Origin of the sequence: Variovorax paradoxus (genome assembly GCF_024734665.1) — a bacterium.
Classification (GTDB): Bacteria; Pseudomonadota; Gammaproteobacteria; order Burkholderiales; family Burkholderiaceae_C; genus Variovorax.
In genome coordinates, this window is record NZ_CP102931.1 from 5985453 (window position 1) to 6100795 (window position 115343).

Here is a 115343-nt window from a genome sequence, read left to right on the forward strand (position 1 = left end):
TCCGAGCTCGGCGAAGGCGAGCCGGTGCGCATCGTCGATGCCGACAGCGAAGTGCATGAGGCCGAGCGCGCCGTGGCGCGCATCGTGAGCATCCGCGCGGGCGACGCCATCACGCAGGGCAAGCAGCACAAGGAGTTCCGCGACTTCGCCATTCTTTACCGCGCCAACCACCAGGCGCGCGTGTTCGAGCAGGCGCTGCGCAAGGCGCAGATTCCGTACAAGGTCTCGGGCGGCCAGAGCTTCTTCGACCGCGCCGAAATCAAGGACCTTTGCGGCTGGTTCCGCCTGTGGGTCAACAACGACGACGACCCGGCATTCCTGCGTGCCATCACCACGCCCAAGCGCGGCATCGGCCACACCACGCTCGCGAGCCTGGGCACCTTCGCGAGCCAGTACAAGCTGAGCCTGTTCGAGGCGTTGTTCAGCCCCTCTCTGCCGAGCGTGATGCCCAAGCGCACGCTCGAGGGCATCCACGAGTTCGGCCGCTACATCAACGACCTGGAATACCGGGCGCGCCGCACCATGGGCGCGGAAGACTCGCGCACCTTCATGCTCGACTGGCTGAAGGAGATCGACTACGAGAAGCACCTCTACGACGGCGAAGACAGCGAAGCCGCCGCGGCCTCGCGCTGGACCAACGTGCTCGAGTTTGTCGACTGGATGTCGCAGCGCGCCGGCGGCACGCTCGACGACGCCTCGGGCGCCAACGACAACATCGAGACCGAACGCAAGAGCCTGCTCGAAGTGGCGCAGACCATCTCGCTGCTGTCGACCATCAGCGAGCGCGAACAAGACCAGGACGTGGTCACGCTCTCGACGCTGCACGCCTCCAAGGGCCTCGAATGGCCGCACGTGATGCTGATCGGCGTGAGCGAGGGCCTGCTGCCCTTCAAGCTCGACGACGACAACGGCCGCCAGCAGAAGGTGAGCGAAGACACGCTGCAGCGGCTGCAGGAAGAGCGCCGCCTGATGTACGTGGGCATCACGCGCGCGCAACGCAGCCTGGCCGTGAGCTGGACCAAGAAGCGCAAGCAGGGCCGCGAAATGGTGCCCTGCATACCCAGCCGCTTCATCGCCGAGATGGGCCTCGACAAAGAGACCATCAAGGAAGACCCGCGCGAAAAGCTCAAGGCTCTGCGCGCCGAGTTCGCGCGCAAGGCGCAGGACAGCGCAGCAAAGGCGGCAGCAGCCGCGGCGGCGCCATGAAGACGACCGCCACTGCCGCGTTGCTGGCCGCCGCTCTCCTCGCGCTGTCGGGTTGCGCCTCCGTGCGGGGCAGCGCCGACTGCCCCGCCGACGCGCGCGACCTGCCGGTGCAATCGCTCTACGGCCGCTGGGAAGCGCGCTTCGACAACCTGCCGGCCGTGGCCGCCGTACAGCTCGGCAAGCACCCCGACTACGACGGCGTGCGCGGCACCATCACGCGCAACGGCGCCAACCCGGCGAAGGCCACGGTCGCGCAGCTCGCGGGCGACGTGGACGACGAAGGCGCGCTCTCCATCGACGAATCGCAGGACGGCCGCGCCATCAGCGGCGTTTGGTCGGGCAAGCTGCAGGCCGGCTCCTGCGGGCGCGAATTCAGGGGCACGTGGCGCAACGCCGCGGACGAAAGCACGCATCCCTTCGTGCTCAGCAAGACGGTTGCCCAGGAAGGAAAGCAATGACGACGACACGACGACAACCCCGTTTCAACCTTCGCGCGCTCGCGGCCGTGGCCGCCTGCCTCGGCGGCGGCGCCGCGGTGCACGCGCAGGCCGTGGACAAGCCAGCGAGCCCGCTGGCCGACTCCCAGCTCACCTGGCAGCAGTGCGCCGCGCTCGGCGCCAACAACGAAGCGCGCCTGGCCTGCTTCGACCGCTGGGCGCAGCAGCAGACGCTGCCTTCGGTGTCGGTGCCCGTGGCGCCGCCCGTGCTGGCGACCACGCAACCGCCGGTGGACTCATCGATCCCGGCCACGCGCATCGTCTCGGTCGCCACCACCGAAGGCTGCCGCGACCGCCAGTACTCGGCGCTCTCGCGCTTCTGGGAACTGGAGAACGCCACCGACTGCGGCACCTTCGGCTTCCGCGGCTACCGTCCGCTCAACGTGTCGGTCTCGGCCGCCACCAAGAAGCCCGAGACGCCGACCTCGCCCTCGGCCGGCCACACCGCCGACCCGGTCGCCTACCAGGCCAACGAGATGCGCATCGGCCTGTCGGTGCGCACCAAGCTCGCGCAGGGCATGCTCACGCAGGACGACCCGACCAAGAAAGACTCGCTGTGGTTCGCCTACAGCCAGCAGTCGACCTGGCAGCTGTTCAACGGCGCCATCTCGCGGCCCTTCCGCACCACCGACCACGAACCCGAGCTGATGTACGTCTACCCGACTGACTTCAAGCTGCCAGGCGGCTGGCGCTGGCGCTATTCGGGCCTGGGCATCGTGCACCAGTCGAACGGCCAGACCCTGCCGCTGTCGCGCAGCTGGAACCGCGTGTACCTGATGGGCGGCGCCGAGCTCGACGACCGCTTCACCATCACCGGCCGCATCTGGAAGCGCATTTCCGAGAGCGCCGCCAAGGACGACAACCCCGACATCGCCGACTACTACGGCCGCGCCGAAATCACCGGCCGCTGGAACCTCAACCGCGACAACCAGCTCGCCGTGACCGTGCGCAACAACCTGCGCGACAGCGGCCGCGGCTCGGTGCGCCTCGAATGGCTCAAGGCCATCGGCGACCCGACCAAGAGCAACCTGCGCTTCCACACGCAGCTGTTCTCGGGCTATGGCGATACGCTGGTGGACTACAACCGCAAGCGCACGGTGCTGAGCATTGGCCTCAGCCTCGTCGATTTCTGATTCACTTCACACGTCGTTCCACACCATGAGTGCAGACCTGTCCCCCGTCGACGATATGCAGCGCGAGATCATCGCGGCGCTGCATGTCGCGCCCGTCTTCGATGCCGCCCACGAGCTGGAACGCCGCACCGACTTTCTCGCCAGCTACCTGAAGCGCACCGGCCTGAAGACGCTGGTGCTGGGCATCAGCGGCGGTGTCGATTCGCTGACCGCCGGCTGCCTCGCGCAGCGCGCCGTCGAGCGGCTGCGCGCCACGGGCTACGACGCCACCTTCATCGCGATGCGCCTGCCCTACGGCGTGCAGAAAGACGAAGCCGAAGCGCAGGCCTCGCTCGCGGTGATGAAGCCCGACCGCACCATCACCGTCGACATCCGGCCCGCCGTCGACGGCATGCTCGCCGCACTGAAGGCCGGCGACCTCACCTTCCGCGACGCGGCGCACGAAGATTTCGTGCTCGGCAACATCAAGGCACGCCAGCGCATGATTGCGCAGTTCGCGGTGGCCGGCGCGCACGACGGCATCGTCATCGGCACCGACCACGCGGCCGAGGCGCTGATGGGCTTCTTCACCAAGTTCGGCGACGGCGCGGCCGACATCACGCCGCTCACGGGCCTCAACAAGCGCCGCGTGCGCGCAGTGGCACAGCTGCTGGGCGCGCCCGATGCACTGGTCTACAAGGTGCCCACCGCCGACCTCGAATCGCTGGTGCCGGGCAAGCCCGACGAAGACGCCTTCGGCGTCACCTACGAGCAGATCGACGACTTCCTCGAAGGCAAGCCTGTGTCGGCCGCGGCCCGCCAGATCATTCTTGCGACGCATCGCAAGAGCGCCCACAAGCGCGCGCTGCCCGTCGAGCCCTTCTGACGGCGGCGGTTGCGGGGTGCGTGGCGGCAAAGTGCAGGATCGCTGGCCGGTGTATCAACAAGCGGGCTGAGGCCTTCGCAACAAACCATGACACACGACGACATGCGACAGACCTTCGACACGATGCGCGCCGCGAGCCTGCGCGCACAGACGCCGCCATGGAGCGAGCGCGCCGACCGTCTGAAGCGCCTGCGTGCGCTGGTGAAAGACAACCGCCAGGAAATCGCCGCCGCCATCAGCGCCGACTTCCATCACCGGGCCGCACAAGAAACCGAGCTTGCCGAAGTGTTCCCCAGCATCGAGGGCCTCCAGCACGCACTCGCGCACGGCAAGGCATGGATGCGCGTGCGCCGCCGCTCCACCGGCCTGTGGTTCAAGCCCGCATCGTCGCGGATCATGCCGCAGCCGCTGGGCGTGGTGGGCATCGTGGTGCCGTGGAACTACCCGCTGTACCTGGCGGTGGGACCAATGACCGCGGCGCTGGCGGCTGGCAACCGCGTGATGGTGAAGCAGTCGGAGTTCACGCCGCGCTTCGCCGAGCTGTTCGCCGCGCTGGTGCGAAAGCAGTTTGCCGAAGACGAGATCGCCATCGTCAACGGCGACGCCGAGACCGCGCGCGCCTTCTCCAGCCTGCCCTTCGATCATTTGCTGTTCACCGGCTCGACCGCCGTCGGCCACCACGTGATGCGCGCCGCGAGCGAGCACCTCACGCCGGTGACGCTTGAACTGGGCGGCAAGTCGCCGGCGATCATCGGGCCCGATGCCAACTTCGATAAAGCCATTGAACGCATCATCGTCGGCAAGACGCTGAATGCGGGCCAGACCTGCATCGCGCCCGACTACGTGCTGCTGCCCGAAGGCCAGCAGCAGCGCTTTGCAGAAAGCGCCCGGCGCGTGTTCGCCTCGATGTACCCGGCGCTGGCCACCAACACCGACTACACGAGCATCGTGAGCCCGCGCCACTTCGCGCGGCTGCAGGAGCTGTCGGCCCTGGCGCAGGAGCAAGGCGCCTCGGCCCTGCCCCTGTCCGACACCGCGCCTGACCCTGCGACGCGCCGCTTCCCGCCCGTGCTGCTGACCGGCGTGAACGACGGCATGCGCGTGATGCAGGAGGAAATCTTCGGCCCGCTGCTGCCGGTGCTGCCCTACAAGGGCATCGACGAGGCCATCGCGTATGTCAACGCGCACCCGCGCCCGCTCGCGCTGTACCTGTTCGAGAAGAACCGCGCGACCATCGACCGCGTGATGGAAAACACGGTGACCGGTGGCGTGTCGATCAACGAGACCCTGCTGCACGTCGCGCAAGACAACCTGCCCTTCGGCGGTGTAGGCGCCAGCGGCATGGGCGCGTACCACGGCGAACACGGCTTCGAGACTTTCTCGAAGATGAAGCCGATCTTTCACCAGTCGGCGCTGAACGGCCTGGGCCTGTTCAAGCCGCCTTACGGCAAGACCTTCGAACGGATGATGAAGTTGCTGGTGCGCTGAAGGATCAGCGCTCAGGGTCAGCGGGTCACAACCTTCCAGCGACCAGCCGCGATCTCGGCGGCGTAGGGCGCGGGAATGCTGGCGCCGTAGCTGTTGTCGCAAACGACGGCGTCGTAGCTGCAGACAGCCTGGCCCCTCGCGTCGTACAGGGTCCAGCGCACCTGCGTGCCGTCGGGCGCTTCATGCACCACCTGCATCGAGGGCGCGCCGATGTTGGCGCCCACGTGGGCATAGCGCGCGTCAACAGTCATGGGCACATGGGGCGGAAAGGGCTGGTTGCCGGGCAGGTCGAACCATTCGTCATGAGCGAGCATGCTGCGCTCGGCGACCTTCCAGACGCGATGCCGCAGGAAGTGCTGGTCGGCATAGCGCGCAGAGAACGGCCGGCTCTTCAGGTACGCGCGCATGTCGCCCGCGATGTCTGAGAAGACGCCCTGGCACGCACCCCACATGCCGGCGAGTATCAGCTCGGTGTGCGAGTGGTAGTCGCGCATGACGTGGAACCAGCGGTCCGACGCGCACCACGCGCGCACGGCAGCTTGGTCGCGCGTGGACAGCAGCGAGTCGGCATCGCGGAACTGCACGCGGTCGATATCGCGATCGTCGAGCGCGAGAAAACGCCACATGGTGCCCGGCAGGTCTTCGCCGCCGACTGAACGCACGTCGACCACCGACGCGCCCGCATGCACCAGCCGCTCGCACACCGCCTCCGGCACCGAGGCATCGACGTAGAAGCGGCAGACCCACGCCGGAAAGAACTCGTGCGCGGCCCGCACGTTGAGCAGCGCCATCTCGCAGTAGCGCGGATCGCTGCCGAACAGACTGAACGCGATGACGTTGCGATGGCGGCTTCTTTCGTCGAAGCACCGCGGCACGGGCGAATCGACCGTGGCAGCGACTACTTCCGTCGCAGCCTCCTGCAGCTTGAGCCACAGCGACACCGAGCCGAACTCGCCCGCCTCGTCCCGCTTGCCCAACTGCCCCGCCGCTTCCGCCAGTCCGTCGTAGGTGTTCGCGGTCTTCAACTCGCTGGCGACGCGGCAGTAGAGGCGGTAGGCCTGCTGCGGCTGGTCGAGCCGCATCAGGCACAGCGCAACGTCGGCCAGCGGCTGCGGGCTGTGCGTGGCCTGCCAGGCCTGCATTGCGAACTTGTGCGCCTGCGCGTAGTCGCCCCGCGCGAAGGCGGCGCGGAACTGCTCGCCCAGCGCATTCAGCGCCTGCTGCGTGAGCGCGGGCCTGCGGCCCGGAATCACCGGTTGTCTTCTCTTCACACGCTGCTCCTCAGCGCTCGCGCAAGGCTTCGCGCGCCTTGTTCAGCGGCTTGACCAGGTAGTCGAGCACTGACTTGCTGCCGGTGTGGATGTCTACCGTGGCGATCATCCCGGGCACGATCGGGAAGCTCTGCCCGCTGCTGTTGTTCAGGTGGTCCGCGTCGGTGCGGATGTACACGCGGTAGTAATACACGTCGCGCTTCACGTCGTCCTGGATGGTGTCGGGCGAAATGGTCGTCACCTTGCCCGGCAGGCCGCCGAAGATGGCGTAGTCGTAGGCCGTCACCTTCACCGTTGCGTCCTGCCCCGGGTGGATGAAGGCCACGTCGCGCGGCGAGATGCGCGCCTCGACCAGCAGCTTTTCGTCCAGCGGCACGATCTCCATGAGCTTGCCGCCCGGGGGCAGCACGCCGCCCACGGTGGTCACGGCGATGTCCTTCACAATGCCGCGCACCGGCGAAGCGAAGGTCAGCCGGGTGAGCGAGTCGGAGCGCCCGCGCGTCACCGAGCGCTGCGCCTCGATTTCGGCATTCGCCTTCGCGAGCTCTTCGCGTGCCTTCACGGAGTACTGGCTCTTGATGTCCGCGGCTTTGGTCTCCGCCTCGTTGATCTGGCGCTTGAGGCGCAGCACTTCCACGTCGCTCGCAGCGCCGCGCGACACCAGCGGCTCTGTCAGCGCGAGTTCGCGGCGCATCAGCACCAGCGCCTGCGTCACGCCAGCGAGGCTGCTCGCAAGCTGCTCGCGGCGCGAGCGGTAGAGCGCGGTTTCGGTGCGCACGAGGTCGGCGTCCGACTGCACCTCGGGCGGAAACGCCAGCGACGTGCCACCCACCTCGGCCGCGAGGCGCGCCGACATGGCAAGCGCAGCACGCACGCGCGAGGCGCTTTCCTGCACGGTCGACTCGGTCTTGGTCCTGTCGAGCTGCGCGAGCACCTGCCCCGCATCGACGATGTCGCCCTCGCGCACCTTCAGGTCCACCAGGATGCCGCCTTCGAGCGACTGGATCATCTGCTCCTTCGACGAGGGCACCACCTTGCCCGTGCCGGTGGACACCTCGTCGAGCTTGAAAGACCACGCCCAGGCCAGCAGCGCGACCAGCGCCGTCCCGACGATCCACACGACCAGCGAGGCGCGCGGCAGCGGCGGCTCGGCCGGCGAATAGCTCACTACGGGAGGCGTCTTCGGGCGCGGAAGCTGTGCTCCCTGCTTGCCCTGCCCGACCTGTGTTCCCTTTGCGCCCTGCGGGTCAGCCACCCCGGACGCGGCACCGGCCACCACGGCCACGCCGCCGGCGCCTCGTGGGTGGGTTGTCTCAGGCGTTGTTGCCATGCGAAAGCTCTCCAATAATCCGGTCCCTCGACCCGTCCATCACGATGCGGCCGTTGTCGATCACGACGATGCGGTCCACCCAATGCAGCACCGGCATGCGGTGCGTTGCCACCACCAGCGTGCGCGACCCCAGCCAGGCGCCCACCGACTCGATCACCTGGCGTTCGGTGACCTCGTCGAAGTGCGCAGTGGGTTCGTCCAGCAGCACGATGGAAGGCTGGCGGATCAGCGTGCGCGCGAGCAGCAGCGCCTGCCGCTGCCCGCCCGAGAGTCCGAGTCCGCCTTCGTGGATCAGGTCGTCCAGCCCCTGGGAGCGCGAATCCACGAAGGGCAAGGCGCCCGCCATCGTGATGGCCTCCAGTACCTGCGCATCGGTCGCCAGCGGCATGCCCATGGTGACGTTCTCGCGGACGGTGCCGTAGAAAAGCCGCGCGTTCTGCGTGAGCAGCGCCATGTCGCGGCGCAGGTCGGCCGGGTCGATCAGCGCGAGGTCGAGCGAATCGAGCGCCACGTTGCCGCGCTGCGGTGCATGCAGGCCGGCCAGCAGCTGCAGCAGCGTGGACTTGCCCGCGCCCATGCGGCCCAGCAGCGCGACCTTTTCGCCGGCCTGGATCTGCAGCTGTGCGCACGAGAACGCCGGGCTCTTGTCGTCCTTGCCGTAGCGAAACTCGACGCCCATGACGTTGTAGCGGCCCTGCAGCGCCGGCACGTGCACCAGCCGCGCGCTCTCGGGCTGGTCGACCGGGCGCTGCATGAGCTGGTCGAGCCCGGCGCGCGCCACCTTGGCCTGCTGCCAGCGCGCGAACACGCCCGACAGTTGCGCCAGCGGCGCGATCATGCGCGACGCGAGGATCGACGAGCCGACCAGCGCACCGGTCGTCATGTCCCCCCTCATCACAAGGAAGCAGCCCGCGAGCAGCATCACCGCGTAGACGATGGTCTGCACCTCCTGCGTCCAGGTCATGAGCAGGCCCGTGAGAAAGCGCTGGCGCATGCTGACGCCGGCCGAGACCTCGTTGGCATGGTTCCACTGGTTCTGGAAGCGCGGCTCGGCGCGCATGAGCTTGATGTCCTCGATGCCCTCGACGGCCTCGACCAGCAGCGCATTGCGCAGCGCCGATTCGCGCATGCCCTCGTTGGCCAGCCGCGCGAGCGGCTTCTGGATCAGCAGGCCAGGAATCACCAGCAGCGGCACCGCTGCCAGTGCCACCAGCGCGAGTGGGCCAGCCACCATCCACAGCACGACCAGGAAGAGAAAGAAAAACGGCAGGTCGGCCACCGCGCCGATGGTGGTGGAGGTGAGCAGTTCGCGCACTTGCTCCACTTCGCGCACCTGCGCGATGAAGGAGCCAGTGGACTTCGAGCGTGCGTCGGTGCGCACCCTCAAGGCATGGCCGAAGACCAGGTCCGACACCTTGAGGTCGGCACGCTTGCCGATCACGTCGGAAATGTGCGTGCGCGATATACGCAGCAAGAATTCGAAGACCACGGCGAGCATGACGCCGCCGAACAGCACCCACAGCGTCGACTCCGACTGCGCGGGCACCACGCGGTCGTAGATCTGCATCGAGAAGATCGTCGAGGCCAGTGCCAGCACGTTGGCAAAGACCGAGGCCAGGATGATGTCGCCGTAGCGGCGCCAGTCGCGCAGGGCGATGGTCCAGAACCAGTTGGGCTTGTAGGGCTTGACGTAGTCGTCCACGCGCGCGTCGGGCACGGCGGTGTTGGGCCGCAGGATGGCGACGCGCTTCGCACGCTGGCGCAGCTCGTCGATGGGCAGCGCCGTCTCCAATCCGTGGTCGCCGCCTAGCAGCACGCCCAGGCTGCCCTTGCCGTCGGAAGCGCGCACGACACCGATCTCGCCGTTGTCGAACTCCACCACCAGCGGCAGCCGCCACGGGTCGATCTGCGCGTTGGAGAACGCGTCCAGCCGCAGCGCCAGGCCGAGCTGCCGCGCCATGTGATCGAGCAGCGTGTCCATCGGCGCGCCGCGCTCCCAGGCGAGCGAGACGCGCACGCTCTCTTCCGAAGCGCCAATGCCGTAGTGGCGGGCGACGAAGAGCATGGCGTCGAGCCAGCTCGTGTACTGCGGGGGCAGACTCATGGAAGCAGTTCCATTCCTTGAACGGTGGTGTTGTTGAGGCCGTAGTACGTGCGGCCCTGGCCGGTGGCGCCGATGTAGCCGATGCGGCTGGCCCAGAGGTCGTGCAGCACGCCCTCTTGCTCAGCTGCGGCCTGGTGGATCTCCTGCTCGGCGTTGAGCAGGTCGAGGATGGAACGGGAGCCGAGCTTGTATTGCTCGCGGTAGAGGTCGCGCGCCTCGCCGATGCTTCGGCGCCTATCTGCGAGCACGCCCAGGCGCTCCTGCGCGCCGATGACCTGCTCCCGGAAATTGCGCGCCAGGTCGCCCGCGTTCAGGCGAGCGGTTTCGACGCGCATGCGCGCGGCCTCTTCGGCGGCGACTGCTGCGCGCACCTGGGCGTCGAGCGCGCCGCCCTGGTAGAGCACGCTCGAAAGATTGAGCATGACCGAGTGGTACATGCCGTTGCGCTCCAGCGTGCTGGGGTTCACGCCGCCCATGGCCTTGTTGGCGGAAACGTCGAGGCTGATGGTGGGGTAGCGCTGAGCCCTTGCAACTTCGACCTGGGCCGAGGCCACGCGCCGCTCTGCCTCTGCAGTCAACACATCGGGCATGAGGCTGGCGTCGGGTAGCTGGTCGATGCGCAACTCGCTGGCCAGCCGTTCCGGCAGCGGAGCCACGGCCGGCGGTACCGACTTGCCCAGCAGCGTGCCCAGACGCTCCCTCCACTGCGCGAGCTGTGACTTGACCTGCAGCAGATTGGCACGCGCGCTGTCGACGCGCGACTCGGCCTGGATCGGGTCGGCCTTGGTGCTGATGCCCGCGCCGGCGCGCAGCCGTGCCGTCTCCAGAACCTTCTCGACGGCATTGACCTGCTCCTGCGCGATCGCGACCAGCGACTGGTAGCGGTGCGTCATGACGACGGCCTCGGCCGCCTGCTGCGCGACGGTATCGATCTGCTTGAGGATCGCGGCCTGCTGGCGCCGCACCTGTGCCTCCGACTGGTTGACTGCGCCGTCGACCTTGCCGAAGTCGTAAAGCATCTGCGATACGGAGGCCGTGGCCAGTGTGCCGGCGCCGCGCCCCCGGCCAGCGCCGGACGCACCGTTGTTGGCGCCCCCGCCCATGCCCACGCGCACCGTCGGGTAGTAGCCGGCCCGCGCCACGTCGACGCCGCCCGACTGCTGCGCCAGCGCGGCGATGGAGTCGGAGATGGACGGATGGCGCGCCACCGCCTGGCGCACCGCATCGGTCAGCTCCAGCGGCGTCGTGGTCTCGGGCGCCGAGGGCAGCTCGGGGCCGGGGCGCACGCCCATGTCCCGGGCCAGCGCACTCGGTGCGAGCCGCCGCGCTACCGTCAATCCGCCGGAGATGATCTGCGCGGCGGCCGGCATGCTGGCGAGGGCCAGCCATGCAGCCGTGGAGGCCGCGCAGAAGGTGGTAATGCCTGGTTTCACTCGGGTCGGTCCTCTTTGGAAACGCTGTCGGCCGCGCCAGGCTCGCGCAGCCGGTTCATGTAGATGGCCACGCGCTGGCGGCTGGCGGCCGGAAGGCTCGCCAGTTCGGCAGCGGCGGCCTCGGGTGGCACCACGCCCAACGGCGCTGCCACGAACAGCCAGTTGACGACGTGGAAGATGCCCTGCCATCCGTGGATGGCGTAGTTCTGTACGTCGATGAGCCGCGGCGTGCGCTGCTGGAAGCACTGCTTGAGTTCGGCATAGCCGGGCGGCAACGGCAGGGCCGCCACGTCGCGCCAGAAGGCTGTGTCGCGCCGCGGGCAGTCGTAGTGCATGCGCAGGAAGTCGCGAATGCCCGACCAGCACCGCGCATTGGCTTCGTTGAAGCCGTCGATCAGGTGGCCCGACACCACGCCATCGCCGGCGGTGACGATGCGCTCGAAGTTGCGCAGTTGCTCCAGCATCTGACCGATGGAGGTTGCCTCCAGCGGCTCCACGAAACCCGAGGCCAGCCCGATCGCCATGACGTTGCCGACCCACACCTGCTCGAAGTGGCCGGGCTCGAAGCGCAGAGTGCGCATCGGCTCGACATCCGGGCCGATGCGGCGATGGATCTCGTCGATGACCTGCGTCTCGTCGATGTGGGCGCTGCTGAAGACATAGCCCGCGCCGACGCGCTCGACCAACGGGATCTGCCACATCCAGCCGGCCGGCATTGCGATGGCGCGCGTGACCAGCGACGGATTCTGCTGCGGATGCGGCATGTGAAACGGCACGGCGCGGTCGAGCAGCAGGTGCTCGGAGAACGAGCGCCAGCGAATGCCGAGCTTCTGGCCGATGCCCAGACGTGCCAGCCCCGAGGCGTCGATGAGCAGGTCAAGGTCGATGATTTCGCCGTCATCGATGCGCACGCCGCGCGCCATGTCCTGCGCGTCGCACAGCAGCTCCTCGACACGGGCTTGCTGGTGCACCACGCCGCGCGAGACGGCCACGCGGCGCAGGTAGTCCGCCAGCTTGTGGCTGTCGAAATGGAAGGACGCCGACAGGCCCGACCTTGCTCCGAGCTGCAGCATCGCCGCCGCCTCCTGCTGCGATGCATTCGACGCGATCGCGGCAAAGCCGGGGATGTAGCGGTGAAGCTCGACGCCCTCGCGCACCATGCCGGAGAACAGCGGACGGAAGCCGCCCTCCATCCAGTCGGTTTCCTGCAGGCCGGGCCGGCCGAAGAGGTGGTAGTAGCGGTCGTCCTCGGCTCCGGTGCGCCAGCCTTCGTAGGAGAAGCCCAGCTTGAAGGCCGCGCCGGTCTCGCGCACGAATTCGTTGACGTCGATACCGTTGCGGCGCAGCGCGTCGATGAGGTTGAGCAGCCCGCCTTCTCCCACGCCGACGATGCCTATGTCGGGCGACTCGATCACCCGGATCTCGACCTGCGGCGCGAACATGCGGCGCAAGGTCAGGGCCGCGAACCAGCCTGCGGTTCCACCGCCGATGACGACGGCGCGGTTGATGTTGCGAAGATTGAGCATGTGTATGTTTCCCTGGGCCGGACCGAGAAAAGGGGCGCACCGGGGTGCGCCCCTTTTCTTTCATCCGGCGATGAGCGTCAGGCCAGCACGAGCTGGTGGTTGGCCAGCAGCGTGGCGAGGTCGGTAGTCACGCCGTTGAGCGTGATCAGCGCCGTTGCCGAATAGGCACCGCCCGATCCGTCGCGGTCGATGTTCAACGTCGTGTTGCCGCCGCTGACCGTCACGCTCAGGTAGTTGCCGATGGCATCCCCCGAATCGATGGTGGCCACGCCGTTGATGTAGCGCGCCGCGCCATCCGCGTCGGCGGTGTAGCCCACCAGCAGATCCTTCAGCTCGATGCGGTCCGCATTGGCCGTGGCTTCGAAAGTCCCGACCTCGAACGAACTGACCGCATCCGCGCCGTTGCCGCCCGTGGCGTCGGCGGTTGCGAGCAGCTTGTACAGCAGCGTGTCCTTGCCACCACCCGTCAGCTTGAAGGTGTCGTTGCCGGCACGCCCTTCGAACACGTTGTCTCCCGCGTTGTCGGTGAAAGTGTCGGCACCGCTGCCGCCTGCCAGGCCTTCGATGTTCTTGAAGGTCGCCGTACCGAAGCCGGTGTTCTGTGCGCCGGTGTTGCCCAGGTCGATGGTGAGCGGGGTGCTGCCCGCGAGCTTGTAGTCGACGACGTCGATACCGCCGGTGTTGCTCCAGGCCCTGATGCCGGACACCGTTACCGCACCGCCACCGCCCTCGTACTTGTCGCTGCCCTGGGTGGCGAAGAAGGTGTCGTTGTAGCCGGTTCCGACGATGCCGTTGCCGATGTCGGCGTTGGCGACGTTGGTCCCGGATTCGGCGGTCAGCACGAAGGCATGGTTTGCCTCGCCGGCTTTCAGCCCGGTCCAGGCGGCATTCACGTTCTCGATCGTGTTGCCGCCCAGGTTGCCCAGGCCGCCGACGTCTGCCGCAGCACCGTTGACGATGCGCAGAAGCGCCAGCGTGTAGGTCTCTTTCGGATTCAGCCCGTAGAAATCGACGATGGCCGAGCTGTCGTTGGTCTGGTTGCCGGACTGCGGATTGATCATCTGCGTGCCCACCAGCTTGCCCGACGAGTCGAACAACTGGACGGTGTTGCCATACAGCGCGTTGATGCCCTGCGCATCGAAGATGCGGAAGTGCAGCGACGTGCCGTCGGCCACCGTGCTGGTGTTGGCGACGAACTTCGTGTTGCCCCTCTGGGTGAACGCCAGGAGATCCCGGTCGCCGTCCCAGTCGATGTCGGCTGCGATGGCGCCGGTGACGGCGTTGTTGGTCAGGGGGTTGCCGGTCCACTCCCCGATCTCTTCGAAGAAGCCACCGAGCAGATTGGTCGTGCTGAAGCTGACCGAGGCTCCCGAACTTGTGTTCGTATAGAGATTGATGGGTCCGGTAACGCCCTCCGTCCTCATGCCGCCGGTGTTGCCGAAGCCGGGCAGTTCGATGGCGTCCATCTTGCCGTCGCCGTTCCAGTCCACCGAAAGCGAAGGGCCGCCCTCCAGCCGAAGGCCGTTCCAGGTCCCCCCCATGTCGTCGAAGAAGTACATGCCTGCCGGCTCGGAGCCGATCTTGTTGCCATCGAAGTCGAGCATCTTCAGCTTGCCAGCGCCGTCATTGAACAGGATGCGACTTTGGTACTGCGCTTCGGGCGTCGTGCCATAGCCGCGGCCCATGAAAAGGTCCATGTAGCCGTCGCCGTTGAAGTCGGCCCAGGTCATGGAAATGCCGTTGCCAAAGGCTGGGTCATCGTCACCGCGCTGGAACGTCTTCTCGATGACCTGCGTGTTCTCCCAGGTGCCGTCGCCCTTGTTGGTCGCAACGACCAGGCGATGCGGCTCGGAAGTTGTGACCGTGGACGCACTGGCCGATGGCCCTCCGATCTTCGTCACACCCGCCGTCGCGTGATAGACGATATCGACCTTGCCGTCGTTATTCAGATCGACGCCCGACAACTCCATGTCGAAAGTGGCGTTCTGGTAGTTGCTCGAATTCGCAGGGCCGGGAGTGGCTGCCTGGTCATCGGTGTAACCGCTGTCCTTGGTCATGCCGAGGATGCTGCCGTCCTGGTTCAACACGACCTGGGAGTCGTACCCTCCTCCGCTCGTGGAGTCGTTGGGCGTCTGGTCGCCATAGGCCAGGTCGGTAAAACCATCGCCCGTCTTGTCGAAGGCCATCACGCCGCCGTACCAGCTGAACGTGTTTGCGCTGCCCAGGGTGAGCTTGTCGCCGCCTACGGCGGACGGCCCGCCGACCTGCACCGCGGTGTAGCGGCTGCCGTCGAAGATGAAAGCCTGCTGACCATCGTCATAGGTGCTGTCTTCGGCAAACAGGTCCATGTGCCCGTCGCGGTTGAAGTCCATGAACGTTGCGTTCTGAACGTAGTTGCGTCCGGCATATCCCGAGTTGTACCCAAAGCTCCCCGTTTCGTTGGTGTTGCTCCACAGATGGGTTTGATTGAAGCTGCCAAGCGAGGCGCTGTCGGTTCCGCTGGCATCCAGCATCGTCTGGTTGGTATGGATGCGCCACATGCCGTTCTCTCCGAGCGTGTAGGCAGTCGCCTTCTGGTTCGGATCGCTGGCCGCGGATCCGACAGTCACCGTCGGCGCTGCGGAGACGGACAGTTCGCCCTTGGTGTCGTCGGCCGCAATCCGCGTGCCGGATGCGCTCTTGACGACGGCCTGGACGTCGTAGGACCCGAGTGCGATAGCCGATGGCAGCTGCACATACCAGGTGTTGTGCTTCGGATCGACGACCACTGCGCCATTGGCCGAGCTGTAAGTCTTGCCGTCAACGGTGACCTCGATGTACTCGCCGTTGGACAGCTTGAAGGGCATCGCTCCGGTGACGATCGGCGTGCTATCGACCGTCACCTGGTTGTTGACCGTCACGGCGTAGTCCACGGTCAGCGTGAAGTTGCTCGACGGGGAGCCTTCGTTTCCTGCCGCATCGGCCACGACTGCCCGATAGGTATGAGTCGCTCCATCCGCGAGATTGCCGAGTTCGTAGGTCCAGGTGGTGCCGCTGGCCGTCGCCGTTCCCACCAGCGTCGAGCCCTCGTAGATCCGCAGCACCTCTCCCGGCTCGAGCGCAGCCGTCAGCGTGCCGGTAAGCACCGGATTGGCGTCGTCGGTCGTGGTGCCACTGCCGAAGTTCCCCTTGACCGGGCCCACGTCGTCTGCATAGTTGGCAATGGTCGCGACCTTGGGCGGCACGACCGTGTCCACCGTGAAGGCGAGCGGGGCCGATTGCGAGCCTTCGTTGCCGGCCACATCGGCGCTGCTCACCGTCAGGCTGTGGGCGCCGTTGGCAAGCTCCTTGCCGGCTTCGGGCGTGAAGCTCCACTTGCCCGCAGCGTCCACCGTTGCGGAGCCGATCAGCGTGCCGTTGTCGTAGATCCGGACCGTGCCGTTCGGCTCCGCGCCCGAACCCTTCAGCTCGGGCCGGGCGTCGTTGGTCGCGCTACCCGACGTGACGGGCCCGGTGACGGGGGCCACATCGTCCATGACGCTGTCGATCGAAGGCGCTGCCGAAGGCGGCGTCTGGTCGACGGTGAGCGTGAAGGCAGCCGAAGCGCCGCCCCGATTGCCCGCCGCGTCCTCGACGCGGGCGGTGTAGCTGTAGGTGGTGTCGTCAGCGAGGCCCGAGTCCTGGAAGGTCCAGGTCGCGGCGCCGGTCACGGTGGCGGTGCCGAGACGGGTGCCGTCGCGATAGACAGCCACCACTTCACCCGCGCCGAGCGTGCCGGTGAAAGTGCCGTTGAGCTGCGGCGTCGCGTCGTTGGTCGTGCTTCCCGACCTGAAGATGCCTTGTTGCGGGTCGTTGTTGTCGGTGTAGGTTGCGATCGCCACCGTCTGTGGTGGTGGGGTTGTGTCCACCCCGAGCGTGAAGGCGCTCGAAGCCGTGCCCTGATTGCCTGCCGCATCGGCCACCACCGCCGTGTAGGTGTGCGTGGTGCCATCGGCCAGCGCCGGGAGGGCGAAGGTCCAGCTCGTGCCAGTCACCGTGGCGGTGCCCAGCAGCGTCGTACCCTCGTAGATCCGCACCGCTTCGGTCGCACCGATGGCGGCGCTCAGCGTGCCATTGAGTACCGGCGTGGTGTCGTCGGTGCTCGTGCCGCTGGCATAGTCGCCCCGGTTCGCTCCGGCGTCGTCGGTGTACGTAACGATGCTTGCCGTCTGCGGCGGCGGGGTCGTGCTCACGGTCAGCGAGAAGTTGTTGGAGGCAGCGCCGGCATTGCCGGCCGCATCCATGACCCTGGCCGCGTAGGTATACGTCGAGCCGGTCGAGAGGCCTGCATCCTCGAAGGTCCAGGCCGTGCCGGTCACCTTCGCGATGCCGACGTGCACGCCGTTGCGGAACACGTGCAGCTGTTCGGTGCCGCTGAGCGCCGCCGAGAGCGTGCCCTCAAGCATCGGCGTGTCGTCGTTCGTGCTGCCGTTGGCCGGGATGTCGCCCGAGACTGGGTCGACGTTGTCGATGGCGCGGACCAGTGTCACCGTCTGCGTCGGCGCGGTGGTGTCGATGCGGATGGCGTAGGCGTTGGAGTCGCCCCCCGCATTGGAAGCCGCATCCTGGATGCGGGCGGTGTAGACGTAGGTGGCGCCGGCAGCCAGGCCGCTGTCTGCATAGGTCCAGTGCGTCGCGTCCGTCATGGTCGCGGTGCCGACCACCACGCCGTCGCGCAGCACGACGACCTTCTCGCCTGCCTGCAGCGCTGCCGTGATCGAGCCCGTGACCTGCGGCGTCGTGTCGTTGGTTTCGCCGTTGTTGGCCACGGTGCCTTGCTGCGGATCGACATCGTCGGTCACCGCCGTGATCGTGGCGGTGGTGGACGAGCCGTTGGTCTTCAGCGTGATGGCATAGGGCGATGAGGCCGCACCGGCATTGCCGGCGGCATCTTCGACCTGGGCGGTGTAGCTGTAGCTCGACGCGTCGGCGAGGCCAGTGGTGTCGGTGAAGGACCAGCTGGTTCCCGTGACCGACGCATTGCCGACCTTCGCGCCATTGCGATAGACAACGACCACTTCGTTGCCGCCCAGGCCGGCCGACAGCGCGCCTCGCAGCTCGGGCTGCGAGTCGTTGGTGGTGCCGCCGTTGGCGACGTTGCCCTGGACCGGATCGGCGTTGTCGAAGACGGTCGAGATCGTCACCGTTTGCGGCGGCGCCGAGGCGTCGATGGTGATGGCGTAGCCGCCCGAGATCGCGCCGCGGTTGCCCGCCACATCCTCGACGCGCGCGGTGTAGCTGTAGGTCTGGCCGTTGGCCAGGCCCGTGTCGTTGAAGATCCAGTGGATTGCGTCGGTCATCGTCGCGGTGCCGACCACCGTGCCATCGCGCAGCACCACCACCGTCTCGCCGGCGTTCAGCGCGGCCGAGATGGTGCCCGCCACTTGCGGCGTGAGGTCGTTGGTGTAGCCGTTGTTCGCCACCGCGCCCTGCAGCGGATCGAGGTTGTCGTTGACCGCGGTCACGACTGTCGATTGAGACGGCGCAATGGTGTCGACCGTGAAGGCCAGCGGCGTCGATTGCGGACCTTCGTTGCCGGCCGCGTCGACGTTGCTCACCGTCAGGCTGTGTGCGCCGTCGGCCAGCGTGGGCGTGAACGTCCACTTGCCGGCGGCATCTGCCGTGGCAGTGCCGATCAGAGCGCCGTTGTCGTAGACCTTGACGGTGCCGTTCGGCTCCGCGCCCGAACCCTTCAGCTCGGGCTGGGTGTCGTTGGTCTTTCCGCCCGACGTGATCGGCCCAGTGACGGGCGCCACGTCGTCCACAACGCCGTCGATCGAAGGCGGCGCCGTGGGCGCGGTCTGGTCGACGGTGAGCGTGAAGACAGCCGAAGCACCACCCTGGTTGCCCGCCGCGTCTTCGACGCGAGCGGTGTAGCTGTAGCTGCTGCCGTTGACGAGGCCGCCGTCCTGGAAGGTCCAGGTCGCGGCACCGGTCACGGTGGCTGCACCGAGGCGGATGCCGTCGCGATAGATAGCCACCACCTCACCCACGCCGAGCGTGCCCGCGAAGGTGCCATTGAGCAGCGGCATGGTGTCGTTGGTCGTGCTGCCCGACGCGAAGATGCCTTGCTGCGGGTCCTGGTTGTCGGTGTAGCTTGTGATTGCCGCGGACTGCGTCGGTGGGGTCGTGTCCACCGTGAGCGTAAAGCGGTCGGAGGCCGTGCCTTCGTTGCCGGCGGCATCGGTCACCACGGCCGTGTAGGTGTGGGTGCTTCCGCCCACCAGTGCCGGCGTGGCGAAGGTCCAGCGCGTGCCGGTCACCGTAGCGGTGCCCAGCAGCGTCGTGCCCTCATAGATGCGCACCGCGTCGGTTGCTCCGATGGCTGCGCTCAGCGTGCCGTTGAGTACCGGGGTGGTGTCGTCAGTGCTTGTGCCGCTGGCATAGTCGCCACGGTTCGCTCCGGCATCGTCGGTGTACGTGACGATGCTGGGCGTCTGCGCTGGCGCGCTCGTGCTCACGGTCAGCGAGAAGCTGTTCGAAGCCGTGCCCTGGTTGCCCGCTGCGTCAGCCACGACCGCCGTGTAGGTGTGGGTGCTGCCGCTGGCCAGCGCCGGGGTGGCGAAGGTCCAGTTGGTGCCCGTCACGGTGGCGGTGCCCAGCAGTGTCGTGCCTTCGTAGATTCGCACCACGTCGGTCACGCCGATGGCTGCATTCAGCGTGCCGTTGAGTACAGGCGTGGTGTCGTCGGTGCTCGTGCCGCTGGCAAAGTCGCCCTTGTTCGTGCCGGCGTTGTCGGTGTATGTGGCAATGGTCGCGATCTGCACCGGCGCCGTGGTGTCCACGGTCAGCGAGAAGGCCGGCGAGGCCGCGCCTTCGTTACCTGCCGCGTCGGCAATTGCCGCCGTGTAGGTGTGGGCGCTGCCGCTGGTCAGTGCCGGCAGGTCGAAGCTCCAGTTCGTGCCGGTCACCGTGGCGGTGCCCAGCAGCGTCGTGCCCTCGTAGATTCGCACCACGTCGGTTGCGCCGATGGCTGCATTCAGCGTGCCGTTGAGTACCGGCGTGGTGTCGTCGGTGCTCGTGCCGCTGGCAAAGTCACCCTTGTTCGTGCCGAAGTTGTCGGTGTACGAGACGATGGTCGCGGCCTGCGGCGGCGGCGTGGTGTCCACCGTCAGCGAGAAGACCGCCGAGGTGGTGCCCTTATTGCCTGCTGCGTCGGCAATCGCCGCCGTGTAGGTGTGGGCACTGCCGTTGGCCAGCGCCGGCGTGGCGAAGGTCCACGCGGCATTTGTCACGGTAGCCGTGCCCAGCAGCACAGTGCCTTCGTAGATCTGCACGACGTCGCCGGTCTTCAGGCCATCGACCGTGCCCTTGAGCACTGGAGTCGTGTCGTTCGTGCTGGTCCCGCTGCCGTATTCGCCGGTGTTGGGCGCAACGTCGTCGGTGTAGGCGGTGATGGCCACGGCGTTGTCGGTAGTCGGTCCGCTGTTGTCGATGACCACGACTTGCGAGATCGCCGGGGTCGCGTTGCCTGCCGCGTCCACCACGCGTGTCAGGAACGTATGGCTGCCATCGGGCAGCGAGGTGGCCGTGTTGTCGTACTGGTAGGTGTTGCCGCCGGTCGGCGTGGCGTTGTTCCAGGTCTTGCCGTTGTCCAGCGAGATCTGCACCGTGGCGCCTGCTTCCATTGCCGAATCGATCGTGACCGTTGCCACAAGGGTGCGGTCGCTGGTGACGAAGTCGCTATTGCTCGTGCCGGTGTCGGTGCTGATCGCGCCGAGCGTGGCCTTGATTGCGGGCGCCGTGGTGTCCACGTTGATCACGAAGTCGCCCGACGGCTTGCTCTCGTTGCCTACCGGGTCGATGGCTGTGGCGGTGAGCCGGTGTGCTCCCTCGGTCAGCGGCGTGGTCGGCGTGAAGCTCCAGCTGCCGTCGGCCTTCACCGTCGTGCTGCCGATGGCGCTGCCGATGGCGCTGCCGTTGTCGTAGACCTGGATGACGTCGCCCGGCGTCGCACTGCTGCCGGTGAGCGTGGGCGTGGTGTCGTCGCTGGCGCCGCCGTTGGCGAGCGGGCCCTGCACCGAGCCGACGTCGTCCGTGGCTGCGCCGATGGCCGGCACGTTCGGCGCGCTCGTGTCGATGGTCAGCGCGAGGCTGGCTTCGCCATTCTTGCCCGCGGCGTTCACTGCGGTGGCGGTGTAGTTGTGAGCACCCTCGCCCTGCACCGGCAGCGTGAGGCTCCAGTTGCCGTTGGCATCCGCCGTGGTGGAGCCGAGAAGGGCCGAACCTTCCTTGACGGTCACGGCGGCACCGGGCGTGGCCGTGCCCACGAGCGTCGGCGTGGTGTCGTCGGTGGACGCGCCGGAGGCGAGGTTGCCTTGCTTGCTGCCCTTGTCGTCCAGCGCCTGGACGATGCTGACGACGACATCCGTGGTGTCGACCTTGAAGTCCAGCGGCGCGCTGGCAACGCTGGTGTTGCCAGCGGCGTCGGTGAGCGTGTGCGTGATGCTGCGCGCGCCCTGGCCCAGCGGCGTGCTGGGCGTGAAGCTCCAGCTGCCATCGGCCTTGACGGTGGCACTGCCGAGGAGAGTGGCGCCGTCGTACACCCTGACGGTGTCGCCGGCCGTGGCTCCGCTGCCGCCGAAGGTTGGCGAGGCGTCGTCGGTACTGCCGCCAGCCACGATCGGACCGGTGACTGCGCCCTGGTCGTCCGTGGCCACGACCACGCCCGGAGTAGCTGGTGCCGTGGTGTCGAGCACGATCGGGTAGGCGCCCGTGGCCGGGCTGGTCTGGCCCGCGCCGTCGACCGCAACGGCGCTCAGGTTCTTCAAGCCATCGCCACCCAGGGGGCTGGTGGTCACGCTCCACGTGCCGTTGGCGGCCACGCTGGCCGATCCGACGGGCACGCCGTCGGCGCGCACGATCACGACCGTACCGGCCGTGCCGGTGCCGTTCAGCGTGAGGGTGGTGTCGTCGGTGCTGGCGTCCCGGGCAACGCTGCCGCTCACGCTACCCTTGTCATCGCTCACACCGGTGATCGCCGGTGCAGCGGGCGCATCGCCCAGCACGGTGAAGGTCGATGCAGGCGTGATGGCGCTGACGTTGCCTGCAGCATCCACAGCCTGCGCGGTGAGGCTGTGCGGGCCCGTGTCCAAGGGCAGCGCGGGCTCGAAGCGCCAGCTGCCATCGGCATTCATTGCCGTGTTGCCGATCAGCTTGCCGTTGTCGTAGACGTTGATGCTCGACACCTGCGTGGCGTCTGCCTTGCCGGTGTACACCGGCTTGCTGTCGTCGGTCTGCGCACCAGTGGCGATGGGGCCTGTTAAGGCACCCACGTCGTCCAGCACCTGGATCAGAGACGGGTCCAGCGCTGCGGGCGCCGTGATGTCCACGTTGAGCGTGAAGGCGCCCGAACGCGGGCTCTCGTTGCCGGCCGGATCGGTCAGCGTGTAGCTGAGCTGATGCGTGCCCTCGCCGAGCGGGTTGGTCGGCGTCAGCGTGCCGGTGGCCGGGTCATAGGCTGCCGCGACCTTGGTGCCGTCGACATACAGTGACGGTGTCGAGCCAGCCGGAGCCGTGCCGATATTGATGCCGGGCGTGGTGTCGTCGGAGATCCCTGCGACGCTCGCCGGATTCCTGATCGCGCCAGCATCGTCGGCATAGCTCGTCGCGGCTGCCGGAGCAGCCGGAGCGGTCGTGTCGACGGTGATGGCGAGTGCCGGTGACGGCTTGCTCTCGTTGCCGGCCGCATCGGTCAGCGTGTAGCTGATCTGATGTGCGCCCTCGCCCAGGGGGGTGGTTGGCGTCAGCGTGCCGGCGGCCAGGTCATAGGTCGCGTCGACCTTCGTGCCATCGACATAGAGCGATGGTGTCGAGCCAGCCGGAACCGCGCCGATGTTGATACCGGGCGTGGTGTCGTCGGTGGTCGCGGCCGTGCTTGCCGGGTTCCTGATCGCACCGGCATCGTCGGCATAGCCCGTCGCGGCAGCCGGAGTGGCGGGCGCGGTCGTGTCGACGGTGATGGCGAGCGACGGTGATTGTTTGCTCTCGTTGCCGGCCGGGTCGGTCAGCGTGTAGCTGAGCTGGTGCGTGCCCTCGCCGAGCGGGTTTGCCGGCGTCAGCGTGCCAGTGGCCGGGTCATAGGTCGCGGCAACCTTGGCGCCGTCGACATACAGCGATGGCGTCAAGCCGGCCGTAAGCGTGCCGATGTTGATACCGGGCGTGGTGTCGTCCGTGGTCCTGGCGACGCTCGCCGGGTTCTTGACCGCACCAGCATCGTCGGCATAGCTCGTCGCAGCTGCCGGAGCGGCCGGAGCAGTCGTGTCCACGTTGATCGCAAAGTCGCCCGAGGGCCTGCTCTCGTTGCCTACCGGATCGATGGCCGTGGCGGTGAGCCGATGCGCACCCTCGGCCAGTGGCGTGGTCGGCGTGAAGCTCCAGCTGCCGTCGGCCTTGACTGTCGTGCTGCCGATGGCGCTTCCGTTGTCGTAGACCCTGATGACGTCGCCCGGCGTCGCGCCGATGCCGGTAAGCGTGGGCGTGGTGTCGTCGGTGGCGCCGCCGCTCGCAAGCGGACTTTGCACCGCGCCGACATCGTCCGTGGCTGCGCCGATGGCCGGCACGCTTGGCGCGCTCGTGTCGAAGGTCAGCTCAACGGTGGCCTCGCCGTTCTTGCCGGCCGCGTTTACCGCAGTGGCCGTGTACTTGTGCGCTCCCTCGCTCTGCTCCGGCAGTGTGAGGCGCCAGTTGCCGTTGGCATCCGCCGCGGTGGAGCCGAGAAGGACAGTGCCTTCCTTGACAGTCACGACGGCGCCGGCCGTGGCCGTACCCACGAGCGTCGGCGTGGTGTCGTCGGTAAGCGAACCAGAGGCGAGATTGCCTTGCCTGCTGCCCTTGTCGTCCAGCGCCTGGGCGATGCTGACGACGACATCCGTGGTGTCGACCTTGAAGTCCAGCGGCGCGCTGGCGACGCTGGTGTTGCCCGCGGCGTCGGTGACCGTCTGCGTGATGCTGTGCGCACCCTGGCTCAGCGGTGTGCTGGGCGTGAAGCTCCAGCTGCCGTCCGCCTTCACCGTCGTGCTGCCGATGGCGCTGCCGTTGTCGTAGACCTGGATGACGTCGCCCGGCGTCGCACCGCTGCCGGTGAAGGTGGGCGTAGTGTCGTCGCTGGTGCCGCCGCTTGCGAGCGGGCCTTGCACCGAGCCGATGTCGTCCGTGGCCACGACCACGCCCGGGGCGGGCGGCGGCGTGGTGTCGAGCACGATCGGGTAGATGCCCGTGGCCGGGCTGGCCTGACCTGCGCCGTCGACCGCGACAGCGCTCAGGTTCTTCACGCCATCGCCGCCCAGGGGGCTGGTGGTCACGCTCCACGTGCCGTTGGCCGCCACGCTGGCCGATCCGACGGGCACGCCGTCGGCGCGCACGATCACGACCGTACCGGCCGTGCCGGTGCCGTTCAGCGTGAGGGTGGTGTCGTCGGTGCTGGCGTTCTGGGCAACGCTGCCGCTCACGCTACCCTTGTCATCGCTCACACCGGTGATTGCCGGTGCAGCGGGCGCGTCGCCCAGCACGGTGAAGGTCGATGCGGGCGTGATGGCGCTGACGTTGCCTGCCGCATCCACTGCTTGCGCGGTAAGGCTGTGTGGGCCCGTGGCCAAGGGCAGCGCGGGCTCGAAGCGCCAGCTGCCGTCGGCATTCACTGCCGTGCTGCCGATCAGCTTGCCGTTGTCGTAGACATTGACACTCGACACCTGCGCGGGGTCGGCCTTGCCGACGTACGCCGGCTTGCTGTCGTCGGTCTGCGCACCGGCGGCGATAGGGCCCGTTACGGCGCCCACGTCGTCCAGCACCTGTATCTTGGAAGCATCGAGCGCCGAGGGCGCCGTGGTGTCCACGGTGACCGCGAGCGAGCCCGAAGGCGGGCTCTCGTTGCCGGCCGGATCGGTCAGCGTGTAGCTGATCCGGTGCGCGCCCTCTCCGAGCGGGTTGGTCGGCGTCAGCGTGCCGGTGGCCGGGTCGTAGGTCGCGGCGACCTTGGTGCCGTCGACATACAGCGACGGTGTCGAGCCGGCCGGAACCGTGCCGATGTTGAGTCCGGGCGTGGTGTCGTCGGTGGTCGCGGCAACGCTCTTCGGGTCCTTGACCGCACCGACGTCGTCGGCATAGCCCGTCGCGGCGGCTGGTGCGGCCGGAGCGGTCGTGTCGACGGTGATGGCAAGTGCGGGTGACGGCTTGCTCTCGTTGCCAGCAGCATCGGTCAGCGTGTAGCCGAGCTGATGCGCGCCCTCGGCCAAAGGCGTGGCCGGAGTGAAGCTCCAGCTGCCGTCGGCCTTGACTGCCGTGCTGCCGATGGCGCTGCCGTTGTCGTAGACCTTGACGACATCGCCCGGCGTCGCGCCGCTGCCGGCGAGCGTGGGCAAGGTGTCATCCGTGGTGCTGCCGCTTGCGAGCGGGCCTTTCACCGAGCCGACGTCATCCGTGGCCGCGGCGATGGGCGGCACGTTCGGCGCGCTCGTGTCGACGGCAACGGCGAGTGCCGGCGACTGCCTGCTCTCGTTGCCGGCCGGATCGGTCAGCGTGTAGCTGAACTGGTGCGTGCCCTCGCCGAGCGGATTGGTCGGCGTCAGCGTGCCGGTGAGCGGGTCATAGGTTGCCGCGACCTTGACTCCGTCGATATACAGCGATGGCGTCGAGCCAGCAGCAAGCGTGCCGATGTTGATGCCGGGCGTGGCGTCGTCCGTGGTCTTTGCGACGCTCGCCGGGTTCTTGACTGCACCGGCGTCGTCGGCATAGCTGGTTACGGCTGCTGGAGCGGCCGGCGCGGTCGTGTCGACGTTGACCACGAAATCGCCCGAGGGCCTGCTCTCGTTGCCCACCGGGTCGATGGCCGTGGCGGTGAGCCGGTGTGCCCCTTCGGTCAGCGGCGTGGTCGGCGTGAAGCTCCAACTGCCGTTGGCCCCGACCGCCGTGCTGCCGATAGTGCTGCCGTTGTCGTAGATCTTGATGACGTCGCCCGGCGTCGCACCGCTGCCGGTGAGCGTGGGCGTTGTGTCGTCGCTGGCTGCGCCGTTGACGAGCGCGCCCTGCACCGAGCCGACGTCGTCCGCTACCGCAGCGACACGCGGCGCGTCCGGTGCACTGGTGTCGATGGTCAGTGCAAGGCTGGCTTCGCCGTTCTTGCCCGCGGCGTTCACCGCGGTGGCCTTGTACTCGTGCGCCCCCTCGCCCTGCACCGGCAGCGTGAGGCTCCAGTTGCCGTTGGCATCCGCCGTGGTGGAGCCGAGAACGGTCGCGCCTTCCTTGACGGTCACGATGGCGCCGGCCGTGGCCTTGCCCTCGAGCGTTGGCGTGGTGTCATCGGTACGCGCACCGGGAGCAAGATTGCCTCGCACGCTGCCCTGGTCGTCCGCCGCATGGGTGATGCTGACGACGACATCCGTCGTGTCGATCTTGAAGTCCAGCGGCGCGCTGGCGGCGCTGGTGTTGCCAGCGGCATCGGTGACCGTGTGCGTGATGCTGTGCGCGCCCTCGCCCAGCGGCTTGCTGGGCGTGACGCTCCATGCGCCATCGGTTGCCGCCGTGGTGCTGCCGATGAGGGTGGCGCCGTCGTACACCCTGACGGTGTCACCAGCCTTCACGCCGTTGCCGCCGAAGGTTGGCGAGGCGTCGTCGGTGGTGCCGCCGGCTGTGATCGGGCCGGTGACTGCGCCCTGGTCATCCACGGCCGCGACCACGCCCGGAGTAGCCGGCGCCGTGGTGTCGAGCACGATCGGGTAGAGCCCCGTGGCCAGGCTGGCCTGGCCCGCGCCGTCGACCGCGACGGCGCTCAGGTTCTTGACGCCGTCCCCGCTCAAGGGACTGGTGGTCACGCTCCAGGTGCCGTTGGCAGCCACGCTGGCAGAGCCCACGGCCACGCCGTCGGCGTACACGGTCACGACGGTGCCGACAGTGCCGGTGCCGCTCAGAGTGGGCGTGGTGTCGTCGGTGCTGGCGTCCTTGGCGATGTTGCCGCTCACGCTGCCCCTGTCGTCGCTCACGCCGGTGATAGCCGGTGGCGTGGGCCGATCGCCCACCAAGGTGAAGGTCGATGCGGGCGTGATGACGCTGACGTTGCCCGCCGCATCCACGGCCTGCGCGGTGAGGCTGTGCGCTCCCTCGGCCAGGGGCAGGTCGGGCGTAAAGCGCCAGCTGCCGTCGGCATTCACCGCTGTGCTGCCGATCAGCTTGCCGTTGTCGTAAATGTTGATGCTCGACACCTGCGCCGGGTCGGCCTTGCCGGTGTACTCCGGCTTGCTGTCGTCGGTCTGCGCACCGGCGGCCAGCGGGCCCTTCACGGCGCCCACGTTGTCCAGCACCTCGATCCTGGAGGCGTCCAGCGCCAGAGGCGGCGTGGTGTCAACGCCGACCCTGAAGGCGCCCGAACGCGGGCTCTCGTTGCCGGCCTGATCTGTCAGCGTGTAGCTGAGCTGGTGTTCGCCCTCGGCGAGCGGGTTGCTCGGCGTCAGCGTGCCGGTGGCCGGGTCATAGGTTGCCGCGACCTTGATGCCCTCGACATACAGCGACGGGGTCAGGCCGACTGCAACGGTGCCGATGTTGATGCCGGGCGTGGTGTCGTCCGTGGTCGCGGCAACGCTTGCCGGGTTCTTGACCGCACCGGCGTCGTCGGCATAGCTCGTCGCGGCGGCCGGCGGTGGTGGAGCGGTCGTGTCGACGGTGACGATAAGTGCCGGCGACTGCGCGCTCTCGTTGCCCACCGGGTCGAGGGCCGTGGCGGTGAACCGGTGCACCCCCTGCTTCAGCGGTGTGTTCGCTCCGGTGAAGGCGAATTTCCAGCTGCCATCGGCTTCGACCGTTGTGCTGCCGATGGCAATGCCGTTGTCGTAGATCCTGATCTTGTCGCCCGGCGTCGCACCGCTTCCGGCGAACGTGGGGGTGGTGTCGTCGGTGAAGCCGGCGTTGGCGAGCGGGCCCCGCACCGAGCCGGCGTCGTCCATGGCCTCGGCGATGGACGGCACGGCCGGCGGGGTCGCGTCGATGGTCAACGCAAGGGCGGCCTTGCTGTTGGTGCCGGCGGCGTTCACTGCGGTGGCCGTGTACTGATGCGCTCCTTCGCTCTGCACCGGCAGCGCGAGGCGCCAGTTGCCGCTGGCATCCGCCGTGGTGGAGCCGAGAACGTTCGCACCCTCCGTGACAGTCACGACGGCGCCTGCCGTGGTCTTGCCCTCGAGCGTCGGGCTGGTTTCGTCGGTGAATCCGTCGGGGAATGTCTTTGGCTGGCGCCCGGACGCCAGCTTGAGGCTGACGGGCACGCCCGTGGTGTCGACCTTGAAGTCCAGCGGCGCACCGGCAGCGCTGGCATTGCCTGCGGCATCGGTGGCCGTCTGCGTGATGCTGTGCGCGCCCTCGCCCAGCGACGTGCCGGGCTTGACGCTCCAGCTACCGCTGGCATCGACCGTCGCGCTGCCGATGACGCTGCCGTTGTCGAAGACCTTGATGACGTCGCCCGGCGTTGCGCCGCTCCCGCCGAACGTGGGCATGGTGTCGTCGGTGGTGCTGCCGTTGGCGAGCGGGCCTCGCACCGGGCCGGCGTTGTCCGTGACCGCAGCGATGACCGCGGCCGGAGGGGTCGTGTCGAGGACCGCACTGTCGGCCACCGCAGACGTGGAGACATTGCCGGCAAGGTCGCGGCTGGTCGCGCTGACGCGAAGCGTCCTGCCTTCGGCCGGGTTGGCGAACGAGACATTGACAAAGCCGTTGGCGACATCCGCCGCGGTCAGCGTGACGCTGGGCGTGGCCGTGCCGTCGGTGAGGCTGATGACGTCGCCCACGGCTGCGCCGGACACGAGCGTGACCTTCACGGTCACGTCGGCGCCCTTCTCGCTGGCGTTGATGAAGCCGTCGTTGTTGGCGTCGTTGACGATCGCGACGCTGATGACCGGTGCAGCCCTGTCGACCGTGGCCGTGGCTTCGGGGCTGGTGTTGCCAGCCGCATCGGCGGCGGCAGCGCGCAGCACGGTGCCCTCGGGCAGGGTGGCCGCCGGCGCGATGCTGTACTTGCCATTGAGCGCGACCGTCGTGCCAATGACGTTGCCCGCGCCGTCCTTGATCGTGACCACGGAGTCGGCCTCGGCGGTGCCCGTGATTGCACTGCCGTTGGTCGGGTTGATGGTGGGTGCGGCCGGAGGCTTGCTGTCCACCGTCGCCGTGGCCTCGGGGCTGGGGTTGCCAGCCGCGTCGGTGGCAACGACGTGCAGCACGGTGCCGTCCGGCAGAGTGGCTGCCGGCGTGACGCTGTACGTGCCGTTGGGCCCGGCGGTGGCGCTGCCGATGAGGTTGCCTGCGTCGTCCTTGATCGTGACCAGGGAGCCGGCTTCGGCCGCGCCAGTGATCAGGCGGCCACTGGTCGGGTTGACCGTAGGCATGTCGACCGCCGTGCTGTCGACCTCGGTCGTGGCTTCGGGGCTGGTGTTGCCCGCCGCATCGGTGGCGACAACGTGAAGCACCGTACCGTCCGCCGGAACGGTTGCCGGGGTGACGCGGTACGTGCCGTTGGCCGCGGCGGTGGCGCTGCCGACGATGTTGCCCAGGCCGTCCTTGATCGTGACGACCGAGCCGGGTTCGGCCGTGCCCGTGATCGGGTCGCCGTCGGTTGGGTGGACCTTGGGCGCGGCCGGGGGCGTTCTGTCTACTGTTGCCTTGGTTTCGGGACTGGTGTTGCCAGCCGCATCGGTGGCGGCAACGTGTAGCACAGCGCCATCCACCGGGGGGGTCGCGGGCGTGATGGTGTACGTGCCGTTGGCAGCGACGGTGGCGCTGCCGATGACCTTGCCCGAGTCGTCCTTGATCGTGACGACAGCGCCGGCTTCGGCAGTGCCCGCGATCTGGTTCCCGTTCGTCGGGTTGACCTTCGGTGCAGCGGGCGGCGTGCTGTCGACCGTGGCCGTGGCGGGCTGGCTGGCGTTGCCGGCCGCGTCCGTCGCCACGACGTTGATCACCGTGCCGTCGGCCGGAGGCTGCGCCGGGGTGATGGCGTAGGTGCCGTTGGGCCCCGCAGTCGTGCTGCCGATGACGTTGTCCAGGCCATCCTTGATCGTGACGACCGAGCCGGCCTCGGCCGTGCCGGTGATCGGGTTGCCGTTTGTCGGGCTGACGGTCGGCGCAGCGGGCGGCGTGCTGTCGACCTTGGTCGTGGCGGGCAGGCTGGCATTGCCGGCCGCGTCCGTCGCCACGACGTTGATCACCGTGCCATCGGCCGGAGGCTTCGCCGGGGTGAAGCTGTAGGCGCCATTGACTGCGGCGGTCGTGCTGCCGATGACGTTGCCCAGGCCGTCCTTGATCGTGACGACCGAGCCGGCCTCGGCCGTACCGGTGATGGGGCTGCCATCCGTCGGGTTGACGGTCGGTGCATCGGGTCGCGCGCTGTCGACCGTGGCCCTGGCTTCCGGACTGGCGTTGCCGGCGGCATCGGTGGCGACAACGCGCAATTGCGTTCCGTTTGCCGGAGGCGTCGCGGGCGCGATTCTGTACGTACCGTTGGCAGCGACGGTGGCGCTGCCAACGAGCTTGCCCGAGTCATCCCTGATCGTGACGAGAGTGCCGGCTTCGGCCGTGCCGGTGATCGGGCTGCCGGCGGTCGGGTTGACGGTCGGCGCATCGGGCGCCTTGCTGTCGACCGTGGCCGTGGCGGGCAGGCTGGCGTTGCCGGCCGGGTCGGTTGCAACGACGCTGATCACCGTGCCGTGGGGCGGCGGCGTGGTGGGGGTGACGGCATACGTGCCGTTGGGTGCAGCGGTCGCACTGCCGATGACCTTGCCCGCGCTGTCCTTGATCGTGACCAGGGAGCCGGGTTCGGCCGTGCCCGTGACGGGGCTGCCGTCGGTGGGGTTGACGGTGGGCCTTGCCGGAGCCGCGCTGTCGACGGTGGTCGTGGCCGGCTGGCTGACATTGCCGACCGCGTCTGCGGCCACAACGTTGATCACCGTGCCGTGGCTCAGCGGCGTGGCCGGCGTGATGCTGTAGGCGCCGTTCTGCGCTGCAGTCGTTTGGCCGATGACGGTGCCGTTTGCGTCGATGACCGTGACCACCGAGCCGGGCTCCGCGGTGCCGGTGATGGGACTGCCATCGGTGGGATCGATCGTAGGCACCTGGGGCGGCGTGCTGTCGACGGTCGTCCGGGCGTCGGGGCTGGCATTGCCGGCCCGATCCACGGCGACGACGCGAAGCTCCATGCCGTGCGGCGGCGGCGTGGTGGGATGGACGACATAGCTGCCGTCGGGCGCGACGGTCGCGCTGCCGATTTCCTTGCCCGTGCTGTCGGTGACCTTGACGATCGTGCCCGGCTCAGCGGTGCCGGTGATCGAACTGGCATTGGCGGGGTTGACGGTGGGCTTGCCCGGCGGCGTGGTGTCGCCCGGCGCTGCGAGCGGCAGAACCGGCAGTTGCTGACCACCACCTCCGCCTCCGCCGCCGCCGCCAGCGGCACCCGCGAGAGCCAGCCCGCCGCCGACCAGCCAGGGCAGCACGCCGAAGTTGAAGTCCTGATGCAGCAACAGAGGCTCGATGGAATCGATGCTCGAATAGTCGGCCGCCAGGGCGCCCTGCCCTTCGCCGAGCTTGGCCAGCCAAAGGCCGCCCTTGTCGTCGCTCAGCACCAGGTCGCTCTTGTTGCCATCGAACGACGTGAAGAACTCACGAACGGTGATGACCTCGCCCGAAACGGCGGTGATGACCAGATCGTTGCCGACGCGGCGCATTCCCTTGATCTGCCCTTGCGGCAGGCCGATGCGGACAACCGACGCCTGGTCAAGGGTGGTTTCGTTCACCAAAGCCTTGCGGACACCGCCGCCACGCTTGCCAATTACTTCAAATTCGATCATTTATAAACTCCCTGATATTAGATTTAATTAATTAGCCGCCCGACGGCGTCACCGTCTGCAATTTGTATCCTTGCCCGAATACAGATCGCAGCATCAATCCGTTTACCGGCTCCAGATTCAATTTCCTGCGAATCTTGAAAACACACACATCCAGTGCACGAGAGCGCAAATTGACTATGTCCCGCCACAGAAGGGTATGCAACCGCTCCCTGCTCATCAGGCAATCCCGGTTACGGAACAATTCGAGGGCGAGGTCGTACTCGCGGGGCTGCAGGCGCAATTCATGCCCTTCATGGAAAACCTTGCGTTCGCCAATCTGAAAGCGGTAGCCCCGATAAACCAGGAGCTCATTTCCTGCCGTCCTCGGAGCAGCAAGGGCGGCCCGATTCAGCAAGCGCTGCGCCTTCGATTTGATTTCCTCCAGATTGAATGGAGGAAGAACAAAATCGAAATTCTTTTCACCGGGAAATTGACCGCTGATGCGCTGCAATGCATCTGCGCCGTCTGCATTGGTCGCAAACAGCACTGGTGCGTCGGTCAGGCCGCGAATGGCCTGCAACCAATGGATGTCGGCCCCCGAAGGCAAGGTCAGAAGCACCAGCCCGAAGCGCTGGCCCGCATGCAGCGCATTCGCGAAGTTGCCCAGCAGATCGAATGTGGCAAGGGGCGGCGCAGTCGATTGATGTTGCTGCGCGAGCAGATCAACTGCCGTTTGCACCATGGAGCACCTCCATGAGCAAGAACGTTTCTTCCGGGGATAGGCCGAGGGCATCGGGCACCCTGGCCTTCGCGATTGCACCGACCGCGCTCCACTCGCATGCTTGCAGGCGCAAGCCGTGAGCGCAGGACTCTGACGAAATCATTCCAACCTCTCCGTTCAACGATGAATGTTGCGGAGAGGCGTCTCGCCGCACTCCGCTATGACCTTTTGGGCAGCGGAATGTATCGGCTCACAATCACATTAGACAATGACGATTAAAGACACTTAATGACCGTCGTTAGCAAGCCAGGAAGCTTAAAAAATGCGAACTTTCGCCTCACGCCATGCAGGAAATCGCGCTTTCAGCTCGGCACCCAGAAAAGATGCACATGCGCGGCCTCGTTTGCCACTTGTTAATGACGGAAACTGGCAATAAATGCCTATCCGAGGCAATGAAAACGTTTTCTTTTTCGCATCGAAAACTTCACACTTTCAGCGCGGGCGCCTCGAAACTTGCCGCATCGGGCGCTTCCTGGTCTTGATGCCCGAGGTCCAGCGGCAATGTCAGGCGAAACACTGTGCCTTCGCCGTCGCTGGCAACCAGCGTGACGTCGCCACCGTGCTGGAGGGCGATGGTGCGTGAAATGTGCAGCCCAAGCCCCGAGCCGGGCACGTGGGCAGATCCGGCTCCTCTGAAATAGCGTTCGAACAGGCTGCTTCTTTCGGACTCCGGAATCGGCGCTCCCTTGTTCGAAACGGTCACGCTGAAGGAGCCCGCGCCCGCATCGCACCGAACGTCGACCGCCGAATCCGCCGGCGAGTATTTCAAGGCGTTCCGGACCAGATTCCGGATTGCCATTTCAATCCGCGTCTGGTCTCCCCTGCATATCGCCCGGCCCTGCGCCACGCTGATACTCAATCGGGCGTTGTCCTCAGGCAGCCCGATGCTGCGGATGTTCTCGATCACGTCCCAGAGATCGAAGCTCTGGGCGACGGGCCTCGAGCCGACCTCCAGCGCGTCGTCCAGCAGAATGTTCTCGATAAGTGCGGCGAGCCGGCGGATCGCCTTGCGGATCTTCCCGACGCTGCGCTTCACCCGGTCGTCCTGCCCGGACGGAGACAGCTCCAGCGCGTGCGCCACCGCGTCGACAATGGCCAGCGGCGTGCGGAACTCGTGTGAGACGATGGCCACGAACTCGCGCTGGCGGACTCTCTCTTCCAGCGCCTGCTTGGCGACCTTCATCGAGTCGAAGGCGCGCTTGCGCTGGGCTCTCAGCTTCAGCTCCGCCTGCCTGGAACGGCTGGCCACCGCGAAGTTGAGCAACGCAAGGTTCGCCAGCTGCGAGAACGGGATCAGGGTTTCCAGAATGAACGATTGGTCCACCTGCACATAGCCCAGGAGCACCAGCGAGAAGAAGAGCCACGACAGGTCCACCACGCCGAAGACCACCGCCGCAAGAAGGTACTGGCGAGCGCCACGGCCGACAACGATCCACACGACGAATGCAAGGTTGAAAAGCGCGACGGCTATTTCGAGATGCACCGCCGACTGGATGATGTTGCCGATGCCCCCCCAGAGGGAAAACGGAATCATCGCGGCGAAGGCGGCCGCTGCCAGGTACACGAACCGCGCCGCCCAGACCGAGTACTGGCCATAGTTGAAGAACCGGCACGCGAACACGGCCGCAATCGACATCAGCGCGCACGACGTCACATCGACAAAGCGGTCGGCGCGCAGCGGGTCATCGGGGAAGAACAGCGAGCTCGAATACCCCTGCATGGCAACAATTGCGACCAGCATGGCCACCAGGAACAGCGCGTAGATCGGATAGATGCTGCTTCGCAGCCACGCCCAGAAAATCAGGTTCATGAAGACCATGACGCAGATCGCTCCCGCAAACGCGGAAAAGAATATCGTCCGGTTGATTTCCGATTTTTCGAGGGTCGATTTCTGCCAGGCATTCAGATCGAAAACGGTCGGCCCATGCGTTTTTATTCGCAGGTAATAGGTTCTGGGCGAAGAATCCAGGGCCACCGGAAAAGCCAGCACGCTGGTCTGTATGGCCCGGCTTGCAAATGGATGCCTGTCTCCCAATTGATGAAGGGATATTTTTCCAGCCGGATCCTGGCTGTACACCCTCACATCGTCGACCCAGGTCGGAAATATCTGCACGACCCAGTCGGACGTTGCACCGGGCTCTTGCTGCAATGAGAAACGGATCCAGAAAATGTCGTCCGAGTGCTTCTGGAGATAACGGACATCCCTGGGTATAAACTTTATGCCTCCATCTGTCGATAAGATGTCCTCGATGTTGATATTCCCGGATGCATCCCGGAATATTTCCGCTTCCCCAGCCAACGAAATCGGCCCTTCCTGCCCTTTGCTTTCCTGCAGAACAAGAGCTTCCGCGCCCTGAGAAAACAGCCAAAGCAATACTGCGAAAAAAAGAACAAGGCAGGGTTTTGTTTTCATGCTATTGATATATCCGGCTTACCTTCGACGCCCAGCACTCTCGATCCCGAAAAACCGAAGAGAGGCGCACCATGACCACAAGACCCGACACCGATAAAAAAATAGTCGTCTATCTGATCGAAGACGAAGAAGACCTTCAGGAAGCGCTTGTCTACAGCCTCAACCAGCTGGGCTTCGTAGCCTCGGGATTCTCGACGGCCTCCGAGTTCTACCGGGCCTATGCCGTCAGCCGCTGCGACATCGTCGTCATCGACATCGAACTGCCGGACGAGAACGGATTTTCGATTGCCCAGCACCTGCGTTCCGCGAGCAACGTCGGCATCGTGTTCGCTACCGCGCGCGGCGAACTCAACGACCGCGTTCGCGGCTTGCGCGGCGGCGCCGACGCCTATTTCGTGAAGCCGGTGCATGCCGAAGAGCTCGCGGCCACGCTCGAAGGTGTCTACCGGCGCATCAAGGCATCGAAGAGCAGCGCCGAACGGGCGCAACCACCGGCTGCCCCGCGCGGCACGGGACGCTGGACGCTCAAGGAAGGCGACTGGATCCTCTGCGACCCCGACGGGCGGGCGCTTCGCCTGACCATGTCGGAGCGGGCCATCGTGGCTTGCCTCTTCAAGCAGCGCAACAAGCCCGTCGACCGCTCGCAGCTCGCCACCGCGCTCGGCGGTGATCTCGAGAATTTCGACCTTCAGCGCGTGGACGCGGTGGTCAGCCGCCTGCGGCGCAAGGCGCTTGCGGCGGGCATGTCGCTGCCGCTGCACGCCGTCAGGGGCACCGGCTACCAATTCCAGGCCTGAGGTGCGTACGGTGCGCTACTTGAACTCGTCCACTGTCACGCCCAGCTTGCGCACCTTGTCGTGCAGTGTCTGGCGCGCAATGCCCAGCGCGGCGGCCGTGGCCGGCTGGTCGCCGTGCTGGCGGCGCAGTTCCTCGACGATCACCGCGCGTTCGAACGACTCCACCTGCTGAGGCAACCCGCGCGGCAAGGCGGGCACGCCTTCGGCGCTGTTGCCGCCGCGCGTCTGCGTCAGGCGCTCGCCGAGCAGGCCCAGCACGAAGCGGTCGGCCACGTTGCGCAGCTCGCGCACGTTGCCGGGCCAGGCGTAGGCCATCAGGTCGGCCAGCTGCGCGTTGCTCAGCAGCGGCGCGGGGCGCTCGTAGCGGCTCGCGGCCTGCAGGGTGAAGTGTTCGAACAGCAGTGGAATATCTTCGCGCCGCTCACGCAGCGGCGGCAGCTCGATGAAGGCCACGCCCAAGCGGTAGTACAGGTCGGCCCTGAACTTCTGCTGGTCGCTCATGGCCTTCAGGTCGTCCTTGCTCGCGGCCACCACGCGGCAGTCGAATGGAATGGTCTTGTTGGAGCCGATGCGCTCGATGCTTCGCTCCTGCAGCGCGCGCAGCAGCTTGATCTGCACCGCCATCGGCATGCTCTCGATCTCGTCGAGGAACAGCGTGCCGCCGCTGGCGTATTCGAACTTGCCCACGCGCATGCGACTGGCGCCGGTGAAGGCGCCGGCCTCGTGGCCGAACAGCTCGCTCTCGGCCAGCGACTCGGGCAGGCCGCCGCAATTGAGCGGCACGAAATGCTGCCGGCGGCGCGCGCTGTGGTCGTGCAGGCAGCGCGCGACCAGCTCCTTGCCGGTGCCGGTCTCGCCGTACACCAGCACGTCGGCTGAAGTCTCGGCCAGCGTCTTCACGGTCTGGCGCACTTGCTGCATCTGCGCCGAACGGCCGATCAGCACCGACTGGATGCCCTGCCAGTTCTCCAGCGCGTCGCGCAGCGCGCGCACCTGCAGGCTGAGCTGCCGGCGCTCGATGGCATGGCGCACGATGGCCACCAGCCGTTCGGAGCTGAAAGGCTTTTCGATGAAGTCGTAGGCGCCCTCGCGCATGGCCTGCACGGCCATTGCGATGTGGCCGTGGCCGGTGACCAGGATCACGGGCAGTTCGGCATCGACGTTGCGCAGCTCGGGCAGCCACTCGGTGCCGCTCAGTCCCGGCAGGCGCACGTCGCTGATGACGACGGCCGGCACGCCAAAGCCGATGTGCGGCCGCGCGCGCTCGACGCTCGCGAAGGATTCGACCTCGAAACCGGCCAGGGTCAGCACCTGGGTCGTGCTGATGCGGACGTCTTCGTCGTCCTCGACCAGCAGCACCCGGATGGCAGGGGCTTCGCTCACTTGGGGGTCACTCCTGTTGTGCAATGGAAAGGGGGGAATGGGATGGGACAGGCGGGGTGTGGATCACGGCAATGGCGGCAGGCAGGTCGATGACGAAGCATGCCCCGCCGCTGTCCAAGTTGGCCGCGCGCAGCGAGCCGTCCATGGACCGCACCAATTGTGCCGAGATCACGAGCCCCAGGCCCAGCCCCGAGCCCGCGGCCTTGCCGGTGACGAAGGGTTCAAACAGGCGCGGCAGGATGTCGGGGCGAATGCCCGAGCCGGTGTCTGTCACCGACAGGAGCACTCGCCCCTCCTTCGGCCGCGCCTCCAGGCGCAGCGTGCGGACCGGCGCGTCCTGCATGGCGTCGATGGCGTTGCGCATCAGGTTCGCGAGCACGCTGCCCAGGGCTGCGTCTTCCGCCATGACGCTCAGCGCCGGGGGTTGCACGTCGACCTCGATGGTCACGCGTTGCTTCTTCGAGGCCTCGGCGACGATCACCTGCGCGTCGGCGATGGCATGCGACAGCTGCACTGGCGCCAGCGGCAGCTCGCCCTTGTAGGCGAAGGTTCGCAGCTGCGAGGTCAGGCGCGCAAGCCGGTCGACCATGCCGCGGATGCGCTCGAGGTTGCCGCGCACGTCGTCCAGGCGGCTCTTGTCGAGCAGGATGGTGGCGCTTTCAGACAGCGTGCGCATGGCCGTGAGCGGCTGGTTGAGTTCGTGCACCACGCCGGCCGACATCTGGCCCAGCGCGGCCATCTTGCCGGCATGCACCAGCTCGCCCTGTGCGGCGCGCAGCTGCGCGGTGCGCGCCACCACGGTCGATTCGAGCGTGTCGTGCGCCGCCTGCAGCGCCGCCTGGTTGGCCAGCTTCTGGCGTACCGCGCGGCGGCGCTGCCACAGCGCGACGGCCACTAGCAGCAGCACCGCCATCGCGAGGCTGGCAGTAATGGCCGCATTGCGCGCCGCCACGCGCAGCGGTGCCAGGTCGTCGAGCACCACCAGCTGCCACGGCGCGCCACGCAGGGTGCGGGCCGAGGCAAGCTGGTCCACGCCGTCGAGCGAGATCACCTGCACATCGCGATCGAGCGCCTCCTTTTGCGTCCACTGCAGCGGCTGCAGGGTGGCCTCGCCGTAGGGGCGCGAGCGCAGCACCTCGGCGCGCTGCAGCGCATCGAGCGGCAGCAGCGGACGGAACTTGATGTCGTCGCGCGTGGAAAGAATGACCACGCCGCGCTGGTCGATCAGCGCCACGTCGCCCGGCAGCTTGCGCCAGGCGCGCTCGGTCTCTTCGAGGTTGATCTTGACGGCCACCACGCCGCGCGCGGACTGGCCGCGGCGCAACGCATACGAAAGGTAGTAGCCCGGCCGCTTGCTGGTGATGCCCACGCCGTAGAAGCGGCCCCTGCCCTGCCCCAGCGCATCGATCACGTAGGGCCGGAACGACAGGTCTTGCCCGACGGTGGTGCCGGGCTTGTCCCAGTCGGATGCGGCCAGCGAGGTGCCGGCGGCGTCGAGCACATAGAGCATCTCGGCGCCGGCCGTGGCGTTGACGCCGTCGAGGTAGCGGTTGACCACGTCGCGCAGCCGCGTGTCGGTCGGCGTGCCGAGCAACGCCGGCACGACGGGCGTCATCTCAAGCAGCGCGGGGAGGTAGTCGAAGCGGGCCAGGTCGGCGTCGAGCCCGGTCGCGAGCATGTCGAGCCGGTGCTCGGCCGCCTCGCGCAGGCGCGCCAGGCCGGCCTGCATGGCGATCTGGTGGCCTGCGAAGGCGGCCACGGCCACCAGGGCCAGTGCGCCGCACCAGCGCGGCAGGCCGCGCCATCCCCTGGCATTGTCGGTAGGTCCATCGAAACGCCGGGCCGGCTCCCTTGAAATCATGGGAGCGTTATTGCACAAGGCCGGGCCGTCCGCATCGGTGGCAGCCCGATGGCCCTGCGCCGCCCCGCTTTCGCGGGGCCGGTAAGGAAGGCGTCAGGCCTGTCGTGCCGGGCTGGCGGGCATGTGCGCCTCGGTGGCATCGAGCACGCGCTCGGGCTCGTCGGCTTCCACCGTGCTTTCCTGGTCCAGGTGCTGGTGCATGCGCACGGTGTCGAGGTCACCGGTCCACTTGGCGACCACGATGGTGGCCACGCCGTTGCCGATCAGGTTAGTCAGCGCACGGGCTTCCGACATGAAGCGGTCGATGCCCAGGATGAGCGCGAGCCCCGCCACCGGCACATGGCCCACCGCAGACAGCGTGGCCGCCAGCACGATGAAGCCGCTGCCCGTGACGCCCGCCGCGCCCTTCGAAGTGAGCAGCAGCACGGCCAGCAGCGTGAGCTGCTGCGTCAGCGACATGTCGGTGTTGGTCGCCTGCGCGATGAACACGGCCGCCATCGTCAGGTAGATCGAGGTGCCATCGAGGTTGAACGAGTAGCCCGTGGGCACCACCAGCCCGACCACCGACTTCTTCGCGCCCAGGTTCTCCAGCTTGGCCATCATGCGCGGCAGCACCGACTCGCTCGACGAGGTGCCCAACACGATCAGCAGCTCTTCCTTGATGTACTTGATGAACTTCCAGATGCTGAAGCCGTGGAACCTTGCTATGAGCCCCAGCACCACGAAGATGAAGAACAGGCAGGTGGCATAGAAGGTGGCCATCAGCTGGCCCAGCTGCAGCAGCGAGCTCACGCCGTACTTGCCGATGGTGAAGGCCATGGCACCGAAGGCGCCGATGGGCGCGACCTTCATGATGTAGCCGACGATCACGAAGAGCACGTGCGAGCCCTTCTCGATCACATCGAACACCAGCGTGCCGCGGCCGCCGAACTTGTGCAGCGCAAAGCCGAACATCACCGCGATCAGCAGCACCTGCAGGATCTCGCCCTTGGCAAAGGCATCGACCACCGTGTTAGGAATGATGTTGAGCAGGAAGTCGGTGGTGCTCTGCATCTTGCCCGGGCCGGTGTAGGCCGCAATGCTCTTGGTGTCGAGCTGGCTCACGTCGACGTTCATGCCCGCGCCCGGCTTCACGATGTTGATGATGACGAGGCCCACCACCAGCGCGATGCTGCTCACGACCTCGAAGTACAGCAGCGCCAGGCCGCCGGTCTTGCCGACCTTCTTCATGTCTTCCATGCCGGCGATGCCCACCACCACCGTGCAGAAGATGATCGGCGCGATGATCATCTTGATCAGCTTGATGAAGCCGTCGCCCAGCGGCTTCATCGAAGCGCCGGTGTCAGGATAGAAATGCCCCAGCAACACCCCGAGCACGATGGCCGTGATGACCTGGAAATACAGGGATTTGTAGAAGGGCTTGGGTGCGGTGGTGTGTTCCACGGGGTGGCTCATCGGGTTGTCTCCAATTTCGTGGCCAGGCTCCGCAGCGGGGCGCGCGGCCGGCCCCGTGGTTGAGCAATCGACATGCCACGGGCCGCACGAGGCGAGACGCGCGCTAAGTCCTTGATTTGATGAGCCTTTTGGTGAGCACGCGAACCGCGACCCGCCGACGATCCGGATGGCGCGGGCAACGCCCGTCCGATCCACCGGATCAACGCCTCGGGGAAAACCCTAGCCCTCATTCAACGATGTCAGACTTGCCGCATGAACGACAACGCCCAGCCGGCAGCGGCCACGGACAGCGCCTCCAAGCGCATCGCACTCACGGTGGCGGCCGCCTTCTTCATGGAGACGCTGGACGCCACCATCATCGTTACCGCGCTGCCGGCCATCGGAGCCGGCTTCGGCATGGGCGCGCTGGACGCGAGCCTGGGCGTCACGGTCTACCTGATCGCGATGGCGGCGCTGGTGCCGGCGGCGGGCTGGTGCGCCGGGCGCTTCGGGGCGCGGCGGGTGTTTGCGCTCGCGGTTGGCACCTTCACCGTGGCCTCGCTCGCCTGCGGGCTGGCGCCCACCTTCGAGGTGTTCGTTGCGGCGCGTGTGCTGCAGGGGGCGGCGGCGGCCTTCATGTCGCCGGTGGGGCGGCTCGTGGTGCTGCGCGAGACGCCGAAGCACCGGCTGATAGAGGCCATCGGCACCATCACCTGGCCGGGGCTCATTGCGCCGGTGATCGGCCCGCCGCTGGGCGGGCTCATCGCAACGCATGCCTCGTGGCGCTGGATCTTCCTGCTGAACGTGCCGCTGGGCCTCGTGGGCCTGTGGCTGATCATGCGGCTGTTCCCCCGCCGCACCGACGTGGCCCCGACGCGCTTCGACGCAGTCGGCTTCGTGCTCACCGCCGTTGCGCTGGCCGCGCTCGTCGAAGGCCTCACGCGCCTGGGCGGGCAGCAGCCGGGCTCGGCCGCCACCCTCGGCCTGCTGGCAGCCGGCGCCGTGGCCGCAGCCGCCGCGGTGCGCCATGCGCGACGCACCACAGCGCCCCTGCTCGACCTGCGCGCGCTGGCGGTGCCGACCTATGCGCTGGCCACCGCGACGGCCGGTTTTGTCTCGCGCATCGCCATCAACGCCTCGCCTTTCCTGCTGCCACTGATGTTCCAGATCGGCTTCGGCATGAACGCGTTTCAGGCGGGCTCAATGCTGCTGGTGTACATGGGCGGCAACCTCGTGATGAAGAGCGCCACCACGGCGGTGCTGCGGCGCTTCGGCTTTCGCAATGTGCTGACGGTGAACGGTGCGATCTGCGCCGCCACGCTGTTCGGCTGCGGGCTGCTGTCGCCGGGCGATCCGTTGCCGTGGGTGTGCGTGCTGCTCTTCATCGCGGGCATGGCGCGCTCGATGAACTTCACGGCCATCAACACGCTGGCCTTTGCCGACGTGCCCGACGAATCCCGCGCCGGCGCGAGCACGCTTGGCACGATGCTGCAGCAGGTTTCGCTCGCGCTCGGCGTGGCGCTGGGCGCGATGGTGCTCGGCGCTTCGAAGGCGCTGCGCGGCGCGCCGGCGGTGCAACTCGCGGATTTCCATCACGCCTGGTACGTGGTCGGCCTGCTGATGGCCATCGCGACACTGATGACGCTACGGCTCGACCGCCATGCGGGCATGGCAGTGTCGCGACGGCCGTGAGAACATCGTTCGCCCTGCTGTTTCTCTTTCGGAGATTTCTTCCATGCCACTGCACATTGGCATCGTCGGCTGCTCGGCCGAAGGCGCTGCGCTCTGCTATCGCACGCTGTGCGTCGAAGGCGCGCAGCACATGGGCCAGGCCCACGCGCACCCCGAAGTTTCAATGCACACGCACTCGCTCGCCGCGTACGTGGACTGCCTCGATCGCGGCGACATCGACGGCGTCGCGCAACTGATGCTGTCGTCGGCGGGCAAGCTCGCGGCGGCTGGCGCTGATTTTCTGATCTGCCCCGACAACACGATCCACCAGGCGATGCATCGGGTGCTGCCGCAGTCGCCGCTGCCGTGGCTCCACATCGCCGAGGTGGTTGCAGCTGCGGCAGTGTCGCGGGGCTTTCGCCGAGTGGGCGTTCTGGGCACGCGCTGGCTGGTCGACAGCGAGGTCTACCCGCAGGCGCTGTCGGCCGCCGGACTGGAAGCCGTGCGGCCTGATGCCGATGAGCGTGCAATGCTCGGCCGCATCATCATGGACGAACTGGTGCGCGGCGTGGTCCGGCCCGAGTCAACCGCGGTGCTGCAGCAGATGATCGAAGGCCTGAAGGCGCGCGGCTGCGACGCTGTGGCGCTGGGCTGCACCGAACTGCCATTGGTGCTGAACGACTGCAACTCGGCGCTTCCGACACTCGACTCGACACGCCTGCTGGCGCGCGCGGCACTGCGACGCGCAACGGCCGGCTGAGCCCCCCGCCTATTTGCGCACCTTGTCGATCTCGGCCATCAGCTCTTTCACGGTGGCCTCGCCGACCGAGGCCGAGTACTTGTCGATGACCGGCTTCACCTTCGTGCGCAGTTTCGCCATCTCTTCGGGCGGCAGCTCCGACACGGTCATGCCCGCCTTCTTCAATGCGTCGAGCGCGCTGTCGGCGGCGCCGCGCGAGGCCTCGCGCTGGAACGCGGTCGATTCGGCCGACGCCTCGGTGATGATCTTTTTCTCTTCCGCGCTCATGCCGTCCCAGGTCTTCTTGCTGATCAACAGCGCCTGCGGGTTGTAGATGTGCCGGGTCTGGGTGATGTACTTCTGCACCTCGGCGAACTTGGACGACAGGATGGTGGTGTTCGGGTTCTCCTGCCCGTCGACCGCCTTCTGGTCGAGGGCCGGATACAGCTCGGGAAACGGCAGCGGGGTGGCGTTCGCGCCCAGCGCACCGAACAGATCGATGTAGATCGGCGACTGGATCACGCGGATCTTCAGCCCCGCGATGTCGTCCGCCTTCACGATCGGCCGCTTGCTGTTGGTGAGGTTGCGAAAGCCCAGGTCCCAGTAGCCCAGGCCGTGCAGGCCCTTGTCTTCCAGCCTGGCCATCAGCTTCTGGCCGAAGGGTCCGTCGGTGACCGCATCGGCCTCCTTGCCGCTGTTGAACAGGAACGGAAAGTCGTAGGCCGCGAACTCCTTGACCTGCGCCGAGAGGATGCCCGCGTTCAGCACCGTGAGTTCGACCGTGCCGCCCTGCAGCGCCGACACGGTCTGAAGATCGCCGCCGAGCGCGCCGCCCGCGAACAGCTTGACGGTGATCTTGCCGCCCGACTTGGCGGCCACGAGGTCGGCGAACTTCTGCGCGCCCTGCGCCTGCGGATGGCCGGTCTGGTTCTGGAACGCGAACTTGAGCGTTCGCTCCTTGACCTGCGCACCGGCGCCGCACATGGCGAACAACGCGACAGCGGCAACCAGCAGTTTCAGCATCGAAGGCTTCTTCATGGCAATGTCTCCTTGTATGTATATGTCTATCCGTGGAACAACCTGGCCGGCCCCGTCACCAGCCACGGGAACAGCACCATCAGGAACATGACGGCGAACTCGGCGATCATGAAAGGCACCACGCCGCGCGTGACGTCGTCCATCGAGATCTTTCCGACGCCGGCCACCACGTTGAGGACCGTACCCACCGGCGGCGTGACCAGGCCGATCGAGTTGTTGATGATGAAGAGCACGCCGAAGTAGACCGGGTCGATGCCCGCAGCTTTCACGATGGGCATCAGCACGGGCGTGAGGATCAGGATGGTCGGCGTCATGTCCATCGCGGTGCCCACGATCATCACCAGCACCATGATCGCGATCATCAGCAGGATCTGATTGCCCATGAAGGGCTGCAGCAGCCCCACCACCTTCGAAGGCAGGTCGGCCACCGTGATGAGCCATGCGCTCACCATGGCCGCGGCGATCAGGAACATCACGATGGCACTGGTCTTGGCCGCACCCACGAACACCGCGTAGAGATCCTTCCAGCTCAGCTCGCGATAGACCACGATCGACACGAAAAGCGCATAGACGGCGGCCACCACGGCCGCCTCGGTCGGCGTGAACACGCCCATGCGCAAGCCCACGAGAATGATCACCGGCAGCATCAGCGCCCACAGCGCCTTGCGAAATGCGGTGAAGATTTCGGCGCCCGACTTGCGAGGCGGAGGCACGATCTTCTCGCGCCGCACCAGCCACGCCCAGGTGATCCACAGCGCGCCGCCGATCAGCAGGCCCGGCACGATGGCCGCGAGAAACAGCTTGGAGATCGAGACGTTGGCCGCCACGCCGAAGATCACGAGCCCGATGCTCGGCGGGATCACCGGGCCGATCACGCCGGTGGCCGCGATGAGCCCGCCCGCGCGCGCCTTGTCATGGCCCGCCTTGACCATCATCGGCAGCAGCAGCGCCGTCAGCGCGGCCGCGTCGGCCACGGCCGACCCCGAGAGCGCGGAGAGCAGGCAACCCGCCATGATGGTCACGTAGCCAAGGCCGCCTTTCACATGGCCGACCAGCGCGAGCGCGAAGTCGACGATGCGCTTGGAGAGGCCGCCCACGTTCATGATCTCGCCGGCCAGCATGAAGAACGGAACGGCCAGCAGCGGAAAGCTGTCGGCGCCGCCGATCACGTTCTGCGCGAGGATCTGCGCGTCGAACAGATCAAGGTGCCACATCAGCGCGACGCCGCTGGCCAGCAGCGAGAACGCGATGGGAATGCCCATCGCCATGGCCAGGAGCAGCGAGCCCACGAAGACGACGATGGTCACTTGCGTGCTCCCTGTTGTGCATCGCCTTGCGCGGCGCTGTCTTGCGAACCGAGGATCTGCTGCAGCTGTACCGCTTCTTCGGACTCCTGCACCATCACCAGGTCGCTCTCGGCAATGCGCCCGGTGAGCAGGCGCAGCAGGTCGAGCATGAGGATGAACGCGGCCAGCACCGAGAACACCACGCCTGACATGTACACCACCGCCATCGAGGCGCCGGTGACCGGCGCGGTCACGTCCCAGTTGATGCGCGTCTGCGCCGTGCTGCCCTGGAACAGCAGCCACACGATGTAGAGCATCACCACGTGCCCCACCGCGAGGCAGATCTTCTTGCCGATGGGTGGCAGCTTCTGCACCACCATGTCGACGCCCAGGTGGCCGTGCTCCTTCAGCGCGACGACCGCACCGAGAAAAGTCATCCAGATGAAGAGCCAGCGCGAGACTTCCTCGGACAGGGTAATGCCCGAATTGAAGCCGTAGCGCAGCACCACGTTGCCGAAGACCAGCACGACCATGACCGCAAGCGCGGCTGCGATCAGGGCTTCGATGCCGGCGCAGCACCGGTCGATCCATCGATTCATGGGCGTGTTCCCTGCTCAGGCCGGCGCGGCCTGCCTGTGCATCTCGACCAGTGCGCGCAACGCGGCCAGGTACGACTGCGGACCCAGGCCCTGGACCGTGCCCTTCACGGCCGGCGAGATGATCGAATGCGCACGCCATGTCTCGCGCGCGGCGATGTTGGACATGTGCACCTCGATGATCGGGAACGGCATGGCCTTGATCGCGTCGTGCAGCGGCACACCGTGCTGCGTCAGGCCGGCCGGGTTGACCAGCGCACCCTGAGCCTCGTCGATGTGGGTGTGCAAAAAGTCGATCAGGTCGCCTTCGTGGTTCGACTGGAGGATGTCCAGCGTCACGCCGAGTTCGGTGGCGAGCAGCTGCAGCTGCGCATTGATTTCGGTCAACGTGGTCTTGCCGTAGATGTGGGGTTCGCGGCGGCCGAACAGGTTGAGATTGGGGCCGTGCAGGACGAGGATCTTCATGGGGCGCCTTCGGTCGGAGGTCTTACTGCTTGCGGATGCGCGCGAGTTCGTCGGTGTAGAGCTTGACGATGGCGGGGTCATAGCTCGCGGCGAAACGCTCGGTGACAGGCTTGGCAATCTGCCGCATGCGGGCCTGCTCGGCGGGCGCGAGCTCGTTGAACTGCGCACCCTTGGCCTGCAAGTCACCTACTGCGCGCTGCGCGGCGGCGCGGCTCACCTGGCGCTGGTAGCCGCGCGCTTCGTCGGCGGCCTCGCGCATCATCTTCTGCTCGGCGGGGCTCAGCGAGTCCCAGAACTTCTTGCTGACCAGCACGATGTTGGCCGCATACACATGGTTCGTGGCGCTCACGAACTTCTGCACCTCGTAGAACTTGTTCGACAGGATCACCGCGTACGGGTTCTCCTGGCCATCGACCGCCTTCGACTCGAGCGCGCCGTACAGCTCGGCGAAAGGCATCGGCACCGGGTTGGCCTTGAAAGCCTTGAAGGTTTCGAGGAACACGGGGTTCGGAATGACGCGGATCTTCAGGCCTTCGAGGTCTTCATGCCTGGTGATGGGCCGCTTGCTGTTGGTGACGTTGCGAAAGCCCAGGTCCCAGTAGCCCAGCGCCACCAGCCCCTTCTCCGGCAGCTTCGCGATCAACGCCTGGCCCAGCGGGCCGTCGAGCAGCGCATCGGCCTGCGCGAAGCTGCCCACCGCGAACGGGAAGTCGACAAGGCCGAACTCCTTGACGATGCCCGCGAGCGACGTGGTGGCCGGTGCCGACATCTGCTGCACACCGCCCTGCAGCGCCGACTGCTGCTGCATCTCGTTGCCCAGCTGCGAGGCCGGGAACTCCTGCACCTTCATCTTGCCGCCGCTCTTGGCCGCGAGCAGCTCGGCAAAACGCTTCACGCCGAAGCTCACGGGGTGGTCGGCGTTGTTGAGGTGGCCGAAGCGGATCACACGGTCCTGCACGCCCTGCGCGAACGCGGGAATGGCCAGGGCGAGGGTCAGGCCGGCCGCTGCCAGCTGGCGATGAAGCGTTCTCAAGATGTGATCTCCAACTGTGTGAAGGTGCAAGGGCGGCGCGATCTTAGGACGGAATTGGAAAATATTTCCACTAGTGAAAACACTTGGCAAAAGCGCTAGAGTGACGTCATGACAGCCATACTCGAACGCAGCTTCAAGGTCCTCGAACACCTGGCCGGCCACCCCGAAGGCCGCGCGCTGTCGGCACTGTCGGCCGAGCTGGAAATGCCGCTGAGCGCCACGCACCGCCTGCTGACCGAGCTCATCCGCTGCGGCTATGTGCGGCAGGACCAGAGCCACGGCGACTACATGCTCACGATCAAGCTGGTGTCGCTGGGCCTGAGCTTCCTCAGCAACAGCGGCATCGTCGACGTGGCGCAGCCGCTGCTCGACCGGCTCGCCGCCGAATCGGGCGAACTGGTGCGGCTGGCGGTGGTCGACGGCGACGAGCTCACCTTCGTCGCCAAGGCGCAGGGTGCAACGCGCGGCCTGCGCTACGACCCGGACATGGGCCTTTCGGTGAACCTCTCCTGCAGTTCCGCCGGCCACGCCTGGCTGTCGACGATGACGGACGAGCAGGCGCTGCAACTCGTGGCCAAGCAGGGCTTCGGCAAGCCCGAGGACTACGGCCCGAAGGCGCCAACCACCGTGAAAGCGCTGCTGGCGTATCTGCGCGCGGCACGCAAGCGCGGCTTCGCGATGATCAGCGAGGTGTTCGCGCCGGCAATGACGGCCATGGCCGCGCCGGTGCGCATCGGCAACGGCGCGGTGATCGGCGTCATCACCATCGCAGGGCCGCTGGTGCGACTGACCGAGGAACGCATGCTCGAACTGGGACCGGTGCTGCTGGCGTCGGCCGATGATGTGGCGCAGGCCAGCGGAGCGTCCGCGATGTTCAAGCGAAGGGCCTGACCGGACATCGCGCAGCGGCCGTGGCGCTTATCTATTCAGAATGGAGCCTCCTCGACAAACCAAGGAGACATCCATGCACGACATCGCCGCGATCCAGAAACTGCTGGACACGATCTTCCCCGGCCTGATGGGCGTACGGCTCACCGAGCTCGCACCCGACCGCGTGGTCGCGCAGATGGAGGTGCGGCAAGACCTGTGCACCGCTGGCGGCATCCTGCACGGCGGCGCCCACATGGCCTTCGCCGACACGCTGGGTGCGGTCGGCACCATCGCCAACCTGCCCGAAGGCAAGCGCACGACGACCACAGATTCGAGCACCAAGTTCATCGCGGGCGCGCGCCTCGGCACTACCGTCACGGGCACCTGCATGGCGCTGCATCGCGGGCGCACGACGCATGTGTGGCAAACCTCGGTCACCAATGCCGACGGCAAGCTGTGCGCGGTCGTCACGCAGACGCAGCTGGTGCTGGAGTAGCCTAGCGAGCGCCTGTCCCGGCGAGGGCCTGCCCCGGCGCCTCTGGCCGACAGCGCCACGGGCATTGCGATGGCGCGAGAGACGGCGTCGGCTGACGTATCCGCGCGCGCAACGGCGCCAGCATCGCCCCGCACTGGAGAACAAGCCCATGGAACGACTCTTCGACTCCTTCGCCAACACCTTCGCGCGCATGGCCGGCAGCCCGGCGGCCTTTCTGATCTGTGTGGCCGTTGTCGTGGCCTGGGCGGTTTCGGGGCCGTTCTTCGGCTTTTCGGAGACATGGCAACTCGTGATCAACACGGGCACCACCATCGTCACCTTCCTGATGGTCTTCCTCATTCAGAACACCCAGAACCGCGATGGTGTGGCCTTGCAGACCAAGCTGGACGAACTGATCCGCTCCTCCAACGCGGAGGATGACTTCATCGGCATCGAGAAACTCACGGACAGGGAGTTGATTGCGCTGCACGAGCGCTGCGAGGCGGCTGCCAAGAAAAGCCAGGAGACGCTGGAGAAAGCCCAGACCGAGCGCAAACGCCGCGGCCACCATGACCACCGCGTGGACCGAGGCAGCAACGCCCGCTCAATCGATCCATAGCTGCCGGCAAGCGGCCATATCCAATATGGTGATGAGCTGCTTGTTGCGCCGTATCAGGCACGCATGGCCAGATCCGCTCGCCCGTTCACGCGCACGCTCCCTCATTCCGTCGAAGAACCCGCTGCGGCGCCCGACGCAGCGCCACCGTCACACTCTCTTCAGCACAACCCCGAATCATGCGCGCTGCAAGCAGGCGACGACATCGAAAACATTCGCGACGTGCACTGCGCATATGCATGCCTCGAGAAGCTTATCTTTCCACAGCAGGTGAATGATTGCGAAGAGGTCTATCCAACCCGCTCCGAACTCGGCGCGTTGATCCGCCTCGTCAATGAGGAACTGCAGCGGCCCATCGAAGCCGCGGACGGCACGATCAACTCCTTGCGTGGCGCCCTGCTACGCGAACAGGTGCCGCAATGACGCCGATTTGCTAGCGCAAAAGCAAAAAGGCGCTACAACCTCGAAAGTTGTAGCGCCTTGCGGAATATGGTGGCCTGGGGCGGAATCGAACCACCGACACGCGGATTTTCAATCCGCTGCTCTACCAACTGAGCTACCGGGCCATTGCATTTGTGTGCAGCCCTAAATTATACAGCGCTTCTGCGCCCTCTTGAAAGATCGACGCCAAGTTGTTTGAGCTTGCGGTACAGATGGGTGCGTTCGAGACCGGTTTTCTCGGCGACGCGGGTCATCGAACCGTTCTCCATCGCGAGGTGAAACTCGAAGTACGCCTTCTCGAAACCATCGCGCGCATCGCGCAGCGGGCGGTCGAGGTCGAAGCTCTGCGTCGATTGCGGGCCGGCGTCGACCACGGGCACGGAAGCGAGCGAGGCCATCAGCAGGCTGTCGCCTGTCGTCGTGATAGCGGCCGCCTGGTTGCCGGTGACCGGCGCGGGCACCACGCCTGCCGCGGCGCGGCGTGCGCTCTCGCGCGCCAGGCCCTGCTCCACTGCCTTGAGCAGCTTCTGCATGGTGATGGGCTTTTCGAGGAAGGCGAAGGCGCCGATGCGCGTGGCGTCGACTGCGGTGTCGATAGTGGCGTGGCCGCTCATCATGATGACGGGCATGCTCAGCAGGCCCGCGGTGGACCACTCCTTGAGCAGCGTGACGCCGTCGGTGTCGGGCATCCAGATGTCGAGCAGCACGAGATCGGGCCGTGCGCGCTGGCGCGCAGCGCGGGCTTCGGCGGCGTTTTCCGCGAGCTCCACGTTGTGGCCTTCGTCATTGAGAATTTCGAAGAGCAGGTCCCGGATGCCCAGCTCGTCATCGACCACGAGAATGTTTGCCATGAGTGCTGCTTGTTGTTTGCGCTGGTGTCTGCAATGTATTGAGGGTCCGCTGGCCCATCCATCGCCTGTGCGACGACGGAGATTCGTGCGGCTCAGGCGGCGGAAGACTTCGAATCTTCGGTGTGAGCGACCGCTGCCCGCGGCTCGCCTGCCAGCGCGAATGATAGCGAGACTTGTGCCCCTGCTACAGCCCCATCGACGACGCGGTTGGAAAGCTCGATGCGCGCACCGTGCTCGTCCGCGATTTTCTTCACGACCGCAAGGCCCAAACCAGTACCTTTTGTTTTCGTGGTTACGTAGGGCTCGAAGGCGCGCTTCAAAATATTTTCGGCAAAACCCGGGCCGCTGTCCTGCACCGTCAGGCGCACGCGCTGCCCCGAATCGCCTAGCCGCGTGCGGATGACGACCTCACCGGCCTTGCCCGTGCCGCTGGCGGCAGCTTCGGCGGCGTCCTGCGCGTTCTGCAACAGGTTGTGTATGACCTGGCGGATCTGCTGTGCGTCGCCGCGGATGGGCGGGCAGCGCTCGTCGAGTTCTGAGCGCAGCGTGATCGGCAGGCTCTCGGCGTTGTAGAGCTGGAGCACGTCGGTCAGCAAGGCGTTGAGGTCCACCGGCTTGAGGTCGGCCGCGGGCAGGCGCGCGTAGTCGCGGAACTCGTTCACCAGCCGCTTCATCGCATCGACCTGGTCGACGATGGTCTTCACCGACTTCACGAGCACGGCCTGTTCGGGCGGCGGGACCTTGCCCGAGAGCTTCATCTCGAGCCGCTCGGCCGAGAGCTGGATAGGCGTGAGCGGGTTCTTGATCTCGTGCGCGAGGCGGCGCGCCACTTCGCCCCAGGCCTGTGCGCGCTGGGCCGAGACGATTTCGGAGATGTCGTCGAACACCAGCAGCCGCGCGGCTCCGGGCAGCTCCGCGCCCCGCGCGACTATGTTGATGGCGCCGTCCTGCTGCGGCAGGTCGGTGCCGGAAGCGTGCAGCTCGAAAGCGTGCTGCCAGTGGTCGAGGCCGTGCTGCATGCGCTCGACAAGAAAATCGTCGAACTGTTGCTGCACCTTGGCGCCGAACTCGGCCAGGCCCGGTACATCGACGAGCGCCCGGCCTTCGTAGGCCGCGAGCGGTGCGCGCAGCACGCGGGTCGCGCCCGGATTGGTGGACAGCACAGTGCCCTTGGCGTCGAGCACGATCACGCCCGATGTCAGGTTGTCCAGAATGGTCTGCAGGTTGGCGCGCGCGGCGTCGAGCTGGCCCATGGTCTTCTCGACCGCGCCGCGGGCGTCGGCCAGCTGCTGCGTCATGACGGCGAACGAGCGCGTGAGGCCGCCGAGTTCGTCCTTGCCCTGCAGCACGGCGGTGGGCCGCAGGTCGCCGGCCGCCACCTGGCGCACGCCGTCTGCCAGCACGAGCAGCGGCCGCGCAAGCTGATTGCCGAACAGCACGGCCAGCAGCACCGCACCGAACACGGCGAGGAACAGGCTCAGCGTGAGCGTGCCGATGTACATGCGGCGCAGGCCCTCGCGCGCGAGCGCCCGCTCCTGGTATTCGCGGTTGGCCTCCTGCACAGCCAGCGCGTTGGCGACCACGGCCGGCGGCAGCGGCCGCGTGACCTGCAGATAGCGCGGCGCGGTGTCGAAGTCGAAGCCCGGCCTCTGCACCATGGCGAGCGCGCGCACGCTCGCCACCGGCGGGGTCGCGCCCGGCGCGGCGGTTTCGTCCAGCCCCTCGACGTGCGCGACGGCGCGCTCGGGGCGGACCTGGCGGAACTGCTGCACGGTTGGCCGCTCGGGGTTCAGCTGGAAGCGCGAGGAGCCAGCGCTGGCCACCAGTTGCCCGTTGCCGGCCCAGAGGATCACGTCGGTGGCTTCGAGCTGGTCGCGGATGCGTTCCAGCACCAGGCCCGCGCTCGTGTCGGGCACTTGCGCCAGCTGCGCGCTGGCGCCGCGCGTCTTGGCGGCGAGGTCGTCGGACAGCGAGTCGAGCGTGGCGCGCCCCAGGTTGAGGCCGGCATCGAGCGCGCCCTCGACCTTGACGTCGAACCAGCTCTCGATGGAGCGTGCGACGAACTGGTAAGACACCACGTAGACCAGCGCCCCGGGCACCACGCCCACCAGCGCGAAGATGGCCGCCAGCTTGATGAGCAGCCGGCTGCCGAACTTGCCCTGCCGCAGCCGCCGCAGCAGGCGGAAGGCAACCCAGCCGATCACCAGCACCAGCAGCACCGCCACCACGACGTTGATGCCGAACAGGCGCACGTAGTAGCGCTCGTACAGCGCGCGGTTGTTGGTGGCCTGCGCCAGCAGGAACATCAGCACCAGGCCGATGGCCGTGACCAACGCGGCACCGACACCGATGGCCCAGCGCGTGGCCCGCGCGCGGCGCGCGGCCGGCGTGGCCGCTGCGCCGCTGCGCCCCGAAGTGCTCACTTCTGCTTCTCCAGCGGAAGCTTGGCCGTGCGTTCAGCGGCGATGTTCCAGTCGGCCTGCCCCACCACGCCGATCTGGAACGGGCGCGGCAGCTGCGAGGTGTCGAGCCGGAAGCGGAAAGTAACCTGGTGCTGCGGGTCGTCGCCGATCTCGGCCAGGTCGCCCAGCCGCAGGCGGCCGATGCGCTTGATGGCGTCGAGCGCGTCGCCGAGGGTGTCGAAGTTCTGGTTCAGCGAGATGCCCAGGCCGGCCGCGCCGGTCATCGGCGCCGCCGACACATTGAGCCGCCAGCGACGCGTGAGCGGCTGGTAGGCCAGCCGCATGTGGCGCGCAACTTGGGCGACCTTGCGGTCGGTCCAGTACCAGCGTTCCTGGTAGAGCTCGGCCTCGGCCACGAAATAGATGGCGATGCCCTTGTCGAGCACTTCCTCCACCAGCGAGGGCAGCTCGAACTGCACGGCAGCGCTGAAGTAGACGCCGTCGTCGGCCTGCTCGAGACGCATCTGGGTGATCGACGTGCCGTTGCGGCCCTGGGCGGCCGCCGGGGCTGGCAGCAGCAAGACCATCGACATTGCCCAGGCCCAGAGCAGGACGGCCAGCAAGGCCGGCCAGCGCCGTTCAGTGCGGGCGCTTCTCAAGCAGGGCGTAGAAGAAACCGTCGTGGTCACCAGAGGGATTGTCCGGGACGCCACGGGCATTCGACCCGCTTTGGGGCAGCAAATGGCCCGGCGATGGCAGCAATCGTGCGTCGGTGTTGTGTACAAGAAACGCATCAATTTGTTGCGAACCCTCTTCGCGGAACACGGAGCAGGTGCAGTAAAGAAGCCGGCCGCCGGGCCGCACCAGCGGCCAGAGCGCGGCCAGGAGGGCGGCCTGCTGGGCTGCGAGCTGGGCCGTATCGCTTTCGCGGCGCAGCCAGCGCACATCGGGATGGCGCCGCACGATGCCCGATGCGGTGCATGGCGCGTCGAGCAGGATGGCGTCGAAGGGTGTGCCGTCCCACCATTGGTCCGGACGCCCCGCGTCGGCGACGAGCACCTTGGCACTGAGGCCGATGCGGGCCAGGGTTTCGTCGATGCGGCGGCTGCGGACGGCATCGACTTCCAGGGCGGTCACGTCGATGGCCCCGGGGGCAGCCATTTCGAGCAGGTGCGCGGTCTTGCCACCGGGGGCGGCGCAGGCATCGAGCACGCGCAGCGGCGCCGCAGCACCCGGCTTCGTCGGCAAGAGGCCTTCGAGCAGCAGCGGTGCGGCCATCTGCGCGGCGGAGTCCTGCACCGAGCTGGCGCCATCGGCAAAACCGGGCAGCTGCTGCACGGGACGTGCGCGCGTCAGCTGCAGGCCGCTGAGGCCCACGCGTGTCGCACCGAGACCGACGGCTTCAAGCTCCGCCAGATAGGAAGCCACGGTCGATTTCTGGGCGTTGACCCGCAGCGTCATCGGCGCCTGCGCGTTGTCGGCGGCCAGCACCCGCTGCCAGTCGCGCGGATGGTCGCGCTTGAGGCGCTCGATCCACCAGCGCGGGTGGTTCCATTGCGCGACGGGTTCTGTGTCGGTGGCGGCCACGAGCTCGTCGCGCTCACGCAAAAAGCGCCGCAGACAGGCGTTGATGAAGCTGGCCTGCGCCCGCGTGGCCGGGTTGCGCTTGGCAGCCTCGACGGCCTGGTCGACCAGCGTGAAAGGTTCGTAGGGTGCACGTTCGCTGTCCCAGGCCAGCGCCAGCGCGGTGCACAGCAGGGCATCGGGCAGCGGCGGCGGCGTGCGCTTGGCCAGGTGACGGCGCAAGGCCTCGGCGCGGCCGAGCCAGCGCAGCACCTGGAAGCCGAGCGCCTGCACGCCGGGGCGCAGCGAAGGCTCGACCGCCTCGAAGGCAACCGAGCCCGAGGTGCCGGCGCGAATCGACGCCAGCGCCACCGCGGTCAGTTGCAGTTGGCGCCAGAGCGGGGGCTGCAGCGACGGCGCACCGTTGTTGCTGCCGGAGGAAGGATCGGAAGGTAGTTCTGACAAGTTGGGGCGATGGTAACGGGCGACCGTAAAGCCGGACGCCGCGCAATGGAAAGAAGAAAGAACCGCGCCGGGCGCCGAACTCAGAGCAGCGGAGCCGCCGGACGCAGACGCACGGCCCATGCCACCAGCAGCGCCGGAAACTGCGCGATCGCAGCGTTGTAGTGCCCCACCGCCTGGTTGAACTGGCTGCGCGCGATCTCCGCCGCGGCCGAAGGCTCGGGCCATGCGATCGGCTCGATGGCGCTGGGCACCGTGGCCTCGGTCCCGGGCTGCAGTTGCGCCGGCCGCGACAGCGTGCCATCGGCGTCGAACACCGTCACATCGTCCGGGTGCTGGCGCCGCCACGCATTGATCCACACCTGCAGCGCGGTAGCCAGCGCGGCCATGACGCCAGTGTCCAACGGGTGCAGCCGGGTCGCGCCGAGCAGGGTCGCGAGCTGGGTGGTCGCAGCCTGCAATGGCGCGATGGATGACAGCGATTCACCCGTTGGCGACGCTTCCACTGGTGGGGCAGCGGTGATGCTGGCCTGCACGAAATCGAGCTGCTTGCCCAGGGCCGCATCGAGCAGGCCGTAGGCCTGCAGCACGGCCGCGCGCAAACGCACCAGCCGGTTATAGGCACCGACAAACCAGAACAGCAGGACCGCGATCACGATCCAGCTGGTCAGCGATTCGGGCAATACGCTCATCGACGACAACGCCTCATCATTGAAAACACAAAGAAAAACGCCCCCCAACCGGAGGCGGTCGGGGGGCGTGGTGTACCGGTCATGGCCGGTGATGCTACCGAGTTATTCGGTCGCAGCGCCTTCGCTGGCGTCAGCCGTGCTGGCCGTTGCATCGCTGTCGGCGGAGCCTGCCAGTTCGGCAGCTTCCGATTCGGCGATGGCGCGGCGCTCGGCTTCGTCCATGGCGTCCTTGACCTTGCGGGCCTGGTGGTAAGCCATGCCGGTGCCTGCGGGGATCAGGCGGCCGACGATGACGTTTTCCTTCAGGCCGCGCAGCTCGTCGCGCTTGCCCATGATCGCGGCTTCGGTCAGCACGCGCGTCGTTTCCTGGAACGAAGCAGCCGAGATGAACGAGTCGGTCGACAGCGACGCCTTCGTGATACCCAGCAGCAGGTTGGTGAACGTAGCGGGGATCTTGCCGTCGGCGCGCAGGGCGTCGTTGGTGTTGAGCATTTCGCTGCGTTCGACCTGTTCGCCGGAGATGTAGCTCGTGTCGCCGATGTTGTCGACCACGACGCGGCGCAGCATCTGGCGAACGATCACCTCGATGTGCTTGTCGTTGATCTTCACACCCTGCAGGCGGTACACGTCCTGCACTTCGTCCACGATGTAGCGCGCCAGTTCTTCCGAACCCAGCAGGCGCAGGATGTCCTGCGGGTCCGCCGGGCCGTCGACCACGGATTCGCCCTTGTTCACCACCTGGCCTTCGTGCACCAGGATGTTCTTTTCCTTCGGCACGAGGTCTTCCCAGACGGTGCCTTCCGGATCGGTGATCTGCAGGCGGATCTTGCCCTTCGTTTCCTTGCCGAACGACACGGTGCCGGTCATTTCAGCCAGCATGCCCTTGTCCTTCGGCGAACGGGCTTCGAACAGCTCGGCAACGCGCGGCAGACCGCCGGTAATGTCGCGGGTCTTCTGGCCTTCGACCGGAATACGCGCCAGCACTTCGCCGGGGCCCACGTCCTGACCGTCACGGATCTGGACCAGAGCGCCGATCGGGAAGCCGATCGTCACCGAGTGGTCGGTGCCCGGGATCTTCACTTCGGCGCCGGAGGCGTCGATGAGCTTCACCTGCGGGCGCACGACCTTGGCAGCGCCGCGGCGCTTCGGGTCGATAACCACCAGGGTCGACAGACCGGTCACTTCGTCCACCTGCTTCGCAACCGTGAGGCCTTCCTCGACGTTTTCGAACTGCGTCTTGCCGGCGAACTCGGTAATGATCGGGCGCGTCAGCGGATCCCAGTTGGCAAGCACGTGACCGGCCTTGATCTGCTGGTCGGCCTTGACCGTCAGGGTCGCGCCGTACGGCACCTTGTGGCGTTCGCGCTCACGGCCGTGCTCGTCATGAATGACGATCTCGCCCGAACGCGAAATCACGACCAGCTCGCCCTTGCTGTTGGTCACGTAGCGCATCGTGGCGTTGAAGCCGATCGAGCCGTTCGACTTGGCTTCCACGCTCGAAGCGATGGCAGCGCGCGAAGCGGCACCACCGATGTGGAAGGTACGCATCGTCAGCTGCGTGCCGGGTTCGCCGATGGACTGCGCAGCGATCACACCGACTGCTTCGCCGATGTTGATCAGGCCGCCGCGGCCCAGGTCGCGTCCGTAGCAGGTCGCGCAGATGCCGAAGCGGGTTTCGCAGGTCAGCGCGGTGCGGACCTTGACCTCGTCGACGCCTTGCGCTTCCAGCGCTTCGATGTTGTCTTCGTCGAACATCTCGCCGGCCTTCAGCAGCACCGAGCGGTTTTCCGGGTGCAGCACGTCGTCCGCAGCCGAGCGGCCGAGGATACGGTCGCGCAGCGACTCGATCACTTCACCGCCTTCGACGATGGCGCGCATCAGATAGCCGCCGTGGGTGCCGCAGTCCTGCTCGGTCACGACCAGGTCTTGCGTCACGTCGACCAGACGACGGGTCAGGTAGCCCGAGTTCGCCGTCTTCAGCGCCGTGTCGGCCAGACCCTTACGGGCACCGTGGGTGGAGATGAAGTACTCCAGCACGTTCAGGCCTTCGCGGAAGTTCGCGGTAATGGGCGTCTCGATGATCGAGCCGTCCGGCTTGGCCATCAGGCCCCGCATACCGGCCACCTGGCGAATCTGGGCCGCGGAACCGCGGGCGCCCGAGTCGGCCATCATGTAGATCGAGTTGAAGGACTCCTGCTCGACTTCCTTGCCGTGGCGGTCGATGACGCGCTGCTTCGACAGCTTGGCCATCATGACCTTCGACACTTCGTCGCCGGCCTTGCCCCAGATGTCCACCACCTTGTTGTAGCGTTCGCCGGAGGTCACCAGACCGGACACGTACTGCTGCTCGATCTCCTTCACTTCCTTGGCGGAGCGCTCGATGATGCCGTGCTTCTCAGCGGGCACCAGCATGTCGTCGATGGCAATCGAGATACCGGCCTTGGTCGCCAGACGGAAGCCGTTTTGCAGCAGCTTGTCGGCGAACACGACGGTCTCTTTCAGGCCGCACTTGCGGAACGAGACGTTGATGAGCTTGGAGATTTCCTTCTTCTTCAGCGCCTTGTTGATGTTCGAGAACGGCAGGCCCTTCGGCAGGATCTCGGACAGCAGGGCACGGCCCACGGTGGTGTCCACGAGCGAGGTCGACGGCGTGAATTCGCCGGTTTCCTTGTTCTTGGTGTATTCCGTGATGCGCACTGCCACCTTGGCGGTGAGTTCGACTTCGTTGGCGTCGAGCGCGCGCTGCACTTCACCGATGTCGGAGAAGATCAGGCCCTCGCCCTTGCCGTTGATGCGGTCGCGGGTCGTGTAGTACAGACCCAGCACCACGTCCTGCGAAGGAACGATCGACGGTTCGCCCGAAGCCGGGAACAGCACGTTGTTGGAGGCCAGCATCAGCGTGCGGGCTTCCATTTGCGCTTCCACCGACAGCGGCACGTGAACAGCCATCTGGTCGCCGTCGAAGTCGGCGTTGAATGCCGCGCAGACGAGCGGGTGCAACTGGATGGCCTTGCCTTCGATCAGGATGGGTTCGAAGGCCTGGATGCCCAGACGGTGCAGCGTCGGAGCGCGGTTCAGCATGACCGGGTGCTCCTTGATGACCTCTTCCAGGATGTCCCAGACCACCGGCGTGCCCGATTCGACTTCCTTCTTGGCAGCCTTGATCGTGGTCGCGATGCCCATGGCTTCGAGGCGCGAGAAGATGAAGGGCTTGAACAGCTCGAGCGCCATCAGCTTCGGCAGGCCGCACTGGTGCAGCTTGAGCGTCGGGCCCACCACGATGACCGAACGGCCCGAGTAGTCGACGCGCTTGCCCAGCAGATTCTGGCGGAAGCGGCCGCTCTTGCCCTTGATCATGTCGGCCAGCGACTTCAGCGCGCGCTTGTTGGCGCCCGTCATGGCCTTGCCACGGCGGCCGTTGTCCAGCAGCGAGTCGACGGCTTCCTGCAGCATCCGCTTTTCGTTGCGCGCGATGATTTCCGGAGCCTTCAGCTCCAGCAGGCGGCGCAGACGCGAATTGCGGTTGATGACGCGGCGATACAGGTCGTTCAGGTCGGAGGTCGCGAAGCGGCCGCCGTCCAGCGGCACCAGCGGACGCAGGTCCGGCGGCAGCACGGGCAGCACGTCGAGCACCATCCACTCGGGCTTGATGCCCGACTTGCGGAAGGCTTCCAGCACCTTCAGGCGCTTGGAGTTCTTCTTGACCTTGACTTCGGAGCCGGTCAGGTCGCCGCGCAAACGTTCGATCTCGCTGTCGAGTTCGATGCCTTCGAGCAGGTCCTTGATGCCTTCGGCGCCCATCTTGGCGACGAATTCGTCACCGTATTCCTTGCGCTTCGCGTCGTAGTCGTCCTCGGACATGATGCCGAACTTCTTCAGCGGGGTCATGCCGGGGTCGGTGATCACGTAGGCTTCGAAATACAGCACGCGTTCGATGTCGCGCAGCGTCATGTCGAGCACGAGGCCCAGGCGCGACGGCAGCGACTTCAGGAACCAGATGTGGGCGCAGGGCGCGGCCAGATCGATGTGACCCATGCGCTCGCGACGCACCTTGGTCTGCGTGACTTCAACGCCGCACTTCTCGCAGATCACGCCGCGGTGCTTCAGGCGCTTGTACTTGCCGCACAGGCACTCGTAGTCCTTGATGGGGCCGAAGATCTTGGCGCAGAAGAGACCGTCGCGCTCGGGCTTGAACGTGCGGTAGTTGATCGTCTCGGGCTTCTTCACCTCGCCGAAAGACCACGAACGGATCTTCTCGGGCGAAGCCATGCCGATCTTGATGGCATCGAAATGCTCATCAGGCGTGAATTGCTTGAACAGGTCGAGTAGCGATTTCATAAGACTCTTTCCCTTTTCAAATTAAGAACGCTCGAGCTCGATGTCGAGGCCCAGCGAACGAATTTCCTTGACCAGCACGTTGAACGATTCCGGCATGCCGGCTTCGATCGAGTGCTCGCCCTTGACGATGCTTTCGTACACCTTGGTACGGCCTTGCACGTCGTCGGACTTCACGGTCAGCATTTCCTGCAGGACGTAGGCGGCGCCGTAAGCTTCCAGCGCCCACACTTCCATTTCCCCGAAACGCTGGCCGCCGAACTGCGCCTTGCCGCCCAGCGGTTGCTGCGTGACGAGCGAGTACGGGCCGGTGGAACGCGCGTGCATCTTGTCGTCGACCAGGTGATGCAGCTTCAGGAAGTGCATGTAGCCGACGGTGACGGGACGCTCGAACTGGTCGCCGGTGCGGCCGTCGAACAGGTACGCCTGCGTGCGCGTATCGGTCAGGCCCTTGAGCTTTGCGATGTCGTCCGGGTAGGCGAGCTTCAGCATGCCGCGGATTTCTTCTTCCGAAGCGCCGTCGAACACAGGCGTCGCGAAGGTCGCGCCGTTCTGCAGGTTCGCTGCCATTTCGAGCAGTTCGGTGTCGTTCAGCGAGCTGATGTTTTCCTGGCGGCCCGAGCCGTTGTACAGCTGCTCCATGAACTTGCGCAGCTCGGCCACCTTGGCCTCTTGCTGCAGCAGGTCACCGATGCGCTGGCCGATGCCCTTGCCGGCCCAGCCCAGATGCACCTCGAGCACCTGGCCCACGTTCATCCGCGAAGGCACGCCCAGCGGGTTCAGGCAGATGTCGCACGGCGTGCCGTCGGCCATGTGGGGCATGTCTTCGACCGGAACGATCTTCGACACCACACCCTTGTTGCCGTGGCGGCCGGCCATCTTGTCGCCGGGTTGCAGGCGGCGCTTGACGGCCAGGTAGACCTTGACCATCTTGAGCACGCCCGCGGGCAGCTCGTCGCCCTGCGTGAGCTTCTTGCGCTTTTCTTCGAACGCGAGGTCGAAGCTGTGGCGCGTCTGCTCCAGCGAGTTCTTGATCGACTCGAGCTGCGAAGCCACTTCGTCTTCTGCCGGGCGGATGTCGAACCAGTGGAACTTCTCGACCGACGACAGGTAGGCCTTGTCGAGCTTGGTGCCCTTGGCCAGCTTGTTCGGGCCGCCGTTGGCGACCTTGCCCGTCAGCAGCTTCTCGATACGGTCGAACGCGTCGGCTTCGACGATGCGAAGCTGGTCGTTCAGGTCGAGGCGGAAGCGCTTGAGCTCGTCGTCGATGATCTGCTGGGCGCGCTTGTCGCGCGTGATGCCTTCGCGGGTGAACACCTGCACGTCGATCACGGTGCCTTGCGAGCCCTGATCCACACGCAGCGAGGTGTCCTTCACATCGGAAGCCTTCTCGCCGAAGATGGCGCGAAGCAGCTTCTCTTCAGGCGTCAGCGTGGTCTCGCCCTTCGGCGTGACCTTGCCCACCAGCGTGTCGCCCGGCTGCACTTCGGCGCCGACATAAATGATGCCGGATTCGTCGAGGCGGTTGAGCTGCTGCTCGGCCAGGTTCGGGATGTCGCGCGTGATTTCTTCGGCGCCCAGCTTCGTGTCGCGAGCCATCACCACCAGTTCCTCGATGTGGATCGAGGTGTAGCGGTCTTCGGCGACGACGCGTTCCGAGATCAGGATCGAGTCTTCGAAGTTGTAGCCGTTCCACGGCATGAACGCGATCAGCATGTTCTGGCCGAGGGCCAGTTCGCCGAGGTCGGTCGATGCACCGTCGGCCACCACGTCGCCCTTGGCGATCTTGTCGCCGCGCTTGACGATGGGACGCTGGTGGATGTTGGTGTTCTGGTTCGAACGCTGATACTTGATCAGGTTGTAGATGTCCACACCGACTTCACCGGCAGCCGCTTCGGCGTCGTTCACGCGCACCACGACACGGGTCGCATCGACGTAGTCGACGATACCGCCGCGGGTGGCCGTGACCACGGTGCCGGAGTCGACCGCGGAGACGCGCTCGATACCCGTACCGACCATCGGCTTCTCGGGGCGCAGCACAGGCACGGCCTGACGCTGCATGTTGGCGCCCATCAACGCGCGGTTCGCGTCGTCGTGCTCGAGGAACGGCACGAGCGATGCGGCCACCGACACGATCTGCGCGGGCGACACGTCCATGTACTGGATGCGTTCGGCACCGACCAGGATCGATTCGCCGGCTTCACGCGCCGAGACCAGGTCGCCGGTCAGCTTGCCGTCCTTGTCCAGGGCCGCGTTGGCCTGGGCGATGACGTACTTGCCTTCTTCGATGGCCGACAGGTAGTCGATGTCCATCGTGACCTTGCTGTCGATCACCCGACGGTACGGCGTCTCGATGAAGCCGTATTCGTTCAGGCGGGCGTACAGGGCCAGCGAGTTGATCAGGCCGATGTTCGGGCCTTCAGGCGTTTCGATCGGGCACACGCGGCCGTAGTGGGTCACGTGCACGTCGCGCACTTCGAAGCCTGCACGTTCACGCGTCAGACCACCCGGGCCAAGGGCCGACACACGGCGCTTGTGGGTGATTTCGGACAGCGGGTTCGTCTGGTCCATGAACTGCGACAGCTGCGAGGCGCCGAAGAATTCCTTCAGCGCAGCCGAGATCGGCTTGCTGTTGATCAGGTCGTGCGGCATCAGCGGCTCTTGCTCCGCTTGACCCAGACGTTCCTTCACGGCCTTCTCGATACGTGCCAGGCCGGTGCGGTACTGGTTTTCGGCCAGTTCGCCCACGCAACGCACGCGGCGGTTGCCCAGGTGGTCGATGTCGTCGACTTCGCCGTTGCCGTTGCGCAGGTCAACGAGGATCTTGACCACGGCCAGGATGTCTTCGTTGGTCAGCACCATCGGGCCGGTCGATTCGTCGCGGCCGACCTTGGCGTTGAACTTCATGCGGCCGACGCGCGACAGGTCGTACGTGTCCGGGTTGTAGAACAGGCGCTGGAACAGGGCCTGCACGGCGTCCTCCGTCGGCGGCTCGCCGGGGCGCATCATGCGGTAGATGGCCACGCGCGCAGCGAATTCGTCCACGGTTTCGTCGATGCGCAGGGTCTGCGAGATGTACGCGCCCTGGTCGAGTTCGTTCGTGTAGATCACCTGCACGTCTTGCACGCCGGCCGTGCGCAGCTTCTTCAGCAGCGCTTCGGTCAGCTCGTCGTTGGCCTTGGCCAGGATTTCGCCGGAGTCGGCGTCGACGATGTTGCGTGCGATCACGCGGCCGATCAGGAAGTCTTCCGGCACGCTGATGTGCGTGGTGCCGCCCTGCTCGAGCTCACGCGTGTGGCGCGCCGTAACGCGCTTGTCCTTGGCGACCACGACCTTGCCCGACTTGTCGGTGATGTCGAAGCGCGCGACTTCGCCGCGCAGGCGCTCGGAGACGAACTCCATCTGCGCGCCGCTGTCCATCAGGCGGAAGTTGTCGTTCACGAAGAAGTTCGCGAGGATCGATTCCGGGTTCAGGCCGATGGCCTTCAGCAGGATCGTGACCGGCATCTTGCGGCGACGGTCCACGCGGAAGTACAGCATGTCCTTCGGGTCGAACTCGAAGTCGAGCCACGAACCGCGGTAAGGAATCACGCGGGCCGAGAACAGCAGCTTGCCCGAGCTGTGCGTCTTGCCCTTGTCGTGTTCGAAGAACACGCCCGGCGAACGGTGCAGCTGCGAGACGATCACGCGTTCGGTGCCGTTGATGATGAACGAACCCTTTTCGGTCATGAGCGGCACTTCGCCCATGTAGACCTCTTGTTCCTTCACTTCCTTGACCACCTTCGACTGCGAAGTCGACGACTCGCGGTCATAGATGATGAGCTGGACCTTGGCGCGCACGGCCGAGGCGAAGGTCAGACCACGGGTCTGGCACTCACGCACGTCGAACGCCGGCTTCGCCAGGTTGTACTCGAGGAACTTCATCTCGACGAAACCGTTGTGCGAGACGATCGGGAAGGCAGCGTCGAACGCGGCCTGCAGGCCTTCGACGGTGCGTTGTTTCGGGGGAATGCCGGCTTGCAGGAACGCGGTGTACGCGTCTTTCTGCATCTGCAGCAGGTAGGGAATTTCGACGACGCTATCGCGATTGCCGAAACTTTTTCGGATGCGCTTGCGTTCGGTGTAACTGTACGCGGACGATTGGGCCATGAGAGCTCCGGTGCTTGAGATCTTCAGCGACTTGTCAGCAGTGCCGAGGCACCACTGCTTGGCGGCTGGCCACTACCAGCCGTTGGCGGACAGCGATGCGTTGCACATCGCCCGAACCAAGGGGTCTTCTGCAGTCGGGGTCAGAAGACACTCAAAATCCCGGCTCGTTTTGGCTTTTCCGGAGCCCTTCGGGTCTCCGGGAAAGCCGGCAACAAGCCGGCTTTTGGGTGCGCTCTGAAAGCGGCAAAGGCTGGAGGGCCTTTTCAGGCACCTCCAGCCCTCCAGGGGGTCTGAATTACTTCAGTTCCACCTTGGCGCCGGCTTCTTCCAGCTTCTTCTTGGCAGCGTCAGCGTCAGCCTTCGACAGGCCTTCCTTGACAGCCTTGGGAGCGGCTTCCACCAGGTCCTTGGCTTCCTTGAGGCCCAGGCCGGTGATTTCGCGCACAGCCTTGATGACCGACACCTTGTTCGCGCCGACATCAGCCAGCACGACATTGAATTCGGTCTTTTCTTCGACCACAGCAGCGGCAGCGCCACCACCGGCGGCCGGGGCCGACATTGCAGCGGCGCTCACGCCGAACTTCTCTTCGATGGCTTTCACCAGGTCGTTGAGTTCCAGGACCGTCATGCTGTCGAGCGCGGTCAGAAATGCGTCTTTATCGAATGCCATTTTTGTTTCCTAACAATTGGGTTGAATATTTCAAACGCGAGGCTCAGGCGGCCTGCGCTTCTGCCGGTGCATCGGCAACAGGTGCAGCTTCGCCACCACCGCGCTTCTCGGCCAGCGCCGCGAGCACGCGGGCGGTACGAGAGATCGGGGATTGCATCAAGCCCAGCAATTGCGCCAGCAGCACTTCCTTCGAAGGGATGTTGGCCAGTTGCTTCACGCCGTCGACGTCCAGGGCCTTGCCACCGAAGGCGCCGCCGCGAATGACCAGCTTGTCGTTGGTCTTCGCGAAATCGGCCACCACCTTAGCGGCGGCCACAGCGTCTTCGGAGAAGCCGTAGATCAGCGGACCGGTCATCTGGTCGCCAACAATCTCAAACGGGCTACCAGCGACAGCACGGCGGGCCAGGGTGTTCTTCAGAACACTCAGGCTCACACCCTTGCTGCGCGCTTCGTTGCGCAGTTTGGTCATATCGGCCACCGTGATGCCACGGTATTCCGCCATCACGAGCGTTTGAGCTTTTGCGGCGAGGCTGGTCACATCACTGATGACCGCTTCTTTCTCACTGCGATTCAGACTCAAGGTCTACTCCTTTTAATGCGATCTTCGGCCGGGGCCTGGGATCGCGCTTCATGCAGCGACCAACTGTTTCGGAACAAAAATCAAATTCCTTGCAGCGGGATCGCCATCTGCGCTGATTGCCTGACGGGAAGGTCCGGCGATTAAGTGCAGCACCCTGCACACCAGCGGTCTTGGATGGCCCGCGGCAACCGAAGCCGCCGCGACCCACCACATTCGCCCCACCCTTTCGGGCAGAGCAAATCTCTTTAGCTCGCCGAGATGGTTTGCGTGTCCACGCGGACACCCAGACCCATGGTCGACGACACAGCCACCTTGCGCAGGTACACGCCCTTGCTGGTCGCGGGCTTGGCCTTGACCAAAGCGTCGATCAGCGCGGCGAGGTTGCCCTGCAGCTTGTCGTTGTCGAACGAGCGACGGCCGATCGTGCCGTGCACGATGCCGGCCTTGTCGACGCGGAACTGAACCTGGCCAGCCTTGGCGTTCTTCACGGCCGTGGCGACGTCCGGGGTCACCGTGCCAACCTTCGGGTTGGGCATCAGGCCGCGCGGGCCGAGGATCTGGCCGAGCGTACCGACGACGCGCATGGCGTCAGGGGCGGCGATCACGACGTCGAAAGGCATGTCGCCAGCCTTGACCATGGCAGCCAGGTCGTCCATGCCGACGATGTCGGCACCGGCGGCCTTGGCTTCTTCAGCCTTGGCGCCTTGGGCGAACACGGCGACGCGCTTGGTCTTGCCAGTGCCGTTGGGCAGCACGACGGCGCCACGCACAACCTGGTCCGACTTCTTCGCATCGATGCCGAGCTGCACGGCCACGTCGATCGATTCGTCGAACTTGGCGGTGGCGGCTTCCTTGACGATGGTGATCGCGTCAACCAGCGGGTACAGCTTGTTGCTGTCGACCTTGCCTTCGAGCGACTTCTGCTTCTTGGTGATCTTGGACATTTACACGCCCTCCACATTCACGCCCATCGAGCGGGCCGAGCCGGCGATGGTACGAACTGCTGCGTCGAGGTCGGCGGCAGTCAGGTCCTTCATCTTGGCCTTGGCGATTTCTTCGAGCTGAGCGCGCGTGATCTTGCCAACCTTGTCGGTGTGCGGACGGGCCGAGCCCTTTTCCAGCTTGATGGCCTTCTTGATCAAGGTGATCGCCGGGGGCGTCTTGATGATGAAGGTGAAGCTCTTGTCAGCGAACGCGGTGATGACCACCGGCAGCGGCAGACCCGGCTCGACGCCTTGGGTTTGCGCGTTGAACGCCTTGCAGAACTCCATGATGTTCAGACCGCGCTGACCGAGTGCGGGACCGATCGGCGGGGACGGGTTGGCCTTACCAGCTGGCACTTGCAGCTTGATGAAGCCGACGATTTTTTTCGCCATGCTATTTGCTCCTTGCGGGTGATATCGCCTTGGCTTGCGGCCGCGGCTCCCCGGGGTTAAACGACTCTTCGATCAAGGCCGCGCGCCGAGTCGGACAACGCGCAGCCGGAAACAGTAACGCCGACCCGAAGGCCGGCGGGGCGTCAGGTCTTCTCGACCTGGCTGAATTCGAGTTCCACAGGTGTCGCGCGGCCGAAAATCATGACCGACACGCTCACCTTGCTCTTCTCGTAGTTGACTTCTTCGACAGTGCCGTTGAAATCGGTGAACGGGCCTTCCTTGACGCGCACGAATTCGCCAACGGTGAACTCGACCTTGTGACGCGGCTTCTCGGTGCCCTGCTGCATCTGGCTGACGATGTCCTCGACCTCTTTCTGCGAGATCGGGGCCGGACGGTTCTTGGCGCCGCCCACGAAACCCGTCACCTTGTTGGTGTGCTTCACCAGGTGCCAGCTCTCGTCGTCCATGATCATTTCGACCAGCACGTAGCCCGGGAAGAAGCGACGCTCGGTGGTGCGCTTCTGGCCGTTCTTGATCTCGACCACTTCTTCGGTCGGAACCAGGATGCGGCCGAACTTGTCCTGCATGCCGGCGCGATTGATGCGCTCGGTGATGTTGCGCTCGACGGCCTTCTCCATGCCCGAATAGGCATGCACCACGTACCAACGCAGATCTGGGTTGGCGGCGGGAGCCAGCACCGAGGTGTTTTCTTCCTCTGGTGCGCCCGGCGTGGTTTCAACTGCATTCACTGGATCAGCGGTCATTTATTTTCTCCAGCCCAGAATGAGGTCGAAAAACACCCATTCGAGCGTCTTGTCGGTGAGCCAGAGGAAGACGGACATGATCGCCACGAAGGCGAACACATAAGCCGTCATCTGCATCGCTTCCTTGCGGGTCGGCCAGACGACCTTCTTGACCTCGCGCCACGAGTCGCGACCGAAGGCCCACAACTGACGGCCATTCTCCGAACTGCCGAAGGCAGCCACCGCCGCGGCCAAGCCAACCAGCAGCGCAGCCCATTGCACCAGCGAGCCTTGGCGCGACAGCAGATAGAACGCCACGATAGCGCCCACTGCCAGCACGACAGCCACGGCCAGTTTGGCCTTGTCAGCGCCGGTGCTCACGGTTTCGATTTGAGAAGTGGCCATGTTTGGCTGATTTCCTGTGACCCTGAGGCCTTCAATTCAATGCGTCTCTTGAGACGCCGAAGCCCGTCGGGACGCGACGGGCTTTTTTCGGAGTGCCACCTAAGTGGCAGGGGCAGTAGGAATCGAACCTACAACCTTCGGTTTTGGAGACCGACGCTCTGCCAATTGAGCTATACCCCTCCGGTACTCTTTGCGCCCGACTTAGATGTCGAGGATCTTGGCCACGACGCCCGAACCCACGGTACGGCCGCCTTCACGGATGGCGAAGCGCAGGCCTTCTTCCATCGCGATCGGGTTGATCAGCTTGACGGTGATGCTGACGTTGTCGCCAGGCATGACCATTTCCTTGTCCTTGGGCAGCTCGATCGCGCCGGTCACGTCCGTCGTGCGGAAGTAGAACTGCGGACGGTAGTTGTTGAAGAACGGCGTGTGACGGCCGCCTTCGTCCTTCGACAGAACGTACACCTCGGCGGTGAAGTGCGTGTGCGGCTTGATCGAGCCGGGCTTGCACAGCACTTGGCCGCGCTCGACTTCTTCGCGCTTCGTGCCGCGCAGCAGCACGCCGACGTTGTCGCCAGCCTGACCCTGGTCCAGCAGCTTGCGGAACATTTCCACGCCGGTGCAGGTGGTCTTGACCGTCGGGCGGATGCCCACGATTTCGATTTCTTCACCAACCTTGATCACGCCGCGCTCGACAGCGCCGGTCACCACGGTGCCGCGACCCGAGATCGAGAACACGTCTTCCACGGGCATCAGGAACGTGCCGTCCACGGCGCGCTCGGGCGTCGGGATGTACGTGTCCAGGGCTTCGGCCAGCTTCATGATGGCGCCTTCACCCAGTTCGCCCTTGTCGCCTTCCAGGGCGAGCTTGGCCGAGCCGTGGATGATCGGGGTGTCGTCGCCGGGGAACTCGTACTTGTCGAGGAGTTCGCGAACTTCCATTTCGACCAGTTCAAGCAGTTCCTTGTCGTCGACCATGTCGCACTTGTTCAGGAACACGATGATGTAGCCCACGCCCACCTGGCGAGCCAGCAGGATGTGTTCACGGGTCTGGGGCATCGGGCCGTCAGCGGCCGAGCACACCAGGATGGCGCCGTCCATTTGAGCGGCGCCGGTGATCATGTTCTTCACGTAGTCGGCGTGGCCGGGGCAGTCGACGTGTGCGTAGTGGCGATTGGCCGTTTCGTACTCGACGTGCGCGGTGTTGATCGTGATGCCGCGGGCCTTTTCTTCAGGCGCAGCGTCGATCTGGTCGTAGGCCTTGGCTTCGCCGCCGAACTTGGCCGACAGAACCGTTGCGATCGCAGCCGTCAGCGTCGTCTTGCCGTGGTCAACGTGACCGATCGTGCCCACGTTCACGTGCGGCTTGGTGCGGGTGAATTTACCTTTTGCCATTTTTCGACTCCGAAAAAAACGTTTCCAACGTATGCAGATGGGTTGCAAAGCTGCCGTTGCAACCCCCAAAAAACTGGTGCCCTTTGCGGGAATCGGACCCGCGACCTCTCCCTTACCAAGGGAGTGCTCTACCACTGAGCCAAAAGGGCATTTGTAACAAAGTTACGAATTCACATCGCCTCAACAATGAACCGAGTCTCTGGAGCGGGAGACGGGAATCGAACCCGCGTCATCAGCTTGGAAGGCTGGGGTTCTACCATTGAACTACTCCCGCATCGGGGGCACCCAAGGCACCCAAAGCGCGAAATCCAATCGCTCTTAGAAACCAAATTCATCGCTGGTGGAGAGGGCTGGATTCGAACCAGCGTACTCGTAAGAGGGCAGATTTACAGTCTGCTGCCATTAACCACTCGGCCACCTCTCCGGCGAACCTCGAAATATAGCACGGTTTTGTGACTACTCAGAAATCCAAGCATCCAGAAGATGCGGGGAAACTGCTCGAGGCGTGAGCCCACGATTATCGCCCAACTTCACCCCTCCGCCCGCTGGGCCTCCCGCCACGCACGCGCTTCGCCGAAGTGGCCGCAGCCGATGAATGGCACGGGCGGGCGCAACGCCGAAAGAGGCGACGGATGATTCGACATCAGCACCTTATGGCGCTTAACGTCGATCAACGCCCGCTTACTCTGCGCGTGCGAGCCCCACAGCATAAAAACAACAGGCTTAGCCCCGTCTGAGACATGGCGGATGACGGCATCCGTCAGCACCTCCCAGCCACGGCCGGAATGGCTGGCCGGCTGCGCTTCCTCGACTGTCAGGCAGGTGTTGAGCAGCAGCACGCCATGCGTCGCCCACTTCACCAGGCTGCCACCCGGATTCGGGAACGACGGCGGCGGTGTGCCCAGATCACGCTGGAGTTCCTTGAAGATGTTGCGCAACGAAGGCGGCAACGCCACGCCGGGCGCCACGGAAAACGCCAGCCCCTCGGCCTGGCCGCGCCCGTGGTACGGGTCCTGGCCCAGGATCACCACGCGCACGTCTTCCGGCGGCGTGAGTTCCAGCGCCCTCAGCGGCTGGGGCGGAAAGATCACCGCTCCCGCATCGAGACGTTCGCGCAGAAAGCCCAGCAGCTTTTGTCCCACGACACCGCCAAAGAAATCGTCAACCAGTGGCTGCCAGCCAGGCGCCACCAGCCAGTCGGCAGGATCGCTGCTCGGCAGCTGATCGGGCCGGCTCATTTGAACAACGCAGCGAGGGCCTCGCCGGGTTCCTTGGCGCGCATGAACGCTTCGCCGACCAGGAAGGCGTTGACGCCGGCCGCGCGAAGCGTGGCGACGTTTTCGCGCGTGCCGATGCCCGACTCGGTCACAGGCAAACGATCGGCCGGCAGCTTCGGCAGCAAGTCGATGGTCGCCTGGATCGACACCTCGAAATTGCGCAGATTGCGGTTGTTGACCCCGATCAGCGCCGTCTTCAGCCTGAGCGCACGATCGAGCTCAGCCGCGTCGTGCACTTCCACGAGCACCGCCATGCCCAGCCCGTGCGCAATGGCTTCGTAGTCCTTCATCTGCGCATCGTCGAGGCAAGCGGCGATCAACAAGATGGCATCGGCGCCCATCGCGCGCGATTCATACACCTGGTACGCATCGACGATGAAGTCCTTGCGCAGCACCGGCAGGTCGCACGAGGCGCGTGCTTGCTTGAGATAGTCCACGCCGCCCTGGAAGAACTGCTTGTCGGTCAGCACCGACAGGCAGGCTGCACTGATCTCGCCGTCGCCTTCGGCGTAGCTCTGGGCGATATCGGCCGGAATGAAGTCTTCGCGCAGCACGCCCTTGCTTGGGCTGGCTTTCTTGACTTCGGCGATCACCGCGGCCTGGCCGGCGGCGATCTTGGCGCGCAGCGCGCCTTCGAAGTCGCGCGTCAGCACGCGGCTCTCGGCATCGAAGCGCACGGCCTCGAGCGGCGCGCGCTTCAGGGCCGCAGCCACTTCCTGGTGCTTGACGGCAACGATCTTGTCGAGGATGTCGGACATAACTTCTGGGGTTTCCGGTTTCTTGAAACTCAGACGGCCGTGGAGGCCTTGATCAGCTCGGCCAGCTTGGCCTTCGCCGCACCCGAGGCGATGGCGCTGCGCGAGCGCTCCACCCCCGCTTGCACTGAATCGACCACGTTCGCCGCATACAACGCCGCGCCTGCATTCAGCAGCACGATGTCGAGCGCGGGACCGGCCTGATTGTCGAGTACACCAAGAAGCATCGCCTTCGACTGCTCGGGCGTTTCCACGCGCAGCGCGCGGTTGCTCGACATCTGGAAGCCGAAGTCCTCCGGGTGCAGCTCGTACTCGCGGATCTCGCCATCCTTCAACTCGCCCACCATGGTGGCGGCACCGAGCGAAATCTCGTCCATGCCGTCACGCCCGTAGACCACCACCGCATGCTCGGCGCCGAGCCGCTGCAGCGCACGCACCTGGATGCCCACGAGGTCGGGATGGAACACGCCCATCAGGATGTTCGGCGCGCCAGCCGGATTGGTCAGCGGCCCGAGGATGTTGAAGATGGTCTTGATGCCGAGCTCTTTTCGCACCGGCGCGACGTTCTTCATCGCCGGGTGATGGTTCGGCGCGAACATGAAGCCGATGCCGCACTCCTCGATCGAGCGCGCGATCTGCTCGGGCTTGAGGTTGATGTTCACGCCCAGCGACTCCAGCACGTCGGCGCTGCCCGACTTGCTCGACACGCTGCGCCCGCCGTGCTTGCTCACCTTGGCGCCCGCCGCGGCCGCCACGAACATCGAGCAGGTCGAGATGTTGAAGGTGTGCGAGCCGTCGCCGCCTGTGCCGACGATGTCCACGAGGTGCGTCGTGTCCGCGACGGGCACCTTGGTCGACACCTCGCGCATCACCTGCGCGGCGGCGGTGATCTCGCCGATGGTTTCCTTCTTCACGCGCAGGCCGGTGATCAGCGCGGCCATCATCACGGGCGAGCACTCGCCGCTCATGATGAGGCGCACGATGTGCAGCATCTCGTCGTGGAAGACTTCGCGGTGTTCGATGGTGCGCTGCAGCGCTTCCTGGGGGGTGATCATGAAAAGTCTCCTCGAGGGTGAATCAGCGGCCGACGCGAAAGGCGGGCGCGTCGGTGAACGCGAGCTTGAGGCCGAAGCCGATGAAAAGCACGCCGGCGGCGCGGTCGAGCCAGTGCATGCCCTTCTGCACGGCGCTGCGATGCGCCATCCAGCCTGCGGCCAAGGCCCATCCCACATTGACGGGAATGGCGTTGAGGTTGAACAGCACGCCCAGCAGCACGAAGTACAGGGCCTTGTTGTCGGCACCGGGTGCAATGAATTGCGGCACGAAGGCCAGGAAGAACAGCGCGACCTTGGGGTTCAGCACGTTCGTCCAGAAGCCCCCGAAAAAGATCGCCTTGAGACTGCGCTCCCCGCCCGCATCGGCCGCCGCCTTGTCGAGATCCGCAGGCGGCGCCGCGCGCGACAGCAGCATGCGCACGCCCAGATACAGCAGGTACGCCGCGCCGATGTACTTGAGCACGGTGAAGGCCGCCGCCGATGTCGCCATCAGGGTGCCGACGCCGACTGCGGCGGCAAAGATGTGAACGAAGCAGCCGGCCGTGATGCCGAGCCCCGCCACGATGCCGGCGCGCACGCCGCAGCGCAGCGAATTCGTCACGACGTACAGCACGTCGGGCCCAGGCGTGAGGTTCAGCAGCCAGCCGGCGGCGATGAAAGCGAGCAGATGGGGAAGATCAGGCATCGCGCGCTCGCGGGGCTCAGGCGTTGAAGAAGGCGCGGATCGCGGCGACGGCCCGGTCGACGCCGGCGGCATCGACGTCGAGGTGCGTCACGAAGCGCAAGCGGTAAAGCCCCGTCGCCAGGATGCCCTGCTGGTTCAGGCTCGCGATCAGCTCCGATGAACGCGCCTGCGCAGCCCCGGTGAGATCCGCGAACACGATATTCGTGTGCGGCGCCTCGACCGTCAGGCCCTCGATGCCTTCGAGTCCTTGTGCAAGCCGCTGTGCCAATGCATGGTCGTCGGCCAGGCGATCGATGTGGTGATCGAGCGCATGCGATGCAGCCGCAGTCAGCAGCCCGGCCTGCCGCATGCCGCCGCCTGCCATCTTGCGAATGCGATGTGCGCGTGCAATGAATTCACGCGACCCCACCAGCGCCGAGCCGATGGGTGCACCAAGCCCCTTGCTGAAGCACACCGACACGCTGTCGAAGCACTGCGCGATGCGGCGCGCCTCCGCGCGGATGTCGCTACGCTTGTTCAACGCTGCCTGCGCGGTCGCAGCATTGAAGAGCCGTGCGCCGTCCAGATGCCGCTGCAGCCCCTTGCTCTTCGCCAGGTCGGTCGCAGCCTGCACGTAGTCGAAGGGCAGCAGCTTGCCGCCCAGCGTGTTCTCCAGCGCCAGCAGCCGAGTGCGCGCGAAATGCGCGTCATCGGGCTTGACGGCCGCCTCGATCTGCGCCAGCGGCAGCGTGCCGTCGGGTGCATGGTCGAGCGGCTGAGGCTGCACGCTGCCGAACACCGCCGCGCCGCCACCTTCCCATCGATAGCAGTGCGCCTGCTGGCCGACGATGTATTCGTCGCCACGGCCGCAGTGCGAAAGAATCGCGCACAGGTTGCTCTGCGTGCCCGTGGGCACGAACAGCGCAGCCTCGAAGCCCAGCATCGCGGCAATCTTTTCCTGCAGCGCGTTCACGCTCGGATCGGTGCCGAAGACGTCGTCCCCCAGCGGCGCCGCCATCATGGCCTCCCGCATCGCGGGCGTGGGTTGCGTGACGGTGTCGCTGCGCAGGTCGACGAGGGAGGTGCGATCGGTCATGGCGGCTCAGTCCAGGAAGTTCTTGAGCATCGCGTGGCCATGCTCGGTGAGGATCGATTCGGGATGAAACTGCACGCCTTCGATGCGCACGTCATGCGCGAACCCGGTGTGCCGCACCCCCATGATCTCGCCGTCGTCGGTCCAGGCAGTGACAGCCAGTGCCTTCGGGCAGCTCTCCCGCTCGATGGAAAGCGAGTGGTAGCGATTGACGATGAACTTCTCGGGCAGCCCCGCGAACACGCCTTCTTGCGTGGTCGTGATCTCGCTGGTCTTGCCATGCATGAGCTGCTGCGCGCGCACGATCTTGCCGCCGAAGGCCGCGCCGATGGCCTGGTGGCCCAGGCACACGCCAAGAATGGGCAGCTTGCCCGCAAAGGCCTCGATGGCCGCCACCGAAACACCCGCTTCCGCCGGCGAACACGGCCCGGGCGACACCACCAGCCGCGTCACGCCGGAGGCGATCAGCTCGCCGATCTGCGCCACCGTGATCTCGTCGTTGCGGTGCACCTGCACGTCCGCCCCCAGCTCGCCGAAGTACTGGACGATGTTGTAGGTGAAGGAGTCGTAGTTGTCGATCATCAGCAGTTTCATGGCTTGCTCACAATCCGGTGCACGCCCTTGACGACGGGGAACACGTTGAAGTTGATCAGAAGGCCCAGCTTGAGGCCCGACAGGCGCAGCGCGGCCAGCACCTGCGCGCGATGCAGGTCGGTCAGCACGTCGACCGCCTTGAGTTCGACGATGACCGATTGCTCGATCACGAAGCCCGCACGGTACACCTCGCCGAGCGAGCGCCCCTTGTAGCTGGCCGACAGCGCCACGTCGCGCGTGAAGCCGATCTCCCGCTCGGCGAGCTCGATGGCCAGCGCAGCCGCATAGGCCCCTTCGTCGAGCCCCGTGCCGAGCACGCGCTGCACCTCGACGGCCGCGCCGATGATCTCGTGCGAGAAGTCGTTCTGAATATCGGGTGCGGTGCTCATTCCAGGCCTTCCTCGACCAGTTCGGCGGCACGCAGAAGCGCGCGCGCCTTGGCTTCAGTTTCTTTCCACTCCAGCTCGGGCACCGAGTCGGCCACCACGCCAGCCGCGGCCTGCACGTGCAGCATCTGGTCCTTCACGATGCCGGTACGAATGGCAATGGCCACGTCCATGTCGCCCGCGTAGCTGATGTAGCCGCATGCGCCGCCATACAGCCCGCGCTTGGTGAGCTCCAGCTGGTCGATGAGCTCCATCGCATGCACTTTCGGCGCACCGGTCAGCGTGCCCGCCGGGAACGTGGCCTTCAGCACGTCGATGGCGGTCATGCCGTCCTTCAGCGTGCCTTCGACGTTGCTCACGATGTGCATCACGTGGCTGTAGCGCTCCACCGCGAAGGCCTCCGTCACCTTCACCGTGCCGGTCTTGGCGATGCGGCCGATGTCGTTGCGCGCGAGGTCGATCAGCATCACGTGCTCGGCGCGCTCCTTCGGGTCGTTGATGAGTTCTTCCTCAGCCGCCTTGTCGAGCTCGATCGATGCGCCACGAGGACGCGTGCCGGCCAGCGGGCGGATGGTGATCTTCTGCTCGCCATCGCCCGTGTTTTCCTGACGCACCAGGATCTCGGGCGAAGCGCCCACCACGTGGAAGTCGCCGAGGTTGTAGTAGTACATGTAGGGCGACGGGTTCAGCGAACGCAGCGCGCGGTACAGCGACAGCGGCGACTCGGTGTAGCGCTTGCTGATGCGCTGGCCCACCTGCACCTGCATGAAGTCGCCGGCGGCGATCATTTCCTTGGCGCGCTCGACGGCCGCGAGGTAGTCGGCCTTGGCAAAGCTGCGCTCGGGCGGATGTGGCTGCGTGGGCTTCACGACGGGGGCACTCACCGAGTACTTGAGCTTTTCCTTCAGCTCGCGCAGGCGGCGCTTGCCCACAGCATAGGCCTCGGGCTGCTTCGGATCGGCATAGACGATGAGGTAGAGCTTGCCCGAGAGGTTGTCGATGACGGCCAGCTCCTCGCACTGCAGCAGCAGGATGTCGGGGCATCCCAGCGTGTCGGGCGGGCAGCTCTTTTCGAGCTTGCGCTCGATGTGGCGCACGGTGTCGTAGCCGAAGTAGCCGGCAAGGCCGCCGCAGAAGCGCGGCAGGCCGGGCCGCAGCGCAACCTTGAATCGCTTCTGGTACTCGGCCACGAAGTCGAGCGGGTTGCCCCTGGCGGTCTCGACCACCTGCCCGTCGGTCACCACTTCGGTGACGGCCTCGGCGCCGAAGCCGCTGGCGCGCAACAGCGTGCGAGCCGGCAGTCCGATGAAGCTGTAGCGCCCGAAGCGCTCGCCGCCCACCACCGACTCGAGCAGAAAGCTGTGCTTGCCGCCGCCCTGCGAATGGGCCAGCTTGAGATAAAGGGAAAGAGGCGTCTCGAGGTCGGCAAAGGCCTCGGCCATCAGCGGAATGCGGTTGTAGCCCTGGGCGCTGAGGCTCTTGAATTCAAGTTCGGTGATCACGGATCGTTCTCCAGTTGCCTGCGGCGCTCCTTCGGCCGGCGGCAAGGTCATTCACGGGTGGTCCGGCGTCGTAGTGTGTATCGACTCGGAACCGCGGGCGCACGGCGTGCGCCGTGCAATCAAACAGTCAGCGAAGTATGGCGACGCCAGGGCCAGGCTCCCCGGCTGCCTTCACCTGTTTGAATGATGTGATGAACGAACATATGAGGCGCGGAGTTTAGCCCACGAAAACGCCAAAGCGTGCAACGGTCGCCTTCATGGCCGCTTTCAGGGTTCCCCCGAGGCCGGAAACCTAAAACAAAAAGATACATTCGCACGACCGTTCGCAAAATTCCAAGGAGACTCCGTTGACCGCTCTTTCGCTCCCGACCGTGCTCTTCTCCCGACTCGCCCTGGCCGCCTGCCTTGCCACCGCCGCCCTCGGCGCCTCGGCCGCGCAGGTCGACGTGGCCGGCGTCAAGCTCGAAGACCAGATGGATCTGCGCGGCAGCCCCTTGGTGCTCAATGGCGCGGGCATCCGCTACAAGGCCATCTTCAAGGTCTACACGGCCGGCCTGTACGTGGGCAAGAAAGTGTCGACCACCGAAGAGGCACTGGCCGCGCCGGGCCCCAAGCGCGTGGCCATCACCATGCTGCGCGACATCGACGCGAACGAACTCGGCAAGCTCTTCACCAAAGGCGTGGAAGACAACTCGCCCAAGAGCGAAATGGTCAACCTCATTCCGGGCCTGCTGCGCATGGGCCAGATGTTCGCGGACCAGAAACAGCTGAAGACTGGCGACACCTTCACCATCGACTGGCTTCCCGGCACCGGCACGGTGATCACGGTGCGCGGCGTGCCCCAGCCCGATCCGGTGAAGGAGCCGGCTTTCTTCAATGCGCTGCTGCGCATCTGGCTGGGGCCGAACCCGGCCGACTGGAAGCTGAAGGACGCGCTGCTCGGCAAGCAATAAGAAGGGCCGTTACCGCAACGCGGCCGGCGCAAGCTCGGCCAGCGAATCGACGAAGCCATCGGCATCGACGCCGCGCACCGGCTCGCCGTGGTTGTAGCCGTAGGTCACGAGCACAACGGGGCAGCCCGCGGCGCGTGCGGCGCGCGCATCGTTGCTCGAGTCGCCAATCATCAGCGTTCGCGCGGGCGTGGTGTCCAGCGCTTCGCAGGTCTTCAGCAGCGGTAGCGGGTCGGGCTTCTTGCGCTCGAAGGCATCTCCGCCGAGCACCAGTTCGAAGAAACCGTCGAGGCCCTTGTCGATCAGCAATGGCTTTGCGAACGAAGTCGGCTTGTTGGTAAGGCAGGCCAGCCGCAGGCCGCTTGCGCGCAACGCCTTCAGCCCGTCGATCACGCCGGGGTACACCGCCGAGTGCTGTCCGTTGATGGCAAGGTAGTGGTGCTGATAGCGCTCCCATGCGCGGTCGAACAAGGCCCGTGCCTTCGCATCGGCAGCAGCATCTGGCGCCATCACATGCATGAGCGCGGAATGAATCAGGTGCTCCGAGCCCTTGCCCACCATCGTCTCGATGGCGGCAGGCGTCACATGCGGCAGCGAGAGGTCGTCGAGCATGCGGTTCAGCGACGCAGCGAAGTCGCCGAGCGTGTCGACCATGGTGCCGTCGAGGTCGACGATGGCTGCGTCGAAGCGGGTGTGGTCGAAGCTGATGGAGTTCAAAACAAACTAATAGAGTTCAGAAAATTGCCCGGTACTTTACCGATGGTGCGGCTCAAGAGCGACTGCCGGGGGTAATCGACTGGCACCTGAACGCTCCGTTGGGGTCGTTCCTACGTTTACGCTGCCGTCTCCTCCAGAGCACGCCGTCCAGCATCTGTGATCTGCGCGTAGACGGTCTGCTGGCCGTAGGTCTCGCGGCCCTTCGACACCTTCGTGCGTCGCAGCACCACCCAGCCCTTGAGCTCGTATTCCTCGGCCTGCGCAATCTCTGAGTAGATCGACGGTTTGTCGACCTGCCCATCATCAGGCTGTTCGCACAGATTGGGGCTGCGGCGCAATTTCGGAGCCGGCGCCCTGCGATGCGAGCGGGATCGTGTATGCCTTGGCGCACCAGCTTGTAGCCCTGCGCCTCGATCTCGTTGCCGCGCTGGCAGCACAGCTGACTACCTGCTCGCGCTCGCCGCCAAATGCGCGGCCCTCGTCAAGATGTGTTCGCCGCGTGCTTAAGTGACAACTGCGATCTTTCCGGCCAATGAGTTGGTCATGGTAGTTCTACTGGACTAGGACTGTGCGGTGGGTCGAACAACGATCTCACCAACGTCCACGTCAGCAGGTTGTTCGATTGCGAAGGCGATGCAGCGGGCGATGGCGTCTGCCGGTATTCCGATCTCACTCATCTGCTGACTTGTTTTGCTCGCCACCTCGGCGCTCGTCATTGATGAGGTCAAACCGGTCTGTACGAGTCCGGGGGATATCGCCGTGACGCGGAGGTTCGCACCTGCCTCTTGCCGGAGGCCCTCTGTGATGGCCCTCGCCGCGTTCTTCGAGCCTGCGTACACGGCCATCGTCGGCACGATCTTCAGACCCGCCGTGGACAAGATGTTGACGAAATGCCCGAACTTTTGCTCGCGAAAGACGGGCAATGCTGCTGCTATGCCATGCAGCAAGCCCTTCACATTGACGTCGATCGTCTCTTCCCAATCCTCGACCCGCAGTTCGTCGAGTAAAGAGATCGGCGCAGTTCCCGCATTACTCACCAACACATCGAGTTGCCCAAACGTCGCCAAGGCGACGCTAACAAAACGGGCCATATCTTCTCGCTTCTTGATGTCAATCGAGACTGCAACTGCCTGGCCTCCTCTGGCTTTGATCTGCGAAACGATGGAGTCAAGCTGATCCTGGCGGCGCGCGCCAACTACGACCTTTGCTCCCCGTTCGGCCAGCAACAAAGCGGTTGCCTTACCGATGCCACTGCTCGCTCCAGTGATTGCGACGACTTTTCCTTGGATACCTGTCATTTGGTGTTCCTCTTATGCGCCGCTGAAGGGGGCGACTGGATCCGTAGAAATGCTGGGCGACCGCCGATCCGACGATGTAGGTGCCCCGTGAAAATAGAGGATCGCGGCACTGGCGTCAGGCGCATCTCCCGGTCGGCACCAAACGCCCGCGACACCACCCACGGAAGCCTGTTCGTAGGTCACGCCGGCGTCTGCAGGAGTCTTCTGCATCAGCTCATCAAAGGGCTTTCTCGCCTCCGGGATGGTGACGCTTCCCTTCATCGACGCGACCATATTCCGCATCGCGAACATGACGGCGCGGTCGAGCAGGTGCAGAGGATGACGGATCGTGGTCATGGTGCGATTCCTTCGTCCACTCAGTCCACGTTGAGCCATCTAGCGGCGGCATCGCCGGTGTCCGGGGGGGACGTGTTGAAGGCGATGGATGCCTGGGGTGCGGACTTGTGCACGGAGTTCACAAGTCGTTCGAAAAGCAGCAGGCTTTTGGGGGGAATGCGAATGCCTCCGCCGATCACGACGCAGTCGTAGAAGATGGTAGAGAGTTGCTGCTCCAGCACCGTTGTCGCAGAGTCGTCCGGGCGCACGAGACAGAGGTCGGCATGCCAGCCCCGGTCTGCCATCTGCTTCATGCCGAGGGCGATGCCGGCATGGATCTTCGCGGCGTCGAAGCCGGGCGGCAATGCCGGGTCCGAGAAGTCGACCGTCTCCGGTTCCTGCCCCACGAACAGGACCTTCTTCATTTCTTGGGATTTGCTCATCTTCACTTCCTGGTTGTTGATCGGGTTGCAGGGTTGGCCATGGCCATGATGTGTTCGACAACGACCGCTGGGCACTCTTGCGGAACGAAGTGCCCGCAGTCACGAATCGTGTGGGCTTCTACGTGTTCTGCGACCAAGCGGACCATCCCGCCGACCTTGTCGCCCAGCCACTTTCCGCCACCATGGCGACGATGGTCGCTTGATCCTGGCGCTGGTCAACGGCTCCGTCTGCTCGATGCTCTTTCGCGGGTGCCACTAAGGAAGGTGGGTGGGATGACAAGCTCATTGAAGCGCGATGGGCCAGGGCAGTCTGTCGGACAGCACACCTAGCAGCGGGAACACGGTGTTCCCATGGCGGGACGGTCGCTTGTTTACGATCAGGACTTGCCGCAGAGTTATCCGGGCCTCAAGCGGTCCTCCTGTTCACTTTGAGCCAATCCTTCGACATGCTGGACCTGAACGACTTGCGCCTGTTTGAGAAAGTCGCGACGCTGCGAAGTTTCTCCGCGGCCGGGCGAGTGCTGAATGTGCCCAAATCGAGCGTGAGTCGAGGGGTTGCTCGCCTCGAATCGGCCTTGGGAATCCGCCTCGTCCAGCGCACGACTCACGAAGTGCAGTTGACGGAAGCCGGCGTTGCATTGCATGAGCGATGTGTGAATCTGCTCGCGCGTATCCATGAAACGATCGATGTTGTCAGCGGAATGAGCGGCAACCCGCGAGGTCTGCTGCGGATCAGTGTCGGAATTGGCTTCGGGTACAACGTACTGTCCGACCTGCTGCCGGAGTTCCTGGAGCGATACCCCGATGTCAACGTGGCACTGGAGTTGACCAGTCGAACCGTCGATCTGATCGCCGAGAGCGTCGACGTCACGGTGCGCATAGGACCGATGACCGACTCGCGGCTCATCGCAGTCGGGCTCGGGACGATACGACGCTACCTTTGCGCCGCCCCGGCATATCTCGCACGGCACGGCTCGCCCCAAGCGCTGGACGAGATTCGAACGCATCACGCCATCGAGATGCCGGGTGTCGACGGGAGGCCGCGGGCCTGGATTTTCAAAGGACCCGGCAGCGAGGAGAAGCGGTTCGAACTCAAGCCGCGTCTGAGCATCAACGATCCTCTGTTGATTCACCGACAAGTGGTTTCTGGCGTCGGCCTAGGGTGCCTGTCGGGCTACCTGTGTGCGCCCGATATCAAGGCCGGGCGACTTGTTCACCTATTTCCAGAATGGACTCTGCCTCCGGTGGAGGTCAGCGCAGTCTTCCCGAGCAGCAGAGAGTTGTCGCCGACCGTGAGGGCTTTTGTGGAGTTCCTGAAAAGCGCTTCGGCGCCAGGCAAGTCTTGGCAGGACGATTCGATGGCTGCTCCGTAGGCCCAGCGGCAAAGCTCCCTCGAGGAGCATTGCCTTGACGAGGATTCATCACTCGATCCGTTCCGAGGACCATGGGGCCACGGTTGGCATACGCAAGCAGGTGGCCCCCATGAAGGGATTGCGGCATCCGGTTGGCAAGGGTGCCTTCGGCGACGTAGCCTGGCGATCGTCATGGGTTCAGATCATGCAAGGCTTGGGTCGGTTTTGCAGATCTCGGGATCGAGGAACATCGGGGCAAAGTCGAAGATGGGCGTGAGCTGCAGTGCTCCATCCGGCAGCCGTTGTACCGCGGTGTTGCGGGCGTGATTGTCGGTGTTGCGCATCAGCCTGGGCCTGCCGGCACTCGAACGCGGTGTTCAACGGCCGGCGTATGGCAGTGACGAGTGATGCACGACGATGCGCAGCTTGCCGGCACCGTCTTTCACGAAAGTCCAGGTCTTGTCGACTGTGATGACCTTGCCGTCCGGGTCGGTGAACAGCACGTTACCCAGTGTGCTGGCCACGTCGCCGTGGATCAGTACAGCACTGTTGGCAATCTCGCATTTGGTCCAGCCCTTCAGGGCGAAGCCAGTGTCGTTGGGAAAGGCAGGGTTGCCGCCCACGAAGTACGCCAGCGCACCGTCGCGAGCGGTGCGGAAGGTCTGCGGCGATGTCGTGAGCGTCGGCTTGAACAGCACCGCGCCCAGCTGGTAGGCGTAGGCGCTGTCGATGACCTTCTCGGCCAGCGCCTTGGCCGCCGGTTGCCCGCCGCTGGAATTCGCAGCGCTGATGTCAACTAGCGCCTTGCACCAGACCTGCTGGGCCTCCAGGACTTCCGCCTCCGTGATGCTCCGGTCGACGACCTTCTCCTTGGCGGCGGCCGGCAAAATTGCCCCTGCGATCAGGAGGCTGGCGATGGCGCTGGAAGTGAACTTTTTCATTTTGGTCTCCAGTTGAAGTAGTTGGATACCGGAGCGGCCGGGTGGGTCGAGCCGAGACCCGAAATGCATCAGTACGACATGCACAAGGCATGATGCGCCCGCTAAGTTGCTCTGGGAAAAAGATGCAAATGAAATGAATGGTTGTCACTCGACCCACTGGTGACGACCGTGCAGCCACGGCAGGCGCATTCGGCTCTCTGGTATTGGCATTCGCAATGGCACCGTCTTTTTCGTTCCTGAGCCGGCATTCAGCTGGACACACGACCCGTTGGCTTTTCAAAATGGACCTCTTCAAATGCATCGCCGGCTTCGCTTCGCAAGCCCTGTTCACTGGCGTGTGCGCGCTCGCTGGTGGATGCGCCATTGCAATACCTTCAGCGCCCTCGACGCCTGCCGCGCCGGTGGTTTTTCCGGGCGCATCCTGGGCGACGGCACCCGAGGCTGAACCGGGCAGCGCCTGCCGCCGCGACCTGGACGCCACTCGCAGCTACCTGCGCACGCTGGACACGACCGCTCTCATGGCGGTGCAGGACGGCCGCGTGCTGTTCAGCGAGGGGCCGGTCCAGAGCGTCAGCATCGTGTTCTCGGTGCGCAAAAGCGTGCTCTCGATGATGTACGGCAAGTACGTGGCCGATGGCACCATCGACCTCGACCGCACGCTGGCCGACCTGGGCATCGACGACGTGGGCGGCTTGCTGCCCGTCGAGCGGCAGGCCAGGCTGCGCGACCTGCTCGCCGCGCGTTCTGGCGTCTATCACGCGGCCGCGAACGGCGGAGACGACGCGGCGGCCGCGCCCCCACGAGGGTCGCACGTGCCCGGCAGCTATTTCCTCTACAACAACTGGGACTTCAACGCCGCGGGGACCGCCTTCGAACGCCTGACCGGCAGGAGCATCTACCAGGCTTTTGCGGACAATCTGGCCGCACCTCTGCAGCTCGAGGATTTCGACCTGTCACGCCACGCACGCAGCGGCGACGCGCGGCGCTCCCAGCACCTGGCCTACCCCTTCTACCTGTCCACGCGCGACATGGCGCGGCTGGGCTACCTGATGCTGCGCCAGGGCAACTGGCAAGGCCAGCAGCTCGTGCCGGCCGACTGGGTCGACCAAATGACGCGGCAGACCACGCCCGCTGCACAGATGCATCCGCCGCACACTGCGCGGCGCGGTTTCGGATACGGCTACCTGTGGTGGCTGCTCGAAGAGCCGCAGGACTCGCCGCTGAGCGGCGCGTACATGGCCTGGGGCGTGCATGGCCAGTACATCCTCGTGGTGCCGAAGCGGCAGATGGTGATCGCGCACAAGCGCCAAGTGCCGGTCGCGGGCGACTGGAACGTCAGCTGGGTCGGCCCGGTGGCGTTCCTGCGCGCAGCGCGCATGCTGGCCGCTGCACCCTGTCGCGCGGGGGAGCGGTGACCGTGCTTCATTTTTTGGGGCCGCGTGAATTCACTCACCGCCCCTGGCACTCCTTGTCCAACATCAACTCGTCTCTTCCATATCCGTGAGTCGCCTTTCTGGTCTGGATGTTGATTTCCATCTCGAAGCGCCCCGGTTTTCCGTGGAGCGTTGATTTCGCCGAACTTCGCAGCATTCGCAAATCTACCGGCCTCCGTTCGCAGGAGTTCGCCCTTTCAGTCCTTCTGCAGTCGTTGCTTTCTGCGTAGATTGCGAACCATGACGACACCCGTTGGAACAACCGAACTCCGCGAACTGGTGCTGCCGGTGCATGCCAATCACCGCGGCACGCTCTTCGCCGGCCAGGGACTGCAGCTCATGACCAAGGCGGCCTTCCTGGCGGCGCGCGGCCTGGCGCAGCGCGAAGTGGTGATGGCCGAGGTGACCAGCGTCAGCTTTCTGTCGCCCGTGCCGGTGGGCTATCAGCTTGTCCTGCGCGGGTGGGTCAGCCGCATCGGCCGATGTTCGATGACCGTGTGCGTGACCGGCCTGGCCGACGTGCCGGGCGTTCCGGCGGAAGAAGTCCTCAAGGGTGTGTTCGAGATGGTGGCGGTCGATGCCGCCGGCCGCCCCGCCGCCATTGATCGCTCTTATCTGGACAAGGAAACTGCATGACCACCATGACCTCCACGCTCGAAACCGCCGCACCGGCCGGCTTCAAGGCCAAGAAGTCCGTCGCCCTGTCGGGCGTGACCGCGGGCAACACGGCGCTGTGCACCGTGGGCCGCACCGGCAACGACCTGCACTACCGCGGCTACGACATCCTGGACATCGCCGAGGTCTGCGAATTCGAAGAAATCGCCCACCTGCTGGTGCACGGCAAGCTGCCCACGCGCGCCGAGCTCAAGGCCTACAAGGCACGGCTGAAGGCCATGCGCGGCCTGCCGGCCAACGTGAAGAACGCGCTGGAGAGCCTGCCCGCCGGCGCCCACCCGATGGACGTGATGCGCACCGGCGTCTCGGCGCTGGGCTGCATCCTGCCCGAGAAGGACGACCACAACCTGCCCGGCGCACGCGACATCGCAGACCGCCTGATGGCCTCGCTCGGCTCGATGCTGCTGTACTGGTATCACTGGAGCAGCCAGGGCAAGCGCATCGATGTGGAGACCGACGACGACTCCATCGGCGGCCACTTCCTGCATCTGCTGCATGGCGAGAAGCCTTCCAAGGCCTGGGTGCGCGCGATGCACACCTCGCTGAACCTGTACGCCGAACACGAGTTCAACGCCTCGACCTTCACCGCGCGCGTGATCGCCGGCACCGGCAGCGACATGTATTCGTCCATCGCGGGCGCAATCGGCGCGCTGCGTGGCCCCAAGCACGGCGGCGCCAACGAGGTGGCCTTCGAGATCCAGAAGCGCTACGACTCGCCCGACGAAGCCGAGGCCGACATCCGCCGCCGCGTGGAGGCCAAGGAGGTGGTGATCGGTTTCGGCCACCCTGTCTACACGGTGAGCGATCCGCGCAACGTGGTGATCAAGGGCGTGGCCAGGCGGCTGTCCGACGAAGCCGCTTCGACCAAGATGTTCGACATCGCGCAGCGGCTGGAGTCGGTGATGTGGGAGGCCAAGAAGATGTTCCCCAATCTCGACTGGTTCAGCGCCGTGAGCTATCACATGATGGGCGTGCCCACCGCGATGTTCACGCCCCTGTTCGTGATCGCGCGCACCAGCGGCTGGGCCGCGCACGTGATCGAGCAGCGCGTAGACAACAAGATCATTCGCCCGAGCGCCAACTACACCGGTCCCGAAGACGTGAAGTTCGTGCCGATCGAGGCGCGGGTCTGAGCCGCACAGGAGTCTCCGAGCGTTTATCGCGGGTTTGCCATGCGGGAGCAAACTAGCGCCTGCCACTGCGATGGCACACCGTCGCGGGCGGCATGCACAACAACACTGGAGATAACAGCATGACCCTGAATCGCCGCGCCTTTTCATCAGCAGCCCTCGCCGGGCTGGCGCTGCCCGTTGCCCGCACCGGCTGGGCCCAGGATGCCTTTCCGGCGAAGCCGCTCAAGATCGTCTGCCCCTTTGCGCCCGGCGGGGGCTCCGACTTCATCGCGCGCGTTGCGTCGAACGTGCTCGGCCAGAAGCTGGGCCAGGCCGTGGTGGTGGACAACCGACCGGGCGCCGGCGGCACGCTCGGCACCGAGTACGCATTGCACACGCCCGGCGACGGCTACACGCTGCTGCTGATTGCCGGCAGCTACACCGTCAACCCCTCCTTGTACAAGCTGCGCTTCGACCCGGTCGCCGACATGACGCCGGTGATCCAGTTGTCGAAGGGCGCATACGTGCTGTGCGTCAACCCGGCCAAGGTGCCGGCGAAGAACCTGAAGGAGCTGCTCGACTACGGGCGCCAGAACCCAGGCAAGCTGACCTTCGCCTCGGCGGGCAACGGCAGCCACCTGCACATCGTGACCGAGTACATGTTCGGCATGGCCAAGGTCAAGGCCACGCACGTGCCGTACCGGGGCACGGGGCCGGCTGTCACCGACCTGGTGGCGGGCAACGTGGACATGCTGGTCGCAGGCACCGAGGCCTTGATGCCGCACGTGCAGTCGGGCCGGCTGCGTGCGTTCGCGGTGACCACGGCGCAGCGCCTGCAGGCCTACCCCAACATTCCCTCGATCGCCGAGGCCGGCGGCCTGCCCGACTACGACGTGGTGGCATGGCACGGGCTGATCGCGCCCAAGGGCGTGCCGCCCGCCGCGCTCGCAAAGCTCAACGGCGCGCTCGACGCCGGACTGAAGGCGCCCGAACTCAACGCCAAGCTGGAGCCCACCGGCGTGTCCGCTGCGGGCGGCACCGCGCAACAGTTCGGCGCACTGATTCACGCCGAGATTCCGCGCTACGCCAAGGTCGTGAAAGACAACGACATCCGCTCCGAGTAAGCCGCTTCCCGATTTGCCACGATGAATCCACGACACAGAAAACGACTCCCCGGCACCACGCTGGACTACATCGATGCCCGCGCCGCAGTCGATGCGCTGCGCCCCGGAGCCTGGGACACCCTGCCCTACACCGCGCGCGTGCATGCCGAGAACCTGGTGCGCCGCTGCGACACATCCATCCTGGACGAATGCCTGCTGCAGCTCATCGAGCGCCGGCGCGATCGCGACTTTCCGTGGTTTCCCGTGCGCGTGGTGTGCCACGACATCCTGGGCCAGACCGCGCTGGTGGATCTGGCCGGTTTGCGCGACGCAATCGCAGCCGAGGGCGGCGACCCCGCGCAGGTGAACCCGGTGGTGCCGGTGCAGCTGATCGTGGATCACTCGCTGGCCGTGGAGTGCGGCGGATTCGATCCGAACGCCTTCGAGAAAAACCGGCAGATCGAAGACCGCCGCAACGAAGACCGCTTCCATTTCATCGACTGGACGAAGCGCGCCTTTGCCAACATGGAAGTGATTCCGGCGGGCAACGGCATCATGCATCAGATCAATCTGGAGAAGATGTCGCCGGTGGTCTACGTGCAGGACGGCCTGGCCTTCCCGGACACATGCGTGGGCACCGACAGCCACACGCCGCACGTCGATGCGCTGGGCGTGATCGCGGTGGGCGTCGGCGGCCTGGAAGCCGAGAACGTGATGCTGGGCCGTGCCTCGTGGATGCGCCTGCCCGACATCGTCGGCGTGGAGCTGACAGGCCGGCGCCAGCCGGGCATCACCGCCACCGACATCGTGCTGGCGCTCACCGAGTTCCTGCGCAAGGAAAAGGTGGTCGGCGCGTACCTGGAGTTCTTCGGCGAAGGCACGCACGGCCTGACCATTGGCGACCGCGCCACCATCTCCAACATGTGCCCCGAGTACGGCGCCACGGCCGCGCTCTTCTACATCGACGACCAGACGCTCACCTACCTGCGGCTCACCGGCCGCGAGGACGCACAGGTCGCGCTGGTCGAAACGTATGCGAAGACGGCCGGCTTCTGGGGCGATGCGCTGAAGACCGCCAGCTACGAACGCGTGCTGAAGTTCGACCTGTCGAGCGTGGTGCGCAACATGGCCGGCCCCTCCAACCCGCACCGCCGGCTGCCGACCTCGCAGCTGGCCGAGCGCAACATCGCCGTCGGCCTTGCCGAGGCCAGGCAGCAGGAGGCGGTGGGCCTGATGCCCGACGGCGCCGTGATCATCGCGGCCATAACGTCCTGCACCAACACCTCGAACCCGCGCAACGTGATCGCGGCCGCGCTGCTGGCGCGCAATGCCAACCGCCTGGGCCTCAAGCGCAAGCCGTGGGTCAAGTCATCGCTGGCTCCGGGCTCCAAGGCCGTGGAGCTCTACCTGCGCGACGCTGGCCTGCTGCATGAGTTGGAGCAGCTCGGCTTCGGCATCGTCGCTTTCGCCTGCACCACCTGCAACGGCATGTCGGGCGCGCTGGACCCGAAGATCCAGCAGGAGATCATCGAGCGTGACCTGTACGCCACCGCGGTGCTCTCGGGCAACCGCAACTTCGACGGCCGCATCCATCCGTATGCGAAGCAGGCCTTTCTCGCGTCGCCGCCGCTGGTCGTGGCCTACGCGATCGCGGGCACCATGCGCTTCGACATCGAGCGCGACATCCTGGATATCGTCGATGGCAAGGAGATCCGGCTCAACGACCTCTGGCCGAGCGACGAGGAAATCGACTCGATCGTCGCGGCCTCCGTCAGGCCCGAGATGTTCCGCAAGGTCTACGAGCCCATGTTCGCGATCCACGCGGACAGCGGCGAAAAGGTGAGCCCGCAGTACGACTGGCGACCGCAGTCCACCTACATCCGCCGGCCGCCCTACTGGGACAGCGAGGGCGTGGGCGCGCTCGCGGCCAATCCGCGCACGCTGCGCGGCATGCGGCCGCTGGCGCTGCTGCCGGACAACATCACGACCGACCACCTGTCGCCGTCCAACGCGATCCTGCTGGACAGCGCCGCTGGCGAGTACCTGGCGAAGATGGGTCTTCCGGAAGAAGACTTCAACTCCTACGCCACGCACCGCGGCGACCACCTGACGGCCATGCGCGCCACCTTCGCCAACCCGCAACTCGTCAACGAGATGGCGGTGGTCGACGGCGTGCAGAAGAAGGGATCGCTCGCGCGCATCGAGCCTGAAGGCAAGGTCGTGCGCATGTGGGAGGCGATCGAGACCTACCTGAACCGCAGGCAGCCGCTGATCATCGTGGCCGGTGCCGACTACGGCCAGGGCTCGTCGCGCGACTGGGCCGCCAAGGGCGTGCGCCTGGCCGGCGTGGAAACCGTCGTGGCCGAGGGCTTCGAGCGCATCCACCGCACCAACCTGCTCGGCATGGGCGTGCTGCCGCTGGAATTCAAGCCCGGCACCACGCGGCTCACGCTGGGCCTGGACGGCACCGAAACCTACGACGTGATCGGCAAGCCCGCACCGCGCGCCGACCTCACGCTGGTCGTCCACCACAGGAGCGGCGACACGCTGCAGGTTCCGGTGACCTGCCGGCTGGACACCGCCGAGGAAGTGTCGATCTACGAAGCAGGCGGCGTGCTGCAGCGCTTTGCACAAGACTTCCTGGCCGAGAACAAGTCGGCAGCCTGAAGACAACCACCACTCCATTTGCCATGGCATCCGTTCCCCAGATCAAGATTCCCGCCGTCTACATGCGCGGCGGCACCAGCAAGGGCGTGTTCTTTCGCCTGCAGGACCTGCCCGCGGCGGCGCGCCAGCCCGGGCCGGCGCGCGATGCGCTGCTGCTGCGAGTGATCGGTAGCCCCGACCCCTACGCCAAGCAGATCGACGGCATGGGCGCGGCCACCTCCTCCACCTCGAAGACCGTGATCCTGTCGCGCTCCACGCGGCCGGACCACGACGTCGACTATCTGTTCGGCCAGGTCTCCATCGACAGCGCCTTCGTCGACTGGTCGGGCAACTGCGGCAACCTGTCGGCGGCGGTCGGTCCGTTCGCGATTGCGCAGGGCCTGATCGACCGGGCGCGCGTGCCGCAGAACGGCATGTGCACCGTGCGCATCTGGCAGGCCAACATCGGCAAGACCATCGTCGCCCACGTGCCGATCGCCCGAGGCGAGGTTCAGGAAACCGGCGACTTCGAACTCGACGGCGTGACCTTCCCCGCGGCCGAGGTGCCGCTGGAATTCATCGACCCGGCCGACGAGGGCGACGGCGAAGGCGGCGGCGCGATGTTCCCGACCGGCAAGGTGGTCGAGGAGCTCGAAGTGCCCGGCGTGGGCACTTTGCGCGCCACGCTGATCAACGCGGGCATTCCGACCATCTTCGTCAACGCAGGCGACATCGGCTACACCGGCACCGAGTTGCAGGACGCCATCAACGGTGACGCGAAGGCACTGGCAATGTTCGAGGCGATCCGCGCGCATGGCGCGGTGAAGATGGGCCTCATCAAGGACATCGGTGAAGCGGCCAAACGCCAGCACACGCCCAAGGTGGCCTTCGTCGCAACGCCCAGGGACTACACGGCCTCCAGCGGCAAGGCAGTGAAGGCGGCGGACGTGGACCTGCTCGTGCGTGCGCTGTCGATGGGCAAGCTGCACCACGCCATGATGGGCACGGCCGCGGTCGCCATCGGCACCGCAGCGGCGATCCCCGGCACGCTGGTGAACCTTGCGGCCGGCGGTGGCGAGCGCCAGGCAGTGCGCTTCGGCCACCCATCGGGCACGCTGCGCGTCGGCGCCGAGGCCCGCAAGGTCGATGGCGAATGGGTGGTGACCAAGGCCCTGATGAGCCGGAGCGCCCGCGTGTTGATGGAAGGCTGGGTGCGCGTGCCTGGCGACAGTTTCTGATCGACAAGCCGGAATGCGACGCGCTGGAAAGGCGCTACACCTGACGCGCCAGCTCGACAAAGGCCTTCAGGTAATCGACGTCGGTGTCCGCTTCCCGCGCGCCAAGAAAGATCTGCTTGGCGATGCCGCGCGAGCCCAGCCGGACCGGCACGATTTCCATCTTCTCCGCGTACTCCTCCACCAGCCAGCGAGGCAGCGCGGCCACGCCACGGCCGCTCGCCACCATCTGCAACATGATGTCCGTTGTCTCGATGGCCTTGTGGCGCTTGGGCGTCACGCCCGCGGGCATCAGGAACATGTTGTAGATGTCCAGCCGGTCCGTCGCCACCGGGTAGGTGACGAGAACCTCCTCGGTCAGTTGCGCGGGTTTCACGTAGGGCACGTTCGCCAGGCGGTGGCCGCGCGCGACCGCGAGCACCTGCTCGTAGTCGAACACGGGCTCGTAGTGCAGGCCCGGCTTGTAGAGCGGATCGGGAGTCACCAGCAGGTCGATCTCGTAGCCGAAGAGCGCGCCGATGCCGCCGAACTGGAATTTCTGCTTCACATCCACATCCACGTCGGGCCATGACGCCAGGTACGGCGACACCACCTTCAGCAACCACTGGTAGCAGGGATGGCATTCCATGCCGATGCGCAGCGACCCGCGCTCGCCCTGGGCGAACTGGCGCAGTCGCTCTTCTGCCAGCGTGAGCTGCGGCAGCACGCGGTTGGCAACCGCCAGCAGGTACTGGCCCGCCTGAGTCAGCCGCAGGCTGCGTCCTTCGCGCTGCCAGATCTCCGTTCCGAGCTGGATCTCGAGCTTGCGGATGGAATGGCTCAAGGCCGATTGCGTCAGGTGAAGCACTTCGGCGGCGGCCGTGAGCGAGCCTTGCTTGTCTACCTCCTGGACGATGGCGAGATGCGTGCGCTCCAACATAACTAATGAGCAGTATTCATGGATACGTGAAATAAGACCATTTTACTTCAAGAGTCGGCAAACCTACGATCCCCACTTTCTCTGACTGCCGGACGTTCCGATACCCATGACCACCACCCACAACCTTGGCTTTCCCCGCATCGGCGCCAGGCGCGAATTGAAGTTCGCGCTCGAGTCGTACTGGAAGGGAGAGTCCTCGCGCGACGCGCTCAAGGCGCTCGGCGCCGAGCTGCGCCAACGCCACTGGCAAGACCAGGCCGGAATCGATCTGGTCCCGGTGGGCGACTTCGCGTTCTACGACCAGGTGCTGGACATGAGCTTCACGCTGGGCAACCTGCCCGAGCGCGTGCGCGGCTTCCACGGCGATGCCCTGGACAACTACTTCCGCGTGGCGCGCGGCCGCTCGGCGCAGTCCGCCGAAGACCACGCGGGCTGCTGCGGCGGCGTGGCCGCCGGCGAAATGACGAAGTGGTTCGACACCAACTACCACTACATCGTCCCCGAGTTCACGTCGGCAACCGAGTTCAGGCTCGACGCATCGCGCATCCTGGAGCAGCTCGCCGAAGCCAAGGCGCAGGGCGTGAAGGCCAAGCCCGTGCTGGTCGGCCCCGTGACGTACCTGTCCATCGGCAAGGCCAAGGACGACTCCGACAAGCTCGCGCTGCTGCCGCACCTGCTGCCGGTGTACGCGGAACTGCTCGACGCGCTGGCGGCCCAGGGCGTCGAGTGGGTGCAGATCGACGAGCCCCTGCTCGTCACCGAGCTGGACGCCGACTGGCAACATGCCTTCAACACGGCCTACCACCATCTCAAGGCCGCCAAGGTCAAGATCCTGCTCGCGACCTATTTCGGCCAGCTGCAGGAGAACAAGTACCTGGCCGCCAACCTTCCGGTGGCGGGCCTGCACGTCGACGCCATCAACGGCCGCGACGACGTGGTGCCTCTGCTGAGCATGCTGCCCGCGCACAAGGTGTTGTCGCTCGGGGTCATCAATGGCCGCAACATCTGGAAGAGCGACCTGGCCGCCATCCTCGACTGGCTCGAGCCGCTGGCGCAACGCCTGGGCGACCGCCTCTGGATCGCACCGTCGTGCTCGCTGCTGCACGTGCCGGTGGATCTGGCCAGCGAGCAGAAGCTCGACGCCGAGGTCAAGTGGTGGCTCGCCTACGCGCTTCAGAAGCTCGAGGAGCTGAGAGTGCTGGCCGCCGCCCTGCGCAACGGCCGTGATGCCGTGAAGGATGAGCTGGCAGCCAATCAGGCCGCCATTTCCGCCCGCCGCAACTCGCCGCGCGTGAACAACCCCGGCGTCAAGGCCGCCATCGCCAGGCTGAACGCGGCCTTGGGCCAGCGCAAGAGCGTCTACGCCCAGCGCGCGCCCAAGCAAGCCGCTCTGCTGAAGCTGCCGGCCTACCCGACCACCACCATCGGCTCATTCCCGCAGACTGCGGACATCCGCCATGCGCGCAGTGAGTTCAAGGCGGGTCGCCTCGATGCAGCAGGCTACAAGGCCGCGATGCAGGCCGAAATCGGCCGCAGCGTGAAGGAACAGGAAGTCCTGGGCCTGGACGTGCTGGTGCACGGCGAAGCCGAGCGCAACGACATGGTCGAGTACTTCGGCGAGCAGCTCGACGGCTACGCCTTCAGCCAGTTCGGCTGGGTGCAGTCGTACGGTTCGCGCTGCGTGAAGCCGCCGATTCTGTTCGGCGACATCAGCCGTCCGAAGGCGATGACCGTGGAGTGGATCAAGTACGCGCAGTCGCTCACGCAAAAGCCGATGAAGGGCATGCTGACCGGTCCGGTCACCATCCTGAACTGGTCTTTCGTGCGTGACGACCAGCCGCGCTCGGTGTCGTGCCACCAGCTTGCGCTGGCCATACGCGAAGAAGTGCTCGACCTGGAAAAGGCCGGCGTGCGCGTGATCCAGATCGACGAGGCGGCGCTGCGCGAAGGTCTTCCGCTGCGCAAGTCGCAGTGGCAGGAGTACCTGGACTGGGCTGTCGAATCTTTCCGCATCACGGCCAACGGCGTGCGCGACGAGACGCAGATCCACACGCACATGTGCTATTCGGAGTTCAACGACATCATCGCGTCGATCGCCGACATGGATGCCGACGTCATCACCATCGAGACCTCGCGTTCGGACATGGAGCTGCTCGATGCCTTCGACAACTTCAAGTACCCCAACGAGATCGGCCCCGGCGTGTACGACATCCACTCGCCGAACATTCCGAGCCAGGAGCACATCGTGCAACTGATGAGGAAGGCGGCGGAGCGCGTTCCTGCCGAACGCCTGTGGGTCAACCCCGACTGCGGCCTGAAGACGCGCCAGTGGGCGGAAGTGGTGCCGGCGCTGACCAACATGGTGGCGGCCGCCAAGACGCTGCGCGCATTGGCCTGAGCTCAGCGCGGACTCCACCGGCCCCTTCTAGGGATGCCAGGTGGAGACCACCGCTGGAGTCTGCGCAGTGGGCCGGCCGGCCAACGCATAGGAGAGTTCGTTCGCGGCCTTCATGATCGTCTTCGCGTGGCCGAGCAGCTTTGCCTTGGGCAGCCGGTCCGCGGGGCCCGAGATGCACACCGAACCCAGCAGCGCCCAGCGCAGGCCAAAGACCGGCGCCGACACGGTCGCCACGTTCTTCTCGCGCTCGCCGATGGAGAAGTGATAGCCCTTCTTGCGGATGTCTTCATACAGCTTTCCGGGCTCGCCGGAGAACGCAAGAATCACCCGCCCCGGCGACCCCTTTTCCAGCGGCAACATCGCGCCCATGCGTGCGTGGTGCCGGATGGGCTGCGGCCCTTCCACGCGCGCCAGGCAAGTCCTGGAATTTCCTTCGCGCACATAGAACGCCGCGCTCTCGCCCGTTGCATGCGACAGGGCGAGCAGCATCGGCTCCACCACATTGTTGGCATCGAAGCTGGCTTGGTAGCGGGCTCCGAGCCAGCCTGCCGCGGGCCCCAGCCGCCATTCGCCGTCGTCGCGCTGCACCACGTAGCCGGCAAGCGCCAGCGTGCGCAGCAGCCGCAGCGCGGTTGTCTTGTGCATGTGGCTGCGGCGGGTCAGCTCGGCCAGCGAGAGGCGCTCGTCCTGCATGCCGAAGGCATCGAGCAGCTGCAGGGCACGGGTGACGGCGGTTACGCCGCCAGTGGCGCCTTCGTCCACTTCACGCGGCTCTTCGATGACTTCGGTCGGCCTCTTGGCTGCGGGTGACTTGTTTCGCACAGTGGTCCATGGTCCGTTCAGTGGACCACCATTGTATGGAGCGGAACGCAAATCTAAAGTCACTTCATGCCTGAGAGCACCACCGCTCGCAGGCACTGATTGATCGAACGATTCCGGAGACAAGACAAATGCGTACCTCGAGCCCCAGCTCCATTCCTCGCCGCGCGGCCATCGGCCTCGCCCTTCTGTTTTCTTGCGGCGTGACGCTGGCGCAAGGCTATCCGGCGCGACCCATCCGCCTCGTCGTGCCGTTCCCGCCGGGCGGCGGCACGGACATCATTGCCCGCGAGGTGGCAAACAAGGTCGCGACCTCGGAGGGCTGGACCATCGTCATCGACAACAAGCCCGGCTCTGGCGGCAACATCGGTGTCGACGCGGCGGCCAAGGCCAACCCCGACGGCTACACGCTGGTGCTGGGGCAGACCAGCAACCTCGCGATCAATCCGACGCTCTACGCCAAGCTGCCCTACGACCCGGTGAAGGACCTCGCAGCTGTCGGCCTCGTCGCCTCCGCGCCGCTGGTGCTGGTGGTCTCGGCCGCATCGCCCTACAAGAAGCTCGCGGACGTGGTCGCCGCAGCCAAGGCCAAGCCCACCGCACTCAACTACGCGAGCTCGGGCAACGGCACGGTGGCCCATCTCGCCACCGAGCAGTTCCAGAAGGCCGCGGGCGTGCAGTTCACGCATGTTCCCTACAAGGGCGCATCGCAAGGCCTGACCGACCTGGTCGGCGGCCAGATCCAGATGTACATCTCGTCCGTGCCGACCCTGATCGCGCAGATCAAGAGCGGCCAGTTGCGCGCGCTGGCCGTGACCTCGCTGCAACGCAACCGCGACTTGCCTGACGTGCCCACCATGGCCGAGTCGGGCTACAAGGATTTCGAGGCCGTCACCTGGTTCGGCGTGGCAGGCCCCGCGGCCATGCCGAAGGATGCGGTCACCAAGCTCAACGCAGCCTTCAACAAGGCGCTCGCCACGCCTGAAGTGCAGAAGAAGCTCGCGGCGCAAGGCGCGGAGGTGATGTCCGGCCCGCCCGAGAAGTTCGCATCGCTGATTCGCACGGACGGCGTTCGCTGGGGCGCCGTCGTCAAGGTTTCGGGCATCAAGCTGGATTGAGCGCCCTTCTTCATCCCATCACTTCTGAAAGCACCCTCATGTCATCGCCCCTCCCCGACATCGTCCGCAACTTCGAGCGCGTGCCCGCGCACATCGTGGCGCAGGCCGCCGAATTCCAGCCAGCCATCCTGGCCGACGTGGCCGGGCGCCGCGGCGCGGTGGACGGCCGCATCAAGGCGCTGCGCCCTCGCATGAAGCTGGCCGGCACCGCGATCACCGTGGAGGTGCGCCCCGGCGACAACCTGATGATCCATGCCGCCATTGCCATGGCGAAGCCCGGCGACGTGCTCGTCATCGACGGCAAGGGAGACCAGACCTGCGCGCTCATGGGCACGATCATGATGACCGCCTGCAAGCAGGTCGGCATTGCCGGCGTGGTCATCGACGGGGCCTGCCGCGACAGCAACGAGATCGACGAGATGGACTTTCCGGTGTTCTCGGTCGGCACCAATCCGAACGGGCCGACCAAGAACATCGGCGGACGCATCGGCCATCCGGTGTCGATCGGCGGCGTCACGGTGCATCCGGGCGACTTCATCGTCGGTGACGGCGACGGCGTGGTCGTGGTGGAGCGCGAAAAAATCGAGTCGCTGCTGCCTCTCGCTGCGAAGAAAGTGAAGGACGAGGCCGCGCGCATCGCCGCCATCAAGGGCGGGGACACCGCCGCCAAGTGGCTCGATGCAGCGCTGCGCACGGCCGGTGTGCTGAAGGAGGGCGAGACGCTGTGAGAGCCATCCTGGTAACGGGCGCCGACCTCGCGCCGCAGGCACTCGACCTCCTCGAGGGATACGAAGTCATCTACGCGGGCAAGACGCCGACCGAGGACGACCTCGTGGCGCTGTGCCGCGCGCATGACCCCGTGGCCATCATCGTCCGCTACGGCAAGGTGGGCGCGGCGGTCATGAACGCGGCCTCTTCGCTCAAGGTGATCTCCAAGCACGGCAGCGGCACGGACACGATCGACAAGGCGGCCGCACAGGCGCGCGGCATCGAAGTGGTCGCGGCCGTGGGCGCCAATGCCGCGGCGGTGGCCGAGCAGGCGCTCGCGCTGCTCCTGGCCTGCGCCAAGTCGGTGGTGGCGCTGGACGCGCGCATGCATGCCGGCCACTGGGACAAGGCAACGCACAAGAGCCTCGAGCTCGGCGGCCGCACCATCGGCCTCATCGGGCTCGGCGCCATCGGGCTGCGTTTCGCGCGCATGGCCGATGCGCTGGGCATGCGCGTGCTTGGGTTCGATCCGTACGCCAAGAACCTTCCGGCGTACGTACAAGCCGTGGACCTGGCGACCATCTGGGCCGAATCGGATGCCATCTCTCTGCACTGCCCGTTGACGGACGACAACCGCGGGCTGCTCAACGCCGAGACGCTGGCACGATGCAAGCGCGGCGTGATCGTCATCAACACGGCACGCGGCGGCCTGATCGAAGAGGCTGCGCTGCTGGCGGCGGTCCGCTCGGGCCAGGTGGCCATGGCCGGGCTGGACAGCTTCGCGGTCGAGCCGATGGCGCCCGGCCATCCGTTCCAGGGCGAGAAGAACTTCGTGCTGAGCCCCCACATCGGCGGCGTGACCAGCGATGCCTACGTGAACATGGGCGTGGGTGCGGCGAAGAATCTGCTGCAAGTCATCACACGCCAGACGACGGCCGCTTGAGAGCCTGAGGCTCGGGGCTGCAGGGCAGCCTGCATCATCCGGACCAGAACAAGGAGACAAGAATGAACAGAGGCAAGAACGCCCGCCGGGCGATGGCCATGCTCGGGCTGATTGGGCTTCAGGCCGCGCTGGCAACAGCGCATGCGCAGACCTGGCCAGCCAAGCCGGTGCGCATCCTCGTCGGCTTTTCCGCAGGCGGCCCCACCGATGTGGTGGCGCGCGCCTTTGCCGACCATGCATCGCGCGCCCTGGGCCAGCCCTTCATCGTCGACAACAAGCCCGGCGCCAACACGATCCTCGCAGCCGAGGCAGTCGCTGCCGCGCCGGCCGACGGCTACACGCTGCTGCTGGGCGCAACGAATCACACGATGATCCCCGCTCTCTACAGCCAGCGGGTCAAGTTCGACGCCGTGCGGTCGTTCGCTCCGGTGTGCTCGCTCGCCGTGAGCCCGACGGTGCTGGTCGTCGGGCCATCGATGCCCGTCAAGTCGTTCGGCGCGTTCCTGCAGGCGGTGAAGGCCGAACCGGGCAAGCGCACCTATGCCACGCCGGGCTCGGGCAGCTCGGGGCATTTCGCGAGTGCGCAGTTCACGCGGCTGACAGGCACGTCGATGAACCACATTCCGTACAAGGGCGCGGCGCAGGCGACGACCGATCTCATGGGAGGCCAGGTCGACAGCTCTTTCGCCACGCTGGGCTCGGTGCTCACACAGGTGCAGTCGGGCAAGCTGACGGCCCTGGCCGTGGCGGCGCCGAAGCGATCGGCATTGCTGCCGGACGTGCCGACTTTCGAGGAGGTGGGCGTCAAGGGCTACACGGCTGACGCGTGGTACGGCCTGCTTGCGCCCGCCAGAACGCCGCCGGAAGTCCTGGCCGTGCTGCGCCGCGCAGCCACCGAGTTTGCGCAAGCGCCGGCCACGCAAGAGAAGCTGCGCTCGCTCGGCATGGAAGCACAGAACACCTGCGCCGATGCCTTCGGCGCGCAACTGGCGCGCGAGGTCAGGCTCTACGGCGAGGTGGCCCGAACGCTCGACCTCAAGACCGAATGACCGCACACCCCAAGGAATCCATGATGAAGGCCATCCAACGCATGCTCGCCGCATGCCTCTTCACTGCTGCCGTGTCCGCACAGGCGGCCTTTCCGGACCGCCCCATCACGCTCGTCGTGCCGTATGCGCCGGGCGGCTCCGCGGACGCGCTGGCGCGCGTGCTGGCGGTGCGCATGGGCGAGAAGCTGGGCACCAGCGTGATCGTCGACAACAGGCCCGGCGCCAGCGGAACCATCGGCGCGAGCTTTGCCGCCAAGGCCGCGCCCGACGGCTACACGGTGCTCTACGACGCCACGCCGTACTCGATTAATCCACATCTCTTTCCCCGCATGCCGTACGCCGGCAATGCCCTGCAGCCGCTGGCGCTCGTCTCGCTGGCGCCCAACATCGTGATCGTCCGCGCGGAGTCGCCGGTGAAGAGCATCAAGGACCTCGCGGACCGGGCGAAGGCCGAACCCGGGAAACTCAACTTCGCATCGGGCGGAAGCGGCACCGTGCAGCGGCTGGCGGCGGAACTGCTGCGCCAGCGGCTCGGGCTCGACATGGTGCATGTCGGCTACAAGAGCGGCGGCCCCGCCATCTCCGACGTCATGGGCGGGCAGGTCGACTTCATGTTCAGCACCATCGCGGCGTCGTATCCGCTCGTGTCTTCCGGCAAGCTGCGCGCGCTGGCGGTGTCGTCGCCGCAGCGCTCTGCGCGCCTGCCCGATGTGCCGACCATCGCCGAAACCGTTGCGCCCGGCTACGAGGCCTACGAGTGGAACGGCCTGCTCCTGCCGGCGGGCACGCCCGCGCCCATCGCCGACAAACTCCACAAGGCGGTGGTCGATGCCCTGAAGAATGACGAAGTGAAGCGGCGCTTCGTGGATGTGGGCGTGCAGCCGGTCGGCTCGACGCCATCCGAGTTCGCCGACTTCCTGAAGAAGGAAGATGCGAAGTGGGCGGAAGTGATCCGCAAGGGCAACATCAAGCTCGACTGAAGACAGCCATGAACCAAGCCCCCGACGCGCAGCCGGTGCCCCATTCGGTGGGGACGAACCGGCCCGCGGCTGCACTGCCCGCCGACGCCTGCGACAGCCACATGCACATCTTCGACCCGCGCTTCGCCGCGTCGCCGCACTGGAAGCGCCAGCCGCCGCGCGCCGAGGTGGCAGCCTATCGCTTGCTCCAGCAGCGGCTAGGAACCTCGCGCACGGTGGTCGTCAATCCCTCGACCTACGGCACGGACAACGCCTGCACGCTCGACGCGCTCGCGCAACTGGGCGAGCGTGCGCGCGGCATCGCAGTCGTCGGCCAGGACGTGGCCGACGACGAACTCGACCGCCTGGCGGCGCATCGCATCTGCGGCTTGCGCGTGAACTTCGTGACGCCGCAGTCCTGGGGCGTCACCACGCCGCAGATGCTGACGACGCTGGCACGCAAGGTGGCCCGGCTGGGCTGGCACATCCAGGTCTTCCTGCAACCCGAACAACTGATGGAACTCGCGCCGATATTGGCGACACTCCCGGTACCGCTGGTGATAGACCACATGGCCCGCATCGACCCGGCCGACGGCGTCGATGGCGCGGCGTTTGCGGTGGCGCGACGGCTGCTCGACGGCGGCAACACGTGGATGAAGCTGTCGGGCGTCTACATGCGATCGCGCGACGGAGCGCCCGCCTACCAGGATGCCTTCGCGCTGGGCCGTGCGCTGGTCAAGGCAGCACCGGAACGGCTGGTCTGGGGCAGCGACTGGCCTCACACCACGGAGACTCCCGGAACCGTCAACGACGCCGACCTGGCAAACGTGCTGTCGGCATGGTGCGATGGCGCCACCGCCGTGCGCGACCGCATCCTGGTCGACAACCCGGCGAGGCTCTATGGCTTCGCGATGACCTGATCGCAGAGGAGACCGACTTGTACCTGCTTCAAGCGCCCCAGGTGCTGGACCTGCAGACCTTCACCAGCATGCCCGAGTCCTTTCGCCGCCCGGAGCCCAGCGTCTGGGCCGATGCCAATCGCGGCGGGCAGGTGACCGACTCCTTCCTCGAAGGCCCTGTGTTCGACGACGACGGCAACCTCTACGTCACGGACATCCCTTTCGGCCGGATCTTCCGCATCGACACATCGGGCGAATGGACACTGGTCGCCGAATACGACGGCGAGCCGAACGGCATGAAGTTCGTCGACGCACACGCCCTGCTCGTCACCGACTACAAGAACGGCCTGATGCGGGTGGATGTGCGAACCGGCCGCATCACGCCACACCTTCAGCGGCGCAACACCGAGAGCTTCAAGGGCGTGAACGACCTGGTGCTCGATGCGCGAGGCAACGTGTATTTCACGGACCAGGGCCAGAGCGGCTTGCACGACCCATCGGGTCGCCTGTATCGCCTGAGGCCCGACGGGCAGCTCGACCTGCTGCTGTCCAACGTGCCCAGCCCGAATGGCGTCGCCCTCTCGCCGGACGGCAAGGTGCTCTATCTCGCGGTGACGCGCGGCAACTGCGTCTGGCGCGCGCCCTTGCTGGCCGACGGGAGCGTTGCCAAGGTGAGCCAGTTCTTCACGTCCTACGGGCCCAGCGGCCCTGATGGGCTCGCGGTCGACACGCAGGGGCGAGTGCTGGTGGCCAACCCCGGCCTGGGCTATGTCTGGGTGCTCAACACGCGCGCCGAACCCGTCATGGTGCTGCGCGGGCCCACCGGTGCGTCGACGACGAACATTGCCTTCGGCGGCCCTGGCAGGTCGACCTTGTTCGTCACCGACTCCACGCACGGCAACGTGCTGAAGCTGGCACTCGACGCTCCTGGCGTGGAACTTCATCGCTGGTCGTCCTAGCCCCGCAGCGGGCTTTTTTCGATTTGTTTCAAAAAAGGCCTTTACCTCCCGAAGGAAACTTTCCCGGTCTTTTGCACACCTATCACGCATTGTTTGCAAAACCCAACACCGAGGAACACTCCATGCGTCTCACGACGAAGGGCGGCTTCGCCTTGACGGCCATGATCGATGTCGCCATGCGCGAACGGGATGGCCCCGTACCGTTGGCGTCGATCAGCCGACGACAGCACATTGCCCGCTCGTCGCTCGAACTGCTGTTCAGCAAGCTGCGCCAGCATGCGCTGATCAAGGCAACGCGCGGACCGGGCGGCGGCTACACGCTGACGCGCAGGGCGTCCGAAATCACCGTGGCGGACATCCTCGCTTCGGTCGATGGCCAGCCACTGGCCGACACCGAAGCCTCGACGAACAAGGAAGACGCCGGCAGCAGCAAGGGCTGCTACTCGACCGATGCGTTGTGGGCCTCCGCCAAGCACCATGTCATGGAATTCCTGGGCTCCGTCACGCTGCAGAGCCTGGTCGAAGACCAGCTGGCCAAGGGCGTGCGCGTCGAGCACGAGCCCCCGAAGAAGAAAGAAGCCCCACCGAGCCCCGCGGCCCTGCCGATGCGCGTGAACGCGCCGAACTCGGTGTTCGCGTGGAACGGCGTGTTCGCCAAGCGCTGAAGACAAAGCAGGCTTTACATGGCCGACTGACCTGAAACGCAAGGCGCATTACGGGTTTTGAAAACTCGTACGGCAAGGGATCGATGCTTCCGGAAAACGCCGGAGGCCCTTGCCGGAGATCGCCTTGGTTTCTCTTTCCGCACGCCCCCACGCGGCCTGTGTCCGCCTGTCCGACATCGCTTTCACGCTGCTTGCCATCCTTGCGATCGGTGCGCTGGTCCCCGCCTGCGGAGGCGACAGGGGCAGCAGCAATAGCCACAGCAGCAGTGCCCCGACCCGTCCGGCAGCGTCCGCGAAAGCTCCCGACGACGCACCCCGCGACTGCACCGTCACCCTGGAGGGCGACTCGATCCTCCACGGTGCCTACGGCTACAACAAGCGCTTCGACGAGCCGCCCGCGGCGATGCTCAAGCGCCTGCGGCCGGCCTACACGGTGTTCGACAACAGCGCGCCGGGGTCGACAGCCACCCAGCGCGCGCCCGCCTTCTCCAGCACACCGCTGACCACGCATTTCGTGGTGCTGCAACACGGCATCAACGACGGGCAGTTCGGCCAGCCCTACGAGCCGGCGCTGCGCCGCATGGTGGCGCACGTGCAGGCCCAGGGGCGCACGCCGGTCATCACCGGCCTCAGCCGCCAGACGCACCCCGCACCGGGCAGGGACGCGGCCGACAACATCGCCCGGCGCGTGGCCGGCGAAACCGGCGCGCTGTTTGCCGACTGGGGCGCCGTTTCCTTCAAGCCCGCCGAAATGGCCGACGTGCTGCACCCCGCGCCCGCCTACAGCGAACGGCTGGTCGGGCGCATCGTGGCCTTGCTCGACCAGGCCGCGCCCGAGTGCAGGTACTGACGCCCGCAACTTTTTTCGATGCGCCATTACGGGTTTTGGCGGCTCCGTTCGGCAAGGAAGTGAATTCACCTGAGACCGAAAGAGGAGCCGCCTCGCCATGCTTCAGAGCACTTTCCATACACCATCGCCCAAGTCGCTCACATCGCCCCGCCAGGAGGCTGCCAGATGAGCGTCAGCAGCCTTTGCATCGTCGCGACCGCCTTCTTCGCGCTCGGCGCCGTCTGGTTCACGGGCAAGGCGCTCAGTGTGCGCGCCGCGGGCACGCCGCCGGCCCACATCGGCGCGCGGCCGGGGCCCGTCGCCACGCGCGAGCGCATCGACCTGCGACAGCCGCTGCGCGCGCTCGCCGTCACCCACGGGGCGACGCTGGCGCAACGCGGCATCGGGCTCGACCTGCGCCTGCCGGAAGATCCGCTGCCGGTGGCCGTGATCGCCGGCGACCTGCCCCAGCTCATGGCGCACATCGCCGACGCGGCGGCCGCCACCTTGCCGCAGGGCACGACGCTGCACGTGCTGGCGCGCGCCGAAGGGCACCAGGCGGTGATCAGCTGGCGCGAGGCCACTATCGACAGCGACACCGGCATCGACGCACCCCGCCTGTCGCACGCCTTCGAAACCAGCGCCGGCCGCGCGGCCACGCCCCGCATCCATGCCTGCCGGGCCATCGTGGCGCGGCACGGCGCGCGCATCTACACCGCGCCCTCGCCTCTGGGCGACGGCTGTCTCACGCTGCGGTTTCCGCTGTACGGCGACCGCGCGGCGCGTGCCCCGAAGGGGTTGCTGTGATGGCCACCCCCTGGCTCTTCGTGCCGCCGCGCCCCCGCGCACGAACACGGGCGCGAGCCACCGTCGGTGTCACTGGCTCCCTGCGCTCCTGGCTGGCCAGCGTGTGCTGCCTCGGCGCGGCGGCGGGCGGCCTTGCGCTGTCGATCGGCCTCGGGCGCTGCGAGGCTGGCAGCACCAGCGCCACCAGCCTGTCCACGCTCGCGCCGATCATGCAGACCCGGGGCCATCCCCCGGCGGGATGCAGCCGCGGCAGTAAATCTTTCACAAATGTCAACCCAGTGAGATAGATTCATGCCTGCAACGCTCGCTGCGTTCCCGAACGACTTCTCTCTGCCTTCCATGCCGGACCGTCCTCCCACGCGCAGTGTGGAAACCCTCTATGGCGACCACCACGGCTGGCTGCTCGGATGGCTGCGCCGCAAGCTCGGCCACGCGGGCGACGCCGCCGACCTCGCACAGGACACATTCGTGCGCGTGCTGGGCCGTCCGGGCGATGTCGAAGAGGTGCGCGAGCCGCGTGCCTGGCTCACCACCATCGCGCACGGCCTCGTGGTCGACCACGTGCGCCGCCGCACGCTGGAGCGCGCCTGCATGGAAGCCATCGCGGCCCTGCCGGAGCCGCAGGCGCCCTCGCCCGAGACGCAACTGCTGCTGGTCGAGGCGCTGGTGCGCATCGACACCATGCTCGACGGCCTCCCGCCCAAGGCGCGCAGCGCCTTCCTGCTCTCGCGGCTCGACGGCCTCGGCTATGCCGAGATCGCGCAGCGCCTGAACGTGAGCCTGAGCTCGGTCGAGAAATACATGGCAACTGCCATCCGCCACTGCTTGGCGCTGCGATGAAACCTGCATTCCCCTCTTCTTCTCCTTCGTCCGGCGACGGCGGCAACGCCTCCGACCTGCTCGAACAGGCCATCGCCTGGGTCGTGCGGCTGGGCTCCGGCAGCGCGGACGAAACAACGCACAACGCCTGCGACGCATGGCGCGCCGCGCACCCCGCGCACGAACAGGCCTGGCAGCAGGTGCAGGCCGTGGAAGACGCCTTCCGCCAGGTGCCGCGCATCGGCAGCGGCATGAGCAGTGACATGGGCGACGCAGGCGGCGCGCTGGCCCACGGCGCGCTGCAGGCCGCGACCCTGATGCGCGCGCAACAGCAGCGGCAGCAGCAAAGCCGGCGCCGCGCGCTCAGCGTGCTGGGCCTGGCTGTCACCGGCGGCGTTGTCGGCCTGTTCGTCTGGCGCGAAACGCCCTGGGAACGGCGCACCAACTACGCCACCGCCGTGGGCGAGCGCCGGCGCGTGACGCTGGCCGACGGCACCGAGCTGAACATCAACACCGGCTCCGAGGTGCAGGTGATCTTTTCGCCGCGCCAGCGGCGCATCGTGCTGAGCCGCGGCGAGCTCTTCGTGCGCACCGGCGCCGACAGCGGCGCGCTGCTGGGCCACCGCGCCTTCTGGGTCGAGACGCCGCATGCCCGCTTCGAGGCGCTGGGCACGCGCTTCGGCGTGCGCGAGCAGGACGACCAGACACGGCTGTCGCTCACCGAAGGCCGCGTGGCCATCCACACCGAAGGCGCACCGCCGGTGGTCGCGCAGGCGGGCGACGGCTACATCGTGCGCGGCGGCGCGGCACAGCCCCAGCGCATCGTGGACCGCAGCTTCGAGCCCGACGCCTGGACCGACGGCGCTCTGGTGGCCCGGCAGATGCGCCTGGACGCCTTCGTCGCCGAACTCGCGCGCTACCACGGCACGCCGCTGCTGTGCGATGCGGACGTGGCCTCGCTGCGCGTGTCGGGCGTGTTCCAGCTCAACGGCCCCGACCCGGTCGGCCGTGCGCTCGAAGCGCTGGTTCGCACACTGCCTGTACGGCTCGAACATGGCACAGGAGGCACATTGACTGTTGCGCGACGTTGAGACGGCTTTCTCCGGACCGCCCACCCGGGTTCTGGCGGTTCCGGCCGGCAAGGCCCACCCTGCTTCCCGCGCTGCTGCTGGGCGTCGCGGCGGGATGGGCTGCGCCCGCAGGATCCGCACGCGCACAGGCGCAGGCTTCCGCGCGCGCCGGTTTCGATGTTCCGGCCGGCGCGCTCGAAGACGCGCTCAGCACCTTCGCGCGCCAGGCCGGCATCACGCTGTCTTTCGATCCGGCGCTGGTGCATGGCAAGAGTGCCGCCGCGCTCCAGGGCAGCCGCACGGTGCCCGAAGGCTTGGCCGAGCTGCTGTCGCCCCACCAGCTGGAGGCCGTGCCCGGCAGCAGCGGCGCCTATGCGGTGCGCCCGGCCGTCGCCACGGCGGCAACCCCGGGCACCGGCAGCACGCTGCCCACGCTCACCGTCACCGCGCAGGGCGAGCGCGCTGACGGCCAGGTGCAGGGCTACGTGGCGCAGCGCAGCGCCACCGCCACACGCACCGACACGTCGCTGCTCGAAACGCCGCGCGCCGTCACCGTCGTCACGCGCGCGCAGATGGACGACCAGGCCGTGCACACCGTCGAGCAGTCGCTGCGCTACTCCGCCGGCGTGCTCACCGAGGTCAGCGGCTACGACCCGCGCTTCGCGTCGCTCACGGTGCGAGGCTTCACGCCCGCCGAATACCTCGACGGCTTCAAGCTCCCCACCACCAGCCTCGTCACGCGGTGGCTGGTCGAGCCGCAGGCGCTGGAACGCGTCGAGCTGCTGAAAGGACCGGGCGCGGTCTACGACCCGTCGGCGCCGGGCGGGTCCATCAACATGGTGTCGAAGCGCCCTTCGGCGGAGGCGGTTCGCGAGGTGAGCCTTTCGGTAGGCAATCGCAACCGCTACCAGGGCAGCTTCGACCTCGGCGGCGCGATGACCGCCGACGGCAGCCTGCTCTTCAGGCTCAACGGCGTGCTGCGCAACAGCAACGGCCAGACCGACTTCTCGCGCGACGACCGCGGCTTCATCGCACCGTCGCTGACGTGGACGCCATCGCCGCGCACCAAGGTCACGCTGATGGCCGAGGCCACGCGCGACCGCATGACGCCCAAGAGCATCTGGCCCGAAGGCGCGCTCATCTCGCCCAACCCCAACGGCAGCATTCCGCGCGAGCGCTTCATCGGCGAGCCCGGCTTCGACCGCTACAACCGCGACGCGTTCTCGCTCACCTACCTGCTGGAGCACCAGCTGAACGACAACTGGACGCTGCGGCAGAACGCGCGCCACGCGACGCTCGACATCGACTACCGGCAGGTCTACGGCACCGGCTTCGAGAGCGACCTGCGCACGCTCGACCGCTCGGCGGTGCGGATGAAGGACAGGAGCCGCACCACCACGCTCGACACCCAGCTCGAAGGGCGCTTTCGCACCGGGCCGGTGGAGCACACGCTGCTGATGGGGCTGGAGTACCAGCGCCAGAGCAGCACCACGCAGACCAGCGTCGATCCGGCCTCTTCCATCGATGCCTTCGCACCGGTCTATGGCGCGCCCGTGCCCGAGCCCGCGTTCTCCGTTCAGTCGACCAACGGCATCACGCAGCGCGGGTTCCATGTGCAGGACCAGATGCGCGCGGGGCCGTGGTCCCTCGGGCTGGCCGTGCGGCAGGACCGGGCGCACAACAGCGCCAGCCCGGGGCCGCAGGCGGCAGCGTCGTCCATCGGCCTCGACACCAACACCAAGACCACCTACAACGCGGGCCTGCTCTACCTCGCGCCGAACGGCCTGGCGCCCTACTTCAGCTACTCGACCTCGTTCACCCCGCTGCTGGGCACCATCGCCGGCGGCGGCGACCTCCTGAAGCCCGAGCTCGGCCGGCAGTTCGAGGTGGGCCTGAAGTACCGTCCGCCGGACGTGGACGCACTGTTCACCGTGTCGGTCTTCGACCTGAAGAAGAACAACTCGCCCACGTTCACCCCGTACGTGCTCAACCCGGTTTCGCAGATCGGCGAGGTGCGCACGCGCGGCCCGGAGTTCGAGGCGCGCGCCTCGCTGACCCGACAGCTCAAGCTGGTGGCCAGCTACACCCTGCTCGACGCAAAGATCACCCGCAGCCTGAACCCCGAAGAACTGGGCAAGCAGCCGCTCAACACAGCGCGCCAGACCGCCGCGCTGTGGCTCGACTACCGCTTCGGCAGCTCCGAGCTGCAGGGCTGGAGCGTGGGCGGCGGCGTGCGCCGTGTCGGCAAGGTGCCGGCCAGCGTGGACAACAGCAGCTACAACCCGGCCTACACACTGGTCGACGCGGCCATCCGCTACGAACGCGGCCCCTACAGCTTTGCGCTGAACGCCACCAATCTCTTCGACAAGAGCTACGTCGCGGGCTACGGCCAGTACTTCGGCCAGGGGCGCACGGTGCAGGCGAAGCTCACCTACCGCTGGTAGCCACCACGGCAGCGGCTGGTCAGCGCAGCGTCGCGTGCGGATGCAGCGGATGCGCCAGCGTGTCCGCAATCAACCGCAGCGCCTGATCGCACTGCTCGCGCGACATCGGCCCGCCCAGGCAGATGCGCACCGCATCGGGCGGGTCGCCATCGGTGGAAAAAGCCGCACTCGCCACCACGCCCACGTTCTGCGTGCGCAGGTACGACGCGAACTCCACCGGGCTCCATCCCGGCGTGAGCGGCAGCCAGGCATGAAAGCCCTCGGGGTGCGCCTGCAGGCCGCTGTCGCCCAGGTAGCGCGTGGCCAGCAGTTGCCGCGCCACCGACTCCGCGCGCACCGCCTGCAGCATCTCTTCGGTCGTGCCGTCTTCCACCCACATCGTGGTCAGCGCGTTGGTGATCGGCGAGGCCATCACCGTGGTGGCGCGCATCGCACCCGCCAGCCGCTGCGACTGCACCACCGTCGGCGAGCACACGTACGCGCTACGCAGCCCCGCGCCGAAGCACTTGGAGAAACCGCTCACGTAATAAGTGAGCCCCGGCGCCAGCGTGGCCAGCGACGCGGGCGTCTGGCGCGGCAGCATGCCGTAGGCGTCGTCCTCGATGATCGGTACCGCATAGCGCAGCGCCACGTCGGCCAGCGCCTCGCGCCGCGCGCGCGACACGGTGGCGGCCGTGGGGTTCAGCAGCGTGGGGTTGCAGTACAGCGCCTTGGGCTTGAGCGTCTTGCAGGCGTGCTCGAAGGCATCGGCGATGGGGCCGTCGTCGTCCATCTGCAGCGCGTGCAGCTGCACGCCGAGCTGCGCCGCGATGGCTTTCACGCCGGGGTAGGTGAGCGACTCCACGCAGATCAGCTCGCCCGGCCGCGCCAGCTGCGAGAACAGCGCGGTCAGCACGCCGTGGATACCAGGGCACACCAGGATGCGGTCGACGCTCGCCTCGGGCACGAAGGGCCGCAGCCAGTGCATGGCGGCGGCGCGGTCGTGCGCGGTGCCGCCGAAGTCCTGGTAGCGCAGCAGGTCGTGGAAATCGACCTGCGCAAAGGCGCGACTCGCGCTGTCGTGCAGCCGTGCCATCAGGTGCTCGTCGCCGGGCTCGGGCGGCATGTTCATCGTCATCTCGGCGCCGCTGCCGCCGCGCAGCCGCAGGCTCGGGCTGCCCGAGCGAATGAAGGTGCCGGTGCCGGCGCGCGAGTCGATCAGCCCGCGCTTGCGTGCCTCGGCGTAGCCGCGCGCCACCGTCGTGTAGTTCAGCTCCAGGTCGGCAGCCAGCTCGCGCAGCGTGGGCAAGCGGTCGCGCACGCCGAGGCGACCGGTCTTGATGTCGTCGGCGATCAGGTCGGCCAGCAGCAGGTAGGCCGGCCGGGAGGTGTTGCGCAGCTGCTTGCGCCAGTGGGCGGTGATCGTGGTCATCGGTGATGGTCCGGCGAAGTTGATTGCATTCATTGATTGCATCTGGCTACCGATCAACATGCAGGATCCGCGCCCGCTCCAGAGGGGAAGAATGCTTCGATCAGGTGCGATCAACCCCATTGATCGGGTGCATTGATCGCATGGCATGTGCGTCGTCACGGTGCAGAACAGGCCGCGCAGGCCCACCTCGAACCCGCGTTTCCGGGTGCCGGAAAAAATTTTGCGCGCACGCAGCCCGCACTGCTGCACGTTGATCGCGCATTGATCGCATGAGCCCGGCAAACCGCTGGCACATCGCCTGCGAAGGAAAAGGCACGCAACACCTGCGTACCCACCACCCAACCGGAGTACCCCATGCCCAAAGTCACCCGCCCCCGCAACGAGAAAGGCGAGTTCCTCGTCGACTACGAAGAGAAGGTGTTCGAAGACGTCAAGGCCGAGCCGGGCCAGAAGGCGCTCGTCACCTTTCATACAGTGGCCTTCGAGGGTTCGATCGGCTTCGTGAACCTGCTGCAGGCCACACGGCTGCGTCGCAAGGGCTTCGAGACTTCCGTCCTGCTGTACGGCCCCGGCGTGACGCTGGGCGTGCAGCGCGGCTTTCCCACGCTGGGCGACGAAGCCTTTCCGGGCCACCAGAACTTCAACAAGCAACTCGCCAAGTTCATGGAAGAGGGCGGCAAGGTGTACGCCTGCCGTTTCGCGCTGCAGGCGCTGTACGGCCACGGCGAAGGCGCGCTGATCGAGGGCATCACGCCGATCAACCCGCTCGACGTGCTTGACCTCGTGCTGCTGCACAAGAAGGCCAACGCAGTGGTCATCGACACCTGGACGCTGTAAGGCAGCACGAGCGATGGCTTCCACCTCCCGCATCGTGCGCGCAGCGGCGATCCAGATCGCGCCCGACTTCGAGCGGCCCGACGGCACGCTCGACCGGGTGTGCAGCGCCATCGACGAAGCCGCATCGAAGGGCGCGCAGATCGCGGTCTTTCCCGAGACCTTCGTGCCCTACTACCCCTACTTCAGCTTCGTGCTGCCGCCGGTGCTGCAGGGTGCGCCGCACCTGCAGCTCGTGGAGCGCGCGGTGGTGGTGCCCGGCCCCGTCACGCAGGCGGTGGCCGAGCGGGCCCGTGCGCGCGGCATGGTGGTGGTGCTCGGCGTGAACGAGCGCGACCACGGCAGCCTCTACAACACGCAGCTGGTGTTCGACGCCGACGGCACGCTGGTGCTCAAGCGCCGCAAGATCACGCCCACCTATCACGAGCGCATGGTCTGGGGCATGGGCGACGGCGCCGGCCTCAAGGTGGTCGACACCGCCGTGGGTCGCGTCGGCGCGCTGGCCTGCTGGGAGCACTACAACCCGCTCGCGCGCTACGCGCTGATGGCGCAGCACGAGCAGATTCACTGCGCGCAGTTTCCCGGCTCGCTGGTCGGCCCGATCTTCGCTGAGCAGATGGAAGTGACCATCCGCCACCACGCGCTGGAGTCGGGCTGCTTCGTGGTCAACGCCACCGGCTGGCTCACAGACGAGCAGATCCGCTCGGTCACGCCCGACGCCAATCTGCAGAAGGCGCTGCGCGGCGGCTGCCACACGGCCATCGTCTCGCCCGAGGGAAAGCACCTCGCGCCGCCGCTCACAGAGGGCGAAGGCATGGTGGTGGCCGACCTCGACATGGCGCTGATCGCCAAGCGCAAGCGAATGATGGATTCGGTCGGCCACTACGCGCGGCCCGAGCTGCTGTCGCTCGCCATCAACGACCGGCCGGCGCAGACCACCGTGCCCATGCACCTCACGCAACCTTTCGCCCAACGGAGCCCCGACCATGACGACAACACCCACGACGATGCATCCCCAGGACAGCCGGCAGCTGATGACAGAGCTCCAGTCCTTCGGGTTGCGGCTGGTTGACCCTTCGGCCGGCGTCGCGAGCCGCCGCGGCGGCGCGGGCCCGTCGGACCACAAGGCCGTGACGGTCGACGGCCACACGATCATGGTGCCGGTCCACACCTCCACCGCCTGGCACTCGCCCTTCACCGCCGAGGCGCCCGATGCCACCGGCATGAGCCGCGTGATGCGCGGCAGCATCCCCATTGCGAGCATCAGCTTTCCGAAGCAGCCGCGCTTCTACGCGATGCAGACCTTCGACGGCGTGCCCTACTCGCACATCGCCACGCTGCACGGCAGCGACGTGCTGGCAACCACCGTGCTGCAGACCTGCATCCGCTACGAAAGCCGCAAGAAAAGCTGCAAGTTCTGCGCAATCGGCCAGTCGCTCGCGGCCGGCCGCACCATCGCGCGCAAGACGCCAGAGCAGCTTGCCGAGGTGGCGCGCGCCGCCGTGCTGCTCGACGGCGTGAAACACATGGTGATGACCACCGGCACGCCCAACGCCACCGACCGCGGCGCGGCCGTGCTGTGCGAGAGTGCCTTCGCCATCAAGGCCGCGGTCGACATTCCCATCCAGGGCCAGTGCGAGCCGCCCGACGACGACCAGTGGTTCCACCGCATGAAGGCCGCGGGCATCGACACGCTGGGCATGCACCTCGAAGTGGTCACGCCCGAGGTGCGCGAACGCATCATGCCGGGCAAGGCCAGCGTGCCCGTCTCGCGCTACATGAGCGCCTTCGACGCCGCCGTGGGCGTGTTCGGGCGCGGGCAGGTCAGCACCTACATCCTGGCCGGGCTGGGCGACACGCGCGAAGCCATCCTCGACACCTGCGACCAGCTGCTGGCGCGCGGCGTGTACCCCTTCGTCGTGCCCTTCGTGCCGATCAGCGGCACGCCGCTCGAGGACCATCCTGCGCCCACGCCGGAGTTCATGAAGTCGCTGCTCGCGCCGCTGGGCGAACGCGTGGTGGCGGCGGGCCTGCGCTCGGCCGACATCAAGGCCGGCTGCGGCAAGTGCGGCGCATGCTCGTCGTTATCGGTCTACGAAAGCTGAGCATGCTGTGCATCGACGACCTCTGCGAGATGTGCGAACGGATGGGCGACCACTACGCGCCCGTCGAATACCTGGTGCGCGAAGCCGCCCAGCAGTGGGAGCGCGACGAGGCCATGGCGCTGCGCCGCGCGGTGTTCTGCATCGAGCAGGGCATCTTCGCGCGCGACGACCGCGATGCCATCGACGACCACGCGCGCCTGCTGGCGGCCATGTCGTGCAACGGCGGCATGCCCGAGCAGGTGGTGGGCACGGTGCGCATCCATCGCGGTGAAGCCGAAGGCGAATGGTGGGGCTCGCGGCTGGCGGTGCACCCCGCGTTCCGCAGCCAGGGGCATCTGGGCGCGACGCTGATACGGCTGGCCGTGTCACGCGCCAATGCACTGGGCTGCGAGACCTTTTTCGCGCAGGTGCAGATGCAGAACGTGCCGCTGTTCAACAAGCTTGGCTGGACGGTGCTCGAAGAAACGAGCGTGCATGGCCGCCCGCATGCGCGCATGCAGGCCGACCTCGGTCGCTACCCGCCCTGCCACGACCCCGTGAGCGGCTTCGTCACGCGCGCCAAGGTGCTGGCATGACGACGAACGTCCGCGAGATTGCCGAAGCCCTGCGCGCCACGCGTGGCTTCGCCCACAAGCGCGACATCAGCGACGTGGTGTCGGCCCTCGGCCGCTCGCTGCCCGGCGGCCATGCCGCGCTCGCGCAGGCCGTGCCAATCGGCGACGACTGCGCGGCCATTCCCGACGGCCACGGCGGCTACCTGCTGTTCGCCATCGAAGGGCTGGTGGAAGACTTCATCGTGCGCATGCCCTGGTTCGCGGGCTATTGCGGCGTGATGGTCAACGTGAGCGATATCTACGCCATGGGCGGGCGCCCCACCGCGGTGGTCGATGCGCTGTGGAGCAGCGGCATGAGCCCCGCCGACGACGTGCTGCGCGGCATGGCCGAGGCCGCCGTGCGCTACGGCGTGCCCATCGTCGGCGGGCACAGCAACAACCGCAGCGAGCGGCCACAACTGGCAGTGGCCATCCTCGGTCATGCGCGCCGGCTGCTGACCAGCTTCGACGCGAAGCCGGGCGACCTGCTCGTGATGGCCGCCGACCTGCGCGGCGCCTACGAAGAGCCCTTTCCATACTGGAACGCCTCGACCCACGCGCCCGCCGCACGGCTGCGCGCCGACCTGGAGCTGCTGCCGGCCATCGCCGAAGACGGCCTGTGCGGCGCCGCGAAAGACATCAGCATGGCCGGCGCGGTGGGCACGGCCATGATGCTGCTCGAATGCTCTGGCGTAGGCGCGCGCATCGACCTCGATGCGCTGCCACGGCCCGACGGCGTGCCGCTGCTGCGCTGGTTGTCTTCGTTCCCCAGCTACGGCTTCGTGCTCAGCGTGGCGCCCGCGCAGGTGGCCTCGGTGATGGCGCGCTTTGCCGCGCGCGACATCGCCTGCGGCGTGATCGGCGAAGTCGATGCCACCCGGCGGGTGCGGCTGCGCGCTGAAGGCGAAGAGGCGCTGCTGTGGGACTTCGGCAGCGATGCCTTCATCCAGCCGCCCATCGCCCTGCGGGAGCCCGCCACATGCCTGTAGTGCACTTTCGCGTGCGCTGGCCCGATGCCAGCGAAACCCGCTGCTATTCACCTTCCAGCGTGGTGCGCGACTACCTCGCGCCCGGCGAACGCTATGCCCTGGCCGACTTCATGCGGCGCACGCGCGAGGCACTGGGCATGGCCTCCGAGCGGGTTCGCGCGAAGTACGGCTTCGCCTGCTCGCAGGCCATGGACCAGCTCGCCGAGATCGAACACATCGCCACGCGCTTCAGCGAAACCGCAGAGGCCCAGGTCACCGTCGTCTCCTTCGACTGACCGTCCCCACATCCAGAGAGAAAGAAGAAACCCATGTCACACCCCTACGGCGGACGCAGCCACTACAGCGTCGTTATCGTCGGCGGCGGCCAGGCCGGCCTGTCGCTGAGCCATTGCCTGCAGCAGCGCGGCATCGACCACCTCGTGATCGAGAAGCGCAGCCTCGTGCACACCTGGCGCACGCAGCGTTGGGATTCGTTCTGCCTCGTCACACCCAACTGGCAGTGCCAGCTGCCGGGCTGGGGCTACATCGGCAGCGATCCGCACGGCTTCATGGTCAAGGACCAGATCAACGAATGGCTCGCGGGCTTCGTCGAGCACGTGAAGGCGCCAGCCATCGAAGGCGTGACTGTCGAACGCGTATCGCGTGATGGCGAACGCGAGCGCGAGCGCTTCAGCGTACAGACCGACGCCGGCCTCTACACCGCCGACCAGGTGGTGGTGGCCTCCGGCGGCTACCACCGCCCCATCGTGCCGCGCCTGGCCGAGAAGCTGCCTGCAAGCGTGGCGCAGTTCCACTCCGCGCAGTACCGCAACCCGGCGCAGCTGCCTGAGGGCGCGGTGCTGGTGGTGGGTTGCGGCCAGTCGGGCGCGCAGATCGCCGAAGACCTGCACCTGGCCGGCCGCAAGGTGCACCTGGCCACCGGCAACGCGCCGCGCTGTGCGCGCTTCTACCGGGGCCGCGAGGTGGTCGACTGGCTTGCCGACATGAAGTACTACGACATGCCGGTCACCGAGCATCCGCTGCGCGAAGGCGTGCGCGACAACACCAACCACTACGTGACCGGCCGCGACGGCGGACGCGACATCGACCTGCGGCGCTTCGCACTCGAAGGCATGGAGCTGTATGGCCTGCTGAGCGGCTTCGACAACGGCAGCTTCGAGCTGCAGCCCAACCTGCGCGACAACCTCGACCAGGCCGACGGCACCTACAACCGCATCAACGCATCGATCGACAAGCACATCGCCGCGCAGGGCATCGAGGCGCCGCCGCCTTC

General features: G+C 66.4%; 89 protein-coding genes and 5 tRNA genes (2 of these 94 cut by a window edge). 41 read left to right on the plus strand and 53 right to left on the minus strand.

Translation table 11 applies throughout. From position 1 onward, the window contains the following. The 5 genes from NWF24_RS28210 to NWF24_RS28230 form a co-directional block, all read left to right on the plus strand. Nucleotides 1-1206: the 3' portion of an ATP-dependent helicase gene (locus NWF24_RS28210; RefSeq protein WP_093057218.1), read on the plus strand. It extends 900 nt beyond the left edge of the window; 1206 of the gene's 2106 nt are visible here — the last part of the coding sequence; the start codon falls outside the window, past its left edge; it ends in the stop codon at nucleotides 1204-1206. Continuing rightward, on the plus strand, nucleotides 1203-1664 hold the full coding sequence (locus NWF24_RS28215) for a hypothetical protein (RefSeq protein WP_258351420.1): 462 nt from the start codon (nucleotides 1203-1205) through the stop codon (nucleotides 1662-1664). Before NWF24_RS28210 ends, NWF24_RS28215 begins: the two co-directional genes overlap by 4 nt. Next, the gene (locus NWF24_RS28220) at nucleotides 1661-2836 is read left to right on the plus strand and encodes a phospholipase A (RefSeq protein ID WP_258351421.1); all 1176 of its coding nucleotides are present in this window, start codon (nucleotides 1661-1663) and stop codon (nucleotides 2834-2836) included. The genes NWF24_RS28215 and NWF24_RS28220 overlap by 4 nt, the downstream gene beginning before the upstream one ends. Before the next feature lie 25 nt (nucleotides 2837-2861). Beyond that, the gene (gene nadE / locus NWF24_RS28225; protein WP_258351422.1) at nucleotides 2862-3701 is read left to right on the plus strand and encodes an ammonia-dependent NAD(+) synthetase; all 840 of its coding nucleotides are present in this window, start codon (nucleotides 2862-2864) and stop codon (nucleotides 3699-3701) included. 87 nt (nucleotides 3702-3788) lie between these two features. Continuing rightward, a complete protein-coding gene (locus NWF24_RS28230; protein WP_258351423.1) occupies nucleotides 3789-5189 on the plus strand; it encodes a coniferyl aldehyde dehydrogenase in 1401 nt (466 codons plus the stop codon). 17 nt (nucleotides 5190-5206) lie between these two features. Here the strand turns inward: NWF24_RS28230 and NWF24_RS28235 are convergent, their stop codons facing one another. The 8 genes from NWF24_RS28235 to NWF24_RS28270 form a co-directional block, all read right to left on the minus strand. Beyond that, complete coding sequence (locus NWF24_RS28235; protein ID WP_258351424.1) at nucleotides 5207-6460, minus strand: tetratricopeptide repeat protein; 1254 nt, start codon at nucleotides 6458-6460, stop codon at nucleotides 5207-5209. 10 nt (nucleotides 6461-6470) lie between these two features. Further along, complete coding sequence (locus NWF24_RS28240) at nucleotides 6471-7790, minus strand: HlyD family type I secretion periplasmic adaptor subunit (protein WP_258351425.1); 1320 nt, start codon at nucleotides 7788-7790, stop codon at nucleotides 6471-6473. Beyond that, nucleotides 7774-9894, minus strand: a complete 2121-nt coding sequence (locus tag NWF24_RS28245; RefSeq protein ID WP_258351426.1) for a type I secretion system permease/ATPase — start codon at nucleotides 9892-9894, stop codon at nucleotides 7774-7776. Before NWF24_RS28245 ends, NWF24_RS28240 begins: the two co-directional genes overlap by 17 nt. Continuing rightward, on the minus strand, nucleotides 9891-11327 hold the full coding sequence (locus NWF24_RS28250; RefSeq protein WP_258351427.1) for a TolC family outer membrane protein: 1437 nt from the start codon (nucleotides 11325-11327) through the stop codon (nucleotides 9891-9893). Before NWF24_RS28250 ends, NWF24_RS28245 begins: the two co-directional genes overlap by 4 nt. Then, on the minus strand, nucleotides 11324-12853 hold the full coding sequence (locus NWF24_RS28255) for a tryptophan halogenase family protein (RefSeq protein ID WP_258351428.1): 1530 nt from the start codon (nucleotides 12851-12853) through the stop codon (nucleotides 11324-11326). Before NWF24_RS28255 ends, NWF24_RS28250 begins: the two co-directional genes overlap by 4 nt. A 77-nt stretch (nucleotides 12854-12930) precedes the next feature. Further along, nucleotides 12931-31686 (minus strand): Ig-like domain-containing protein, encoded by an 18756-nt coding sequence (locus tag NWF24_RS28260; RefSeq protein WP_258351429.1) that lies wholly within the window; start codon nucleotides 31684-31686, stop codon nucleotides 12931-12933. Nucleotides 31687-31717: 31 nt separating this feature from the next. Continuing rightward, nucleotides 31718-32407, minus strand: a complete 690-nt coding sequence (locus NWF24_RS28265) for a winged helix-turn-helix domain-containing protein (protein ID WP_258351430.1) — start codon at nucleotides 32405-32407, stop codon at nucleotides 31718-31720. 463 nt (nucleotides 32408-32870) lie between these two features. After that, on the minus strand, nucleotides 32871-34859 hold the full coding sequence (locus NWF24_RS28270; RefSeq protein ID WP_258351431.1) for a sensor histidine kinase: 1989 nt from the start codon (nucleotides 34857-34859) through the stop codon (nucleotides 32871-32873). 71 nt (nucleotides 34860-34930) lie between these two features. Between NWF24_RS28270 and NWF24_RS28275 the strand changes: the two genes are divergently transcribed. Next, entirely contained in the window at nucleotides 34931-35656 is a 726-nt protein-coding gene (locus NWF24_RS28275; RefSeq protein ID WP_258351432.1) for a response regulator transcription factor, read from the plus strand. 15 nt (nucleotides 35657-35671) lie between these two features. Here the strand turns inward: NWF24_RS28275 and NWF24_RS28280 are convergent, their stop codons facing one another. The 3 genes from NWF24_RS28280 to NWF24_RS28290 all read right to left on the minus strand — a co-directional run bounded on the left by NWF24_RS28280 (nucleotide 35672) and on the right by NWF24_RS28290 (nucleotide 40355). Beyond that, entirely contained in the window at nucleotides 35672-37039 is a 1368-nt protein-coding gene (locus tag NWF24_RS28280; protein WP_258351433.1) for a sigma-54-dependent transcriptional regulator, read from the minus strand. A gap of 7 nt (nucleotides 37040-37046) precedes the next feature. Continuing rightward, a complete protein-coding gene (locus NWF24_RS28285) occupies nucleotides 37047-38900 on the minus strand; it encodes a sensor histidine kinase (RefSeq protein ID WP_258351434.1) in 1854 nt (617 codons plus the stop codon). A 93-nt stretch (nucleotides 38901-38993) separates the two neighbouring features. Continuing rightward, nucleotides 38994-40355 carry a dicarboxylate/amino acid:cation symporter gene (locus NWF24_RS28290; protein WP_258351435.1) on the minus strand — a complete coding sequence of 454 codons (1362 nt, stop codon included), beginning with the start codon at nucleotides 40353-40355 and terminating at the stop codon, nucleotides 38994-38996. A gap of 252 nt (nucleotides 40356-40607) precedes the next feature. On the opposite strand from NWF24_RS28290, the gene NWF24_RS28295 reads away from it, so the two are divergent. Beyond that, nucleotides 40608-42026, plus strand: coding sequence for an MFS transporter (locus NWF24_RS28295; protein ID WP_258351436.1), 1419 nt, complete (start codon nucleotides 40608-40610; stop codon nucleotides 42024-42026). A 43-nt stretch (nucleotides 42027-42069) separates the two neighbouring features. Continuing rightward, a complete protein-coding gene (locus tag NWF24_RS28300; protein WP_258351437.1) occupies nucleotides 42070-42765 on the plus strand; it encodes an aspartate/glutamate racemase family protein in 696 nt (231 codons plus the stop codon). A gap of 9 nt (nucleotides 42766-42774) precedes the next feature. On the opposite strand, the gene NWF24_RS28305 is transcribed toward NWF24_RS28300, so the two are convergent. The 5 genes from NWF24_RS28305 to NWF24_RS28325 are packed head-to-tail and all read right to left on the minus strand — an operon-like array spanning nucleotide 42775 to nucleotide 47162. After that, nucleotides 42775-43782, minus strand: coding sequence for a TRAP transporter substrate-binding protein (locus NWF24_RS28305; protein ID WP_258351438.1), 1008 nt, complete (start codon nucleotides 43780-43782; stop codon nucleotides 42775-42777). Nucleotides 43783-43808: 26 nt separating this feature from the next. Further along, nucleotides 43809-45089: a TRAP transporter large permease gene (locus NWF24_RS28310; RefSeq protein WP_097200277.1), complete on the minus strand. Its 1281-nt coding sequence runs from the start codon at nucleotides 45087-45089 to the stop codon at nucleotides 43809-43811. Continuing rightward, nucleotides 45086-45667, minus strand: a complete 582-nt coding sequence (locus NWF24_RS28315; protein ID WP_258351439.1) for a TRAP transporter small permease — start codon at nucleotides 45665-45667, stop codon at nucleotides 45086-45088. The genes NWF24_RS28310 and NWF24_RS28315 overlap by 4 nt, the downstream gene beginning before the upstream one ends. A gap of 15 nt (nucleotides 45668-45682) precedes the next feature. Further along, nucleotides 45683-46129 carry a type II 3-dehydroquinate dehydratase gene (locus NWF24_RS28320; RefSeq protein WP_258351440.1) on the minus strand — a complete coding sequence of 149 codons (447 nt, stop codon included), beginning with the start codon at nucleotides 46127-46129 and terminating at the stop codon, nucleotides 45683-45685. A gap of 22 nt (nucleotides 46130-46151) precedes the next feature. Continuing rightward, nucleotides 46152-47162, minus strand: coding sequence for a TRAP transporter substrate-binding protein (locus NWF24_RS28325; protein WP_258351441.1), 1011 nt, complete (start codon nucleotides 47160-47162; stop codon nucleotides 46152-46154). 108 nt (nucleotides 47163-47270) lie between these two features. On the opposite strand from NWF24_RS28325, the gene NWF24_RS28330 reads away from it, so the two are divergent. The 4 genes from NWF24_RS28330 to NWF24_RS28345 all read left to right on the plus strand — a co-directional run bounded on the left by NWF24_RS28330 (nucleotide 47271) and on the right by NWF24_RS28345 (nucleotide 49546). Next, the gene (locus NWF24_RS28330) at nucleotides 47271-48053 is read left to right on the plus strand and encodes an IclR family transcriptional regulator (protein ID WP_258351442.1); all 783 of its coding nucleotides are present in this window, start codon (nucleotides 47271-47273) and stop codon (nucleotides 48051-48053) included. Nucleotides 48054-48126: 73 nt separating this feature from the next. Continuing rightward, complete coding sequence (locus NWF24_RS28335) at nucleotides 48127-48528, plus strand: PaaI family thioesterase (protein ID WP_258351443.1); 402 nt, start codon at nucleotides 48127-48129, stop codon at nucleotides 48526-48528. Nucleotides 48529-48676: 148 nt separating this feature from the next. Next, entirely contained in the window at nucleotides 48677-49126 is a 450-nt protein-coding gene (locus NWF24_RS28340) for a low affinity iron permease family protein (RefSeq protein WP_258351444.1), read from the plus strand. Nucleotides 49127-49189: 63 nt separating this feature from the next. Beyond that, nucleotides 49190-49546, plus strand: a complete 357-nt coding sequence (locus tag NWF24_RS28345; protein WP_258351445.1) for a hypothetical protein — start codon at nucleotides 49190-49192, stop codon at nucleotides 49544-49546. Between the two features lie 67 nt (nucleotides 49547-49613). Here NWF24_RS28345 and NWF24_RS28350 read toward each other — a convergent pair. The 27 genes from NWF24_RS28350 to trpE all read right to left on the minus strand — a co-directional run bounded on the left by NWF24_RS28350 (nucleotide 49614) and on the right by trpE (nucleotide 76513). Further along, nucleotides 49614-49689, minus strand: a tRNA-Phe gene (locus tag NWF24_RS28350). A 24-nt stretch (nucleotides 49690-49713) separates the two neighbouring features. After that, the gene (locus tag NWF24_RS28355) at nucleotides 49714-50415 is read right to left on the minus strand and encodes a response regulator (protein WP_093057187.1); all 702 of its coding nucleotides are present in this window, start codon (nucleotides 50413-50415) and stop codon (nucleotides 49714-49716) included. A gap of 92 nt (nucleotides 50416-50507) precedes the next feature. Continuing rightward, a complete protein-coding gene (locus tag NWF24_RS28360; protein WP_258351446.1) occupies nucleotides 50508-52838 on the minus strand; it encodes a sensor histidine kinase in 2331 nt (776 codons plus the stop codon). Continuing rightward, nucleotides 52835-53410 (minus strand): DUF4390 domain-containing protein, encoded by a 576-nt coding sequence (locus NWF24_RS28365; protein WP_375338491.1) that lies wholly within the window; start codon nucleotides 53408-53410, stop codon nucleotides 52835-52837. Before NWF24_RS28365 ends, NWF24_RS28360 begins: the two co-directional genes overlap by 4 nt. A 46-nt stretch (nucleotides 53411-53456) precedes the next feature. Beyond that, nucleotides 53457-54845 carry a 16S rRNA (cytosine(967)-C(5))-methyltransferase RsmB gene (gene rsmB, locus NWF24_RS28370; protein ID WP_375338423.1) on the minus strand — a complete coding sequence of 463 codons (1389 nt, stop codon included), beginning with the start codon at nucleotides 54843-54845 and terminating at the stop codon, nucleotides 53457-53459. A gap of 80 nt (nucleotides 54846-54925) precedes the next feature. Further along, nucleotides 54926-55534 carry a lema family protein gene (locus NWF24_RS28375; RefSeq protein ID WP_093057184.1) on the minus strand — a complete coding sequence of 203 codons (609 nt, stop codon included), beginning with the start codon at nucleotides 55532-55534 and terminating at the stop codon, nucleotides 54926-54928. Between the two features lie 102 nt (nucleotides 55535-55636). Further along, nucleotides 55637-59872 carry a DNA-directed RNA polymerase subunit beta' gene (gene rpoC, locus NWF24_RS28380; protein ID WP_258351448.1) on the minus strand — a complete coding sequence of 1412 codons (4236 nt, stop codon included), beginning with the start codon at nucleotides 59870-59872 and terminating at the stop codon, nucleotides 55637-55639. Nucleotides 59873-59893: 21 nt separating this feature from the next. Continuing rightward, nucleotides 59894-64018 (minus strand): DNA-directed RNA polymerase subunit beta, encoded by a 4125-nt coding sequence (gene rpoB, locus NWF24_RS28385; protein ID WP_093057182.1) that lies wholly within the window; start codon nucleotides 64016-64018, stop codon nucleotides 59894-59896. A gap of 295 nt (nucleotides 64019-64313) precedes the next feature. Further along, the gene (gene rplL, locus NWF24_RS28390; protein WP_093057181.1) at nucleotides 64314-64688 is read right to left on the minus strand and encodes a 50S ribosomal protein L7/L12; all 375 of its coding nucleotides are present in this window, start codon (nucleotides 64686-64688) and stop codon (nucleotides 64314-64316) included. Nucleotides 64689-64731: 43 nt separating this feature from the next. Continuing rightward, nucleotides 64732-65268: a 50S ribosomal protein L10 gene (gene rplJ, locus NWF24_RS28395; protein ID WP_093057180.1), complete on the minus strand. Its 537-nt coding sequence runs from the start codon at nucleotides 65266-65268 to the stop codon at nucleotides 64732-64734. Between the two features lie 245 nt (nucleotides 65269-65513). Next, on the minus strand, nucleotides 65514-66212 hold the full coding sequence (gene rplA / locus NWF24_RS28400) for a 50S ribosomal protein L1 (protein ID WP_093057179.1): 699 nt from the start codon (nucleotides 66210-66212) through the stop codon (nucleotides 65514-65516). After that, complete coding sequence (gene rplK / locus NWF24_RS28405) at nucleotides 66213-66644, minus strand: 50S ribosomal protein L11 (protein WP_007831051.1); 432 nt, start codon at nucleotides 66642-66644, stop codon at nucleotides 66213-66215. Between the two features lie 143 nt (nucleotides 66645-66787). After that, on the minus strand, nucleotides 66788-67408 hold the full coding sequence (gene nusG / locus NWF24_RS28410) for a transcription termination/antitermination protein NusG (RefSeq protein WP_256217011.1): 621 nt from the start codon (nucleotides 67406-67408) through the stop codon (nucleotides 66788-66790). Next, nucleotides 67409-67792, minus strand: coding sequence for a preprotein translocase subunit SecE (gene secE, locus NWF24_RS28415; protein WP_093057178.1), 384 nt, complete (start codon nucleotides 67790-67792; stop codon nucleotides 67409-67411). Nucleotides 67793-67896: 104 nt separating this feature from the next. Continuing rightward, nucleotides 67897-67972, minus strand: a tRNA-Trp gene (locus NWF24_RS28420). 21 nt (nucleotides 67973-67993) lie between these two features. Continuing rightward, nucleotides 67994-69187 carry an elongation factor Tu gene (tuf, locus tag NWF24_RS28425; protein WP_093060175.1) on the minus strand — a complete coding sequence of 398 codons (1194 nt, stop codon included), beginning with the start codon at nucleotides 69185-69187 and terminating at the stop codon, nucleotides 67994-67996. 74 nt (nucleotides 69188-69261) lie between these two features. Continuing rightward, nucleotides 69262-69336, minus strand: a tRNA-Thr gene (locus tag NWF24_RS28430). A 51-nt stretch (nucleotides 69337-69387) separates the two neighbouring features. Next, nucleotides 69388-69461: transfer RNA gene (locus NWF24_RS28435), tRNA-Gly, on the minus strand. A 64-nt stretch (nucleotides 69462-69525) separates the two neighbouring features. Continuing rightward, nucleotides 69526-69611, minus strand: a tRNA-Tyr gene (locus NWF24_RS28440). Between the two features lie 106 nt (nucleotides 69612-69717). Beyond that, nucleotides 69718-70425 carry a uracil-DNA glycosylase gene (locus tag NWF24_RS28445; protein ID WP_258351449.1) on the minus strand — a complete coding sequence of 236 codons (708 nt, stop codon included), beginning with the start codon at nucleotides 70423-70425 and terminating at the stop codon, nucleotides 69718-69720. Continuing rightward, nucleotides 70422-71222 carry an indole-3-glycerol phosphate synthase TrpC gene (gene trpC / locus NWF24_RS28450; protein WP_258351450.1) on the minus strand — a complete coding sequence of 267 codons (801 nt, stop codon included), beginning with the start codon at nucleotides 71220-71222 and terminating at the stop codon, nucleotides 70422-70424. Before trpC ends, NWF24_RS28445 begins: the two co-directional genes overlap by 4 nt. Before the next feature lie 29 nt (nucleotides 71223-71251). After that, nucleotides 71252-72274: an anthranilate phosphoribosyltransferase gene (trpD, locus tag NWF24_RS28455; protein ID WP_258351451.1), complete on the minus strand. Its 1023-nt coding sequence runs from the start codon at nucleotides 72272-72274 to the stop codon at nucleotides 71252-71254. A gap of 22 nt (nucleotides 72275-72296) precedes the next feature. Beyond that, on the minus strand, nucleotides 72297-72959 hold the full coding sequence (locus tag NWF24_RS28460) for a LysE family translocator (protein ID WP_258351452.1): 663 nt from the start codon (nucleotides 72957-72959) through the stop codon (nucleotides 72297-72299). Nucleotides 72960-72975: 16 nt separating this feature from the next. Next, complete coding sequence (gene ltaE / locus NWF24_RS28465) at nucleotides 72976-74034, minus strand: low-specificity L-threonine aldolase (protein ID WP_258351453.1); 1059 nt, start codon at nucleotides 74032-74034, stop codon at nucleotides 72976-72978. A gap of 6 nt (nucleotides 74035-74040) precedes the next feature. After that, nucleotides 74041-74625 carry an aminodeoxychorismate/anthranilate synthase component II gene (locus NWF24_RS28470; RefSeq protein ID WP_093247440.1) on the minus strand — a complete coding sequence of 195 codons (585 nt, stop codon included), beginning with the start codon at nucleotides 74623-74625 and terminating at the stop codon, nucleotides 74041-74043. Further along, nucleotides 74622-75014 carry a GxxExxY protein gene (locus NWF24_RS28475; protein ID WP_093058807.1) on the minus strand — a complete coding sequence of 131 codons (393 nt, stop codon included), beginning with the start codon at nucleotides 75012-75014 and terminating at the stop codon, nucleotides 74622-74624. Before NWF24_RS28475 ends, NWF24_RS28470 begins: the two co-directional genes overlap by 4 nt. Beyond that, a complete protein-coding gene (trpE, locus tag NWF24_RS28480; protein ID WP_258351454.1) occupies nucleotides 75011-76513 on the minus strand; it encodes an anthranilate synthase component I in 1503 nt (500 codons plus the stop codon). Before trpE ends, NWF24_RS28475 begins: the two co-directional genes overlap by 4 nt. A 347-nt stretch (nucleotides 76514-76860) precedes the next feature. Here trpE and NWF24_RS28485 point away from each other — a divergent pair, with 347 nt between their 5' ends. Continuing rightward, the gene (locus NWF24_RS28485; protein WP_258351455.1) at nucleotides 76861-77466 is read left to right on the plus strand and encodes a chalcone isomerase family protein; all 606 of its coding nucleotides are present in this window, start codon (nucleotides 76861-76863) and stop codon (nucleotides 77464-77466) included. A gap of 9 nt (nucleotides 77467-77475) precedes the next feature. Here NWF24_RS28485 and NWF24_RS28490 read toward each other — a convergent pair whose 3' ends face one another. The 5 genes from NWF24_RS28490 to NWF24_RS28510 form a co-directional block, all read right to left on the minus strand. Then, a complete protein-coding gene (locus tag NWF24_RS28490) occupies nucleotides 77476-78180 on the minus strand; it encodes a phosphoglycolate phosphatase (RefSeq protein WP_258351456.1) in 705 nt (234 codons plus the stop codon). A 116-nt stretch (nucleotides 78181-78296) separates the two neighbouring features. Beyond that, nucleotides 78297-78518, minus strand: coding sequence for a hypothetical protein (locus tag NWF24_RS28495; RefSeq protein WP_258351457.1), 222 nt, complete (start codon nucleotides 78516-78518; stop codon nucleotides 78297-78299). A 222-nt stretch (nucleotides 78519-78740) separates the two neighbouring features. Then, the gene (locus NWF24_RS28500) at nucleotides 78741-79478 is read right to left on the minus strand and encodes an SDR family oxidoreductase (protein ID WP_258351458.1); all 738 of its coding nucleotides are present in this window, start codon (nucleotides 79476-79478) and stop codon (nucleotides 78741-78743) included. A gap of 12 nt (nucleotides 79479-79490) precedes the next feature. Further along, nucleotides 79491-79814: a hypothetical protein gene (locus tag NWF24_RS28505; RefSeq protein ID WP_258351459.1), complete on the minus strand. Its 324-nt coding sequence runs from the start codon at nucleotides 79812-79814 to the stop codon at nucleotides 79491-79493. Between the two features lie 20 nt (nucleotides 79815-79834). Continuing rightward, complete coding sequence (locus tag NWF24_RS28510) at nucleotides 79835-80236, minus strand: hypothetical protein (protein ID WP_258351460.1); 402 nt, start codon at nucleotides 80234-80236, stop codon at nucleotides 79835-79837. 446 nt (nucleotides 80237-80682) lie between these two features. Here NWF24_RS28510 and NWF24_RS28515 point away from each other — a divergent pair, with 446 nt between their 5' ends. Beyond that, on the plus strand, nucleotides 80683-81609 hold the full coding sequence (locus NWF24_RS28515) for a LysR family transcriptional regulator (protein WP_258351461.1): 927 nt from the start codon (nucleotides 80683-80685) through the stop codon (nucleotides 81607-81609). A 182-nt stretch (nucleotides 81610-81791) separates the two neighbouring features. On the opposite strand, the gene NWF24_RS28520 is transcribed toward NWF24_RS28515, so the two are convergent. Together NWF24_RS28520 and NWF24_RS28525 are read right to left on the minus strand one after the other, a co-directional pair. Then, complete coding sequence (locus tag NWF24_RS28520) at nucleotides 81792-81932, minus strand: hypothetical protein (RefSeq protein ID WP_375338497.1); 141 nt, start codon at nucleotides 81930-81932, stop codon at nucleotides 81792-81794. Between the two features lie 33 nt (nucleotides 81933-81965). Next, nucleotides 81966-82529 carry a hypothetical protein gene (locus NWF24_RS28525; protein ID WP_258351462.1) on the minus strand — a complete coding sequence of 188 codons (564 nt, stop codon included), beginning with the start codon at nucleotides 82527-82529 and terminating at the stop codon, nucleotides 81966-81968. 281 nt (nucleotides 82530-82810) lie between these two features. Here NWF24_RS28525 and NWF24_RS28530 point away from each other — a divergent pair, with 281 nt between their 5' ends. From NWF24_RS28530 to prpF, 6 genes are all read left to right on the plus strand, one after another. After that, nucleotides 82811-83944: a serine hydrolase domain-containing protein gene (locus tag NWF24_RS28530; RefSeq protein WP_258351463.1), complete on the plus strand. Its 1134-nt coding sequence runs from the start codon at nucleotides 82811-82813 to the stop codon at nucleotides 83942-83944. Between the two features lie 258 nt (nucleotides 83945-84202). Continuing rightward, nucleotides 84203-84598, plus strand: coding sequence for an acyl-CoA thioesterase (locus tag NWF24_RS28535; RefSeq protein WP_258351464.1), 396 nt, complete (start codon nucleotides 84203-84205; stop codon nucleotides 84596-84598). A gap of 5 nt (nucleotides 84599-84603) precedes the next feature. Then, the gene (gene prpC / locus NWF24_RS28540) at nucleotides 84604-85770 is read left to right on the plus strand and encodes a bifunctional 2-methylcitrate synthase/citrate synthase (RefSeq protein ID WP_258355371.1); all 1167 of its coding nucleotides are present in this window, start codon (nucleotides 84604-84606) and stop codon (nucleotides 85768-85770) included. A gap of 119 nt (nucleotides 85771-85889) precedes the next feature. After that, nucleotides 85890-86873 (plus strand): tripartite tricarboxylate transporter substrate binding protein, encoded by a 984-nt coding sequence (locus tag NWF24_RS28545; RefSeq protein WP_258351465.1) that lies wholly within the window; start codon nucleotides 85890-85892, stop codon nucleotides 86871-86873. A 21-nt stretch (nucleotides 86874-86894) separates the two neighbouring features. Then, the gene (gene acnD / locus NWF24_RS28550; RefSeq protein ID WP_258351466.1) at nucleotides 86895-89519 is read left to right on the plus strand and encodes a Fe/S-dependent 2-methylisocitrate dehydratase AcnD; all 2625 of its coding nucleotides are present in this window, start codon (nucleotides 86895-86897) and stop codon (nucleotides 89517-89519) included. 23 nt (nucleotides 89520-89542) lie between these two features. Continuing rightward, the gene (gene prpF / locus NWF24_RS28555; protein ID WP_258351467.1) at nucleotides 89543-90736 is read left to right on the plus strand and encodes a 2-methylaconitate cis-trans isomerase PrpF; all 1194 of its coding nucleotides are present in this window, start codon (nucleotides 89543-89545) and stop codon (nucleotides 90734-90736) included. A 34-nt stretch (nucleotides 90737-90770) separates the two neighbouring features. On the opposite strand, the gene NWF24_RS28560 is transcribed toward prpF, so the two are convergent. Further along, the gene (locus NWF24_RS28560; protein ID WP_093058789.1) at nucleotides 90771-91652 is read right to left on the minus strand and encodes a LysR family transcriptional regulator; all 882 of its coding nucleotides are present in this window, start codon (nucleotides 91650-91652) and stop codon (nucleotides 90771-90773) included. A 106-nt stretch (nucleotides 91653-91758) separates the two neighbouring features. Here NWF24_RS28560 and metE point away from each other — a divergent pair, with 106 nt between their 5' ends. Then, on the plus strand, nucleotides 91759-94050 hold the full coding sequence (gene metE / locus NWF24_RS28565; RefSeq protein WP_258351468.1) for a 5-methyltetrahydropteroyltriglutamate--homocysteine S-methyltransferase: 2292 nt from the start codon (nucleotides 91759-91761) through the stop codon (nucleotides 94048-94050). Between the two features lie 27 nt (nucleotides 94051-94077). On the opposite strand, the gene NWF24_RS28570 is transcribed toward metE, so the two are convergent. After that, the gene (locus NWF24_RS28570; RefSeq protein WP_093058820.1) at nucleotides 94078-94830 is read right to left on the minus strand and encodes an IclR family transcriptional regulator; all 753 of its coding nucleotides are present in this window, start codon (nucleotides 94828-94830) and stop codon (nucleotides 94078-94080) included. A gap of 170 nt (nucleotides 94831-95000) precedes the next feature. On the opposite strand from NWF24_RS28570, the gene NWF24_RS28575 reads away from it, so the two are divergent. The 13 genes from NWF24_RS28575 (at nucleotide 95001) to NWF24_RS28635 (ending at nucleotide 108138) form a co-directional block, all read left to right on the plus strand. Then, nucleotides 95001-95987: a Bug family tripartite tricarboxylate transporter substrate binding protein gene (locus tag NWF24_RS28575; protein ID WP_093174993.1), complete on the plus strand. Its 987-nt coding sequence runs from the start codon at nucleotides 95001-95003 to the stop codon at nucleotides 95985-95987. Nucleotides 95988-96025: 38 nt separating this feature from the next. Further along, nucleotides 96026-96715 (plus strand): RraA family protein, encoded by a 690-nt coding sequence (locus NWF24_RS28580; protein ID WP_258351469.1) that lies wholly within the window; start codon nucleotides 96026-96028, stop codon nucleotides 96713-96715. After that, nucleotides 96712-97638, plus strand: a complete 927-nt coding sequence (locus tag NWF24_RS28585; RefSeq protein ID WP_258351470.1) for an NAD(P)-dependent oxidoreductase — start codon at nucleotides 96712-96714, stop codon at nucleotides 97636-97638. Before NWF24_RS28580 ends, NWF24_RS28585 begins: the two co-directional genes overlap by 4 nt. Nucleotides 97639-97700: 62 nt before the next feature. Beyond that, entirely contained in the window at nucleotides 97701-98687 is a 987-nt protein-coding gene (locus tag NWF24_RS28590) for a Bug family tripartite tricarboxylate transporter substrate binding protein (RefSeq protein WP_375338424.1), read from the plus strand. 23 nt (nucleotides 98688-98710) lie between these two features. After that, the gene (locus tag NWF24_RS28595) at nucleotides 98711-99667 is read left to right on the plus strand and encodes a Bug family tripartite tricarboxylate transporter substrate binding protein (RefSeq protein WP_258351471.1); all 957 of its coding nucleotides are present in this window, start codon (nucleotides 98711-98713) and stop codon (nucleotides 99665-99667) included. A gap of 8 nt (nucleotides 99668-99675) precedes the next feature. Beyond that, a complete protein-coding gene (locus tag NWF24_RS28600; RefSeq protein WP_258351472.1) occupies nucleotides 99676-100566 on the plus strand; it encodes an amidohydrolase family protein in 891 nt (296 codons plus the stop codon). Nucleotides 100567-100583: 17 nt separating this feature from the next. Next, the gene (locus NWF24_RS28605) at nucleotides 100584-101504 is read left to right on the plus strand and encodes an SMP-30/gluconolactonase/LRE family protein (RefSeq protein ID WP_258351473.1); all 921 of its coding nucleotides are present in this window, start codon (nucleotides 100584-100586) and stop codon (nucleotides 101502-101504) included. A gap of 122 nt (nucleotides 101505-101626) precedes the next feature. After that, nucleotides 101627-102169 (plus strand): Rrf2 family transcriptional regulator, encoded by a 543-nt coding sequence (locus NWF24_RS28610; protein ID WP_258351474.1) that lies wholly within the window; start codon nucleotides 101627-101629, stop codon nucleotides 102167-102169. Between the two features lie 124 nt (nucleotides 102170-102293). Beyond that, complete coding sequence (locus tag NWF24_RS28615) at nucleotides 102294-103019, plus strand: SGNH/GDSL hydrolase family protein (protein WP_258351475.1); 726 nt, start codon at nucleotides 102294-102296, stop codon at nucleotides 103017-103019. A gap of 165 nt (nucleotides 103020-103184) precedes the next feature. Continuing rightward, nucleotides 103185-103805 carry a hypothetical protein gene (locus tag NWF24_RS28620; RefSeq protein WP_258351476.1) on the plus strand — a complete coding sequence of 207 codons (621 nt, stop codon included), beginning with the start codon at nucleotides 103185-103187 and terminating at the stop codon, nucleotides 103803-103805. 339 nt (nucleotides 103806-104144) lie between these two features. After that, nucleotides 104145-104645: a sigma-70 family RNA polymerase sigma factor gene (locus tag NWF24_RS28625; RefSeq protein WP_093058818.1), complete on the plus strand. Its 501-nt coding sequence runs from the start codon at nucleotides 104145-104147 to the stop codon at nucleotides 104643-104645. Next, nucleotides 104642-105715: a FecR family protein gene (locus NWF24_RS28630; protein ID WP_258351477.1), complete on the plus strand. Its 1074-nt coding sequence runs from the start codon at nucleotides 104642-104644 to the stop codon at nucleotides 105713-105715. Before NWF24_RS28625 ends, NWF24_RS28630 begins: the two co-directional genes overlap by 4 nt. Continuing rightward, entirely contained in the window at nucleotides 105712-108138 is a 2427-nt protein-coding gene (locus tag NWF24_RS28635) for a TonB-dependent siderophore receptor (protein ID WP_258351478.1), read from the plus strand. Before NWF24_RS28630 ends, NWF24_RS28635 begins: the two co-directional genes overlap by 4 nt. A 19-nt stretch (nucleotides 108139-108157) precedes the next feature. Here the strand turns inward: NWF24_RS28635 and NWF24_RS28640 are convergent, their stop codons facing one another. Further along, complete coding sequence (locus NWF24_RS28640; RefSeq protein ID WP_258351479.1) at nucleotides 108158-109549, minus strand: aminotransferase-like domain-containing protein; 1392 nt, start codon at nucleotides 109547-109549, stop codon at nucleotides 108158-108160. Nucleotides 109550-109903: 354 nt separating this feature from the next. Between NWF24_RS28640 and NWF24_RS28645 the strand changes: the two genes are divergently transcribed. The 7 genes in view from NWF24_RS28645 to NWF24_RS28675 are tightly spaced (at most 33 nt apart) and all read left to right on the plus strand, a layout consistent with a single transcriptional unit that may run on beyond the window. Further along, nucleotides 109904-110386: an MSMEG_0572/Sll0783 family nitrogen starvation response protein gene (locus NWF24_RS28645; RefSeq protein WP_093058775.1), complete on the plus strand. Its 483-nt coding sequence runs from the start codon at nucleotides 109904-109906 to the stop codon at nucleotides 110384-110386. A gap of 13 nt (nucleotides 110387-110399) precedes the next feature. Next, complete coding sequence (locus NWF24_RS28650) at nucleotides 110400-111455, plus strand: Nit6803 family nitrilase (protein WP_258351480.1); 1056 nt, start codon at nucleotides 110400-110402, stop codon at nucleotides 111453-111455. Beyond that, entirely contained in the window at nucleotides 111418-112488 is a 1071-nt protein-coding gene (locus NWF24_RS28655) for an MSMEG_0568 family radical SAM protein (protein WP_258355373.1), read from the plus strand. Before NWF24_RS28650 ends, NWF24_RS28655 begins: the two co-directional genes overlap by 38 nt. A gap of 2 nt (nucleotides 112489-112490) precedes the next feature. Next, a complete protein-coding gene (locus NWF24_RS28660) occupies nucleotides 112491-113063 on the plus strand; it encodes an MSMEG_0567/Sll0786 family nitrogen starvation N-acetyltransferase (RefSeq protein WP_258355374.1) in 573 nt (190 codons plus the stop codon). Next, nucleotides 113060-114070, plus strand: coding sequence for a sll0787 family AIR synthase-like protein (locus NWF24_RS28665; RefSeq protein WP_258351481.1), 1011 nt, complete (start codon nucleotides 113060-113062; stop codon nucleotides 114068-114070). Before NWF24_RS28660 ends, NWF24_RS28665 begins: the two co-directional genes overlap by 4 nt. After that, complete coding sequence (locus NWF24_RS28670) at nucleotides 114061-114345, plus strand: MSMEG_0570 family nitrogen starvation response protein (protein WP_258351482.1); 285 nt, start codon at nucleotides 114061-114063, stop codon at nucleotides 114343-114345. The genes NWF24_RS28665 and NWF24_RS28670 overlap by 10 nt, the downstream gene beginning before the upstream one ends. 33 nt (nucleotides 114346-114378) lie before the next feature. After that, on the plus strand, nucleotides 114379-115343 hold the 5' portion of the coding sequence (locus tag NWF24_RS28675; RefSeq protein WP_258351483.1) for an MSMEG_0569 family flavin-dependent oxidoreductase. 343 nt of this gene lie beyond the right edge of the window; only the first 965 of its 1308 coding nucleotides appear in the window; the start codon lies at nucleotides 114379-114381; its stop codon lies off the right edge, out of view.

What these genes read in the sequence shown, in the direction of transcription:
- NWF24_RS28525 (WP_258351462.1), bottom strand. Translation starts at nt 82,529, where the DNA reads ATGAAAAAGTTCACTTCCAGCGCCATCGCCAGCCTCCTGATCGCAGGG.
- NWF24_RS28335 (WP_258351443.1), top strand. Translation starts at nt 48,127, where the DNA reads ATGCACGACATCGCCGCGATCCAGAAACTGCTGGACACGATCTTCCCC.
- NWF24_RS28655 (WP_258355373.1), top strand. Translation starts at nt 111,418, where the DNA reads ATGACAGAGCTCCAGTCCTTCGGGTTGCGGCTGGTTGACCCTTCGGCC.
- NWF24_RS28535 (WP_258351464.1), top strand. Translation starts at nt 84,203, where the DNA reads ATGACGACACCCGTTGGAACAACCGAACTCCGCGAACTGGTGCTGCCG.
- NWF24_RS28610 (WP_258351474.1), top strand. Translation starts at nt 101,627, where the DNA reads ATGCGTCTCACGACGAAGGGCGGCTTCGCCTTGACGGCCATGATCGAT.
- rplL (WP_093057181.1), bottom strand. Translation starts at nt 64,688, where the DNA reads ATGGCATTCGATAAAGACGCATTTCTGACCGCGCTCGACAGCATGACG.
- NWF24_RS28645 (WP_093058775.1), top strand. Translation starts at nt 109,904, where the DNA reads ATGCCCAAAGTCACCCGCCCCCGCAACGAGAAAGGCGAGTTCCTCGTC.
- prpF (WP_258351467.1), top strand. Translation starts at nt 89,543, where the DNA reads ATGGCATCCGTTCCCCAGATCAAGATTCCCGCCGTCTACATGCGCGGC.
- NWF24_RS28590 (WP_375338424.1), top strand. Translation starts at nt 97,701, where the DNA reads ATGAACAGAGGCAAGAACGCCCGCCGGGCGATGGCCATGCTCGGGCTG.
- NWF24_RS28240 (WP_258351425.1), bottom strand. Translation starts at nt 7,790, where the DNA reads ATGGCAACAACGCCTGAGACAACCCACCCACGAGGCGCCGGCGGCGTG.
- tuf (WP_093060175.1), bottom strand. Translation starts at nt 69,187, where the DNA reads ATGGCAAAAGGTAAATTCACCCGCACCAAGCCGCACGTGAACGTGGGC.
- rpoB (WP_093057182.1), bottom strand. Translation starts at nt 64,018, where the DNA reads ATGGCCCAATCGTCCGCGTACAGTTACACCGAACGCAAGCGCATCCGA.
- NWF24_RS28305 (WP_258351438.1), bottom strand. Translation starts at nt 43,782, where the DNA reads ATGAAGAAGCCTTCGATGCTGAAACTGCTGGTTGCCGCTGTCGCGTTG.
- acnD (WP_258351466.1), top strand. Translation starts at nt 86,895, where the DNA reads ATGAATCCACGACACAGAAAACGACTCCCCGGCACCACGCTGGACTAC.
- NWF24_RS28510 (WP_258351460.1), bottom strand. Translation starts at nt 80,236, where the DNA reads ATGAGCAAATCCCAAGAAATGAAGAAGGTCCTGTTCGTGGGGCAGGAA.
- NWF24_RS28260 (WP_258351429.1), bottom strand. Translation starts at nt 31,686, where the DNA reads ATGATCGAATTTGAAGTAATTGGCAAGCGTGGCGGCGGTGTCCGCAAG.
- rplA (WP_093057179.1), bottom strand. Translation starts at nt 66,212, where the DNA reads ATGTCCAAGATCACCAAGAAGCAGAAGTCGCTCGAAGGCAAGGTCGAC.
- NWF24_RS28660 (WP_258355374.1), top strand. Translation starts at nt 112,491, where the DNA reads ATGCTGTGCATCGACGACCTCTGCGAGATGTGCGAACGGATGGGCGAC.
- NWF24_RS28625 (WP_093058818.1), top strand. Translation starts at nt 104,145, where the DNA reads ATGCCGGACCGTCCTCCCACGCGCAGTGTGGAAACCCTCTATGGCGAC.
- NWF24_RS28470 (WP_093247440.1), bottom strand. Translation starts at nt 74,625, where the DNA reads ATGAAACTGCTGATGATCGACAACTACGACTCCTTCACCTACAACATC.
- NWF24_RS28630 (WP_258351477.1), top strand. Translation starts at nt 104,642, where the DNA reads ATGAAACCTGCATTCCCCTCTTCTTCTCCTTCGTCCGGCGACGGCGGC.
- NWF24_RS28315 (WP_258351439.1), bottom strand. Translation starts at nt 45,667, where the DNA reads ATGAATCGATGGATCGACCGGTGCTGCGCCGGCATCGAAGCCCTGATC.
- NWF24_RS28330 (WP_258351442.1), top strand. Translation starts at nt 47,271, where the DNA reads ATGACAGCCATACTCGAACGCAGCTTCAAGGTCCTCGAACACCTGGCC.
- NWF24_RS28475 (WP_093058807.1), bottom strand. Translation starts at nt 75,014, where the DNA reads ATGAGCACCGCACCCGATATTCAGAACGACTTCTCGCACGAGATCATC.
- NWF24_RS28670 (WP_258351482.1), top strand. Translation starts at nt 114,061, where the DNA reads ATGCCTGTAGTGCACTTTCGCGTGCGCTGGCCCGATGCCAGCGAAACC.
- NWF24_RS28560 (WP_093058789.1), bottom strand. Translation starts at nt 91,652, where the DNA reads ATGTTGGAGCGCACGCATCTCGCCATCGTCCAGGAGGTAGACAAGCAA.
- NWF24_RS28620 (WP_258351476.1), top strand. Translation starts at nt 103,185, where the DNA reads ATGAGCGTCAGCAGCCTTTGCATCGTCGCGACCGCCTTCTTCGCGCTC.
- NWF24_RS28375 (WP_093057184.1), bottom strand. Translation starts at nt 55,534, where the DNA reads ATGAGCGTATTGCCCGAATCGCTGACCAGCTGGATCGTGATCGCGGTC.
- NWF24_RS28665 (WP_258351481.1), top strand. Translation starts at nt 113,060, where the DNA reads ATGACGACGAACGTCCGCGAGATTGCCGAAGCCCTGCGCGCCACGCGT.
- NWF24_RS28650 (WP_258351480.1), top strand. Translation starts at nt 110,400, where the DNA reads ATGGCTTCCACCTCCCGCATCGTGCGCGCAGCGGCGATCCAGATCGCG.
- NWF24_RS28500 (WP_258351458.1), bottom strand. Translation starts at nt 79,478, where the DNA reads ATGACAGGTATCCAAGGAAAAGTCGTCGCAATCACTGGAGCGAGCAGT.
- NWF24_RS28355 (WP_093057187.1), bottom strand. Translation starts at nt 50,415, where the DNA reads ATGGCAAACATTCTCGTGGTCGATGACGAGCTGGGCATCCGGGACCTG.
- NWF24_RS28320 (WP_258351440.1), bottom strand. Translation starts at nt 46,129, where the DNA reads ATGAAGATCCTCGTCCTGCACGGCCCCAATCTCAACCTGTTCGGCCGC.
- NWF24_RS28300 (WP_258351437.1), top strand. Translation starts at nt 42,070, where the DNA reads ATGCCACTGCACATTGGCATCGTCGGCTGCTCGGCCGAAGGCGCTGCG.
- NWF24_RS28295 (WP_258351436.1), top strand. Translation starts at nt 40,608, where the DNA reads ATGAACGACAACGCCCAGCCGGCAGCGGCCACGGACAGCGCCTCCAAG.
- NWF24_RS28505 (WP_258351459.1), bottom strand. Translation starts at nt 79,814, where the DNA reads ATGACCACGATCCGTCATCCTCTGCACCTGCTCGACCGCGCCGTCATG.
- NWF24_RS28365 (WP_375338491.1), bottom strand. Translation starts at nt 53,410, where the DNA reads ATGTCGATGGTCTTGCTGCTGCCAGCCCCGGCGGCCGCCCAGGGCCGC.
- NWF24_RS28265 (WP_258351430.1), bottom strand. Translation starts at nt 32,407, where the DNA reads ATGGTGCAAACGGCAGTTGATCTGCTCGCGCAGCAACATCAATCGACT.
- NWF24_RS28215 (WP_258351420.1), top strand. Translation starts at nt 1,203, where the DNA reads ATGAAGACGACCGCCACTGCCGCGTTGCTGGCCGCCGCTCTCCTCGCG.
- nadE (WP_258351422.1), top strand. Translation starts at nt 2,862, where the DNA reads ATGAGTGCAGACCTGTCCCCCGTCGACGATATGCAGCGCGAGATCATC.
- nusG (WP_256217011.1), bottom strand. Translation starts at nt 67,408, where the DNA reads ATGACCGCTGATCCAGTGAATGCAGTTGAAACCACGCCGGGCGCACCA.
- NWF24_RS28520 (WP_375338497.1), bottom strand. Translation starts at nt 81,932, where the DNA reads ATGCGCAACACCGACAATCACGCCCGCAACACCGCGGTACAACGGCTG.
- NWF24_RS28445 (WP_258351449.1), bottom strand. Translation starts at nt 70,425, where the DNA reads ATGAGCCGGCCCGATCAGCTGCCGAGCAGCGATCCTGCCGACTGGCTG.
- NWF24_RS28575 (WP_093174993.1), top strand. Translation starts at nt 95,001, where the DNA reads ATGCGTACCTCGAGCCCCAGCTCCATTCCTCGCCGCGCGGCCATCGGC.
- NWF24_RS28245 (WP_258351426.1), bottom strand. Translation starts at nt 9,894, where the DNA reads ATGAGTCTGCCCCCGCAGTACACGAGCTGGCTCGACGCCATGCTCTTC.
- NWF24_RS28600 (WP_258351472.1), top strand. Translation starts at nt 99,676, where the DNA reads ATGAACCAAGCCCCCGACGCGCAGCCGGTGCCCCATTCGGTGGGGACG.
- NWF24_RS28285 (WP_258351434.1), bottom strand. Translation starts at nt 38,900, where the DNA reads ATGATTTCAAGGGAGCCGGCCCGGCGTTTCGATGGACCTACCGACAAT.
- NWF24_RS28340 (WP_258351444.1), top strand. Translation starts at nt 48,677, where the DNA reads ATGGAACGACTCTTCGACTCCTTCGCCAACACCTTCGCGCGCATGGCC.
- NWF24_RS28530 (WP_258351463.1), top strand. Translation starts at nt 82,811, where the DNA reads ATGGACCTCTTCAAATGCATCGCCGGCTTCGCTTCGCAAGCCCTGTTC.
- secE (WP_093057178.1), bottom strand. Translation starts at nt 67,792, where the DNA reads ATGGCCACTTCTCAAATCGAAACCGTGAGCACCGGCGCTGACAAGGCC.
- NWF24_RS28545 (WP_258351465.1), top strand. Translation starts at nt 85,890, where the DNA reads ATGACCCTGAATCGCCGCGCCTTTTCATCAGCAGCCCTCGCCGGGCTG.
- NWF24_RS28255 (WP_258351428.1), bottom strand. Translation starts at nt 12,853, where the DNA reads ATGCTCAATCTTCGCAACATCAACCGCGCCGTCGTCATCGGCGGTGGA.
- trpC (WP_258351450.1), bottom strand. Translation starts at nt 71,222, where the DNA reads ATGTCCGACATCCTCGACAAGATCGTTGCCGTCAAGCACCAGGAAGTG.
- NWF24_RS28580 (WP_258351469.1), top strand. Translation starts at nt 96,026, where the DNA reads ATGTCATCGCCCCTCCCCGACATCGTCCGCAACTTCGAGCGCGTGCCC.
- metE (WP_258351468.1), top strand. Translation starts at nt 91,759, where the DNA reads ATGACCACCACCCACAACCTTGGCTTTCCCCGCATCGGCGCCAGGCGC.
- NWF24_RS28515 (WP_258351461.1), top strand. Translation starts at nt 80,683, where the DNA reads ATGCTGGACCTGAACGACTTGCGCCTGTTTGAGAAAGTCGCGACGCTG.
- NWF24_RS28270 (WP_258351431.1), bottom strand. Translation starts at nt 34,859, where the DNA reads ATGAAAACAAAACCCTGCCTTGTTCTTTTTTTCGCAGTATTGCTTTGG.
- NWF24_RS28275 (WP_258351432.1), top strand. Translation starts at nt 34,931, where the DNA reads ATGACCACAAGACCCGACACCGATAAAAAAATAGTCGTCTATCTGATC.
- NWF24_RS28460 (WP_258351452.1), bottom strand. Translation starts at nt 72,959, where the DNA reads ATGCCTGATCTTCCCCATCTGCTCGCTTTCATCGCCGCCGGCTGGCTG.
- NWF24_RS28640 (WP_258351479.1), bottom strand. Translation starts at nt 109,549, where the DNA reads ATGACCACGATCACCGCCCACTGGCGCAAGCAGCTGCGCAACACCTCC.
- rpoC (WP_258351448.1), bottom strand. Translation starts at nt 59,872, where the DNA reads ATGAAATCGCTACTCGACCTGTTCAAGCAATTCACGCCTGATGAGCAT.
- trpD (WP_258351451.1), bottom strand. Translation starts at nt 72,274, where the DNA reads ATGATCACCCCCCAGGAAGCGCTGCAGCGCACCATCGAACACCGCGAA.
- NWF24_RS28230 (WP_258351423.1), top strand. Translation starts at nt 3,789, where the DNA reads ATGACACACGACGACATGCGACAGACCTTCGACACGATGCGCGCCGCG.
- NWF24_RS28290 (WP_258351435.1), bottom strand. Translation starts at nt 40,355, where the DNA reads ATGAGCCACCCCGTGGAACACACCACCGCACCCAAGCCCTTCTACAAA.
- NWF24_RS28345 (WP_258351445.1), top strand. Translation starts at nt 49,190, where the DNA reads ATGGCCAGATCCGCTCGCCCGTTCACGCGCACGCTCCCTCATTCCGTC.
- prpC (WP_258355371.1), top strand. Translation starts at nt 84,604, where the DNA reads ATGACCTCCACGCTCGAAACCGCCGCACCGGCCGGCTTCAAGGCCAAG.
- rplK (WP_007831051.1), bottom strand. Translation starts at nt 66,644, where the DNA reads ATGGCGAAAAAAATCGTCGGCTTCATCAAGCTGCAAGTGCCAGCTGGT.
- NWF24_RS28595 (WP_258351471.1), top strand. Translation starts at nt 98,711, where the DNA reads ATGAAGGCCATCCAACGCATGCTCGCCGCATGCCTCTTCACTGCTGCC.
- ltaE (WP_258351453.1), bottom strand. Translation starts at nt 74,034, where the DNA reads ATGACCGATCGCACCTCCCTCGTCGACCTGCGCAGCGACACCGTCACG.
- NWF24_RS28220 (WP_258351421.1), top strand. Translation starts at nt 1,661, where the DNA reads ATGACGACGACACGACGACAACCCCGTTTCAACCTTCGCGCGCTCGCG.